This is a genomic window from Pseudomonas entomophila (assembly GCF_029193575.1).
GTDB lineage: Bacteria > Pseudomonadota > Gammaproteobacteria > Pseudomonadales > Pseudomonadaceae > Aquipseudomonas > Aquipseudomonas entomophila_G.
This window is the reverse complement of record NZ_JARGCS010000056.1, coordinates 111,699-225,689: the sequence shown is the minus strand read 5'-3', so window position 1 is coordinate 225,689 and position 113,991 is coordinate 111,699. Positions and strand designations below refer to the sequence as shown.

The following is a 113,991-nucleotide window of genomic DNA, read 5'->3' as shown; positions in this document are numbered from 1 at the left end:
GATCGCCAGCACGCTGCCGACCAGGGTCAGGGTGTTCAGCGCGCCGGGCATGAAGCCGGCGTCGGTGACGAAGAAGCTGAAGTTCTCCAAACCGACGAACTGGTTTTCGCCGGGGTACAGCAGGTTGTAGCGGATCAGCGAGAAATACAGGGTCATGCCCAGGGGCACGATCATCCACAACAGCAGCAGCGCCACCGAGGGGCTGACCAGGAACCAGCCGGGGCCGACGCGGCGTTTGCCGGGGCGCGGGGCGGTGAGGGTCGGGGTGTCGAGGGCCGAGGTGTTCATGGCGACTCCGTGGATTGCGAAAAAGGGCGAGCGGCCAGCCGCCACCGTGCAGGCGGGCTGCACGGCAACGGCCAGGGGCGAGCTACTTGGGGTAGCCGGCGCGCTTCATCTCGCGGGCGGTGGATTGCTGGGCGGCGGCCAATGCCTGGTCGACCTGCATCTGCCCGGTCAGGGCGGCGGAGAACAGCTTGCCGACCTGGGTGCCGATGGCCTGGAACTCGGGGATGGTCACCAGTTGGATGCCCACGTAGGGCACCGGCTTGAGGGTCGGGTGGTTGGGATCGACGCGCTTGAGCGACTCCAGCGTTACCTTGGCGAACGGCGCGGCGGCCAGGTAGGCGTCGCTGTAGGTCGAGGCGCGGGTGCCCGGCGGCACGTTGGCCACGCCCTCCTTGTCGGCCACCAGCTTGCCGTAGGCCTCGGAGGTGGCCCAGGTGCTGAAGGTCTTGGCGGCGTCCTTGGACTTGGAGCTGGTGGGAATCGCCAGCGCCCAGGAGTACAGCCACGAGGCGCCCTTGTCGGTGACTTCCTTGGGCGCGAAGGTGAAGCCGACCTGGTCGGCGACTTTGCTCTGGCGCTTGTCGGTGACGAACGAACCGGCGACGCTGGCGTCGACCCAGATCGCGCACTTGCCGCTATTGAACAGCGCCAGGTTCTCGTTGAAGCCGTTGCTGGAGGCGCCGGGCGGGCCGTAGTGCTTCATGGCGTCGACGTAGAAGCTCAGGGCGTTCTTCCACTCGCTGCCGCTGAACTCCGGTTGCCACTGTTCATCGAACCAGCGCGCGCCGTAGGCGTTGGCCACGGTGCCGATCAGCGCCATGTTCTCGCCCCAGCCGGCCTTGCCGCGCAGGCACAGGCCGTATTGGCCTTGGTCGGGTTTGTTGAGCTTGGCGGCGAACTCGCCGAGCTGGGTCCAGGTGGGCTGCTCGGGCATGGTCAGCCCGGCCTGCTGGAACAGGTCCTTGCGGTAGTAGGTGATCGACGCCTCGGCGTAGAACGGCAGGGCGTACAGCGTGCCGTTGGCCGACAGGCCGTTGCGCACCGAGGGGAACACGTCGTCGAGGTCGTAGTCGGCGGGCAGCGCGGTCATCGGCTCCAGCCAACCCTTGGCGCCCCACAGCGCGGCTTCGTACATGCCGATGGTCAGCACGTCGAACTGCCCGCCCTGGGTGGCGATGTCGGTGGTCAGGCGCTGGCGCAGCACGTTCTCTTCGAGCACCACCCACTTCAGCTGGATGTCCGGGTGCTGCGCTTCGAACACCTTGGACAGGCGCTGCATGCGGATCATGTCGTTGTTGTTGACCGTGGCGATGGTCAGGGTTTCAGCGGCCTGGGCGTACAGCGGCAGGCTGAGGCAGGCGGCGGCCAGGCAGGCCTTGATCGAGTCGTTCATCTGTGAACTCCCCTCCCGGGCCGCGTGGCGGCGCGGAAGACATTATTGTTTTTGTGTCGCTCGCCGCCGATTACACCGCCGCGCGGCGACGGCGACAAAGCCTCGCCTGCACTGGTGCTGATACTTTTTTGCAGTGCCTGGGCGTCAGGGGCGGTTCTGCTCGGTGAGCCGCTGGGTCACCAGGCTGCGGTAGCCGGAGGGGGTCATGCCTTTGAGCTGCTGGAAGCGCCGGTTGAAGTTCGACAGGTTGCTGAAGCCCGATTCGAAGCACACCTCGGTCACCGGCAGGTCGCTCTTGGCCAGCAGCTCGCAGGATTTGCTGACCCGCAGGCGGTTGACGAACTCGACGAAACCACGCCCGGCGGCCTGCTTGAAGAAGCGCGAGAAGTAGGTGGGGGTCATGCCCAGGTGCTCGGCGACCTCGTTCTGGGTGAGGTCCTGGGCGTAGTGCTGGAAGATGTAGTCCACCGCCCGGTTGATGCGCTCGACGTTGTGCTCGTCGGCCAGTTGCGAGGAGGTGACGGTGGAGAGCAACTGGTAGTCCTCGCAGGCGGCGAGCTGTTCCATGAGGATAAAAAAGTATCCCAGGCGGGTCATGCCGCGGCTGTCGGCGATGCGTTGCAGCAGTTGGCGGCTCTCGGCGATCAGCGCCGGGTCGCGGAACTCGATGCCGTAGCGTGCCCGGGCCAGCAGCGGGGCGAGCCGGTTGAGCTCGGAGAACACGTGGCTGCCGTCGTCGAGCACTTCGTCGGTGAAGTTGACCAGCATGTCGCGCTTGCCCACCACTTCGTCGGGGCCGACCTGGCTGATCCAGTTGTGCGGCAGGTTCGGGCCGGTGAGGAACAGGGTGTCGGGGGCGAAGTTGCCGATGTAGTCGCCGATGAACACCTTGCCGGCGCTGGCGACGATCAGGTGCAGCTCGTATTCCTTGTGGAAGTGCCAGCGCACCAGCGGGCTGGGGAAGCCGTGCTGGCGGTAGATCAGCGAGTGGCCTTCGTGGTCGTCCATCAGTTCGTAGGACGGGTCGGTGACTTTGCTGGGTTTGGGCATGGCAGTGGCGTCGACCGGGGGCGAGTGGTCATCCTAGCTAAAAAAGGTTGTGCGTGCCGGCCCTATCGCGGGGCGAGCCCCCGCGCACAGGCGCGGGCTTGCCCCGCGATAGGGCCGGCCCTGATAAACTCTGCCGTCCCTTGACCAGCACGCCGCCATGACCCCGCTACGCTACCTTCAAGCCTACCCCCCGCACCTGCAGGAGCAGGTCCGCCAGATGATCGCCAGCGACCGCCTGGGCGACTACCTGCACCAGCGCTACCCTGGCCGCCACGACGTGCAGAGCGACAAGGCGCTTTACACCTACGCCCAGGACCTGCGCCAAGCCTTCCTGCGCAGTGCCCCGCCGCTGGACAAGGTGCTCTACGACAACCGCCTGGACCTCACCCACCGCGCCCTCGGCCTGAATACCGCGGTCTCGCGGGTGCAGGGCGGCAAGCTCAAGGCGAAGAAGGAAATCCGCATCGCCTCGCTGTTCAAGGACGCGGCGCCGGCGTTCCTGCGCATGATCGTGGTGCACGAACTGGCGCACCTGCGCGAGCGCGACCACAGCAAGGCGTTCTACCAACTCTGCCAGCACATGGAACCGGACTACCATCAACTGGAGTTCGACCTGCGCATCTACCTGACCTACCGGGAACTGCCGGGCAATGCATGAGGACCCCGCGATCATGGACGTGAGCAAGACCAAGAGCAGCTTCTACCGTCGCCTCTACGTGGCCTGGCTGATCGACAGCCAGACCGCCACCAGCGTGCCCGCGCTGATGGAGGCCACCGGCATGCCCCGGCGCACCGCCCAGGACACCATCACGGCGCTGGCCGACCTGGACATCGTCTGCGAGTTCGAGCAGCAGAGCGGCGCGCGCAACCATGCGGGGCACTACCGTATCCGTGACTGGGGGGCGATCGACAAGCAATGGATCATCCAGCACCTGCGGCAGATCCGCGAGGTGCTGGGGTACCCCTGAGCACTGTGGGTGCAACTGTCGTGGTGATGGCCGCGCCAGCCTCATCGCGGTGCAGGCGCGGAGGTTGTTCCGCGGTGGCGGGGTTGTCGATTATGGAATATTAGTCTACGGTAGAAAATAATTCCCTTCCTGCCGAGCGCTTCCATGTCCATCGACGCCGCCTACCTCGACTCCCTCCACCACGCCATCACCGATGCCCACCACGCCCTGCGCCCACAGGTGGCGGTCACCCCCCTGAGCCACAGCCCTGGTCTCTCGGCCCTGACCGGCTGCGAGGTGTACCTCAAGTGCGAGCACCTGCAACACACCGGCTCGTTCAAGTTTCGCGGCGCCAGCAACAAGCTGCGCCTGCTCGACCCCAGGCAACGCAGCCGTGGCGTGATCACCGCCTCGTCCGGCAACCACGGCCAGGGCCTGGCACTGGCCGGGCGCCTGCTCGGCGTGCCGGTGACGGTCTACGTCAGCAGCGACGCCTCGCCCTACAAGATCACCGCCATGCGCGCCCTCGGCGCCGAGGTGGTGACCCTCGACTGCGACCCGTTGAGCGTCGAACTGGAAGCCGCGCGCCAGGCCCGCTGCCAGGACAAGCCGTTCGTCTCGCCGTACAACGACCCACAGATCATCGCCGGCCAGGGCACTATCGGCCTGGAACTGTACGAGCAGCAACCGGACCTCGACGCCGTGTTCGTCGCCACGGGTGGCGGCGGCATGATCTCCGGCATCGGCGCCGCCCTGCGCGGGCTGGCCCCGCAGGTGGAACTGGTCGGCTGCTGGCCGGCCAACGCGCCGACCCTGCAACGTTCGCTGCAAGTCGGGAAGATCATCGACGTGGAAGAAGCGCCGACCCTCTCCGACGGCACCGCTGGCGGCGTCGAACCGCGCAGCATCACCTTCCCGCTGTGCCAGCGGCTGGTGCGGCGCACGGTGCTGGTCGACGAAGACGCGATAAAGGCCGCCATGCGCGTGGTCGCTGCCAGCGAGCGCTGGATCATCGAAGGCGCGGCGGGGGTGGCGATGGCGGGCATGCAGGCGCTGGCCAACGAATACCAAGGCAAGAAGGTCGCGGTGGTGCTGTGTGGCCGCAACATCGCCTTGGACAAGTACCTGGAGGCGATCCAGTGAAGGTCTTCGATAAACCGCGCATCGTCGCCAGCCTCGACCTGGAGCGCGCCGTCGGGCTGATCGAACAGGGCTTCGTGGCCTTTTCCGAGGGGCAGGTGCAGGTTCCGCCGGTGCAGAACTTCGCCTTTGCCCCAAGCAATGGCGACTGCTGCGTGAAGTCCGCCTGGGTACAGGGCAGCGACACCTTCACGGTCAAGGTCTCCACCGGTTTCTACGACAACCCGGCCCAGGGCCTGGAAAGCAACGACGGCCTGGTGCTGGTGCTCTCGGCCCGCACTGGCCAGCCCCTGGCGTTGTTGCAGGACGGCGGCTGGCTGACCGGCATCCGCACCGCCCTGGCCGGGCGTATCGCCGCGCGCCTGCTGGCGCCACGGGAGGTCCGCGCGATCGGCGTGCTTGGCAGCGGGGTGCAGGCGCGTCTGCAACTGGAGCAGTTGATGGCAGTCACCGACTGCCGCCAACTGCTGGTCTGGGGCCGGGAGGTGGCGCGGCTGGCGGACTACCGGGCGTTCGCCGAGGGGCTGGGCTTCGCTGTGCGCGTCACCGCCGACGCCGAGGTGCTGGCGCGGGCGTCGAACCTCATCGTCTGCACCACGCCGTCGCGCGTGGCGCTGATCAAGCGTGAGTGGGTGCAGCCCGGGACGCACATCACTGCGGTGGGCGCCGATGCCCCCGGCAAGCAGGAACTCGACCCGGCGTTGGTGGCGGCGGCCGGGCGCATCCTGGTCGACTCGGTGGAGCAGTGCAGCCGCTACGGCGAAGTGTCCCACGCCCTGGCCGCCGGGTTGATCGAGCGGCGCCAGCTTGTGGAGATCGGCGCGGTGCTCGGCGGCCACGCCCCCGGGCGCCTGGACGATGAGCAGATCACCCTCGCCGACCTGACCGGGGTGGCCGTGCAGGACGCGCAGATCGCCAACTGCGCCTTGACCTGCCTGGAGGGTGATCCTGCATTCGGCCAAAATAGAGGCTAAATGATATTATTGGCCGCTGTGGTGGCCTTTCGCCTTTGTGTACTCTCCCTGCACCAGCGTGGGAACCCAACTGCGAAAGGAACTGAGCATGCGGCCACTGCTTTGCGTTCTTGGACTTGCGGTAACGATGCTCGCAACCCCAGTGATGGCGCAGCAGACGCTGCGCCTGGTGGCGGACAAATGGCCGCCGTTCACCGACAGCGGCCTGCCCGGCAACGGCCTGGCCACCAGCCTGGTCACCCAGGCGCTGAGCCGCGCCGGCTACGCCAGCGAATTCGAGGAAGTGCCCTGGGCGCGGGCGCTGATGGGCGTTGGCGAAGGGCGCTACGACGTGCTGATCAACGCCTGGTACAACGAATCCCGCACGCGGCTGGGGCAGTTCTCCGGCGCCTACCTGACCAATCGCATCCGTTTGCTCAAGCGCCAGCGCGAGCCCTTCAGCTACACCTCCCAGGCCGACCTCTACCCGTTCAGCATCGCGGTTGTGCGTGACTATGCGTACTCCGAGGCGTTCGACGGCGATACCCGCTTGAACAAAGTGGCGGTACGCAACTTCCCCTCTGCCGTGCGCATGCTGGCGGCGGGCAGGGTGGACCTGGCGGTGGAGGATGAATATGTGGCGCGTTACCACCTGCAGAGCGAGGCGGCGGCGGTGCGCGAGGCGGTGGATTTCGTCGAGCGGCCGTTGGGCGAGAACAGCCTGCATATCCTGGTGAGCCTCAAGCACCCCGAGCACCAGCGGATCGTCGAGCGGTTCGAGCGGGCGATCGCCGCGATGAAGGCCGATGGCAGTTATGCGCGGTTGTTGAAGCAGTATGGGCTGTGAGGGGGGCCGTCACTGACAGCCGATTCAGGCCGGCTCTCCTTCCTTGATCAGGTGCGCCGCCAGGGTCCGCAACGGCCCCAACTGCCGGCAGATCAAGGCCAACTGCGTCTGCACCAAGCGCTGGTGTTCATCCAGCTCCTCGGGCATTTGCTCCAGCTGATTGGCCAGTGCCTCCTCGCCATCACTGTGAATCGCCACCGGCAACCGCGCCGCCAGCCCATTGGCGATCTCGTCGAGGCTGCGCGCCAGTGTGCTGCCGGCGCCGTCGATCAACTGTTCGTGCACTTCCGCCGGCAACGCCGTGTCACGGTGCGCGCCCAACCCCGAGAGGTAGCTGAGCAAGGTATGCGACAGCACCAGGAAGCGGAAGCCCACGTCGGCCTCCTTGCGGAAGTGCCCCGGTTCCATGAGCATGTTCGACAGCGTGGTCGACAGCGCCGCGTCGGCGTTGTGCGCATTGCGCCGGGCCAGGCGGTAGGCCAGGTCGTCGCGCTTGCCGTTGGCGTACTGCTGCATGATCTGGCGCAGGTACAGGCTGGCGCAGGTCAGGGTATTGGCCAGCACCTTGTTCAGCCGTCGGCCCTGCCAGTCGGGCAGGAACAGGAACACCGCGAGAATCGCGATCAGCGCGCCCACCAGGGTATCGAACAGGCGCGGCAGGAACAGCCCGTAGCCGTCGCCGATCTGGTTGAAGCAGAACAGCACCATCAAGGTGATCGCCGCCGTGGCCAGGGTGTAGCGGGTGGTGCGGTTGACGAAGAACACCACCCCGGCCACCACCGCGAACAGCGACTGGACGATCGGGTTGGGGAACAGGTCGAACAGCGCCCAGCCCACGGTCAGGCCGATGGCCGTGCCGAACACCCGCTGCACCAGCTTGCGCCGGGTGGCGCCATAGTTCGGCTGGCAGACGAACAGCGTGGTGAGGATGATCCAGTAGCCCTGGGTCGGGTGGATCAAGTGCACCATGCCGTAGCCGATCGACAGCGCCAGGGGCAGGCGCAGGGCATGGCGAAACAGCAGCGAGGTCGGCGTCAGTTGGGTGCGCAGGCGTGTCCAGACATCCTTGAGGGTGCGCGGCGAGCGGTCGAGCAGGCTGCTGTCGCTGGCATCGGCCAGGCTCTCGGGGTTGCTGGCGGCGCTGAGCAGCCGGTCCAGCGTGGCCAGGTTCGCCGCCAGTGCCCGCAGCGAGCGTAGCAGGCCGCGCCAGGCCGGGTTGCTCTGGATGCGCAGGTGCTCCAGCGAGGCGTTGAGGTCTTCCAGGGCCTCGGGGTAGCCGCTGGCGAGCACGAACGGCTGGCGCAGGCGGATCGAGCGGGCCAGTTCCTGGCAGGATGCACCCTGTTTGCGCAGCAGGCGCTGGCAGCGGAACATCACGTCGCTGTGGAAGAACGCCTCGGTGAGCGCGTTGTAGGGATAGTGCGAGGCGCTCACCCGTTCGTGGATGTCCTGGGCCAGGAAGTACAGCTTCAGGTAACGGCTGACTTTGGAGTTCGGCTGGCTGTTGCCGACCCGGTGCAGGATGATTTCCTTCGCCGCATTGAGCGCCGCCACCACCTTGCCGTTCTGCTGCGCCAGCTCCAGGCGCTGCGCCTCGACATCGAGGGTGCGGACCGGCTCGAACAGGCTGGCCTTGAGCTTGAGGTAGCTGCCCAGTTCATAGAACAGCTTGGCCAGGCTCTGCTGCACCGGTTGGTTGGAGAACAGCGCCTGCCACAGCACCGACAGCGCTCCGTACCAAGCGGCGCCGGCCACCAGCAGCAGGGGCTCGTGCCACACATCGTTGACCTGGCCGCCGCGCTGGTCGACGCCGATCATGGTGTACACCGAGAGAATCAAGGTGGCCGAGGCGATGGCCCCGTAGCGCTCGCCCAGGGCGCCGAGCATGGTCAGGCCGAAGGCCGCCAGGGCCAGGGCGACGGCGAATATCCAGGGGTAGGGGAATAGCAGCTCGACCGAGAGCGAGGCGACGGCGAAGCACACCAGGGTCACGGCCAGGGCGCTGAGCCGGCCCTGCCAGCCGTCGTCGGTCTCGGCCAGGGCGCTGGCGATGATGCCGAGGAACAGTGGGATGAGCAGGCTCATCTCGTTTTGGTACCAGCACCAGGCCATGGTGCCGGTGAGGGCGATGGTTACGCGGATGGCGTAGCTGAACTTGTCTTGGCCCCACAGGCGACGCAATGAATGGCGGAACGAGCTCGATGACATGATGGCCTTGGGCTGTGGGCGAATGGGTATCCTTACAGGGCCTCGGGGCGGCTGCGTAGCCGCCCCAAAAACGGCACCTTGGCACAGACCAGCAAGAAGCGTTCCGTGCTGAAAGGTTTCTACTCTACACGAACTGCGCCGCCGCGTTGGCCGAGGCCCAGGCCCACTGGAAGTTGAACCCACCCAGGTGCCCGCTGACGTCCAGCACCTCGCCGATGAAGTACAAACCCGGGCTGTTGAGCGATTCCATGGTCTTGGACGACACCTCGCGGGTGTCCACCCCACCTAGGGTCACCTCGGCGGTGCGATAGCCCTCGGTGCCCGCCGGCACCACCTGCCAGGCCGCCAGTTTTTCGGCGATTTGGGTCAATTCTGCCGGAGTGTACTGCTTCAACGGTTTCGAAACGAACCACTGCTCGGCCAACAGGTTGGCCAGCTTTCGGGTGAACACCTCGCCCAGCACGGTCTTCAGCTCGCTGTTGGGGCGTTCGACCTGCTGGCCTTGCAGCCATTCCAGCGCATCGCGGTCCGGCAGCAGGTTGAGCTCGACCGTGTCGCCGGCCTCCCAGAACGACGAGATCTGCAGGATCGCCGGCCCGCTCAGGCCGCGATGGGTGAACAGCAGGTTCTCGCGGAAGCTCACCCCGTTGCAGCTGGCGATGCAGTCCAGCGAGGTGCCCGAAAGCTCGGTGCACAGTGCCTTGAGCTGGGGCTCGGTGATGGTGAACGGCACCAGCCCGGCGCGGGTTGGCAGCAGCGTGTGGCCGAACTGGCGCGCCACCTGGTAGCCGAAACCGCTGGCCCCCAGGGTCGGGATCGACAGGCCGCCGGTGGCGATCACCAGCGACTGGCAGGCGAACGGGCCGGCGCTGGTGTGCAACTGGTAGCCGCCCTCGACCTTGTCGATGCGCTCGATGCTGGTGTTCATGCGCAGCTCGGCGCCGGTGGCGTCGCATTCGGCCAGGAGCATGTCGAGGATGTCGCTGGACTTGTTGTCGCAGAACAGCTGGCCGAGCTTCTTCTCGTGGTACGGCACGCCGTGCTTGGCCACCAGCTCGATGAAGTCCCACTGGGTGTAGCGGGCCAGGGCCGATTTGCAGAAGTGCGGGTTCTGCGACAGGAAGTTGGCCGGCTCGGTGTACATATTGGTGAAGTTGCAGCGTCCACCGCCGGACATCAGGATCTTCTTGCCCGGCTTGTTGGCGTGGTCGAGCAGCAGCACGCGGCGGCCACGGCGGGCGCTGAGCTGGGCGCACATCAGGCCGGCGGCGCCGGCGCCGAGGATGATCACGTCGGTGGAGTGCACGGTATGAACCTATCTGGATGAAAACAGAAAACCTGTGGGGGTAATAAGACGGTGTGGTTTCAGAGCATGCGGACTTTCAGGGCGCGCCCCTTGATCTTGCCGCTGTTCAACCGCTGCATCGCCTGCTTGGCCACCGCCCGCTCCACGGCGACGAACGCCTGGAAATCGAAGATGGCGATCTTGCCCACCTGGGTGCCGGGGATGCCCGCGTCGCCGGTCAGTGCGCCGAGGATGTCGCCCGGGCGCAGCTTGTCCTTGCGCCCTGCGGCGATGCACAGGGTGGTCATGGCCGGCAGCAGCGGCTCGCCGCCCTTGCTCTTGAGGCTGTCCAGCTGGTCCCAGCGCAGCGGGCTCTTCTGCAGCGCCTCGATGGCTTGGGCGCGGTGGCCTTCGGCCGGGGCCACCAGGCTGATCGCGAGGCCCTTCTCACCGGCACGGCCGGTGCGCCCGACGCGGTGCACGTGGATCTCCGCGTCACGCGCCAGCTCGACGTTGATGACCATGTCCAGGCCATCGATGTCCAAGCCGCGGGCGGCGACGTCGGTGGCGACCAGCACCGAGCTGCTGCGGTTGGCGAACATCGTCAGCACCTGGTCGCGGTCACGCTGTTCCAGGTCGCCGTGCAGGGCCTGGGCATGGATGCCCTTGGCCTTGAGGTGGGCGACCACGTCCTCGCACTGCTGCTTGGTGAAGCAGAACGCCACGCACGAGGTTGGGCGGTAGTGGCCAAGCACGCGGGTGACGGCTTCCAGGCGCTGCTGCGGGTCGATCTCGATGAAGCGCTGCTCGATCTGGTTGTCGGCGTGCAGGCTCTCGACCCTGACCTGCTGCGGCGCGCGCATGAAGTCGGCGGCCAACTGCTCGATGCCGGCCGGGTAGGTGGCCGAGAACAGCAGGGTCTGGCGGCGCGCCGGGGTGCGGCCGATGATGCTGGCGATAGCGTCGAAGAAACCCATGTCGAGCATGCGGTCGGCTTCGTCGAGCACCAGGGTGTTGAGGCCGTCGAGCACCAGGGTGCCTTTGTCCAAGTGCTGCTGGATGCGCCCCGGGGTGCCGACGATGATGTGCGCGCCGTGCTCCAGCGAGGCGATCTGCGGGCCGAGCGACACGCCGCCGCACAGGGTGAGGACCTTGATGTTGTCCTCGGCGCGGGCCAGGCGGCGCAGCTCCTTGGCCACCTGGTCGGCCAGTTCGCGGGTGGGGCACAGCACCAGCGCCTGGCAGCCGAAGTAGCGCGGGTTGATCGGGTTGAGCAAGCCGATGCCGAAGGCGGCGGTCTTGCCGCTGCCGGTCTTGGCCTGGGCGATCAGGTCCTGGCCCTTGAGGATGACCGGCAGGCTCTGCGCCTGGATCGGGGTCATCGCGGCATAGCCGAGGGCGTCCAGGTTGGCCAGCATGGCGGCGGACAACGGCAGGGTGGCGAAGGCGGTGGGGGTGGTGGTCACGAGGCGGGCCTGCGGTGCGAAGCGAAAAATGCCGCACAGTCTACCAGCCTCATGGCGATTCGCCCTACGTTTCCACATGTTCTTCCGGACGACGGGCACGCCTTCCGTCCGTCGGCGCCAGTTGCAGGAAGAGGGTCGCCGCCAGCATGGCCATTACGCCGATGGTCACGAAGGTCAGCTGGAACGCGCCCAAGGTGGTTTGCACGCCTTCGGCGCTGCCCGCCGCGGTGAAGCCACCGAGCAAGGCGCCGGCGCAGGCCACGCCCAGGCTTAGCGACAGCTGCGCGACCACCGACAGCAGGCTGTTACCGCTGCTGGCGCTGGCGTCGTCCAGGTCGATCAAGGTCACGGTATTCATCGCGGTGAACTGCAGCGAGTTCACTGCGCCCAGCAGCGCCAGTTGGGTCAGCAGCAGGGCATAGGGCGTGCGTTCGTCGACCAGCGCCAGGCTGGCCAGCAGGATGCCCAGCAGCAGGGTGTTGCCGGTGAGCACGATGCGGTAGCCCAGGCGCTCGATCAGCGGCCGGGCGATGGCCTTGGCGACCATCGCCGCCGCCGCCAGCGGGATCATGCTCATCCCCGCCTGCGCCGGCGAGTAGCCCAGCGCCACCTGCAACAGCAGCGGCACCAGGAAGGGCAGGGCGCCGCTGCCCAGGCGCGCGAACAGGTTGCCGAGGATGCCGATGGCGAAGGTGCGCACGCGGAACAGGCTGGGCGAGAACAGCGGCTCCGGGTCACGCCCGGCGCGCAGCCAGTACGCCGCCAGGCAGGCCAGGCCGGCGAACAGCAGCAACATCACCCGCAGATGCGGCAGGTGCAGCTCGCCCAGGCCTTCCATGGCGATGGTGATCAGCACCATCGCCGCGCCGAACAGGATGAACCCCGGCCCGTCGAAGCGGGTGCGTTCGCTGCCGCGCAGGTCGGGGATGAACTTCCACACCGCATAGCAGCCCAGCGCGCCGACCGGCAGGTTGATCAGGAAGATCCAGTGCCAACTGAGGATCTCCACCAGCCAGCCGCCCAGGGTCGGCCCCAACAGCGGGCCGAGCAGGCCGGGGATGGTGATGAAGCTCATGATCCGCACGAGTTCCGAGCGCGGGTAGGCGCGCAGCACCACCAGCCTGCCCACCGGCAGCATCAGCGCCCCGCCCAGGCCCTGGATGATCCGGGCGATGATCAGGAAACCCAGGCTGTTGGCGATGGCGCACAGCAGCGAGCCGAAGCTGAACAGTAGGATGGCGCCGAAGAAGATGTGCTTGGTGCCGAAGCGGTCGGCGATCCAGCCGGAGGCGGGAATCAGCAGCGCCACGGTGAGCATGTAGGCGATGATCACGCCCTGCATGCGCAGCGGGTCTTCTGCCAGCGAGTGGGCCATGGCCGGCAGCGCGGTGTTGAGGATGGTGCCGTCCAGCGACTGCATGAAGAAGGCGATGGCCACCACCCAGGGGATCCAGCGGGCGGTGGTGGGGTCCAGCGGGGTGCGTTCGGACATGGCCTCGTTCCTGGAGAATGCGCGGCGCCCTTGTCGGAGCGGGTCGAGCCCGCGCCTTCAGGGGGCGTGGTGTTACAGGGTCAATGTCAGGGCTTTGACCAGCGCCCCCGGCAAATGGCTCGACCCGGTGTGCCGTTGCCCATAGGTGCTCGCTGAGAGGATCAGCTCGCGTTCGCGGGTCAGGTCTTCCAGTTGCTGGCCCAGCAGGTTGTACAGGCTGTCGTCGAAACGCATGGTGCTGACCGGCCCCTGGATCTGCCCGTTCTCCACCCAGAAGGTGGCGAAGCGGGTCAGCCCGGTCATGCGTGCCGCTGGCAGGTCCGAGTAGTTCAGGTACCACAGGTTGCTGATGTACAGCCCGGTGCCCAGGCGTTCGAGCACCTCGGCCGTGGCCAGTGAGCCGGGCGCCAGGCTCAGCGCGCACGGCGACTCGTAGTTGTCGGCACCGTTGGCGCCCAAGGCGAACTCGGCGGCGCTGCGGGCACTGACCAGCCGCTCGCGCGCCTGGCCCTCGCCGATCAGGCGCAGGTCCTGGCGCGGCGAGCCTTCGTCGGAGAACGCCGGGCTCAGCGAGCCGCTGACCTGCTCGTCGACACTCACCAGTGGGCTCAGCCGCGCATCGCCGTTGTACAAGCGCTGCAACGGGCTGTTGCCGGTGGCCAGGGCCTGGGCCGAGAAACCGCCCCAGGCGAGCAGGCCGGCGATCTCGTCCATCGCCGCCGGGGCCAGGTAGGCGCGGTAGCTGCCGGGCTTGAGGGTGATCGCCGGGCGGCCGAGGAAGGCCAGTTGCTCGCGGGCCTGGCGCAAACGCGCGGCGAACGCCTCGCCTTCCCAGGCCTGCCCGGCGTAGTTGGCTTTCACCGCCTGGCCATTGGCGTGGAACAGGCTCCAGTCGACGTTGAAGCTGTTGGCCTGGTGCCAGCCGAAGGCCCCGAACGAGCTGGCGAAGCCGCGGCAGATCGGCCCGGCGGCGTAGATGCCGACCAGGTCCAGGTCGCCGGCCTCGCGCTCGATCAGCGCCAGCACTTCGGCCAGCTCCGGCAGCGCCTGGGCCTGCTCGCTATGGCTGCGCCAGGCGCTTTCGTCCAGTTGCAGGTAAGGGTCCACGGGCAGCAGCGGCAGGGTCTGGCGCAGTTGCCCGAGGGCTGCGTGCAGGCGCTGGCGGTCCAGTTGCGGGTCGCCGCCGAGGGTGAACTGCTGCTCGGCCTGGCGCCCCTCGCGGATCAACCGCAACTGCGCGCTGGCCTGGGCGACCTCGCCCGCCTGGCGCACCTTGGCGTGGTTGAAGCGAATGAAGCGTGACTGCTCGGCGCTGTAGCCGAGGGTGAAGTGCTCGTCGGCCTGGCGGGCGTCGCGCAGTGCGTCGACCAGCGCCTCGAAGCGTTGCTGGGGCGTGGCGCTCATCAGGCGTCTCCTCCGAATACGTCGACCTGGCGGAACACGCAGGCCGGCGAGGCGTGGCCGACCCGCACCACCTGGTTGGGCTCGCCCTTGCCGCAGTTCGGCGTGCCGAGCACCTGGAAGGTGCTGGCGTCGCCCACGGCCGCAAGGTTGCGCCAGAACTGCGCGGAGATGCCGCGGTAGTTGGGGTTCTTGACCACGCCCTTGAGCTCGCCGTCTTCGATCAGTTGGCCCCATTCGCAGCCGAACTGGAACTTGTTGCGTGCGTCGTCGATGGACCACGAGCGGTTGGTGCGCATCAGGATGCCGCGCTCGATGCCGCCGATCAGTTGATCCAGCGACTGGTCGCCCGCTTCGATGTTGAGGTTGGCCATGCGGTCGATCGGCGCGCGGTTCCAACTGCAGGCGCGGCTGTTGGCCACCCCGGACAGCCCCGAGCGCAGTTGCGACAGCGCGCCGCCCAGCGGGCGCAGCAGCAGGCCGTCGCGGATCAGGAACTGCTTGCTCGCTGGCGTGCCGTCGTCGTCGAAGCTGTAGCTGGCCAGCTCCTCGCCCAGGGTCGGATCGAAGGTCACGTTGAGCAGCGCCGAGCCGTATTGCAGGTGGCCGAAGTCGCTGGCCTTGACGAAGCTGGTGCCGGCGTAGTTGCGCTCGTCGCCGAGGATGCGGTCCATTTCCAGGGGGTGGCCGATCGACTCGTGGATCTGCAGCATCATCTGGTCGGGCATCAGCAGCAGGTCGCGCGCGCCGCTCGGGGTGTTGGGCGCCAGCAGCAGTTGCAGGGCCTGGTCGGCGATGCGCCGGGCGCCGCCGACCAGGCCGCAGCGCTGGATGACCTCGAAGCCGCCCTGCTGGCCGAAGTTGTCGCGGCCCAGGCTGCGGCTCTGGCTGTCCTGGCCGTCGCTGGCGGTGACCGCCAGGCCCGGGAACAGGAAGCGCTGGGCGTGGCGCAGCTCGGCGCCGGCGCTGTTGAGGTAGGTCTGCTCGACCTGGCTGATGCCCAGGCTCGCCTGCCAGTCCACCAGGCGGCTGTCTTTCGGCACGCTGGCCGATTCCGCGGCGAGCAGTTCCAGGCACTCGGCAAGGTTTGGCAGCGGCTGGTCGAGGTTGGGCGAGAGATGGTCGTGGCGGGCGCTCGGCACGGGGTGCGCGCTGAGGTCGAGCAGGCTGTGGGCGGCGATGCCGTAGGCCAGCGCCTCGGCTTGTTCCAGGGCGCGTTGCAGGCCAACCTGGGACAGGTCGGCGGTGGCCGCGTAGGCTTCCACGCCGTTGACCCGCACGCTGAGCATCGCCCCTTCGTCCTGGCTGAAGAACGGCGGCTCGGCGACGTTGCGCCGCACCGACAAGGCTTGGTGCGACTGCTTCACATGGCGTAGCGAAAACACCTCGGCCGTGCTGCGCAGCGCGGCGAAGCGCTGGCGCAGCAGGGCGCTGGAATCGAACATGCGGGAACCTCCGGTGCGCGGTGGTTCCCCCTAGAACCACCCCTCTTGCATGGCGAGGCAGGTGTCGTCGCGGGCCTCGAGCAATGCCAGGTCATTATGGCAGGGAGGTACTTCCCAGGTGAGGAAATAACGCGCGGCCTGCAGCTTGCCCTGGTAGAAGTCGCGGTCGCCCTCATGGCCCTTGAGCAGCCCCAGCTCGGCATGGATCGCCTGCTCCAGCCAGCGCCAGCCGACCACGCAGTGGCCGAACGCCTTGAGGTACAGCGCCGAGTTGGCCAGGGCGCCGGCGACCTTGCCTTGGGCCAGGTCGCCGAGCAGCGCCAGGGTCACGGCCTGCAAGCGGTTGACCAGTTGCTCCAGCGGCTGGCGCAGGGCGTCGAGGTGGGGGTGGTGGCTGGCGCGCTCGCAGGTGGCGGCGATCAGGCGGATCAGTTGCTTGAGCCCGGCGCCGCCGTTCTGCGCCAGCTTGCGCCCGAGCAGGTCGAGCGACTGGATGCCGTGGGTGCCTTCGTGGATCGGGTTCAGGCGGTTGTCGCGGTAGTACTGCTCCACCGGGTATTCGCGGGTGTAGCCGTGGCCGCCGAGGATCTGGATCGCCAGCTCGTTGGCCTTGAGGCAGAACTCCGAAGGCCAGGACTTGACGATCGGGGTCAGCAGGTCGAGCAGTTCGTGGGCCTGGCGGCGCGCGCTTTCGTCGGCGGCGGTCTGGGTGTCGTCGAACAGCCGCGCGGCGTACAGGCCCAGGTCGAAGGCGCCCTCGACGTAGGCCTTCTGCGCCAGCAGCATGCGCTTCACATCGGTGTGGGCGATGATCGGTACCGGCGGGCTGGCCGGGTCCTTGTTGTCCACCAGGCGCCCCTGCGGGCGTTGGCGGGCGTATTCCAGCGAATACAGGTAGCCGGCGTAGCCGAGCATCACCGCCCCCATGCCGACGCCGATGCGCGCCTCGTTCATCATCTGGAACATGCACGCCAGGCCCTGGTGCGGCTGGCCGACCAGGTAGCCGACGCACTGGCCGTTGTCGCCGAAGTTCAGCGCGGTGGAGGTGGTGCCGCGCCAGCCCATCTTGTGGAACAGCCCGGCCAGCAGCACGTCGTTGCGCGGGCCTAGGCTGCCATCCTGGTTGACCAGGTACTTGGGCACGATGAACAGCGAGATGCCTTTCACCCCGGCTGGGGCGTCGGGCAGCTTGGCCAGGACCATGTGCACGATGTTCTGCGACAGCTCGTGGTCGCCGCCGGAAATGAAGATCTTGTTGCCCTTGAGGCGGTAGCTGCCGTCGCCGGCGGGTTCGGCGCGGGTGCGGATGTCGGCGAGCGACGAACCGGCATGCGGCTCGGTGAGGGCCATGGTGCCGAAGTAGCGGCCTTCGATCATCGGTTGCAGGTACAGGCGTTTCTGCTCGTCGGTGCCGAAGCTTTCGATCAGGTTGGCCGCGCCCATGGTCAGGAAGGGGTAGGCCGTGGTGCCTGCGTTGGCGGCCTGGAAGTGCGCGAAGCAGGCTTGCGAGACCAGGCTTGGGAGCTGCATGCCGCCGACGTCGAAGTCGCGGTTGGCGTTGAGGAAGCCGGCGTCGAGGAAGGCCTCGACGGCGGGCTTGACCTCGGGGATCAGCTCGGCGCGGCCGTCCACGTAGCGCGGCTCGTGCTCGTCGCCCTTGCGGTTGTGCGGGGCGAAGAGTTTTTCGGCGAGGGTGCGCGCGGTGTTCAGGGCAGCGTCGAAGGTTTCGCGGGTGTGCTCGGCGAAGCGCGGGCGTTGGGTCAGGGCTTCGGCGTCTAGGACTTCGTAGAGTTCGAAGGCGAGGTTGCGGGTGTTGAGCAGGGTATCGGACATGTCGACATTCCTAGGCAGGCGTGGGGCGAGTCTAGGATTTGGCTGGCGGTGCTTACCACCATGATTGATCCAACTGATGGCAGGGCACAATGTGAGGCGACCCTGAGCGTGGGTGATCAGGGTTGGAATAGCGAGCCGTCAGGGTTCAGCGGTCGGAAGTAGCCCTTGATGCAGGTAACTTCTCGCACACAAAGCTGAATGTGGGTTTCCTGCCGAAAACTTGTACCCGGATAGAGGCAGGTCCCTTCAAGGAAAGGTGAGCGAACCGAATGATAGGGCTCTAGGCCCACGACCTCGCGAGCGGAGTGAAGAGACTGGAAAACAAGGCAGTCTAGAAAACGCTTGAGATTATCGGTGTCGCCGGTGAAGCCTGGTTTGTTCTCAGGTAGCGCATCGCTGCTTGACGCTAGAAGCTGGTAAGCCGCTCCAAGCTCTTGCAAGGCCCCTTCCTCTGTCAGGTTGAGGCAGAGGCCTAAATTGATCACCGCGCCAACAACATATGGGTCTTTGATAGAGCCTTGGCCGCGCTTGTGCTGCTTGATGCGATGGGCATAGCTAAGTGCCCGCTCCGGGCTGTTTTCCCAGAAGTAGGCACCTGCACCGAGCCAGTCGTAGTCGTTTACGCTTGGCGACACTTGATCGCCAGCTAGGATGGCTTCACCGATTTGACGGTCGCAACCGTGGAACCCTAGAACGAACGAAGGGAGCTGTTGATACATTCAGCGAAAATTAGCCTTGAGCTCGTCTTTGGCTGTGAACATTCCCGTTTTAGCGCGGAAGGCCTTGGCTTCGGAGGGGTCGTTGGCGAGGATTTGAGCCAGTTGGCTGATGCGCTGGGCGGCCTCGAGGTGAGGGTTATCAGCTTTTGGCTTGTTGGCGACCTTGGCTGTCATGTCGACCTCCAAGGGTCGTTAAAGTGGATAGGATGTCTGCCACTCTATAGCTGAACCGTAGATTTGTCAGCCTATGAGCGCTCAAATCAGAGGTTTCTTAGGACTTTCCTTATTCCTTGTAGTCCATTTCCCAAACATGCTTCCAAGGCCTTTTTTGAGCCATTGCGGTGGTCTGGGTTGGCTTCTAGTCTCCGGCGGTCGTTGCGAAATCAGCGACCGGCTTTGACAGGCCGACTAGGTCTATCCCGATGGCTTTGCCTTTATGGCGGCTGTGCATGGGGCACTTCGCGTGCGCCGGGTTTGGGATACCTACCGGTCTGTCAACCTATGTACAGCTGCCACCCTCTTGTTTGACAGCCGGCGTGTGGTAGCCCCTTTCAGGTACCCCAAAATGCTGAAGATAGTCCCAGACCCACCCCACAATCATCACTCCCTCGAAGACACCCTCATCCAGGCCAGCGAATACGCCCTGTGCGCATTGACCGTGGCGAATCAGGCGATCCTGCTGCAGCCCAAGGCCCCGGCCGCGATCCTGATGATGGCGTCGATGCATGAAGTCGAAGCGCTGCGTGTGTTGCTCGAATCGGCGCTGATCCAGGTGCAGATGCCCGCGGTTTCGCAGGTGCGGCATTAGGTTATGCATCGTCTGCGCGGCCCCGCGATAGGGCCCGCACAGGCAACAGAAAGTCCAGGGAGACCAAACCATGACCAACGACGACACCCCGCAGAAAACCACCGTCGGCAAGACCAAGTTCTACCAGGGCGAGGGCATGACCCAACCGCTGTTCTGCATCGAACCCGGCATCCCCTGCCAGCACGCCCGCGAGCAGGCCTCGGAGCTGATGGGCTACGTGCGCGACATGACCCTCACCGGCGTGCTGGACAACAACCCGCAGCTGGTCTGGGCCTCGCACTACCTCAGCGCCCTGGCCAAGGCGCTGATGGATGACGCCGAGCTGGGCATGATGCACTGACCACCCCCAAAAGCATCGCGGGGCAAGCCCGCCCCCACAGGCCCCGCGCCAACCCGTCAGACGGCGCGGTACCTGTGGGGGCGGGCTTGCCCCGCGATGGCGTCAGTGGCCTCAGCCGATGGTCATCAGGCTGGCATTGCCCCCGGCCGCCGCGGTATTCACGCTCACCGCGCGCTCGATCACCAAGCGCTCCAGGGCGACCTGGTGATCCCCGCTCGACAGCCCATGCACACCGACGATGGCGCCAGCCCGCTTGGCCACCTGCTTGCAGATGCCACGCAGTTGGTCGGAGTCGCCGTGGTGGATCACCGCGTCGAACGCCACGTCATCCTTGCTCCAGTCCGCCACCAGCTTGACCTTCGCCTGCAACTCCTTCGGCAGGCGCGCGCGCAGGCTCTTGGCCGGCTCGCCATCGGCCCATACCGCCGAGCTGCCCACCGCCAGCACCGCGGCGAACTGCGCCAGCAGGTCGGCTTCGTTGTCGGCCAGGCACAGCACGTGCTCACGCGGCAGCACGGTGTAGGTGTTGCGCTCGCCGGTCGGGCCGGGCAGCACGCGGGTGATACCGCTCTGCGACTGCTCGGCGAAGGTGTCGCACAGCGCCGCCAGCTCCGGCTGGTTGCTGCCGGCCCAGGCTTTGAGTGCATGCAGCGGCTTGATCTGCTGGTCGCGCAGGGTGGTGTCGGCCTTGCCTTCACCGTCCGCACGCTGGAAGTGACGGGCGATGGCGTCGGCCGGGCGGGTCGACAGCAGGCGGTACAGGTACAGCGGGCCGCCCGCTTTCGGGCCGGTGCCCGACAGGCCTTCGCCACCGAACGGTTGCACCCCGACCACCGCGCCGACGATGTTGCGGTTGACGTACATGTTGCCGGCGTTGACGTTGTCCACCACCTTGGCGATGGTCTCGTCGATGCGGGTGTGCACGCCCAGGGTCAGGCCGTAGCCGGAGGCGTTGATCTGCGCGATCAACTGGTCCAGATGCTTGCGGTTGTAGCGCACCACGTGCAGCACCGGGCCGAAGATCTCGCGCTTGAGCTCGTCGAAGCTCTCCAGCTCGATCAGGGTCGGCATCACGAAGGTGCCGCGCTTGCATTCGTTGGCTTCGGCGACGGCCACCTGGTAAACGGTGCGGCCTTTCTCACGCATGCCTTGGATGTGCTTCTCGATGCCGGCCTTGGCCTCGGCGTCGATCACCGGGCCGATGTCCACCGAAAGGCGCTCGGGGTTGCCCAGGCGGTTCTGCGCCATGGCGCCCTTGAGCATCTCGATCACGCGGTCGGCGGAATCCTCTTGCAGGCACAGCACGCGCAGGGCCGAGCAACGCTGGCCGGCGCTGTCGAAGGCCGAGGACACCACGTCGATCACCACCTGTTCGGTCAGCGCGGAGGAGTCGACGATCATCGCGTTCTGCCCGCCGGTCTCGGCGATCAGCGGGATCGGCCGGCCTTGTGCGTCCAGGCGGCCAGCGACGTTGCGTTGCAGCAGGCGTGCGACCTCGGTGGAGCCGGTGAACATCACGCCCTTGACGCGCTCATCGCCCACCAGGCCGGCGCCGACGGTCTCGCCACGGCCCGGCAGCAGTTGCAGCACGCCCTCGGGAATACCGGCCTCCAGCAGCAGGCGCACGGCCTGGGCGGCGACCAACGGGGTCTGTTCGGCGGGCTTGGCCAGCACCGGGTTGCCGGCGGCCAGGGCCGCGGCGATCTGGCCGGTGAAGATCGCCAGGGGGAAGTTCCACGGGCTGATGCACACCACCGGGCCCAGCGGGCGACAGGCGTCGTTGCGCAGGTCGTTGCGCGCCTGCACCGCGTAGTAGCGCAGGAAGTCCACGGCTTCGCGCACTTCGGCGATGGCGTTGGCGAAGGTCTTGCCGGCTTCGCGGATGAGGAGGCCCATCAGCGGCTGGATCTCGGCTTCCATCAGGTCGGCGGTGCGCTCGAGGATCGCGGCGCGCTCGGCCGGCGGGGTGGCCTGCCAGATCGGCGCGGCGTTCAGCGCGCACTGGATGGCGTTGTCGACGTCGGCGACCGTGGCTTCCTGCACGTGGCCCACCACATCGCGGTGGTCGGCGGGGTTGAGCACCGGCTGGGCCGCGTTTTCGCTGGCGGCGCAGGCCAGCAGCGGGGTGGCCTTCCAGTCGTTGTGGGCGGTGGCCAGCATGGCGCAGGACAGCGACGCCAGGCGGTGTTCGTTGGCCATGTCGATACCGGCCGAGTTGGCCCGCTCGCTGCCGTACAGGTCGCGCGGCAGCGGGATGCGTGGGTGCGGCAGGCCGACGCTGCCTTCCTGGGTGGCCATGCGCTCGATGCTGGCGACCGGGTCGGCGACCAGTTCCTGGATGGAGATCGAGTGGTCGGCGATGCGGTTGACGAACGAGGTGTTGGCGCCGTTTTCCAGCAGGCGGCGCACCAGGTAGGCCAGCAGGGTTTCGTGGGTGCCGACCGGGGCGTACACCCGGCAAGGACGGTTCAGGCGACCGTCGGCGACCTTGCCCACCACCTGCTCGTACAGCGGCTCGCCCATGCCGTGCAGGCACTGGAATTCGTACTGGCCTGGGTAATAGTTCTGGCCGGCGATGTGGTAGATGGCCGACAGGGTGTGGGCGTTGTGGGTGGCGAACTGCGGGTAGATGGCTTCCGGCACCGACAGCAGCTTGCGTGCGCAGGCGATATAGGACACGTCGGTGTAGACCTTGCGGGTGTAGACCGGGTAGCCCTCCAGGCCCTCGACCTGGGCGCGCTTGATCTCGCTGTCCCAGTAGGCGCCCTTGACCAGGCGGATCATCAGGCGGTGGCGGCTGCGCTTGGCCAGGTCGATGACGTAGTCGATCACGTACGGGCAGCGCTTCTGGTAGGCCTGGATGACGAAGCCGATGCCGTTCCAGCCGGCCAGCGACGGCTCGAAGCACAGGCGCTCGAGCAGGTCCAGCGACAGCTCCAGGCGGTCGGCTTCCTCGGCGTCGATGTTCAGGCCGATGTCGTATTGCTTGGCCAGCAGGGTCAGCGACAGCAGGCGCGGGTACAGCTCTTCCATCACGCGCTCGTACTGGGCGCGGCTGTAGCGCGGGTGCAGGGCCGAGAGCTTGATCGAGATGCCCGGGCCTTCATAGATGCCACGGCCGTGCGAGGCCTTGCCGATCGAGTGGATCGCCTGCTCGTAGGAGGCCAGGTATTTCTGTGCGTCGTGCTCGGTCAGCGCGGCTTCGCCGAGCATGTCGTAGGAGTAGCGGAAGCCCTTGGACTCGAAGCGGCTGGCATTGGCCAGCGCTTCGGCGATGGTCTCGCCGGTGACGAACTGCTCGCCCATCAGGCGCATGGCCATGTCGACGCCCTTGCGGATCATCGGCTCGCCGCTCTTGCCGATGATGCGGGTGAGCGAGGAGGTGAGGCCGGATTCGTTGTGGGTCGAGACCAGCTTGCCGGTCAGCAACAGGCCCCAGGTGGCGGCGTTGACGAACAGCGACGGGCTGTTGCCCAGGTGCGGCTGCCAGTTGCCGGTGCTGATCTTGTCGCGGATCAGCGCATCGCGGGTGCCCTTGTCGGGGATGCGCAGCAGGGCTTCGGCCAGGCACATCAGCGCCACGCCTTCCTGGGACGACAGCGAGAACTCTTGCAGCAGGCCCTGGACGATACCGGCACGGCCGCCTGCGCTCTTCTGGTTGCGCAGTTTGTCGGCGAGGTTGGCGGCGAGCTTGTTGGTGGCATCGGCCAGCGGTGCCGGCAGGCGTGCCTGTTCCAGCAGCATGGGCACCACTTCCGGCTCGGGGCGGCGGTAGGCGGCGGTGATCGCCGAGCGCAGCACCGACTGCGGCAGGATGCTTTCGGCGAACTCGAGGAAGCACTGGTGGGCGTGGTCGGCCGGCACGTCGCCCGCCTCGTCGCCCGCAGCCACGGCGTGGCCGTTGAGCTCGTTCAGGGTAGCGCCACCCTCCAGCTTCTCCAGGTAGTTGAAGATCGCTTGCTTGATCAACCAGTGCGGGGTGCGGTCAATGGACTGCGCAGCCGCTTTCAGTCGCTCACGGGTCGGGTCGTCGAGTTTGACCCCCAGGGTGGTCGTCGCCATTTCTTATCCTCGTTATTGCCACGGGCGTGGCCTAAGCTGGCGGCAAGATTAGCCTGTAGGACAATTCGGGTGCAACCGGGTGCAACCCGAAATGCGGATGAAAAAGGTGCAACTCGTCCGATGGGTTTGCCCTTGCAACGGGCAGGGTCGTTTTCAGTGCTTTTTATTATTAAAAATGGGTTTTTTGTCGCGATAAGGAGCAAAAAAGGCGTTTTATCTGAAAATGCATGTTGTGGTGCAACTTGCAAATGAAAAGTGGTTGCACCTTCTTCATGTTGTTGCATAGGATGCGCCGCCTGGGTGCAACCGTCTCACAAAGGCGGTCGCAAGAGATAAAAACAACGCCAGGGCACAACTCATGGGCAACCCCATCACGATCACCTTCGTGATCTACATCGCGGCAATGGTGCTGATCGGCTTCGCGGCCTATCGCTCCACCAACAACCTTTCCGACTATATTCTCGGCGGCCGTAGCCTCGGCAGCGTGGTCACCGCGCTTTCCGCCGGCGCCTCCGACATGAGCGGCTGGCTGCTGATGGGCCTGCCGGGCGCCATCTACATGTCGGGCCTCTCGGAGGCCTGGATCGCCATCGGTCTGACCATCGGCGCCTACCTGAACTGGCTGTTCGTCGCCGGCCGCCTGCGCGTGCAGACCGAGCACAACGGCGATGCCCTGACCCTGCCGGACTACTTCGCCAGCCGCTTCGAAGACCAGAGCGGCCTGCTGCGGGTGATCTCGGCGATCGTCATCCTGGTGTTCTTCACCATCTATTGCGCCTCCGGCATCGTCGCCGGTGCCCGTCTGTTCGAAAGCACCTTCGGCATGTCTTACGAGACCGCGCTGTGGGCCGGCGCCGCGGCGACCATCGCCTACACCTTCGTCGGTGGCTTCCTGGCGGTGAGCTGGACCGACACCGTGCAGGCCACGCTGATGATCTTCGCGCTGATCCTCACGCCGATCATCGTGCTGATCTCCACCGGCGGCTTCGACACCACCTTCCTGGCCATCGAGGCGCAGAACCCGGCCAACTTCGACATGTTCCGCGGCGCTACCTTCATCGGCATCATTTCGCTGATGGGCTGGGGCCTGGGCTACTTCGGCCAGCCGCACATCCTGGCACGCTTCATGGCCGCCGATTCGGTCAAGTCGATCGCCAAGGCGCGCCGCATCTCCATGACCTGGATGATCCTGTGCCTGGCCGGCACCTGCGCCGTGGGCTTCTTCGGCATCGCCTACTTCTCGGCGCACCCGGACCTTGCTGGCCCGGTCACCGAGAACCACGAGCGGGTGTTCATCGAGCTGGCGAAGATCCTGTTCAACCCCTGGGTCGCCGGTGTGCTGCTGTCGGCCATCCTGGCGGCGGTCATGAGCACCCTGAGCTGCCAGCTGCTGGTGTGTTCCAGCGCCCTGACCGAAGACTTCTACAAGGCCTTCCTGCGCAAGAACGCGTCCCAGGGTGAGCTGGTGTGGGTCGGCCGGATGATGGTCCTGGCCGTGGCGCTGATCGCCATCGCCTTGGCCGCCAACCCGGAAAACCGCGTGCTGGGCCTGGTGGCCTACGCCTGGGCCGGCTTCGGCGCCGCGTTCGGCCCGGTGGTGCTGATTTCCGTACTGTGGAAGGGCATGACCCGCAACGGCGCGCTGGCCGGTATCGTGATCGGCGCGCTGACCGTGATCCTGTGGAAGAACTACATCGGGCTGGGCCTGTACGAGATCATCCCGGGCTTCCTGTTCGCCACGCTCGCCATCGTCGTCGTGAGCAAGCTGGGGCGCCCGAGCGCCAGCATGGTGTCGCGCTTCGAGAAGGCGGACGAGGCTTACCACATCGGTAAGTGACAGGTTCGCGTCGTCTGCATCGCGGGGCAAGCCGGCCCCTACAGGGATTCTGTAGGGGTGGGCTTGCCCCGTGTTGCTTCGTGATGCCGACCGCCGCACCTGACGGTTCCCGCGCGACAAGGTAAACTTGCCAGCCCCGCAGGAGCCCACATGAACTATCGCCACGCCTTCCACGCCGGCAACCACGCCGACGTCCTCAAGCACATCGTGCTGACCCGCCTCATCGCCCTGATGTCGCGCAAGGAGCAGCCGTTCGCCTACATCGACACCCATGCCGGCCTCGGCCTGTACGACCTGCAGGGTGACCAGGCGACCCGCACCGGTGAATACCTCGAAGGCGTTGCCCGCCTGTGGGGTCGCGACGACCTGCCTGCCGTCACCGCCGACTACCTGCGCATCATCAAGCGCCTGAATGCCGACGGTGAGCTGCGTTACTACCCCGGCTCGCCCGAGCTGGCGCGGCGCCTGATGCGCCAGCAGGACCGCGCGCTGCTCAACGAGAAGCACCCCGAAGACGGCCCGCTGCTCAAGGACAACATGAAGAAAGACCCGCGCGTGACCGTGCACCTGGGTGAGGGCTGGCATGTGCCGCGGGCCCTGCTGCCGGTGCAGGAAAAGCGCGCGATCATGCTGATCGACCCGCCCTTCGAGCAGGCCGACGAGCTCAAGCGCTGCACCGTGGCGATGAAAGAGGCGATCGGCCGCATGCGCCAGACCGTCGCGGCGATCTGGTACCCGATCAAGGACCAGCGCTCGCTGACCCGTTTCTACCAGGACCTGACCAGCACCGGCGCGCCCAAGCTGCTGCGCGCCGAGCTGTACGTGCACCACCAGGACAGCCCGCAGGGTTTGAACGGCTCGGGCCTGGCCATCGCCAACCCGCCGTGGGGCCTGGAAGAGGAGCTGCGCGAGCTGCTGCCGTGGCTGGCCAAGGAGCTGGCGCAAAGCGCCGGCAGCCACCGCCTCGATTGGTTGATCGCCGAATAGTCGAAGCCTCGCACCCCTTGCAGGAGCGGGCTTGACCCGCGATGGCGCCAGCCCAGGCAACCCGCCTGGTCCTGCTGCCGCCATCGCGGGACAAGCCCGCTCCTACAGCGCTATAATCCCGCCCTTTAGCCGCCACCCGCCCACGAGGCCGCTGGCGCATCCCTATCGAATGAAGAGGCTAGACCCTTGGCATTGACGATTCTTGGCCTGTCCGGCGCCCTTAGCCATGACCCTTCCGCGGCCCTGTACATCGACGGCAAGCTGATTGCCGCCGCCGAAGAAGAGCGCTTCGTGCGTGACAAGCATGCGAAGAACCGCATGCCCTACGAGTCGGCGAAATTCTGCCTGGAGCAGGCCGGCATCAAGCCGTCGGACGTCGACGTGGTGGCCATCCCGTTTGCCCCGATCAGCCTGTTCGGCAAGGCCCGCTGGCACTACGCCAAGCGCTACTGGTACGCCCCGGACCGCGCCCTCGACGCGATCCTGATGGGCAACCGCCGCTACAAGCGCTACCGCAAGAAGATCGTCTGGTGCCTGGAGCAACTGGGCTTCGACCCGAAGAAGGTCAAGATCGAGCCGGTCGAGCACCACCTGGCCCACGCCTCCAGCGCCTACCACTGCTCGGGCTTCAAGGAAAAGACCGCGATCCTCGGCATCGACGGCAAGGGCGAGTACGCCACCACCTTCTTCGGCTACGGCGAGAACGGCAAGATCCACAAGATCAAGGAGTTCTTCGACCCGGATTCGCTTGGCGGCCTGTACGGCGCGATGACCGAGTTCCTGGGCTTCGAGATGCTCGACGGCGAGTTCAAGGTCATGGGCATGGCGCCGTACGGCGACGCCAGCAAGTACGACTTCTCGCGCCTGGCCAGCTTCGAGAACGGCGAACTGGTGATCAACACCGAGTACGCCAACGTCATCGGCCTGCGCCGCTATAAAGAGAAGGGCAAGGGCTTCTACTTCTCGCCCAAGCTGATCGAATGGCTGGGCCCCAAGCGCGAAGGCGACATCGCCGACGAGCCGTACATCCACTATGCCGCCAGCATGCAGGCGCTGTTCGAGAAGCTGGCGCTGCAGATGATCGACCACTACCTGGGCGGTATCCTCAAGGAAACCGGCAAGCTGGCCTTCGCTGGCGGCTGTGCGCTGAACGTCAAGCTCAACCAGAAGATCATCGCCCGTCCGGACCTCAAGGAACTGTTCGTGCAGCCGGCCTCCGGCGACGCTGGCACCGCGGTCGGCGCGGCGGCCTATGTGTCGCATGCCCGTGGCGTGCCGGTTGAGAAGATGGAGCACGTCTACCTCGGCCCCGCGTACTCCAACGAGGACGTGATCGCCGCCTGTGCCCGCCACCCGAACGCGCCGAAATGGCGCAAGCTCAGCGACATGCCGCAGCGCATCGCCAAGATCATGGTCGATGGCAACCCGGTGGCCTGGTTCCAGGGTCGCATGGAGTTCGGCCCGCGCGCCCTGGGCGGTCGCTCGATCATTGGCTGCCCGAGCGTGCCGGGCGTGGCCAACCGTATCAACGAGCAGATCAAGTTCCGCGAACGCTGGAGACCTTTCTGCCCGTCGATGCTCGACACCGTCGCCCCGCAGATGATCAAGGTCGACCACCCGGCGCCGTTCATGACCTTCACCTTCGAAGTGGCTGAAGAGTGGAAGACCCGCGTGCCGGAAGTGGTCCACGAAGACGGCACTTCCCGTGCCCAGGTGCTCAAGCGCGAGTACAACCCGCGCTACTACGACATGATGAAGGCCCTCGAGGACCTGACCGGCAACGGCGTGTCGCTGAACACCTCGCTCAACCGCCGTGGCGAACCCATGATCTGCTCGCCGACCGATGCCCTGAACATGTTCTACGGCTCGGACCTGCAATACCTGATCATGGAAGACATCCTGGTGGTCAAGGACGGCGCGGCCCCGTATGACCAGCCGCTCTGAATTGCGCGTCCTGCAGTTCTGCCATGGCTACGACGGGCCGTTCCTCGACTGCGCCCGTCAATACGCCAGCCTGTTCCAGGGCAGCGGCTACCGGGTCACCACGGTGTTCCTTACCGGCAAGGCCGACCCGCAGGTGGCCGCGGGCTGCGCCTCGGACGAGGTGCTGTTCCTCGAATTCAGCTCCAAGGCCGTGCGTGGCCTGAAGCTTGGGGCGATCCGCGCGCTGCGCCGGATCGCCGCCGAGCGCCATTTCAGCTTCTGCATCGCCCATCGCTTCAAGCCCGTCTACGTCGCGCTGCTGGGTACCGGCCTGCCGGTGATCGGTGTGCACCATGCCTTCGGCGACTACCAGCGCAAGGGGCGGCGCCTGTTCGCCAACCTGTTGCGCAAGCGCTTGAGCCTGCTCGGGGTGTCCGACGCGGTGCGTGACGACATGCGCCGCTGCTTGGCGCAGTGGCCGGCCGAGCGCATCCAGACCCTGTACAACCGTATCGACATCGAGGCCTTGCAGGCCACGCTGGTGCCTCGCGATGAAGCGCGGCGCGCCCTGGGCCTGGACCCGCAGGCGTGGATCGTCGGCAACGTTGGCCGTCTGCACCCGGACAAGGACCAGGCCACCCTGCTGCGTGGTTTCGCCGAGGCGTTGCCTGGCCTGCCCGCGGGCGCGCGCCTGGCGGTGCTGGGCAAGGGGCGCCTGGAGGGTCACCTCAAGGCCCTCGCAAGCGAGTTAGGCATTGCCGGCCAGGTGGACTTTCTCGGCCAAGTGGCGGACGCACGGCGCTATTTCCAGGCATTCGACGTGTTCGCCCTGAGCTCGGACCACGAGCCGTTCGGCATGGTCCTGCTCGAAGCCATGGTCGCAGGTGTGCCGTTGCTGGCCACGGCCTGCGGCGGTGCGCGCGAGGTGGTCGAGGGCGTCGGCGTGCTGTTCCCACTTGGCGATGCCGGGCAGTTGGCCCAGGGCCTGAAACACCTGGCCGGACTGGATGACGCCCAGCGTCAGGCCTGCGCCGAACACATGCTGCAGCGCCTGCGCGAACGCTTTTCCGACTCGGCCGTGCGCGACGCCTTCTGGCAATTGCCTCAGGTGCGCGCATTGGCAACGGAGGCGTGATGCTCAACTACCTCCAGGCCTGGCGCGAACGCGGCTGGGCAGTCATCGACGCTGAAACCTACGCCGCTGCCTGGCAGCGTTTCGGTGGCAGCGTCGCGACGCATCCCTTGGTCGTCGCGCAACTGGCGGACCTGGCACAGATCCCGGTGCGTTACCTGGGTTGCTACAAGGGCGACGAGCTCAAGGCGGCCATCCCCACCTGGGGCCGGCACCTGGCCTTGGCTAAGGACGTACTCAAGCGCCAAGGCAAGAAGGCCCTGTTCGACCTGGGCAACGCCGAGATCATCCTGCCCGCCGCCGCCGAGGCTGGCGCGCCGTTGCGTCATGCCGGGCGCTACCTGTCGGAACTCAATCACGGGCGTTTCGTCGGCCTCAAGGCGCAGGCCGAGCAACTGGCCATGGCCCGCCCGCACGAAGACTTGTCGAAGAAATTCCGCTACAACCAGCGCCGCGAACTGCGCCTGCTGGAGGAGGCGGGCGGTGTGGTGCGGCCGATCGGTGAGTTCAGTGCCGCCGAGATCGCCGCCCTGTACTGCGACCTGTTCCAGCGTCGCTGGGGTTTTCCGGCCACGGGCGCGGCGCGCATGGCCGAGGTGGTCGAGCGCCTGCGTGAGCTGTTGATCGGCTCGGTGCTGTTCATGGGCGACGCGCCCATCGCCATTCAACTGGTGTACCGCGTCGAGGCGCCAGAGTGGATCAGCGTCGAGTACATCAACGGCGGCGTCGACCCCGAGACCAAGGCCTTCAGCCCCGGCAGCGTGCTGAGCTTCCTCAACACTCAAGCCGCCTGGGAAGACGCGCGGGCCCGCAACAAGCCGCTGCGGTTCTCGTTCGGGCGCGCCGACCGGGAGTACAAGGACCGCTGGTGCAACCCCGTGCCGGTGTACCAGGCATGAGCCGCAAGCAGCAGTTGCTAAAGCGCCATCGGCGCAACAAGCGCCTGGGCCTACTGGCCGGGTTGGTGCTGCTGGTGGCGCTGGGTGTGCTGACCTGTTGGTGGTTGCCGTTGCTGCTACTGCCGTTGGCCTGGGTGGCCCATGAGGCGTGGTTCGCCGACCATTTGTTCTATTCGCCGGACGAGGACTACGCCTACGACTTCGGCGAGCACACCCGCGCGGCCGGCGTGACCCTGCAGGCGGGCCTGCTGGGCACCGATGCGGCCCTGGGCGACGAAGACACGCTGATCCTCGAAATCCGCGTCAAGGCCAGCTGGCTCGGGCGTTTTCTCGATCCGCGCGTTCAGTTGTCCTCGGCGGATGCGCACGACACCCAGACCTTCGAGCGCGGCGTTGATGGTGTGCGCTTTCTCAACCTGACCGGCTTCGCCGCGGCCTTGAGGGCCGGGCAACTGCGCCTGTGTGGCCGCCATTGCCGGCTGCTGGGTGCGCCGCGTCTGTGGATGACTCCGGCGGTCGAGCTGCGCCGTCGCCGGGTCATGGTCATCGCCCCGCACGCCGATGATGCCGAGCTGGCCGCTTTCGGGCTGTACAGCCAGGCCGACGAAACCTGGGTGGTGACCCTGACCGCGGGCGAAATCGAGGCCGAACATTATCAACAGATGGGCCTGCCCCGCGCCGAGGCCGCGCGCCTGAAGGGCCGTCTGCGCGCCTGGGACAGTATCGCCGTGCCGCGCTGGGCTGGCGTACCGGAGTCGCGTTGCGTGCAGTTGGGCTACTTTTGCCTGCAATTGCCGTCCATGCAGGCCGCGCCTGAGCAGCCGATGGCGTCCCGCGAAGCGGACACGGCCGATATCCGCCCATTCCGTTGCTTCAACCCCTTCCCACTGCCGGCCGACGCCGACGGCGCGCCGACCTGGTGCAACCTGCTGGCCGACCTGCGCGCGCTGCTGGAGATGGCCCGGCCTCAGGTGCTGGTGATGCCGCATCCGCAACTCGACCCGCACCCGGATCATCTCTGCGCCCAGGCCGCTGTTCTGGAAGCCTTGAAGGGCCTGGCGCATCAGCCCGAGACGCTGCTGTGCTACGCCAACCACCTGCACGACAACGATCGCTGGCCGATGGGCGACAGCGGCGATGGCGTGGCCTTGCCGCCACAACTGAGCGCCGCGCAGGCCTGGGCACCGTGCAGCCTGGTGCTGGACGCGCCCACCCAGCGTGACAAGGCGATGGCCCTGGGCATGATGCACGACCTGCAGCCGCCAGCACCCTTCAAGCGCCGCCTGCGCCGCTTGCTGCAGCGCTGGCTGGCCGGGCGTCGAGCGTCGCCGTATGGGGAGAACGAGTTCTTCCGCAAGGCGGTGCGCCGGCATGAATTGTTCTGGCGCCGTGAACTGTGAGCCAAACCGATGACTGACCGCGAAGACGCCCCAAGGAAAGCAATGAAAGTCCTATTTCTGGTGCAGAAGGAGCAGCGGGCGATCCTCGACCGCCTGTACGACGGCGTCGCGGCCCATTGCGACTGCGACTTGCGCTGGCTGTCCAGCGACGACCAGCGCAACCTGCGCCGTTACTTCAAGCGCGAGGTTGACGTCACGCGCTACGACCGCATCGTGTTCTTCCTGCGCTTCAAGCAGGAGATCCGCCAGGTCGCCTTCATCCGCAGCGTGCCCAACCTGGTGATCCTCGAGCACGATGCCTACCAGAACTACATCCCCTGCAAGTACACCGGAAAATTCAGCGCGCACTACCGCCAGTTGCCGTGGGCGCGGGTGATCAGTTCCGGCTACATGGTCAGCGAGCGCCTGCGCCAGGAAGGCTTCGACGCGGTCTTCGTGCCCAAGGGCTACGACGAGCGCCTGCTCACCGACCAGGGCCGCGAGCGCGACATCGAGCTGGCCTTCGTCGGCAGTACCAATAGCGTGGCCTACAGCGGGCGCAAGGCGCTGCTCGACGAGCTGGGGCAGGTGGAGAACCTGGTCGTGACCCGCACCAAGTCCGGCGAGGACTACTGCAACACCCTCAACCGCATCCGTTTCTTCGTCAGTGCCGATGTCGGCATGGGCGAGTACATGATCAAGAACTTCGAAGCGATGGCGTGTGGCTGCGTGCTGCTGGCCTACGACCAGGGGGCCGAGGAAAATCGCGCCCTGGGCCTTGAGGACATGCACAACGTGGTGTTCTACGACAGCATCCCGGCGCTCCAGGAAAAACTGCGCAGCCTGCGCGCCGACCCCGCGTTGGCGGCGCGCATCGCCAGCAATGGCCGCGACCTGGCCACCTCGCGCTTCAGTTTTGCCCAGGTAGGACGTAGCATCGTCGAGCACATGACCCCCCCCTTGCGGCCGCACCCACCGCTGAGCGCATGGCAGCGCCTGCGTCTGAGGCTCGGACTGTGAGCAAGCAACCGCCAGCCCTGGAGGCGGGACATGAACCATTCAGAGCCGTAAGGCGGAGGGAGCCCCGTGCGCTTCTCGGAAAACAGTGACATTACCCTGGTGGTGACCAGTTGCGGGCGTTTCGACCTGCTCAAGGAAACCCTGGAGAGCTTCGATCGTTGTAACACCGCACCGATCCGTGAGGTCTTCATCACCGAGGACTCTGGCGATGACGCGGTGCACCAGGCCGTGCCGGCAGGCTGGAAAGACCACTGCACGGTGTTCGTCAACCGGCCGAAACTGGGGCAGTTGGCCTCGATCGACCTGGCCTATGGCCAGGTCAAGACGGCTTACGTCTTCCACTGCGAAGACGACTGGAAGTTCTATCGCCAGCATTTCGTCGAGGACTCCCGGGCGATCCTGGAGGTCAGTCCGAGCCTGCTGCAGGTGTGGCTGCGCAGCCATGCCCATGACCTGTCTATCCACAGCCCGTACATTCACCTTGGCGAGCGCCAGGTCATCGCCGATGTGCCGTGCTACCCATTGCTGTCGGATAAGGCCGAGTGGCAGGCGTTCTCGCTCAACCCCGGCCTGCGCCGCTTGAGCGATTATCAGCGCTGCGCGCCGTTTGCCGCCTATTCTGGTGAAAAGGCGCTTTCGCGCCGTTATGCCGAGCTGAACCTGACGGCGGTCACGTTGGAAGGCGATGCGGTACTGCACACGGGTTTCGGCAACCATGTGACCTTGCCGGAAGAAGTCCAGCGCAAGACCAAGCGCCGCCAACGCGATCGATTCAAGTTGGCGGCGGCGGTAGTGTTCGGGGTCTTGATCGGCATGGGAATTGGATTTCTTGCTCACTGAATCTGCGGGACTGGCAGCTAACCTGGCAGGGACAACGGAGTTACGCCGATGAACATCGTCAACGTGATGTGGTCAGGCGGTGCTCCATACATGTCGGTACACAAGGTTCATCAGCAGATGTTGAACCATGCCGATACGGATGCCCGCGTCGCCAACTGGATCCTCCTTGGGGACGGTCTTTGCGTCGGCATGGAGCAGGCGCGAGCCTGGCATTTGCCACACCGTGCGCTCAAGCGCCGCAGCCCGTGGCGCCTGTTGATGCCATGGTTGCGCCTGCGCCTGCGCAAGGCGCTAAAACAGGCCCAGGCCGATGTGCTGCTGCTCGATGGCATGGGGGTCGCGCGCGTGGTGTTGCCGCTGCTGCGCCACCTGCCGGGCGTGCGGGCTACGGTGCTGTTCCATGGCTCGACGCGCCTGCGAGGCAATGACATTCACCTGCTGCGGGCACTGCCTGCCGAGTGCCTGAGTATCGCGGCCGTCTCGCGTACCCTGGCGCAGGCTTTGGAGCAGGCGTTGGGGCGCCCGGTACAGACCTTGCGCATCGCGCTCGACCCACAGGTGTTCGCCGGCGAGTTGGTCACGCGCGAGCAGGCCAGGCGCTCGCTGGCCTTGCCGCAGGCCGGCAGGCAACTGTTCGGGGCCGTTGGGCGGCTGGTCGAAGGGAAAGGCTTCGAGATGCTGATCGAGGCGTTCGTCGAGCTGCACGCGCGGCAGCCGGACGCGCACCTGGTGATCATCGGCGATGGCGAGCTGAAGGCGTCTCTGACGTCGCGGGTCGAGGCCCTTGGCCTGGACGATTGCGTGTCGTTGTGTGGCTATCGTCAGGACTTGTCGCAACTGTACCGGGCGCTGGACTGGTTGCTGGTGCCCTCGCGTTCCGAAGGGCTTGGCCTGGTGGTGCAGGAGGCGGTACTCGCCGATGTGCCGGTGCTATGCAGCGATCTGCCGGTGTTTCGTGAGCAGTTGGGCGAGGCCGGCCTGTACGTGCCGGTCGGTGACCAGCAGGCCTGGGGCAGGGCGCTTGTGCGCTGCGCCACGCGCGATGCGGGCGAGGTCGCCCGCCAGCAGCGTCTGGTGTTGGCCCCGGAGCAGGCCTGGGACGCGTTCCGCCAAGGGGCGGTGAGCCTGCTGCGTAGCTGAGGCTCAGCGGCCTAGCAGCGCGCTCTGCAGCTCGGCCAGGGGGAAGTGTCCGGCGAGCTGCTCGCGTTCGATGTAGTTCGCCAGGTGCTGCACATTGCGACGCACCATCCGCGCCGACAGCGGCCCGCGCAGGAAGCGCATATCGGCCACGTCGATCAGCCCCAGGCGCTGCTCGGGGGTGACCACCACATTGCCCAGGTGCAATGAGCGAAAGTAGATCCCCGAGCGGTGCAGTTGGCGTACCAGCTCGATCAAGCGTGGCAGGTAGTCGCTCCAGCTGAAGCCAGGCTGGCGCGACAACTGCAACAGCGTCTCGCCTGGCAGCGGGCGGTAGAGCACCGCTGTGCGCCCCGGCATTGGCAGCTTGTGATGGCTGACCACCTCCAGCGTGGGGATGCCCATCTGCACCAGGCGCAGGGCATTGTCGATGAAGCGTTGCGAATACGGGCGCAGCAGCGCAGATGAAATCAGACGCTTACGACGAAAAACCTTGAGGATATTTCCATCCCCGAGCAGGTAGACTTTGGCGCCGTGGCTATCTGCCTCCAGCACTTTGGCGCCGAGTGTCAGCTGATCGAAGTCGACCTGGGAGAGACGCGTGCATTGCATGGGTGGGGGCCTTGTCGTCTACAAGCAAAATGACCGGCAATAATGCCGAAAATAACGCGGTTGCACCATGATGGTGTCATTCGATTCATCGGAGGAACGGATGTTGTATCAGAAACGCTGGGCGCAGGTCTGGCTGGGCTTCGGACTTGTCTGGTTCCTGGCGGCGATTGCGCTGTCGCCGAGTAACAAGGTCTATCAGCAGGGCCTGATCCTGTTCCTCTGGCTACCTACACTGGTGCTGGGCTGGTCGGCACGTGGCGTGTTTGCCCAAGCCTGGCGCCGCCAGCCGGCGTTGTGGGGCGCGGTCGCGCTGTTGCTGGTTTGGAGTGCGCTCAGCCTGGCCTGGTCTTCGACCGAGGAGGGCGCGCGCGAGGGCAAGCGGCTGCTGTATATCCTGCTGTTCCTCATGGCGTTTCCGTTGCTGGCCCAGCTCGGTTCGGCGCGTAATCGGCTGGTGTTGCAAATAGGCGGCGCACTACTGGCTGTCGCGGCCCTGGTATCCATCTTTCACTTCTATGTCCGGCTGAACAATCCCTGGGTTGCCCGCCTTGAAGGCATCGGCGAGATCTCCCATCCCATTCTTGGCGCCTATGTCGTTGGTGTCGCTGTGCTCGTGCTGCTCTTTCAGGCGCCGCGCCAGCGCTTGCTGCAGCTGGGCTGGGTTTTGGCCCTGGCCTGCCTGGGGGCGTTCGTGATGCTCAGCCAGAGCCGCGGCGCCGGTTTGGCGCTGGTCTTTACGGTTGTGCTGTCTCCCTTGTGGTTCCGTGACCGGCAAAGCAGCCTGTTCGCCGGGTTGGCACTGCTTGCCGCTGCGGCCGCGTTCTATCTCTTCCATGACCTGGTCATGCAGCGCGGCTCGTCCTATCGACCGGAAATCTTCCAGGCGTCTGTGCGAATTATCGCTGAGCATCCGTGGGTCGGCTTGGGCCTGGGTGCGTTCTATCGCGTTGAGGTCGCGGGCATACCGTTCGACCACACCCACAACATGTTCACCCATGTCGCCGTCGAACTGGGCCTGCCCGGCATGGTGCTGTGGGTGGCGGTTTGGCTGTTCTCCCTGGGCGAGATCGTGCGTGCCCGCCATACCCACTTCGGCAAGGTCCTGCTGGGCCTCTGGGTGTTCTCCACCCTGGCCATGCAGTTCGACGCCGCCAGCCTCACCGGCACCCCGCGGGCCGAGTGGTTCATCAGTTGGCTGCCAGTCGGCCTGGCGATGATGTTGCCGTGGGTGCATGCCGGTCGGGATGCCTGTGGTAAAATTTCCGGTTCAACCTGAACAGCGAGCTCGATGATGGCCGAAACACCGCGCCCCGCGGAGCAACCCACCAGCCTGAAGATCTACTTCCGGCTGCTGGGCTACGTGAAACCCTATATCGGCATTTTCCTGCTGAGCATCGTGGGCTTCGTGATCTTCGCCTCGACCCAGCCGATGCTGGCCGGGATCCTCAAATACTTCGTCGACGGCCTGAGCAACCCGCAAGCGGTGTTGTTCCCCGATGTGCCCTACCTGCGCGACCTGCAGTTGCTGCAGGCGGTACCGCTGCTGATCATCCTGATCGCCGCCTGGCAGGGGCTGGGTTCGTTCCTCGGCAACTATTACCTGGCCAAGGTCTCCCTGTGCCTGGTGCACGACCTGCGCCTGGAGCTGTTCAACAAGCTGCTGGTGCTGCCCAACCGCTACTTCGACAACCACAACTCCGGGCACCTGATCTCGCGCATCACCTTCAACGTGACCATGGTCACCGGCGCCGCCACCGATGCGATCAAGGTGGTGATTCGTGAAGGCCTGACCGTGGTGTTCCTGTTCATCTACCTGATGTGGATGAACTGGAAGTTGACCCTGGTGATGGTCGCCATCCTGCCGGTGATCGCCGTGATGGTGAGCACTGCGAGCAAGAAGTTCCGCAAGCAGAGCAAGAAGATCCAGGTGGCGATGGGCGACGTCACCCACGTCGCCTCCGAGACCATCCAGGGTTACCGCGTGGTGCGCAGCTTCGGTGGCGAGGCGTACGAAGAGCAGCGCTTCAAGAACGCCAGCCAGAGCAACACCGACAAGCAGCTGCGGATGAACAAGACCGGCGCGCTGTATACCCCGGCGCTGCAACTGGTGATCTACAGCGCCATGGCCGCGCTGATGTTCCTGGTGCTGTTCCTGCGCGGTGACGCTTCGGCGGGCGACCTGGTTGCCTATATCACCGCCGCCGGCCTGCTGCCCAAGCCGATTCGCCAGCTTTCGGAGGTCAGTTCGACCATCCAGAAGGGCCTGGCCGGCGCGGAAAGCATCTTCGAGCAACTGGACGAGAAGCCCGAGGTCGACACCGGCACGGTGGAGAAAGCGCGCGTCGAAGGCCGCCTGGAGGTGCGCAACCTGAGCTTCACCTACCCGGGTGCCGAGCGCCAGGTGCTCAGCGACATCAGCTTCGTTGCCGAGCCTGGGCAGATGATCGCCCTGGTGGGCCGCTCCGGCAGTGGCAAGTCGACCCTGGCCGCGCTGATTCCGCGCTTCTACCACCACAACACCGGGCAGATCCTGCTCGATGGCGTGGAGATCGAGGATTACCGCCTGCGCAACCTGCGTCGCCATGTATCCCAGGTGACCCAGCACGTCACCCTGTTCAACGACACAGTGGCCAACAATATCGCCTACGGCGACCTGGCCGGCGCGCCGCGCGAGGCCATCGAGGCCGCCGCCGCCGATGCCTATGCCAAGGAGTTCGTCGACCAACTGCCCAAGGGCTTCGACACCGAGGTGGGCGAGAACGGTGTGCTGCTCTCCGGTGGCCAGCGCCAGCGCTTGGCGATCGCTCGGGCGCTGTTGAAGAACGCCCCGCTGCTGATCCTCGACGAGGCCACCTCGGCACTGGACACCGAATCCGAACGGCATATCCAGGCGGCGCTGGACCACGTGATGCAGGGCCGCACCACCCTGGTGATCGCCCACCGCCTGTCGACCATCGAGAAGGCCGACATGATCCTGGTCATGGACCAGGGCCGCTTGGTGGAGCGCGGCACCCATGCCGAGCTGCTCGAGGCCAATGGCCATTATGCCCGCCTGCACGCCATGGGGCTGGATGAGCCGAACAAGGCTGACATCACCTGAAACCCTCATGAATCGGGGCCTGCGCGGCCCCGATTGTCACTGGGATTGTCACCACTGCAGTTGGCCGTAAAGCCGCCGTCTGCCGTGTGCTAATATCCTGCCCCTGTTCATTTTTCCATATGGGTTGCCCATGAAGTTGTCCATGCCGCGTTTCGATCAAGCCCCGGTATTGGTGGTCGGCGATGTCATGCTCGACCGCTACTGGCATGGCGGTACCTCACGGATTTCGCCCGAGGCGCCAGTGCCGGTGGTCAAGGTCGAGCAGATCGAGGACCGCCCCGGTGGCGCGGCCAACGTCGCCTTGAACATCGCCGCGCTTGGCGCCCCGGCTTCGCTGGTGGGTGTCACCGGCCAGGACGAGGCCGCCGAGAGCCTGGCCAACAGCCTGCAGGCCGCAGGCGTGCGTTCGATCTTCCAGCGCATCGCCCACCAGCCGACCATCGTCAAGCTGCGGGTGATGAGCCGTCACCAGCAGTTGCTGCGCATCGATTTCGAGGAACCCTTCGCCACCGACCCGCTGTCGCTGGGCGCCGAGGTCGACACGCTGCTCGAAGGGGTCAGGGTCCTGGTCCTGTCGGACTACGGCAAGGGCGCGCTGCGCAACCACCAGAGCCTTATCGAGGCGGCCCGGGCCAAGGGCATTCCGGTGCTGGCAGACCCCAAGGGCAAGGACTTTTCCATCTACCGTGGCGCCAGCCTGATCACCCCGAACCTGAGCGAGTTCGAAACCATCGTCGGGCGTTGCGCCGACGAGGCCGAACTGGTCGCCAAGGGCCTGCAACTGATGCAGGACCTCGACCTGGGCGCGCTGCTGGTCACCCGCGGTGAGCACGGCATGACCCTGCTGCGCCCCGGCCACCCTGCCTTGCACCTGCCGGCACGGGCCCGCGAGGTGTTCGACGTCACCGGTGCCGGCGACACGGTGATCTCCACCCTGGCCGCCGCCATCGCCGCCGGTGAAGACCTCCCCCACGCCGTGGCGCTGGCCAACCTGGCCGCCGGCATCGTGGTCGGCAAGCTGGGTACCGCGGCCATCAGCGCCCCGGAGTTGCGTCGGGCTATCCAGCGCGAGGAAGGCTCCGAGCGTGGCGTGCTGTCCCTGGAGCAACTGCTGCTGGCCATCGACGATGCCCGCGCGCACAACGAGAAGATCGTCTTCACCAACGGCTGCTTCGATATTCTCCATGCTGGCCACGTGACCTACCTGGAGCAGGCACGCGCCCAGGGCGATCGTCTGATCGTCGCGGTCAACGACGACGCCTCGGTCAGCCGCTTGAAAGGGCCTGGCCGGCCGATCAACAGTGTCGACCGGCGCATGGCCGTGCTGGCTGGCCTGGGCGCTGTGGATTGGGTCATCAGCTTCCCGGAAGGCACCCCCGAGAACCTGCTGCGCCAGGTCAAGCCGGATGTGCTGGTCAAAGGCGGCGACTATGGCATCGACCAGGTGGTCGGCGCCGATATCGTCAAGGCCTCTGGCGGCACGGTGAAGGTGCTGGGGCTGGTCGAGAACAGCTCGACCACGGCGATCGTCGAGAAGATCCGCAAGCATTGATCGGTGTGTGAGGAGGGGCTGCGCAGCAGCCCCTTTCGTCATTTGTTCAACGATGTCCGTGCCCGCTGCAACAATTGCTTGGCCTTTTCACTGAACCGCCGCAGGTGTGACGCCTGCTCGGCCTTGGGTTCCACCAGCCCCTGCTGCTTCACCCACTCCTTCCAGCGCACCCGCTCCTCCTTCACTACCCAGCCTTCCTGCCGGGCGAAGCTCTCAGCCAGGTACAGCCCGCGTGTGCTCGCCGGTGTCAGCTGATCCTTCTTCAGTGTGTAGAGCTCGGCCAACGGCTGGCCGTCCTGCAACGGCATCAGGTACAGGTCGGGGCGCTTGCGGTTGAGCCGCGCCACCAACTGGTCGCCCTCCAGTCGCTCGTCGACGTGGAACAGGCTGAGCGACTTGGCTTCCTTGGGTACCTGCAAGCGCAGGTCGTAGATCAGTTGCAGCGACGCCGTGGGCAGGTGCACGTAGGCCCGGGGCCGCTCCAGCAGCGTCAGGTTGCCGCAGTGCACCGGGCGGGCCGCGCCGGATTCGGGGGTCAGTTGCACCGGCAATGCCTCACGGTAATGCAGCGCCGCAGCATAGGGCGCGGGCAGCCAGGTATCGTTGAAGCGCCCGCCCAGCCAGCCTTCCGGGGTTTCCAGCAGGCATTCCTCGGCCACTTCCTGGATGGCGGTGTGCAGGGGAATGTTCAGCTCCTGGGCTGGCACGTAGCCGGAGATCAGCTTGAGCACCACGTCGCCGCGGTCCTGGCGCCGTTGGCGCACCAACACCCAGTAGTCGCGGTTCTGCCAGTGCAGGGTCAGGCGCACCGAGACGCCGAGGTTGGCCAGTTCGGCCACGAAGCGCTCGGGGTCGGCGACCTGGATCGCCTTGCGCCGCTGCAAGGTCTGGGCGAAGTTCAGCGGCATGCCGATGCTCTTGTAGATCAGGCCGTCGGGCGTGGCTTCGACATGCAGTGGCAGGGTCTTGAAATTGCTCGGGTTCTTGCGGATCAGCGTGCGCGCCACGAGGCTCCTCCTTGCGTTGGGCGGCCGCGTGGGCGGCTCAGGCCTGGCCCAGGATGCGGGCGACGGTGGCCACGTTGTGGGCCAGGTGCAGCGGATTGATGGTGCCGACGATAGCACTGCTCACCCCGGGGTGGGCAAACAGCAGCTCGAAGCTGGCCTGCACGGGGTCGACCCCCGGCGCCAGGCAGATATGCCCGCTGGCCAGCGCCTTCTTGACCAGGATGGCCTTGCCGTGTTCGGCAGCGTAGTCCAGGACCGGCCGTTCCGCCTGTTCGTTGAGGTTGTAGGTGACCATGGCGCAGTCGCCCTGCTGCAAGGCTTTCAGCCCGCCGGCCACGGTTTTTCCGGAGAGCCCGAAGCCGAGAATCTTGCCCTCCTGCTTGAGCTCGGCGAGGGTTTGGTACACCTCTTCCTGGTCGAGGATGGCCAGGTCGTTGCCATCCGAATGCACCAGCACCAGTTCGATGCGGTCGGTTTCCAGGCGCTGGAGGCTGCGTTCGACCGAGCGACGGGTGTGGGCGGCACTGAAGTCGAAGTGTGACTGGCCGTTGTCGAACTCCTCGCCGACCTTGCTGACGATCACCCAGTGCTCGCGCTGGCCACGCAGCAGCGGGCCGAGGCGCTCCTCGCTGCGGCCATAGGCCGGCGCGGTGTCGAGCAGGTTCAGGCCCAGGTCGCGGGCCTGGGCCAGCAGCAGACGGGCGGCGGCGTCGTCGGGGATGGTGAAGCCGGTGGGGTATTTCACGCCTTGGTCACGGCCGAGCTTGACCGTGCCCAGGCCCAGCGGCGAAACGCCCAGGCCGGTGCTGCCCAGCGGGCGGTGGAAGTCGTGCAGGGTCGGCAGGCTCATGGCAGCAGTTGCTCCCAGGCGGGCACGCCGAGCGGCGGGCGGGGCAGGTCGGCAAGGTCCGGTTGCGCGGCTGGATGGATGCCGTCGCGCTCCAGCGCAGCCAACACGCGGTCGGAAAAGTCCGGCGCCAGGGCCAGCTTGGTCGGCCAACCCACCAGCAGGCGCTGCTGTTCGGCGAGGAAGGCGTTGTCCGGGCGCACCAAGCCCGATTGCGCGGGCTCGGCGCGATCGATACGCAGGGTGGCCCAGCGCACTTGGGCCTGGTCGATCCAGGGCAGCAGGCTGGCGACTTCCTTTTGCGCAGCGGCGACTTGCGCGGCGGGCTCGCGGGCCACGCCGTCGGCTTCGGCGAGGTCGCCGCCCAGGTACCAGACCCACTGGCCATCGGCGGCCGGGTGGGTGGTCACGGTGACGCGCGGCTTCGGCCCGCCTCCCAGGCAGTGGGCATACAGCGGCTTGAGGTTGGGGCCCTTGGCGATGACCATGTGCAGCGGTCGGCGCTGCATCGCCGGTTGGCTCAGGCCCAGCGCGTGGAGCAGGTCGGCGGTGCCGCCGCCAGCGCTGAGCACCACGCGCTGGGCACGGATCTCGCGGCCGTCGACGCTCAGGCCGACCAGATCGTCGCCCTCGCGCAGCGGTTCGATGCGCTCGCCGGCCAGCAGGCTGTCACCGGCCAGGCTCGCCAGGTTGGCCAGCAGGCTGGGCACGTCGACCACCAATTCGGCCAGGCGGTAGACCTTGCCTTTGAAATGGCGGTCTTGCAGCGCCGGTGGCAACTGCTCGCCCTTGACCTGGTCGACCCGACCACGCACGGCCTTGCTGGCGAAGAAGCTGGTGAGGTTGCCGGCCAGGGTGCCGGGGGACCACAGGTAGTGGGCATCGGACAGCAGCCGGGTGGCGGACAGGTCCAGCTCGCCGCTGCCGGCCAGCGCCTCGCGCCAGCGGCGCGGCATGTCGGCGATGGCTTCCGAGGCGCCGGTCAGGGCGCCGTGCAGGGCGTACTTGGTGCCGCCGTGGATGATGCCCTGGGACTTGATGGTCTGCTCGCCGCCAAGGCTCGCGCGTTCCACCAGCACCGTCGAATAACCCAGGCGACGCAGCCGGGCATTGAGCCAGAGGCCTGCGACTCCGGCGCCGACGATCAGGACGTCAGTGGAAATGGCGGTTGGCATGCGGGTACCTCGTAGGCTGGAACGATTGCCCAGTATACAGCCCGCGTTAGGCACATGTGCCTATGATCAGTGTCCGGTGCTCTTGGAGAACAGCTGGATCACCACCACCCCACCGACGATCATGGCCATGCCGAGCATGGCGGGATAATCCAGTTTCTGGCCGTAGATCACCAGGGCCGCCACGCTGATCATCACGATGCCCATGCCGGCCCAGATGGCGTAGGCGATGCCGATCGGAATGCTGCGCACCACCAGGGTCAGCATCCAGAACGCCACCGCGTAGCCGCACACCATCAGCACCAGCGGCAGTGGCGTGCTGAGGCCCTTGACCGACTTCATGGAAGCGGTGGCGACGACTTCGCCGAAGATGGCGATGGCCAGATAGACATATGCGTTCATGGTGCGAATCCTCCGTTACTGGACGGGCATTCTAGGCTTCACCTGGATGGGGTAAAGTCATTACCTATCTGGTATGGAGATAGGCTGATGGCCGAGCAATGGGATCTCGAACAACTGCGCCTGTTCGTCCAGGTCGCCGAGCTGCGCTCGTTTTCAGCGGCGGCGCGGGCACAGCGCAAGGCGCAATCGGCAGTCAGTAGCGCCATCGCGCTGCTGGAGGCGGACCTTGGCGTGACCCTGTTCGAGCGCAGCAGCGGCCGCCAGCCGCGTCTGACCGAGAGCGGCGAGGCCTTGCTGGAGGACGCCCGCGAGCTGCTGCGCCAGTGCGAGCGTCTGGAGGGGCGGGCGCTGGCGTTGATGCGGGGGCAGGAGGCGCTGCTGCGGGTCGCCCAGGACGAAGCGATGCCCTACCAGCCGGTGATCGACAGCCTCGACGAGCTGGCCAGCCGCTACCCGTACCTGCAAGTCCAGCTGGCCAGCGGTGCCCAGGGCGATGTGGCGCGTAAATTGGTGGAGCGGCGGGCCGACCTGGGGTTGTTCTTCCATCATGAGAGCATTCCGGCGTCGCTGGAGCGCCGTGCGCTGGGCAGTGTGGAAATGGTCACGGTATGCGCCGTGGACCACCCGCTGGCTCGCCTGGGCAGTGTTTCGCGTCAGCAACTGGCGCGTCATCGTCAGTTGCTGATCACGCCCCAGGAGAGCGACTACCCCGGGGGCGAGGCGATCAGCCCGCAGGTATGGCGAGCCGACAGTTTCTACGCCATGGCCGAGTTGCTGATGCGCGGGTTGGGGTGGGCCTGGCTGCCACGGCATGTGGTGCAGTACCCAACCTACCAGGCGCAGATGGTCGAGCTGGCAAGCGAGTGGCGCCCGCCCGCGCTGGTGGCCGAGTTGGCGTGGCGGAGGGACCAACCGCTGGGGCCGGCGGCGCAGTGGCTGGCGGAACGCTTCGCGGTGCACCTGCGGGCGATTGGTTAGCGGGTTTGCCCGTGATGCGGTACAGGCCTTTTCACATGGATCCTAGTAAACTGCGCGGCCATGAACAGAACCCTCTATACCCTGCTGTTTCACCTGGGCCTGCCGCTGGTCGCGCTGCGCCTGTTCCTGCGCGGTCGCAAGGCGCCAGCCTACCGCCAGCGCATCGCCGAGCGTTTCGCCTGCGATTTGCCCCCGATGCGCCAGGGCGGCATCTGGGTGCACGCGGTGTCGGTCGGCGAGAGCATCGCCGCCGCGCCGATGGTCCGCGCCTTGCTCCAGGCCTACCCAGACCTGCCCATCACCCTGACCTGCATGACCCCGACCGGCTCCGAGCGCATCCGCGCGATGTTCAAGGACGAGCCGCGGATCCAGCACTGCTACCTGCCCTACGACCTGCCCTGGGCGGCGGGGCGCTTCCTCGACCATGTGCGGCCCCGGCTCGGCATCATCATGGAAACCGAGCTGTGGCCCAACCATATCCACCAGTGCGCCAAGCGCGGCATCCCGGTGGCGCTGGCCAACGCCCGGCTGTCCGAGCGCTCGGCCCGCGGCTATGCGCGCTTCGCCGGGCTGACCCGGCCGATGCTCGAGGAAATGAGCCTGATCGCGGTGCAGACCGATACCGAGGCCGAGCGCTTCCGTGGCCTCGGCGCGCGCGGCGAATGCGTGCGAGTGACCGGTTCGATCAAGTTCGACCTGAAGGTGGATGAGCAACTGCTGCCCCGCGCCCGTGCCTTGCGTGAGCAATGGTCGGCGTCGCAACGGCCGGTGTGGATCGCCGCCAGTACCCATGAAGGCGAGGACGCGCTGATCCTCGATGCGCATCGGCAATTGCTGGCGGTGCACGGCGATGCGCTGTTGATCCTGGTGCCACGCCACCCGGAGCGTTTCGAGGCGGTGCATGCCCTGTGCGAGGACACTTTCGCCACCGTGCGGCGTTCGTCGGGCGCGCTGGTCGAGGCGCGGACCCAGGTGCTGCTGGGCGACACCATGGGCGAGTTGTTGTTCCTCTATGCCTTGGCCGACATCGCCTTCGTCGGCGGCAGCCTGGTGCCCACCGGGGGGCACAACCCGCTGGAGCCGGCGGCGCTGGCGCTGCCGGTGATCACCGGGCCGCATGTGTTCAACTTCCTGGAAATCAGCGCGATGTTGCGCGAGGCGGGGGCGTTGCAGCAGGTGGACGATGCCCAGGGGCTGGCGGCTGCGGTGCGCCGGTTGGTGGAGTTGCCGCAGGATGCGCGGCGCATGGGCGAGGCGGGCAGGGCGGTGATGCAGGCCAACCAAGGGGCGCTGCAGCGGTTACTGGAGGGGTTGGGGCGGTTGGTGGGTTGACCTTGCCGGCCCTATCGCGGGGCCAGCCCGCGATAGGGCCGGCCCAGACAACCTCATTCAGGGCCGACGTTCGAAATTCTTCGCCGCCGCCGCCGCCAGGTCCGGTGGCAGGAAGTCCTTGTCCGGGTTGTAGTCGGCCTTCAGGTAGCGCCCCAGGTCCTGCAGGTCTTGCGGGCTGAGCGTCCCGGCCGCCTGCTTCAGGCGCAGGTTGTCGAGGATGTAGTCGTAGCGGCTGTTGTTGTAGTCGCGCACCGAGGTGTACAGCTGGCGCTGGGCGTCGAGCACGTCGACGATGTTGCGCGTGCCCACCTGGTAGCCGATCTCGGTGGCCTCCAGCGCGCTCTGGTTGGAGATGATCGATTGCTTGCGCGCCTGCACCTGCTCCACATCGGTGTTCACCGCGCGGTGCAGGTTGCGCGTGTTCTCCACCACTTGGCGGCGCAGGCTCTCGCGCTGTTGCTCGCTCTGGCTCAGGCGCGAATAGGCCTCGCGCACTTGTGAGCTGGTCAGGCCGCCGCTGTAGATCGGGATGTTCAATTGCAGGCCGATGCTGGTCTGCTCCACGTCGCCGCCATAGCGCACGCCGGGCTGTGGCGCCGGGTTGGTGAAACCGAGGTTGTCGTTGTCGCCTTTCTGGTAGCGCGCCACCGCATCGAGGGTGGGGGCGTGGCCAGCCTTGCGCTGGCGCAGGGTTTCTTCGGCGGCGTCGACGGCGTGGTTGGTCGCCAGCAGCGTGAGGTTCTGCCGCGCGGCGGTCTCGACCCAGGCCTTGGCGTCGTTGGGCGTCGGCACCTGCACCGGCAAGGTGTGGACCACCCCTTGCAGCGACGCGTATTCGCGATTGGTCAGGGTCACCAGCGCCTCGAAGGCATCCTGCACGCGGCGCTCGGCGATGATCCGGTTGGCGCGGGCGGTGTCGTAGCTGGCCTGGGATTGCAGCACGTCGGTCTTGTCCGAGAGGCCGACGTCGAAACGTTCGTTGGACTGGTCGAGCTGGCGCTTGAAGGCGGCCTCCTCGGCCTTGGTCGAGGCCAGGTTGTCCTGGGCGCGCAGCACCGCGAAGTAGTTCTCGGCGGTTTGCAGGATCAGGTTCTGCTCGGTGGCCGACAGCTCCAGCGCCGCCTGTTCGTTGACCGCCTCGGCGGCCTGCAGTTGGAACCAGCGGTCGGCGCGGAAGATCGGCTGCGATAGGGTCGCGCTCCAGCTGTTGCCGCTGCGGTTGGAGGTGATCGAGGGTTCGTCCAGCTTGGTGCGGGTGTTCATCATCTCGGCCCCGGCCGAGAGGTTCGGCAACAGGCCTGCGCGGGCCTGGGGCACCACTTCGCGGCGGGCGCCGTAGTCGGCGCGGGCGGCGGCAAGGTCGGCGTTGTTGTCGACGGCTTCCTGGTAGACGCTGACCAGGTCGGTCTTCACCGTCGTGGGCACATCCGCTGCCCAGACCACTCCGTTGGACGCACAAGACACGGCAATCGCCAGTGAGAGTTTGCGCAGCATAGAACGATCCTTGAATTTCTGAACTGTTGAGTATCGGAAGATGCGCCAGTGTAGTGCCGCACGCACCTGGCAACAATCGCCCATCGCGCTTTTCATCACCCGCGTATTTAGCCGCTTGGCTTTGCCGGCCACTCCAGTCTAGACTGCGCAAGTTCTTGTCGGGGTGCCTTGAATCGAAGGCTGAGATCGGAAAGTTCCGGATCCCGTTGAACCTGATCAGGTTAGCGCCTGCGTAGGGAACAAGATTGCTCGCTTTCCCGGCGAGACTCTTGTGCCAGGTCCGGGATTGTCGAAGCGTCCAGCTCAAGGCACTCCATGTATCCGGCACGGCACCCATCACGGGGTGCGTCCGCGTCCTTCAGGTTCACCCCGACATTCCGTCCGAAAGGAAGCTGTCTGGAGAGCCTGTGATGAGCAAACAAGAAAAAACGATCCACCTCAGCGAGTCGGCGCAAGTCGACCAGCAGTCCGTGCAACCCCTGCCCAATTCGCGCAAGGTCTACGTCCAGGGTTCGCGCCCCGACATTCGCGTGCCGATGCGCGAGATCAGCCTGCACGATACCCCCACTGACTTCGGCGGCGAGTCCAACGCCCCGGTGCTGGTGTACGACACTTCCGGCCCCTACACCGACCCCAACGTCATCATCGACGTGCGCAAGGGCCTGGGCGATGTGCGTTCAGCGTGGATCGACGCCCGCGGCGACACCGAGCGCCTGGCCGGCCTGAGCTCGAATTTCGGCCAGCAGCGCCTGAACGACGCCGAGCTCGCCAAGCTGCGCTTCGCCCACGTGCGCAACCCGCGCCGTGCCAAGGCCGGCGCCAACGTCACGCAGATGCACTACGCGCGCCAGGGCATCATCACCGCCGAGATGGAGTACGTCGCCATCCGCGAGAACATGAAGTTGCAGGAAGCCCGTGCCGCCGGCCTGCTGAACCAGCAGCACGCCGGCCACAGTTTCGGCGCCAGCATCCCGAAAGAGATCACCCCCGAGTTCGTGCGCGAGGAAATCGCCCGCGGTCGCGCGATCATCCCTGCCAACATCAACCACACCGAGCTGGAGCCGATGATCATCGGCCGCAACTTCCTGGTGAAGATCAACGGCAACATCGGCAACAGCGCCCTGGGTTCCTCGATCGAGGAAGAAGTGGCCAAGCTGACCTGGGGCATCCGCTGGGGTTCGGACACGGTCATGGACCTGTCCACCGGCAAGCACATCCACGAAACCCGCGAGTGGATCATCCGCAACTCGCCAGTGCCGATCGGCACCGTGCCGATCTACCAGGCCCTGGAGAAAGTCGGCGGCGTCGCCGAAGACCTCACCTGGGAGCTGTTCCGCGACACCCTGATCGAGCAGGCCGAACAGGGCGTCGACTACTTCACCATCCACGCCGGCGTGCTGCTGCGCTACGTGCCGCTGACCGCCAAGCGCGTCACCGGCATCGTCAGCCGTGGCGGTTCGATCATGGCCAAGTGGTGCCTGGCGCATCACCAGGAGAACTTCCTGTACACGCATTTCGACGAGATCTGCGAAATCATGAAGGCCTACGACGTCAGCTTCTCGCTGGGCGACGGTCTGCGCCCAGGTTCGATCGCCGACGCCAACGACGCCGCGCAGTTCGGTGAGCTGGAAACCCTTGGCGAGCTGACCAAGATCGCCTGGAAGCACGACGTGCAGTGCATGATCGAAGGCCCTGGCCACGTGCCGATGCAGTTGATCAAGGAGAACATGGACAAGCAGCTCGAGTGCTGCGACGAGGCGCCGTTCTACACCCTCGGCCCACTGACCACCGACATCGCCCCGGGCTACGACCACATCACCTCCGGCATCGGCGCGGCGATGATCGGCTGGTTCGGGTGCGCCATGCTCTGCTACGTCACACCCAAGGAGCACCTGGGCCTGCCGAACAAGGACGACGTCAAGACCGGCATCATCACCTACAAGATCGCCGCGCATGCCGCCGACCTCGCCAAGGGCCACCCTGGCGCGCAGATCCGCGACAACGCGCTGTCCAAGGCGCGTTTCGAGTTCCGCTGGGAAGACCAGTTCAACCTCGGCCTGGACCCGGACACCGCCCGTGCGTTCCACGACGAGACCTTGCCCAAGGAGTCGGCCAAGGTCGCGCACTTCTGCTCGATGTGCGGGCCGAAGTTCTGCTCGATGAAGATCACCCAGGAAGTGCGTGAGTACGCCGCCAACCAGCGCATCGAGGCGGTGGATGTGTCGGTCGAGGAAGGCATGCGCGAGCAGGCCGAGCGGTTCCGCCAGGAAGGCAGCCAGTTGTACAAGAAGGTCTGACCCACGCCGTACCCTGTAGGCGCGGGGCAAGCCCGCGCCTACAGGGGGCGTGGCCAATCCAAATTCTCGGCGAAGATCAATAATGAACAGCCATTTCTCCCCCGACCATCCGGTCCCCTCCAGCCAGCGCCTGTTCGGTGCTCGCGACCTGTTCTCCCTGTGGTTCTCCCTGGGCATCGGCCTGATGGTCCTGCAGGTCGGCGCTTTGCTCGCCCCTGGCCTGGGCCTGGCCGGCGCGCTGCTGGCGATCGTGCTCGGCACGGCGGTCGGCGTGCTGCTGCTGGCGGCGGCGGGGGTGATCGGCAGTGACACCGGCCTGTCGGCCATGGGCAGCCTGCGCCTGACCCTGGGGCGCCACGGCGCTGGCTTGCCGGCGCTGCTCAACCTGTTGCAACTGGTGGGCTGGGGCTCGTTCGAGATCATCGTCATGCGTGACGCGGCCAGCCTGCTCGGCAGCCGCGCGTTCGGCGAAGGCAGCACCTGGAGCAGCCCGCTGCTGTGGACCCTGTGCTTCGGCGCCCTGGCCACCCTGCTGGCGGTCAGCGGGCCGCTGGCCTTCGTGCGCAAGGTGCTGCGCAAGTGGGGCATCTGGCTGCTGCTTGGCGCCTGCCTGTGGCTGACCTGGAACCTGTTCGCCAAGGCCGACCTGGCCGACCTCTGGCGTCGCGGCGGTGATGGTTCGCTGTCGCTGGCGGTGGGCTTCGACATCGTCATCGCCATGCCGCTTTCGTGGCTGCCGCTGATCGCCGACTACTCGCGCTTCGGTCAACGTGCCAGCCGGGTCTTCGGTGGCACGGCACTCGGTTTCTTCCTCGGCAATGCCTGGCTGATGAGCCTGGGCGTGGCCTATACCCTGGCCTTCGCCCCCAGTGGCGAGGTCAATGCCTTGCTGTTGGCGCTGGCCGGTGCCGGGCTGGGCATCCCGCTGCTGCTGATTCTGCTCGACGAGTCGGAGAACGCCTTCGCCGACATCCACTCGGCGGCGGTGTCCACCGGGCTATTGGTCAAATTGAAGGTCGAGCACCTGGCGCTGGCCATCGGCTTGCTGTGCACGCTGATCGCCCTGCTGGCGCCGTTGGCCCAGTACCAGAATTTCCTGCTGCTGATCGGGTCGGTGTTCGCGCCGCTGTTCGGCGTGGTGCTGGTGGACCACTTCGTGATCCGTCGCCGTCGCGCGCCGGCGCGGGTGGGGGGCTTGCATTGGCAGGCGCTGCTGGCCTGGGCGGTGGGGGTGGCGGCCTATCACCTGATCGCCAACGGGGCGCCTGAGTTCGGCGCGACCCTGCCAGCATTGCTGCTGGCAGGGGGGCTGCAGGGGTTGCTAAGCCTCAGCCGCGGCCGGGAAACAGCTCAGGCTTGAGCACGCCGTTCAGGCGCGGATAGGGGAGTTTCAGCTCCACGTGGCCCATGGAGTAGGGCGCGATGGCATACACCTCGTACTTGACTACCACCGCGCCGTACGTCAGGGCGACGTGCGGCGAGCGCTTGAACGGCCAGGTCTTCACGAACTCGGCGTCCTTGTCCATGCCGGTGCTGATCAGCCAGGCGCGGTGGGATTCCTCGACGGTCTTCCAGAAGGTCTCTTCCTGGCCGGGCAGCAGCATGTCCTGCAGGGTCAGCACCTTGTCGAGCTTGCGCGAGTAGTTGAGGAAGGCGCGCCCGGGCATGCCATGGGCGCCGCCGCTGTCGAGGTAGCTGGACAGCTCGATGATCACCAGCCCGTCATGCTGCTCGCGTACCTTGGCTTGCAGGTAGCTGCTGTTGCGCTTCTGCGCGTTGGCCAGGTACTGCTGTTCGTAGGCTTGCAGGGTGGTCGGCGCGCTGCCGCGCTGGTTGTCCTCGGTCAGTTGCAGCAGGTTGCGCTCGACGATGGCGTCGAGCTTGGGCAGCGCCGGGAAGTGCACGGTGTCGATGTTCACCAGTGGGCAGTCGCTTTCGCCGCAGCCGGGCTTGATGTGCTCCCAGGCGTCGCGCTTGACTTCGAGCGGGGCCCGGTAGTTGGGCGCGAACAGGCTCTGGCAGGCGCCGAGGGTCAGCGCCAGCAGGGCCACGGCAGTCAGTTTGACGAGCGTCATGTTGATCCTTGCAGAACTTGGATAGTCGGCCTTGGACCGTCGGCACGGCCGTCGGTTCGCCACTAAGCTATCAAAGAGAGGGCGGCCTGTCCCGCCTGCCCGAACGGTCGCCTCAAGGGGATGAAACGCGACGACACGCAGAGTAGGATGGCGCGATGCGGCAAACGAGGTAATGAGGACTCCCATGTCAGACACGTTGAATTCGGTGCCCCAGGCGGTCGAGATCGTCGAACGCACCAACTGCTTCCAGGGCTTCTACAAGCTCGACCGGGTGCGCCTGCGCCACGAGCTGTTCGCCGGGGGCCTGGGCCGCGAGATCAGCCGCGAGCTGTTCGTGCGCCACGACGCGGTCTGCGTGCTGCCCTACGACCCACTGCGCGACGAGGTGGTGCTGATCGAGCAGTTCCGCGTCGGCGCCCTGGGCAAGACCGACAACCCTTGGCTGATCGAGCTGGTCGCCGGGCTGATCGACAAGGACGAACAGCCCGAGGAAGTCGCGCACCGTGAGGCCGAGGAAGAGGCCGGTCTGAGCTTCGGCGCGCTGTGGCCGATGACCCGCTATTTCCCTTCGCCCGGCGGCAGCGATGAATTCGTCCACCTGTTCCTTGGTCGTTGCAGCAGCGAAGGCGCCGGCGGCCTGCACGGGCTGGAGGAGGAGGGCGAGGATATCCGCGTGCGTGTCTGGTCGTTCGAGGATGCCCTGCAAGCGGTGCGCGACGGGCGCATCGCCAACGCCGCGAGCATCATCGCCCTGCAATGGCTGGCGCTGAACCGCGACGAAGTGCGGGGGATGTGGAAGTGAACCTGCTGCGCGAGCGCTACCGGGTCGACCTCGCGGGCCTGCAGGCGGCCTGCGAGGCCAACTACGCGCGGCTGATGCGCCTGCTGCCGGAGATGCGCAGCACGCAAAGCTCGCGGCGCATCGGCATGGCCCAGGGCGACCAAGTGCTCGGCGTGCTGGCCCTCGACGTGCTGCTGGCCTGCCCCTACACCACGACCTTGCGCGTGCGCCAGGAGCACAGCCTGCCCTGGCTGCCGGTGCCGCAACTGGAGGTGCAGGTGTACCACGACGCGCGCATGGCCGAGGTGGTCAGCGCCGAGCACACCCGTCGGCTGCGCAGCATCTACCCCTACCCCAACGCGGCGATGCACCAGCCCGACGAAAAGGCCCAGCTCAACCTGTTCCTCGGCGAGTGGCTGAGCCACTGCCTGGCCTGCGGCCACGAGCTGGAAACCGTGCGCTGAAATGTGATGGCGATCGGTTTCGAGTGTTTGCTCGAAACCATTCCCACGCCATAATCGCGCTGAATCCGACCGAGGAGACGGCCGTTGGCCCAGCCAGACCATTCCCCCGCCCCGGCACCCGTCCACGTGGTGCAACTGACCGACGCCCACCTGTTCGCCGACCCGGCGGGCACTTTGCTGGGCCTCAACACCCGTGACAGCCTGCGCCACGTGATTGGCCAGGTGCGGCGGGAGCAGCCGCGCATCGACCTGCTGCTGTGCACGGGGGATTTGTCCCAGGATGGCAGCGTGGCGTCCTACGAGGCATTCCGCGAGCTGACGGCGGTGTTCGAGGCGCCGACCCGCTGGCTGCCGGGCAACCACGACGAGGCGCGGGTGATGGCCGAGGTGGCGCCGTCGCTGGTACGGACGGTGACCGATATCGGCGCCTGGCGCATCGTCATGCTCGACTCGGCGGTGGTTGGGGCGACCCACGGTTTCCTGGCGCCTGCGCAACTGGCCGCGCTGGATGCCGCGTTGGCAGGCGCGGGCGCGCGCCATTGCCTGGTATGTTGCCACCACCAACCGGTGGACATCGGCTGCGCCTGGATCGCGCCGATCGGCCTGCGCAACGCCGATGAGCTGTTCGACCGGCTACGCCGTCACCCGCATGTGAAGGCGCTGCTCTGGGGGCATATCCACCAGGAATGGGATGAGCGGCGCGACGGCCTGCGCCTGCTGGCCACGCCGTCGACCTGCATCCAGTTCGCCGCGCGCAGCGAGGACTTCAAGGTCAGCGAGGAGCCGCCAGGCTACCGCTGGCTGCGCCTGCACGCGGACGGGCGGCTGGAGACGGGGGTGGAGCGGGCGCGGGACTTCAGGGTGACGCTGGACTTCAACAGCCCTGGCTATTGAATACGCCAGGGCGCGGTGCAAGCCTGCGCCTACCGGGGATGGCGCTCAATTTGAAGATTGTGTTGCGAAAATCCCAGCCCTGCGCCAAAACCCGGCGAACACGCTACACTGCGCGTCCCTGCGCCCCATTCAATGGGCGCGAAGCCACAGATTCCGGGGGCAGCATGTCGGGTTCCATCCTCTATATCCATGGCTTCAACAGCTCGCCGCTGTCGATGAAGGCGCGTCAGTTGGAAGCGGTGATGCAGCAGCTTGGCCTGGCCGACCGCCTGCGGGTACCGGCCCTGCACCATCACCCGCGCCAGGCCATCGCCCAGCTCGAAGCCGTCATCACTGAGCTCGGCGCACCCCTGCTGGTCGGCAGTTCGCTCGGCGGCTACTATGCCACTCACCTTGCCGAGCGCCATGGCCTCAAGGCCCTGCTGGTCAACCCGGCGGTCAGGCCGCACCTGCTGTTCGACGGCTACCTCGGCACCCAGCGCAACCTCTACACCGACGAGACCTGGGAGCTGACCCTCGACCATGTGCAGGCCCTGGCCGAACTGGAGGTGCCGCCACCCCAGGACGCCGCCCGCTATCAAGTGTGGTTGCAGACCGCCGATGAAACACTGGACTATCGCCATGCCGAGCGCTATTACCGGGCCTGTGCCCTGCGCATCCAGGCCGGCGGCGACCACAGCTTCCAGGGCTTCGCCACGCAGTTGCCGGCCCTGCTGGCCTTCGCCGGCGTTGCCCGCGGGCAATATGCGGCGCTCGATTTTTCTGTATTTTGACTTTTTCGCATTCACCAGACTGACGACGAGAACCCATGGCCACTCCCAGCGCTAGCGCCTATAACGCAGACGCCATCGAAGTCCTCTCCGGCCTTGACCCGGTCCGCAAGCGGCCGGGCATGTACACCGACACCAGCCGGCCCAACCACCTGGCCCAGGAAGTCATCGACAACAGCGTCGACGAAGCCCTGGCTGGCCACGCCCGCGCGGTGCAGGTCATCCTGCATGCCGACCATTCGCTGGAGGTGTGCGACGACGGCCGCGGCATGCCGGTGGACATCCACCCCGAAGAGGGCGTGTCCGGGGTCGAGCTGATCCTCACCAAGCTGCACGCCGGCGGCAAGTTCTCCAACAAGAACTACCAGTTCTCCGGCGGCCTGCACGGGGTCGGCATCTCGGTGGTCAACGCCCTGTCGAGCCAGGTCCGTGTGCGGGTCAAGCGCGACGGCAACGAATACCAGATGACCTTCGCCGACGGCTTCAAGGCCAGCGAGCTGGAGGTGATCGGCAGCGTTGGCAAGCGCAACACCGGCACCAGCGTGTACTTCAGCCCCGACCCCAAGTATTTCGACTCCCCGAAATTCTCCATCAGCCGCCTCAAGCATGTGCTCAAGGCCAAGGCCGTGCTGTGCCCGGGGCTGTCGATCAGCTTCGAGGACAAAGGCACCGGCGAGAAAGTCGAGTGGCACTACGAGGACGGCCTGCGCTCGTACCTGGTCGACTCGGTCAGCGAGTTCCAGCGCCTGCCCGACGAGCCGTTCTGCGGCAGCCTGGCCGGCAACAAGGAAGCCGTCGACTGGGCGCTGCTGTGGCTGCCCGAGGGCGGTGACAGCATCCAGGAAAGCTATGTCAACCTGATCCCCACCGCCCAGGGCGGCACCCACGTCAATGGCCTGCGCCAGGGCCTGCTGGACGCCATGCGCGAGTTCTGCGAATTCCGCAACCTGCTGCCGCGCGGGGTCAAGCTGGCGCCCGAGGACGTCTGGGAGCGCATCAGCTTCGTGTTGTCGATGAAGATGCAGGAGCCGCAGTTCTCCGGGCAGACCAAGGAGCGCCTATCGTCCCGCGAAGCGGCGGCGTTCGTCTCCGGCGTGGTCAAGGACGCCTTCAGCCTGTGGCTCAACGGCCACCCCGAACTGGGCATGCAGCTGGCGGAACTGGCCATCAGCAACGCTGGCCGACGCTTGAAGGCGAGCAAGAAGGTCGAGCGCAAGCGCATCACCCAGGGCCCGGCGTTGCCCGGCAAGCTGGCCGACTGCGCCGGGCAGGACCCGATGCGCGCCGAGCTGTTCCTGGTCGAGGGTGACTCGGCGGGTGGCTCGGCCAAGCAGGCGCGCGACAAGGAGTTCCAGGCGATCCTGCCGCTGCGCGGCAAGATCCTCAACACCTGGGAAGTGGACGGCGGCGAAGTGCTGGCCAGCCAGGAGGTGCACAACATCGCCGTGGCCATCGGCGTCGACCCCGGCGCCACCGACCTGTCGCAGCTGCGCTATGGCAAGATCTGCATCCTTGCCGACGCCGACTCCGACGGCCTGCACATCGCGACCTTGCTGTGCGCGTTGTTCGTCCAGCACTTCCGCCCGCTGGTCGAGGCCGGCCATGTCTACGTGGCGATGCCGCCGCTGTATCGCATCGACCTGGGCAAGGAAATCTACTACGCCCTCGATGAAGCCGAGCGCGACGGCATCCTCGACCGCCTGGTGGCCGAGAAGAAGCGCGGCAAGCCGCAGGTCACCCGCTTCAAGGGCCTGGGCGAAATGAACCCGCCACAGCTGCGTGAGACCACCATGGACCCGAACACCCGGCGCCTGGTGCAGTTGACCCTGGACGACCTGGCGGGCACCACCGAGATCATGGACATGCTGCTGGCCAAGAAGCGCGCGGGCGATCGCAAGAACTGGCTGGAGACCAAAGGCAACCTGGCCGAGGTCCTGGTTTGATTCGTCTGCTGGTCGCAGCCTGGTTGGCGCTGTTCGCACTGCCGAGCCTGGCGGGCAACTGGCCGGAGCTGAAGTTGACCGCCGAGCACCCGATCGAGGGCATGCGCGGCGGCAACCTGTCGGGTCTGGCCGTGTGCCGGGGCGCCTTGTGGGGCGTTTCCGACCGCGACGACGACCGTATCTATCGGTTCGACCAGCAGGATGCCGTATGGCGCGCCGAGGCGCTGGCCTTCACCCCGCCCCCACCGCCGGAAAGCGGCCTGCCGTGGGGGCTGAAGTCGCGCAACTGGGCAGTGTCGTTCATTCGCGGTGGCGAGCTGGACTACGAAGGCATCACCTGCGACCAGGCCGGTAACTTCTATCTGGTCAGCGAGGCGCACGCCGCCGTGCTGCAGGTGCCCGCCGAAGGCCAACCCGATTGGCTGCGCATCGACCAGGCCATGGTTCGCCAGGCGCGGGCCAGCGGCATGCTGCTGCACTTCAATGCCTTGTTCGAAGGCCTGGCGATCAACCCTGCGGGTGATCGCCTGTGGCTGGCTGCCGAGCGTGAGCGCCGTGGCCTGATCGCGGTGCAACGCCAGCAGGCGGTGTGGACCTGCGGGCGCAGCTGCGTGTTGCTCAGCGAGGCCGGGGTGGAGATGCAGCCGCCGCAGATGCCTGGCTCGCGGGCGCTATCGCGGGACTTCGCCGACCTTGCGTTGTTCGACGGCAAACTGTTCACCCTGGAGCGCAATGCCTTCCGCATCTGCCGGCGAGACGCCGACACGGGAGCGGTGGAGCGCTGCTGGTCGTTCGCCGCCGATGCCCTGGTGGATTCGCGGCGCTACGACCAGCCCTTTGGCCTGGCCGAGGCGTTGGTGATCGACAAGGATGGCGCCTGGATCGGCCTGGACAACAACAACGGCAGCCGCGCCGATGGCGAGACGCGGCCGATCGTCTGGCGCTTCGCCGCGCCGGACGGTGGCTGGAGCGCCAAGCCGTGAGCCAGCAGCCGCCAGGCAAGCGCGCGGGCCGGGTGCTGATGGTGCTTGCCTGGGCTGCGGCGATGTTCCTTGCCACGCGCTTCTTCGGGCAATGGGAAGCGCGCCAGCAGAATCCCAATCCCGTGGTGCAGTCCGAGCACGGCGAAGGGTTCATCGAGGTGCGTCTGCTGGGCAACGGCCAGGGTCATTTCGTCGCCGACGGCGCGATCAACGGCAAGGGGGTGCATTTCATGCTCGACACCGGCGCCACCGATGTGGCGATCCCCGACATGCTGGCCCGTGACCTCGACCTGCCGCGTGGCGCGCCGGTGCTGCTGAGCACCGCCAATGGCCGCAGCGAAGGCTACCGCACGCGGCTGGACAGTCTGCAACTGGGCGACATCCACCTGCGCGACGTGCGCGCGGTGGTGGTCCCCGGGCTGGACGGCCAGACGATACTGCTGGGCATGAGTGCCCTCAAACAACTTGAATTCACCCAGCGCGGCGGCACTATGCTGCTGCGCCAGAACCTGAAATGACGAGGCCCGCATGAGCGACTCACTGGAACTCAGTCTCGACGGCGTCGAACGCCGCTCCCTGGCTGACTTCACCGAACAGGCCTACCTCAACTACTCCATGTACGTGATCATGGACCGTGCGCTGCCGCACATCGGCGACGGCCTGAAACCGGTGCAGCGGCGCATCGTCTACGCCATGAGCGAGTTGGGGCTGGACGCCGATGCCAAGCACAAGAAGTCGGCGCGTACCGTCGGCGACGTGCTCGGCAAGTTCCACCCCCATGGCGATTCGGCCTGCTACGAGGCCATGGTGCTGATGGCCCAGCCGTTCAGCTACCGCTACACGCTGGTCGACGGCCAGGGCAACTGGGGTGCGCCGGACGATCCGAAGTCGTTCGCCGCCATGCGTTACACCGAGGCGCGCCTGTCGCGCTACTCCGAGGTGCTGCTCAGCGAGCTGGGCCAGGGCACCGTCGACTGGGTGCCGAATTTCGACGGCACCCTGCAGGAGCCGCAGGTGCTGCCGGCGCGCCTGCCGAACATCCTGCTCAACGGCACCACCGGGATCGCCGTGGGCATGGCCACCGACGTGCCGCCGCACAACCTGCGTGAAGTCGCCAGCGCCTGTGTGCGCCTGCTCGACGAGCCAAAGGCGACCCTCGAACAACTGTGCGAGCACATCCAGGGCCCGGATTACCCCACCGAGGCGGAGATCGTCACCCCGCGCAGCGAGATCCTGAAGATCTACGAAAGCGGCAAGGGCTCGATCCGCATGCGCGCGGTATACCGCGTCGAGGACGGCGATATCGTCGTCACCGCGCTGCCGCACCAGGTCTCCGGGGCCAAGGTGCTGGAGCAGATCGCCGCGCAGATGCAGGCCAAGAAATTGCCGATGGTCGCCGACCTGCGTGACGAATCGGACCACGAGAACCCCTGCCGCATCGTCATCATTCCGCGTTCGAACCGCGTCGACGCCGCCGAGCTGATGCAGCACTTGTTCGCCACCACCGACCTGGAGAGCACCTACCGGGTCAACGTCAACATCATCGGCCTCGACGGTCGCCCGCAGCTCAAGAATCTGCGCGCGCTGCTGCTGGAGTGGCTGGAGTACCGCATCGGCACCGTGCGTCGCCGCCTGCAATTCCGCCTGGACAAGGTCGAGAAGCGCCTGCACCTGTTGGAAGGCTTGCTCACCGCGTTCCTCAACCTGGATGAAGTGATCCACATCATCCGCACCGAGGACCAGCCCAAGCAGGCGCTGATCGCCCGCTTCGAACTCAGCGAGATCCAGGCCGACTACATCCTCGAGACCCGCCTGCGCCAGCTGGCACGTCTGGAGGAGATGAAGATCCGTGGCGAGCAGGACGAGCTGCTCAAGGAACAGAAGCAACTGCTGGCCCTGCTGGGCAGCGACAGCAAGCTGCGCAAGCTGGTGCGCAGCGAGCTGATCAAGGATGCCGAGACCTATGGCGACGACCGTCGTTCGCCGATCGTCGAGCGCGCCGAGGCCAAGGCCCTGTCGGAAAACGAGCTGATGCCGACCGAGCCGGTCACCGTGGTGCTCTCGGAAAAAGGCTGGGTGCGTTGCGCCAAGGGCCACGACATCGATGCCACGGGCCTCTCGTACAAGGCCGGTGATGGTTTCAAGGCCGCTGCCGCCGGGCGGTCCAACCAATTCGCGGTGCTCATCGACTCGACCGGGCGCAGCTACTCGCTCGCCGCCCACAGTTTGCCGTCGGCCCGTGGCCAGGGCGAACCGCTGACCGGCCGCCTGACGCCGCCACCGGGGGCGACCTTCGAATGCGTGCTGCTGCCTGACGACGATGCGCTGTACGTGGTGGCCTCCGACGCCGGCTACGGTTTCGTGGTCAAGGGCGAGGACCTGCAGGCCAAGAACAAGGCTGGCAAGGGCCTGCTCAGCCTGCCCAACGGCGCCAAGGTGATGACCCCGCGACCGGTGGTCGATCGCGAGCAGGACTGGTTGGCGGCGGTGACCACCGAGGGGCGCCTGCTGGTGTTCAAGGTCGCCGACCTGCCGCAGTTGGGCAAGGGCAAGGGCAACAAGATCATCGGCGTGCCGGGCGACCGGGTGGCCAGTCGGGAAGAATTTGTCACAGATCTTGCAGTGATTGGCGAGGGCTCCACCCTTGTATTGCAAGCTGGCAAGCGTACCCTGTCACTCAAGCCGGACGACCTGGAGCACTACAAGGGCGAAAGGGGTCGTCGTGGTAGCAAATTGCCACGCGGTTTCCAGCGAGTGGATGGCATGCTCGTGGAGCGGTCGGAATAATCTGGTCATCCGTCTGGAACGGCGTTTTCAGCGTCGTTCGAGGCGGAAATGCTGGAGTCCGAGGGCTATTTCGCGGATGATAGTGCCCTTGCGGGCGCGGCGTGGCCGTTGCCTGTGGGAATCCACATGAGTATCACTGCGGTTGCCGAGTGGCGGCCGCTTGGATGGAATGAATGAAATTTCTGCGCCTTCCATTTGCGCTGCTGATGACGGGCTTGCTGGGTTTGAGCGGGTGCAGCATGCACCAGCCGGTCGCCCTGTACCAGCTCGACAGCGGCGACCCCGGCCAGCCTACGCAAGCCGCGGGCATGGCGGTGGTGCTCGGCCCGGTATCGGTGGCCGACTACCTGCAACGTGAAACCTTCCTGCAACGCCAGACCGATGGCAGCCTGACTGCGGCGACCGACGGTCGCTGGGCCGGCAGCCTTTCGTCGGATATCGACCAGTTGCTGGTTCGCCAACTGGCCTGGCGCCTGGACAGCCAGCGCGTGGTGCTGGCCCCTGCGAGCACTGGCTTCACCCCGGATGTCCAGGTGCTGCTGTCGATCACCCGCCTGGACTCGGGCAGCAACCAGCCGGCGATCCTTGATGCCCAGTGGCGGGTGCTCGACCGCCGTGGTCATGTACGCGATAACCGCATCGTTCACCTCGAACAGCAGCATGCCGGTACTGAGGCCTCGCAGGTGCAGGCGCAGGGGCAGTTGTTGCAGAAGCTTGCCGAGCAGTTGAGCGCGACGGTCAAGCCGTTGGCCAACCAGCCGGCCATCGCCGAGGAGGCGCCGAAGAAACCCGCAGCGCCGGTGCAGGTGAAGAAGGAGCCGGAGAAGTCGAAGATCCCGATGGCTTCGCCGATTCGCACGGATATGGAAGTCTATCGGTTCTGATAGATGACACCAGGCATAAAAAAGCCCGCAGTGATGCGGGCTTTTTTATGCCTGGGCGGCGCTGCCCTCTTTAGGAGCGGGCTTGCCCCGCGATAGGGCCAGTAAGGTCTGACTGGGCCGCCCTATCGCGGGACAGGCCCGTTCCTAGAGGGGAAGGGCGCCATTCTCAGGCGCGGCGCTCGTGCATCCGCGCCAGCTGGCGCTCCAGCATCGACGGGTAGGGCTCCATCAGGCGCTCGACGCAGCAGGCACCCTCGGGGCTGGCGATCGGGCGGATGCGCGCGCGCTGGCGGATCAGCGCGTCATCGCTGACCTTGCGCTCGACCAGCAACAGGTTGCGACTGTGCTGCGATAGCGCCAGGGCGTCCTGGGCGTTCTCGGTCATCAGCAGGTCGACTTGGTCCAGGCCCTGGAGGTCGTCGCCCAGGGTCAGGCCCAATTGCAGTTGCAGGGTGATGCCGCTGTCGGCCACCTCGATCTGCAAGGCATGGCCCAGGGCGCGCAGCAGCTCGCCGCAGCAGATGGCGTTGGTCAGGTAGTCCTCGCCGCTGTCGCGACTATGGAACAGCAGCAGGGTGCTGCCGTCGTTGAGGGTGTGCACTTCGCCTTCATACAGCGAGGCAGCCTGGTCCAGGCAGTCGCGGTAGCGCTCGAGCAGCTCGGTCAGGCGCGTGCGCGGCAGGCGACGCAGTTGCTCCTGGGAGCCCAGCTGAACCGCCAGCACGGCGCTGGTCTGCGGCTCATTGGAGGCCGTGGCGGTGGGGCGGGCGGGGCTTTCGTCCTCGTCGATCAGGCCAGCGAAAGCCTCGTCGTCCTCGTCATCCTGGGCCACCACGGGCTTGGCCCGCGGCGCAGCCCTGGCGGGGGCCTCGGCTTCGTGCAGGTCGGCGAAGTCGTCCTCGTCGTCGTCTTCCTCGGGCTCCGGCGGTGGCGGCGGGGCGAGGCGCGCGTGCAACTGGCGGGCCAGGTCGCCGATCTCGTCCTGGCGCTCGATGGCAGGGGTGTACGGGTGCGGGTCGCGCAGCCACACGCGCAATTGCAGCAGCGGCGTGGAGATGAAGCGGCCCAGGCGCAGGCTCAGGGTGAGGGCCAGGGCCAGCAGGATGGCGGCCAGGATGCCCATGCTCTGCAGGCTGATCAGCATCGGCTGCTGGAACTGGCTCATGTCCAGGCTGATGCGCAACTGGCCGGCGGTGACGTCCTGGAAGGTGATCTTGGTCTGGTACAGGCCCTCGGCTTCGCCCAGCAAGCTGTTCTTCGGGCGCTGGCCGGCTTCGGCGAGGATGCGGTTGTCCACGCTGTAGATCGCCGCGTGGGCCACCAATGGGTTCTTCACCAGGTTGCCGAGCAGCACGTTGAGGCTGAGGATGTCGTTGGACACCAGCAGCTCGGTCGCCGAGGTGGCGGTCTGGGTGGTCAGGCTCTGGCCGACGGCATCCGCCTGCTCGTGCATCGCCTGCTTGAACTGCAGGCCCATCACGCAGGCGTATATCACCAGGGCCATGGCCACCAGGAAGATGTTGTGGCTGGCGATGCGCAATGCCAGGGGCACGCGTCGCTGACGCAGGGCTCGGAAGATCATCAGAAAGAAATTGTCGGTTTTGACAGGCGTGGGCCGGTTCACAGAGCGCGGCTCTTCATGGCGATAAATTGCTGCGCAGTATAGCGACCCGTGTTTTGTCGGCAAAGTATTGCCAGCGCCCGATGGTCATGGAAAATCGGTAGAATGCGCATTTTTCATCGAGTTGGAGCCCCGGTCTTGCGCGAAATCGTCCTGATCAACATCACTGGTGAAGACCGTCCCGGTCTTACCGCGGCCATCACCGGCGTCCTGCTCCAGGGCGGTGTGAGCATCCTCGACATTGGCCTGGCGGTGATGCACGGCACCCTGTCGTTCGGCATCCTGGTCGACATCCCTGACAACGAGGTGGCCACCCAACTGCTGCAAAGCGTGCAGGCCAGGGCCCACGAGCTGAACCTGCAGGCCCGCTACACGCCGGTCTCCGAGGCGGACTACCAGCACTGGGTCGACAGCCAGGGCGAGAACCGCCATATCGTGACCCTGCTCAGCCGCAAGGTCACCCCGGAGCAGTTGCAGCGAGTCAGCGCGGTCATCAGCCAGTACGGCCTGACCATCGAGCGCATCGAGCGTTTGTCCGCGCGCGTGGCGCTGGACGCCCTGACCGAGAAAGGCCGTGCCTGCCTGGAAATTTCCGTGCGTGGCGAGCCGAGCGACGCCCAGGCCCTGCGTGCGGATTTCTTCGCACTGTCGGCCGAGCTGGCCATCGACATCGCTTTCCAGCAGGACGACCTGTTCCGTCGCAATCGCCGCCTGGCGGTGTTCGACATGGACTCGACGCTGATCGAGGCCGAGGTCATCGACGAATTGGCCAAGGCCGCCGGTGTGGGTGAGCAGGTGTCGGCAATCACCGAGCGCGCCATGCGTGGCGAGCTGGATTTCCGCGCCAGCTTCAAGGAGCGCATGGCGCTGCTCAAGGGTCTTGATGTCAGTGTGCTCGACGAGATCGGCGCCTCGCTGCGCCTGACCGAAGGCGCCGAGAACCTGTTCGCCGAACTCAAGCGCCTGGGCTACAAGACCGCGATCCTTTCCGGTGGTTTCACCTACTTCGCCAAGCAGGTGCAGGCGCGTCTGGGGATCGACTACGTGTTCGCCAACGAGCTGGAAGTGGTGGACGGCAAGGTCACGGGCGTTGCGGTCGAGCCGATCGTCGATGCCCAGCGCAAGGCGCAATTGCTCCAGGAGCTGGCGCACAAGGAAGGCTTGCAACTGGAGCAGACGATTGCCGTGGGCGATGGTGCCAACGACCTGCCGATGTTGTCGCTGGCCGGGCTGGGCGTGGCGTTCCGGGCCAAGCCGCTGGTGCGTCAGTCGGCCAAGCAGGCGATTTCGACCCTGGGGCTGGATGGGGTGCTGTATTTGCTGGGCTGGCGTGACCGCGACGCGCGTGGCTGAGGCCAGGTAAGCCATTGGTGTGATGGTGGGTTTACCGGCTTCATCGCGGGGCAAGCCCGCTCAGATTTCGCGCCGTCGTCAAGAGCGGCGCTGGGTCTCTAGGCGCGGGCTCGCCCAGCGTGCGGTGTTGAGTCCGCCATGAAAAAGGCCCTGCCTGAGATGATCAGGCAGGGCCTTTTCGTTGCGTCGGGGTCAGCCCTGGGTCGGCAGTGCCAACTGCTCGCCCATGCGCACCGCCGAGCCCGCGCCAAGGCTTTCGGCCCACTTCACTTGCTCCGGCCCGAACAGCACGATGGCGGTCGAGCCCAGCTTGAAGCGGCCCAGCTCGGCGCCTTTGTCCAGGTGGATCGGCGCACGGCTGGCTTCGTCGTAGCGGAAGGTCTTCAGCTCGCGCTTCGGTGGGGTGACCAGGCCGGCCCAGACGGTCTCGATCGAGGCGACGATCATCGCCCCCACCAGCACCACGGCCATCGGCCCGCGCTCGGTGTCGAACAGGCACACCACCCGCTCGTTGCGGGCGAACAGCTCAGGGACGTTCTCGGCGGTGGTCTGGTTCACCGAGAACAGCCGGCCTGGCACGTAGACCATCTCGCGCAGGGTGCCGGCCAGCGGCATGTGCACGCGGTGGTAATCCTTCGGCGACAGGTAGATGGTGGCGAACTCGCCGCCCATGAACGGCGCGGCCAGCGCCGGGTCGCCGCCGAGCAACTCCTGGGCGCTGAAGCTGTGGCCCTTGGCCTGGAAGATGCGACCGTGCTCGATCGGGCCAAGCTGGCTGACCGCACCGTCGGCTGGGCAGAGGATCGCCCCCGGGGTTTCGTCCAGCGGGCGGGCGCCGGGTTTCAGGGCGCGGGTGAAGAAGGCGTTGAAGTGCTCGTAGGCGGTGAGGTCTTCGACCAGTGCCTCGGCCATGTTCACCTGGTAGCGCTTGGCGAACCAGGCGGTGAAGGCGTTCTTGAACCAGCGCGCACGGCACTCGGCGACGCAGCCGGCCAGCCGCGACAGCAGGTGGTGCGGCAGCAGGTACTGGCTGATGATGAACAAGCGGGATTTCATTGGCATTCCTTGAATTCAGACTTCTACAGGCGTGTCCGGGTGGTTGCCCCATTCGCTCCAGGAACCGGCGTAGGCCTTGATCCGTGGGTAGCCAAGGGCCTTGGCCACCAGGTAGGTGAAACCGGAGCGGCGGTGGGTCTGGCAGTGGGTGATCACTTCCTTGTCTGGCGTGATGCCCATGTTTTCGAGCGCCTGCGCGATATCTTTGCGGATGCGCAGGTGGTCGTTGAGGTCCATGCCCGCCGTCCACTCGAAGTTGATCGCACCGGGGATGTGCCCACCTTTGGCGGCCAAGACCTTCTCACCACTGAATTCCTGCGGGCCGCGCGCGTCCCAGATGACCAGGTCATCGGCGCCCAGGCGGCTTTGCAGGTACTCGCGGGTGGCGGTCGGCTCGCTGTGCAGGCGCAGGCGGACTTGGGTGTTGGCGGGTGACGGCACCTCGGCGCAGAGCTTGTTGGCGGGCCATGCCTGGATGCCGCCATTGAGGTAGTGGTAGCCCTTGTGGCCAATCACGTCGAGCAGCCAGATGAAGCGGCCGGCCCATCCACCGCCTTCATCGTCGTAGACCACGTAGACGGCGTCGTCGCGGTGGCCGAGTTCGCTGAACAGCTTCTCCAGGTCTCCCAGTGCCGGCAGCAGGCCGGGCGCTGGCGGCTGACCGAGTTGGGTGCGCTTACCTTCGACAAAGCGAGCGCCGGGTATATGCCCGCTGACGTAGCGGTTGGCGCTGCTCAGGTCGACCAGGATCAGCGCTGGCGAATCCAGGCGCGGCAGCAGGTCCTCGGCTTCGATCACAAGGGGCAGGCCGGAAAAGTCAGTCATCCACGTTCTCCAGGGCGGAAAGAGGCCGATTGTAGCGCATGCCTCAGGCGTTGCGGTTGGCGAAGGTGGCCAGTGCGCGCTCGATGCATTGGGCAGTCTTGCCAAAGGCCTGCACGCTGACATCGGCCAGCGGCCTGCCGCCTTGGTCGGCGATGGCCAGCATCAGCACCTGGTCGCCCACGGCCAGCGAGCGCAGCAACAGGTGTTCACCGGGGAACAGTGCGCGCAGCGGTGCTGGTAACAGGGTGGCGAACTGGGCGTGGTTGTCTGGGGTCAGGCGTAGTTGCCCGGTTTTGCTCATCAGGCGTTGCAGCAGCTTGTTCTGCGCCAGTGGCAGCACCAGGGCGGCGGCCTCGCGCGGCACGCCGCTGGCCTGCTGCACCCGCAGGCAGTCCTGGGGCCTGTCGAACATCAGCAGCAGGATGCGCGTCAGGCCGCAGGCCTGCAGGGCCAGGCGCGCCTGGGTGGCCAGGTGCACGGCGTTGCTGAACGGGCTGGGCTGGGCCAGCAAGTCGCCGCACAGCGTACGCCAGCGCTCCAGGTCATGGGGTGGCGGCGGCGGTGGGGTGAGCATGTCCGGGTGCGGGCGGCGCTGGTGCCAAGGCCAGATCAGGGCCTCGGCCGGGTGGAACAGCGCATGCCGGGCATGGTGGCGGGCGCTGGCCGCGGCCTGTTGGTGGACCTGCTGCTGCACGTCATCCAACGAGGTTTGCAGGTACAGCGCGGTCAGCAACTGCCAGCGCAGCAGGTGCGGGTTGTCCCAGCCGACCTGGGCCGACAGGGCCAGGCCGTTGGCCAGCAGCACGGTGTTGGCCGGCTGGTTGAACCAGCGCCGCAGCGCCGGGGTGTCGTCCAGCAGGTGCTGTTGGGTGAAGCCGTCCGGTTCGCGGGCGATGGCGAGGATCTGCGCCAGTTGCTCGCGCTCCTCCAGCAGCAGGCGGTAGCCCTGGGTCACCCACTCTGGCAGGCGCCAGTGCTCGGCCACCGCCTGGCACAGTTGCATGATGCGCACGCCGAACAGCTCATGCTCGACCTGCGCCGCTTCCTCGCCCTTGTGGATAACCCGCAGCTCCCAGGCGTCGAGCAGCTTGGGGTAGGCCAGGGCCATGGCCCACAGCGGCGAGAGGAACAGCAGGCTGCCCCAGTGGATTTCCTGCCACAGCCGCGCCAGGCGGCTGGCGAACAGGCCGTTGGCCTGCTGGGTGGCGTGCTGGCTGATCAGCAGGAACTGGCGCAGCACCGGCGGGATGTCGTCACCGGCGATGGCCGGCAGGCGTGTCAGCAACTGGGCGATGCGGGTCATGCCCAGGCGGTTGAGGGCGATCTCCAGGCTTTCGGCAGGTTCGGCCTGGCTGGCGTTGGCCGGGTGGTTGGCCTCGCGCATCACGCACAACACCAGGGCCGGGCTATCCTGCATCAGTTCGGCGATGTCACGCAGTGAGCGGCGGTTGTCGTTCAGTGCCGCCATCACGCGGTCGTAGCTTTCTTTCGGCACCGGTACGCGGACACCGTCGAGCAGCTTCACCCAGGCATCGAGAGAGGTCGGAATCTGGGCTGGCACCTTGGTTTCGATTGGCATTTTGACATCGGTCCAAACTGGCTTTTCGCTTTGAGTGGCTATAGTCTGGCGCAGTTCTGCCGATAAGTAGAAGAAGAGTTTAAAAGCTTCCGCCCCTGACCCTGACCACGACAGTAAGTGCTTCCAACTTATGGCTAAAATTATCGGCATCATCGTCGTATTCGCGAGCGTGCTCGGCGGGTATGTGCTTTCCCACGGCAAGATCGCGGCCCTGATCCAACCGTTCGAAGTGCTGATCATCGGCGGGGCCGCCTTTGGTGCATTCCTTCAGGCCAACCCTGGTTACATGACGATGCATGTAATCAAGAAGTCGCTGAAGATGTTCGGCACCCGTTTCACCCACACCTTCTACCTGGAGGTGCTCGGGCTGATCTACGAGATTCTCAACAAGAGTCGTCGCGAAGGCATGATGGCCATCGAGGGCGACATCGAAGACCCCGCGGCCAGCCCGATCTTCGCCAAGTACCCTGCGGTGATGGGCGATGCGCGCATGACCGCGTTCGTCTGCGACTACCTGCGCATCATGTCCACCGGCAACATGGCGCCGCACGAGCTCGAAGGCCTGTTCGACATGGAGCTGCTGAGCCTAAAGGAAGACCTCGAGCACCCGTCCCACTCGGTGACCAGCGTCGCCGATGCCATGCCTGGCTTCGGTATCGTTGCGGCGGTACTGGGTATCGTGGTGACCATGGCCTCGCTCGGCGATGGCGACCAGAAGTCCATCGGCCTGCACGTGGGCGCGGCGCTGGTCGGTACCTTCTTCGGTATTCTCGCCGCCTACGGCTTCTTCGGCCCGTTGGCCAACTGTCTGCGTCACGATGCCAAGGAAGAGCTGAACGTCTACGAGGCGATCAAGGCTTCCCTGGTGGCTTCGGCCTCCGGCATGCCGCCGTCGTTGGCCGTGGAGTTCGGGCGCAAGGTGCTGTACCCGGCGCACCGCCCAAGCTTCGCCGAACTGGAACAAGCGGTTCGCGGTCGCTAAGCCATGGAGAACAATCAGCCCATCATCGTCAAGCGCGTCAAGCGCTATGGCGACGGCCACCACGGCGGCTCCTGGAAGATCGCCTTTGCCGACTTCGCCACGGCGATGATGGCGTTCTTCCTGGTGCTGTGGTTGCTGTCCACCGCCACGCCCGAGCAGAAGATCGCCATTGCCGGCTACTTCAAGGACCCGATCGGTTTCTCCGAGAGCGGCACGCCCTACGTCATCGACCTGGGTGGCTCGCCGCAGCTGGCGCCGGAAAAGACCATCAACCCTGAGCAGAAGTCCGAGCCGACCCCCGATACCAGCATCCAGATGGACAAGGATCGGATCGAGAGCATGGCCGAGCAGGTCGAGCAAGAGCGCCTCAACCTGCTGCTGCAGGAATTGCAGAACAAGGTCGAGGCGAACCCGCAACTGCAGAAGTTCAAGGACCAGATCCTGTTCGAGATCACCCAGGACGGCCTGCGCATCCAGATCATGGATGCCGAGAACCGGCCGATGTTCGACCTGGGCAGCGCGCGCTTGAAGCCGTACTTCGAGGACATCCTGCTGGCGATGGCCGACACCATCAAGGCGGTGCCGAACAAGATCAGCGTCAGCGGCCACACCGACGCCAAGCCGTATGCCGGCAGCGGCGACTACGGCAACTGGGAGCTGTCGGCCAACCGTGCCAACGCCGCGCGTCGCGCGCTGGTCGCCGGTGGCTACCCGGACGGCCAGGTGGCGCGAGTGGTGGGGTATGCATCGTCGTCGCTGTTCGACCGCGAGAACCCGTTCAACCCGGTGAACCGCCGTATCGACATCATCGTCCTGACCAAGAAGGCCCAGCGCGACATCGAAGGCGAGCAGGGTGCACCGCAAGACCCGGCCAACCCGACACCGCCGGCCGATGCCACGCCGGGCGCCTCCTCGGCGGCGCCCGCCGACGGCTCGGCGCCAATGCAGCCGCGTGAGCTGCGCCAGAAGCTGAACATCTTCGAGGATGGCGTGTTGAAGATGGACGAGACCAAGGAAAACTAAACCCGCTCGCAGCAACGCACGTTCACCTTGCAGGCGCGGGACAAGCCCGCTCCTACAGGGGCGTGGCGCCTGCGGGTCAGTAGGTGTCCTGGGTCAGGCTCGCCACGATCGAGCGGTAGCTGTGCATCCGCTGCGCCGACACCCGCCCTTCCTCTAGCGCCTTGAGCAGCGCGCACCCCGGTTCGCGGTCATGCTTGCAATCGCGGAAACGGCAGCCGCCGAGCAGGTCGCGGAATTCGATGAACCCCGCCTCGACGTCGTCACGGCTGACATGCGCCAGGCCAAACTCGCGGATGCCCGGCGAGTCGATCAGGTCGCCGCCATTGGGGAAGTGATAGAGCCGCGCGGTGGTGGTGGTATGGGTGCCTTGGCCCGACCACTCGGAGAGGTCGCCGACACGGGTCTGCGCATCCGGCAGCAGGCTGTTGACCAGCGACGACTTGCCCACCCCGGATTGCCCCACGAACACACTGATGTGCCCATCCAGCGTCTGTTGCAGGCGTTGCATGCCATCGCCCTGGTGCGCGGACACCTCCAGCAACGGATAGCCGAGGTCACGGTACACCGCCAGCAGCGCGTTGAGCGTCGGCGCGTTGTCGTCGTTGATCAGGTCGGCCTTGTTCAGCAGCAGCAACGGGCGGATGCCGGCGTGCTCGGCGGCCACCAGGTAGCGGTCGATGAGGTTGGCCTGGGGCTCCGGCGCCGGGGCGAAGACGATCACGATCAGGTCGACGTTGGCCGCCACCGGCTTGAGCTGGCCGTGGTTGTTCGGCCGGCACAGCTCGGCGCTGCGCGGCATCTGCGCGACGATCACGCCATTGCCCTGGTTGCCGGCGCGCCACACCACGCGGTCACCGGTGACCAGGGCCGGCAGGTTGGCGCGCAGGTGGCAACGGAACACCTGGCCGGCGGCTTCGCCGTCCTGGGCCTCGACCTCGACGGTGACGCCGAAGTGGGCGATCACCAGGCCCAACTGCTCGGGGCCCAGGTCGCCGCCTTCCAGCTCCTGCAGGGCGTGCTGCTCACGTTTGGCGGCGCGGGCGGCGCGTTCGCCTTGGATCTTTTCGATGCGCCAGTTCTGGCGGCGGTTGAGCTGGCGTTTGGCCATGAAGGTTCCGTGTTGGCGGTGCAAAAGAAAACGGCAGGCAGTTTAGCATGCTCCACTAGGCTAATATGGCGGCCTATTCGAGGAGCCTATTCATGCTGAACCCACAGAACCTGATCTGGATCGATCTGGAGATGACCGGCCTGGACCCGGACAACGACGTCATCATCGAGATGGCCACCATCGTCACCGACAGCGAGCTGAACACCCTGGCCGAAGGCCCGGTGATCGCCATCCACCACAGCGATGCCGTGCTGGCGCGCATGGACGAGTGGAACACCCGCACCCACGGCGCTTCGGGCCTGACCCAGCGCGTGCGCGAAAGCCGTGTGGGCATGGCCGAGGCCGAGGCCCAGACGCTGGCGTTTCTCGAACAATGGGTGCCCAAGGGCAAGTCGCCCATCTGCGGCAACAGCATCTGCCAGGACCGCCGCTTCCTGTACCGCCACATGCCGGCGCTGGAAGGCTATTTCCACTACCGCAACCTCGATGTCTCGACCCTGAAGGAACTGGCCGCGCGCTGGGCGCCGCAGGTGCGTGACAGCTTCAAGAAGGGCAGCACCCACCTGGCGCTGGACGACATCCGCGAATCCATCGCCGAGCTGCGCCACTATCGCGAGCACTTCATCAAGGTGTGATGCGCCAGGGCGCCGCGGCGCCCTCTTCTGGTGCCCCGCTTGACTGGGTAGACTGCGCGCCTTTTCCCGCACGGACCTGCGCCATGTTGTTGATGCTCTACCTCATCGCCATTACCGCCGAAGCCATGACCGGCGCGTTGTCCGCCGGGCGGCGCGGCATGGACTGGTTCGGCGTGGTGCTGATCGCCTGCGTCACTGCCCTGGGCGGCGGCTCGGTGCGCGACGTGCTGCTCGGGCATTACCCGCTGACGTGGGTCAAGCACCCGGAGTACCTGGTGCTGACCAGCTTCGCCGCGCTGCTGACGATCTTCATCGCACCCTTGATGCGCCATCTGCGCTCGCTGTTTCTGGTGCTCGACGCCCTGGGCCTGGTGGCGTTCACCCTGATCGGCTGCATGACCGCGCTGGAGATGGGCCAGGGCATGCTGGTGGCGTCGATCAGCGGGGTGATCACCGGGGTGTTCGGCGGCATCCTGCGGGACATCTTCTGCAACGACATCCCCCTGGTGTTCCGCCGCGAGCTGTATGCCAGCGTGTCGTTCGCCGCCGCGTGGTTCTACCTGGGCTGCGTGCACTTCCAGGTGCCGGCCGAGCAGGCGATGTTGCTGACGTTGTTCGGCGGGTTCCTGGTGCGCTTGCTGGCGATCCGGTTTCATTGGGAAATGCCCAAGTTTCATTACAACGACCAGCAGTGAGCGCTGTGCGCCCACCCTTTGGGGCGCATGGTGTCAGGCTTTGCCGGCGTGCTGTGCCAACGCCCATTCCACATGCTCGCGCACCAGCGCCGACGGGTGCTCGCGCCGCGCCCGCAGCGCCTCCAGCACCGGTATTGTCGACGGCGCGTTGCCCAGCCCCACCGCCAGGTTGCGCAGCCAGCGCTCGTAGCCGGCGCGGCGCAGCGGCGAGCCTTCGGTGTGGGCCAGGAAGGTCTTCTCGTCCCACAGGAACAAGGTCGCCAGTTCCGCGTTGTCCAGGCCATGGCGTGGCTTGAAGTCGTTCTCGCCGGTGGGGCGGGCGAAGCGGTTCCATGGGCAGACGATCTGGCAGTCGTCGCAGCCGAACACTCGGTTGCCGATCAGTGGGCGCAGTTCCACCGGAATGGCCTGCTTGAGCTCGATGGTCAGGTAGGAGATGCAGCGCCGTGCATCCAGGGTGTAGGGCGCGACGAAGGCCTTGGTCGGGCACATGTCCAGGCACGCCTGGCAGCGACCGCAGTGCTCGGTGCCCTGGGCGCCATCCACCGGCAGCGGCACGTCGACGAACAGCTCGGCGAGGAAGAAATAGCTGCCGGCCTTGCGGTTCAGCAGCAGGGTGTTCTTGCCGATCCAGCCCAGCCCCGCCTGCTCGGCGAGGGCCTTTTCCAGCACCGGGGCGCTGTCGACGAAGGCGCGGTAGCCGAACGGGCCGATCGCCTCCTGGATGCGGTCGGCCAGGTGCTGCACGCGCTTGCGCACCAGCTTGTGGTAGTCGCGGCCCAAGGCGTAGCGCGAGATGTAGGCTTTCTCTGGCTGGGCCAGGCGTTGGGCCATCAGCGTGTCGCCGGGCAGGTAGTCCATGCGCAGCGACACCACCCGCAAGGTGCCGGGGATCAGTTCGGCGGGGCGCGAGCGTTTCGTGCCGTGGGCGGCCAGGTAATCCATCTCGCCCTGGTAGCCGGCATCGAGCCAGCGTTGCAGGTGCTGTTCGTGTTCGCCAAGGTCGATGCCGGCGATGCCTACGTGGGCAAAACCGAGTTCGCGGCCCCAATCCTTGATCGATTGGGCCAGGGTGGCGAGGTCAGGGGTGCAGGCGGACATGGATGGACAAGGCAATACGGGCTCAGGTGCGTATAATTCTGCCAGACATCGGAGCCTTTGACCCCATGCCTCGGACCAAACACCCCGACAACATGCCGCAACCGCTCAGCGCACTGACCGTCGCGCACCTGCCCGCACGCCTCGTGGACGCCCACAAGGGTGACTTCGGCCATGTGCTGGTGGTCGGTGGCGACCTGGGCACCGGCGGCGCCGTGTTGCTCAGTGCCGAGGCGGCGTTGCGCTGCGGTGCCGGCCTGGTCAGCGTGGCGACCCGGCCCGAGCATGTCGCGGCAAGCCTTGCGCGGTTGCCGGAGGTCATGTGCCTGGGGGCGAACTCGGCCAATCAGTTGACCGACGCACTGGCACGCGCCTCGGTGCTGGTGGTGGGGCCCGGCCTGGGCCAGGCGGCCTGGGGCCGCAGCCTGCTGTCGGCGGTGGCCAATGCGCCCTTGCCGCAAGTGTGGGACGCCGACGCCCTGAACCTGCTGGCCCGCGCGCCATTGACGTTGCCCAGCGGCAGCATCCTGACGCCGCACCCGGGCGAGGCCGCGCGCTTGCTCGGGGTGTCGACCGAGGCGGTGCAGGCCGACCGCGTCGGGGCGGCGCGCAAGCTTGCACGGCGGCACGACAGCGTCTGCGTGCTCAAGGGCGCGGGCACCCTGGTGGCCGCGCCCAGCGGGGAGCTGGCGCTGTGCGAACGTGGGCACCCGGCGATGGCGGGCGCTGGGCTTGGCGATGTGCTGGCCGGTGTGCTGGCAGCGCTGCTGGCCCAGGGCCTCGGCGCCTGGCAAGCGGGCTGCCTGGGCGTCTGGTTGCATGCCTGCGCCGGCGAGCGGCTCGGGGTGAAAGGTAGAGGGCTGGCGGCCAGTGACCTGGCGCCGGTCATACGTGAGTTGTTGGAGGAACATTCAGCGTGTCAGGCATAACCTTTTTTCTGGCCGATGAGCCAGCCACCGTCGCCTTTGGCGCGCGCCTGGCCGAGGTGACCGGTGGCCACGGCGTGATCTTTCTCGAAGGCGACCTGGGGGCCGGCAAGACCACCCTGTCGCGCGGTCTGATTCGCGGGCTGGGCCACACTGGCCCGGTGAAAAGCCCTACATTTACCGTGGTAGAACCCTACGAAATCGGCGAAGTGCGGGCCTACCACTTCGACCTGTATCGCCTGGTCGACCCGGAAGAGCTGGAGTTCATGGGTATACGCGACTACTTCGAAGGCGACCCTCTATGCCTGTTCGAGTGGCCGCAGAAAGGCGCGGGCGTTTTGCCAAAGCCCGACCTGACCATTACCATAAGCCCCCAAGCGGGCGGCCGCTCGCTGAACCTGTCGCCGCAGGGGGCTCGCGGCGAAGCCTGGTGCGCCAATCTGGCGGCCGAATACAAACAGTAAGTGGGGAAAGGTATGCGCATACGCGCACTGGTCGCCGTCGTTGGGCTGCTGCTGACCGCGGTGACCGTTGACGCTCTGGCCGTCACACAAGTCAAGAGCATGCGCCTGTGGCGCGCACCGGACAACACGCGGTTGGTGTTCGACCTGTCCGGCCCGGTGCAGCACAGTGTCTTCACCCTCAGCGCGCCGGATCGCCTGGTCATCGACATCAACGGCGCGACCCTGGCCGCGCCGTTGAACGTCTCCACCTCGAACACTCCGATCACCAGCGTGCGTTCGGCTCAGCGCACGCCCAGCGACCTGCGCGTGGTGGTCGACCTGAACAAGGCCGTCACTCCCAAGAGCTTCACCCTGGCGCCGAATGCCCAGTACGGCAACCGCCTGGTGGTCGACCTGTACGACCAGGAGGCCGATGCCGTCGCCGCCAGCAACCCGACCCCGCCGCCGGCGCAGGTGCCACCCACGCCGCCCGCGGTCCCAGTGACGCCGGCGCAACCGGCGATCAAGCTGCCACCGGTGCCCAATGGCAAGCGTGACATCGTCGTCGCCATCGACGCTGGCCACGGCGGTGAAGACCCGGGTGCCTCCGGCTCGCGCGGGCAGCACGAGAAGGACATCGTGCTCGAGATCGCCCGCGAGCTGCAGCGCCAGATCAACACCGAGAAGGGGTACCGCGCCGAGTTGACCCGTACCGGCGACTACTTCATTCCGTTGCGCAAACGCACCGAGATCGCCCGCAAGAAGGGGGCCGACCTGTTCATCTCGATCCATGCCGACGCCGCGCCGTCCAAGGCCGCCTTCGGCGCCTCGGTGTTCGCCCTGTCCGACCGTGGCGCCACGTCCGAGACTGCGCGCTGGCTGGCCGACAGCGAAAACCGCTCCGACCTGATCGGCGGCGCCGGCAACGTCAGCCTCGACGACAAGGACCGCATGCTCGCCGGGGTGCTGCTCGACCTGTCGATGACCGCCACCCTCAGTTCGAGCCTGAACGTGGGGCAGAAGGTGCTCGGCAACATGGGGCGCATCACCTCGCTGCACAAGCAGCGTGTGGAGCAGGCTGGCTTCATGGTGCTGAAGTCGCCGGATATTCCATCGATTCTCGTGGAAACCGGGTTCATCTCCAACGCCAATGAAGCTGCCAAACTGGCCACCAAGGGCCACCAGCAGGCCCTAGCGCGTTCGATCCACACCGGCGTGCGCCAGTTCTTCCAGCAGAACCCGCCACCGGGCACCTACATCGCCTGGCTGCGCGACACCGGCAAGATCGCCCAGGGCCCGCGCGAGCACACCGTGCGCCCGGGCGAAACCCTGGCGATGATCGCCGTGCGCTACCAGGTCAGCGTCGCCAGCGTGCGCAATGCCAACAGTCTCAAGAGTGACGAGCTGAAGGTCGGCCAGCACCTGGACATCCCCAGCACCACCCTGGCGTCGCAGCAATGAGCGGCGGTTCGCGGATCCAGTTGCTCAGCCCTCGGCTGGCCAACCAGATCGCCGCGGGCGAGGTGGTCGAGCGCCCGGCTTCGGTGGCCAAGGAACTGTTGGAGAACAGCCTCGATTCCGGCGCCAAGCGCATCGATGTGGAAGTCGAGCAGGGCGGGGTCAAGCTGCTGCGGGTGCGGGATGACGGCGGCGGCATCGCCGCCGACGACCTGCCGCTGGCCCTGGCGCGTCATGCCACCAGCAAGATTCGCGAGCTGGAAGACCTCGAAGGTGTGCTGAGCCTGGGCTTTCGTGGCGAGGCCCTGGCCTCGATCAGCTCGGTGGCGCGCCTGACCCTCACCTCGCGCACCGCCTCAGCCTCCGAGGCCTGGCAAGTGGAGACCGAAGGCCGCGACATGACCCCCCGGGTGCAGCCGGCCGCCCACCCGGTCGGCACCTCGGTCGAGGTGCGCGACCTGTTCTTCAACACTCCGGCCCGGCGCAAGTTCCTCAAGGCCGAGAAGACCGAATTCGACCACCTCCAGGAAGTGATCCGGCGCCTGGCGCTGGCGCGTTTCGACGTGGGCTTCCACCTGCGGCACAACGGCAAGAGCATTCTCAGCCTGCACGAGGCGCCGGACGAAATGGCTCGCGCACGGCGGGTCGGCGCGATCTGCGGGCCGGGCTTCCTGGAGCAGGCGCTGCCCATCGATGTCGAGCGCAACGGCCTGCGCCTGTGGGGGTGGGTCGGTCTGCCGACCTTTTCGCGCAGCCAGGCCGATTTGCAGTACTTCTTCGTCAATGGCCGCGCGGTGCGCGACAAGCTGGTTGCCCACGCGGTGCGCCAGGCCTACCGCGACGTGCTGTTCAATGGCCGGCACCCGACCTTCGTGCTGTTCCTGGAACTCGAGCCCAACGGCGTTGACGTCAACGTCCACCCGACCAAGCACGAGGTGCGCTTCCGCGAAGGGCGCATGGTCCACGACTTCCTCTACGGCACCCTGCACCGCGCCCTGGCCGATGTCCGCCCGGAAGACCAACTGGCCGCTCCCGCCGCTGCCACCGAAATCGTCCGCCCCAGCGGCCAGCAGGCCGGCGAGTTCGGCCCCCAGGGCGAGATGCGCCTGGCCACGCCGGTGCTCGAACAGCCCCAGGCCGAACAGCGTGGGGCGTTTTCCTCCAGTGGCGCTGGTGCCGGCTACCAATACCAATACACCCCGCGGCCGTCGCAACCGGTGCCGGCGGCCGAGGCCCAGGCGGTATACCGAGAGTTCTTCGCGCCGCTGAACAACGGTACGGCGGCGCCCGCGCCGCTGCCGGAAAGCCAGGGCGACATTCCGCCGCTGGGTTACGCGCTGGCGCAGCTCAAGGGCATCTATATCCTGGCCGAGAACGCTGTGGGCTTGGTGCTGGTGGACATGCACGCGGCCCACGAGCGGATCATGTACGAGCGGCTCAAGGTGGCGATGGCCAGTGAGGGCTTGAGCGGTCAGCCGCTGCTGGTGCCCGAGTCGCTGGCGCTGAGCCAGCGCGAGGCGGATTGTGCCGAGGAGCACGCCCAATGGTTCCAGCGCCTGGGCTTCGAACTCCAGCGGCTGGGCCCGGAAACCCTGGCCATCCGGCAGATCCCGGCGCTGCTCAAACAGGCCGAGGCCAATCGCCTGGTGCAGGATGTGCTCGCCGACCTGATGGAATACGGCACCAGCGACCGCATCCAGGCGCACCTCAACGAATTGCTCGGCACCATGGCCTGCCACGGCGCGGTGCGCGCCAACCGGCGCCTGGCCATCCCCGAGATGAACGCACTGCTGCGTGACATGGAAAACACCGAGCGCAGCGGCCAGTGCAACCACGGCCGTCCGACCTGGACCCAGATGGGCCTGGATGACCTGGACAAACTCTTCCTGCGCGGTCGATGAAATGAGCGGCAAGCCCCCAGCGATATTTCTCATGGGCCCGACGGCGGCCGGCAAGACCGACCTGGCCATCGAGCTGACCCGGGTGCTGCCGTGCGAGTTGGTCAGCGTCGATTCGGCGCTGGTCTACCGCGGCATGGACATCGGCTCCGCCAAACCCTCCAAGGCAGTGTTGGCGGCGCACCCGCACCGGCTGATCGACATCCTGGATCCGGCCGAGAGCTATTCCGCGGCGCAGTTCTGCACTGACGCCCTGGCGGCGATGGCCGAGATCAGCGCGCGTGGCAACATCCCGTTGCTGGTCGGCGGCACCATGCTGTATTACAAGGCATTGCTCGATGGCCTGGCCGATATGCCGGCGGCCGACCCTGTGGTGCGCGCCGAGCTGGAGGCCCAGGCCCGCGCACTGGGGTTGGGCGAATTGCATCGGCAGTTGGCCGAGGTCGACCCGGAGTCGGCCGCGCGCATCCACCCCAACGATCCGCAGCGGCTGATCCGCGCCCTGGAGGTCTACCGGGTGAGTGGTGAAAGCATGACCGCGCACCGCCAGCGTCAATTCACGGAAAGTCACGGTTCAGGCGCAGGCGCAAGCGGACATTTCCCCTATACTGTGGCCAGTTTGGCGATTGCGCCTACAGATCGTCACATTTTGCACGAGCGAATTGCGCTACGATTCTCGCAAATGCTGGAACAGGGCTTCGTTGACGAGGTCCGAGGGTTGCGAGCCAGAAGTGACTTGCATGCGGGGCTGCCGTCTATACGGGCAGTGGGGTATCGACAGGTCTGGGATCATCTGGACGGCAAGTTGAGCGCCGAGCAGATGCGTGAGCGCGGTATCATTGCCACACGCCAATTGGCGAAACGGCAATTCACCTGGTTGCGCGGCTGGCCCGACGTACACTGGCTGGACAGCCTGGCCTGCGACAATCTGTCCCGCACCTTGAAATACCTGGGCGCCGTCTCCATATTGAGCTGAGTCCCTGCATTTGCCGTCTATTCTTGCGATTGGGCGGCTGAATCTATCGATTTTTACTGTTTTTCTACTATTTATCCTTACAGGAGTGCGGCATATGTCAAAAGGGCATTCGCTACAAGACCCTTACTTGAACACCTTGAGAAAAGAGAAGGTTCCGGTTTCCATCTACCTGGTTAACGGGATCAAGTTGCAGGGCCAGATCGAATCCTTCGACCAGTTCGTCGTGCTGCTGAAGAACACTGTCAGCCAGATGGTCTACAAGCACGCTATTTCGACTGTTGTTCCTGCCCGTCCGGTTCGCCTGCAAATGTCCGATTCCGATCACGGCGACAGCGAGCCAGGCAACGCCTGAGTTAGGAGCCTGCATTGTTCTTTGAGCGCCACGGTGGTGGTGAACGGGCGTTGCTCGTTCACTTGGAAGGTCAGAACCCTGAGGCGCGCGAAGACCCGCAGGAGTTTCAGGAGCTGGCACTGTCGGCCGGAGCGGACATCGTCTACCTGGCCACAGTGGCACGGCACCAGCCTACGGCCAAGTTCCTTATCGGCAGCGGCAAGGTCGAGGAGCTGCGTGACCTGGTCAAGGCTGAAGAAGCCGACCTGGTGATCTTCAATCACACCCTCACCCCCAGTCAGGAACGTAACCTCGAGCGTGTCTTCGAGTGTCGCGTGCTTGACCGCACCGGTTTGATCCTCGACATCTTCGCCCAGCGGGCGCGTACCCATGAAGGCAAGCTGCAGGTCGAGCTGGCCCAGCTCGAACACATGAGCACGCGACTCGTGCGCGGCTGGACCCACCTTGAGCGGCAGAAAGGCGGTATCGGCCTGCGCGGCCCGGGTGAAACCCAGTTGGAAACCGACCGCCGCCTGCTGCGGGTGCGCCTGCGCCAGATCAAGGCACGCCTGGAAAAGGTGCGCAGCCAGCGCGAGCAGGCGCGTCGGGGGCGCAAGCGCGCCGACATCCCGTCGGTCTCGCTGGTGGGCTATACCAACGCCGGCAAGTCCACCCTGTTCAACGCCCTGACCCAGTCCGACGTCTACGCTGCTGACCAGTTGTTCGCCACCCTCGACCCGACCTTGCGCCGGCTCGAACTGAGCGACCTCGGGCCGATCGTGCTGGCCGACACCGTGGGTTTCATTCGTCACCTGCCACACAAGCTGGTCGAGGCGTTTCGCGCTACGCTCGAAGAGTCGAGCAACTCCGACCTGCTGCTGCATGTGATCGACGCCCATGAGCCGGAGCGCATGGAGCAGATCGAGCAAGTGTTGGCGGTACTGGGCGAGATCGGTGCCGAAGGCTTGCCGATCCTCGAGGTCTATAACAAACTCGACCTGCTCGAAGATGTCGAGCCGCAGATCCAGCGCGATGCCGATGGCAAGCCGCAGCGGGTCTGGGTATCGGCGCGTGATGGACGTGGTCTGGAGCTGGTCGGCCAGGCGATTGCCGAGTTGCTGGGGGATGACCTGTTTGTCGGAACCTTGCGCCTTGAACAGCGATTTGCCCGCCTGCGCGCGCAATTCTTTGCGCTCGGCGCAGTGCAAGGCGAAGCGCACGATGAAGAGGGTTGCAGCCTCTTGAGCCTGCGTCTGCCCCAGGTCGAACTGAATCGCCTGGTCAGTCGTGAAGGCCTTGAGCCGCACGTGTTCATTGAGCAACACACTTTGCAATAAATGCCCAGCGAGGTCGCCGGGCGACTATGACAGGCATTCTGTAGCATTGGACGGCGCGCCGTGGGCGCGTCTTTGCTTTATCAGATGGAGAGCGCTATGGCTTGGAATGAGCCGGGTGGCAACTCGAACAATCAGGATCCCTGGGGCGGCCGCCGCGGTGGCGGTGGTGGTGGCGACAAGAAAGGTCCACCGGATCTCGACGAGGCCTTCCGCAAGCTGCAGGACAGCCTGAACGGCATGTTCGGCAGTGGCAAGAAACGCGGTGGCAGTGGTGACCGCAACATCGGCAAGGGCGGTGGCTATGGCCTGCTGGGCATTGGCCTGGCCGTGCTCGCGGCTATCTGGCTGTACAGCGCCGTGTACGTCGTCGACGAGCAGGAGCAGGCCGTGGTGCTGCGCTTCGGCAAGTACTACGAGACCGTCGGCCCCGGCCTGAACATCTACTTCCCGCCGATCGACCGCAAGTACATGGAAAACGTCACGCGCGAGCGTGCTTATACCAAGCAGGGCCAGATGCTCACCGAGGACGAGAACATCGTCGAGGTGCCGCTGACCGTGCAGTACAAGATCAGCAACCTGCAGGATTTCATCCTCAACGTCGACCAGCCGGAAGTCAGCCTGCAGCATGCCACCGACAGCGCCCTGCGCCACGTCGTGGGTTCCACCTCGATGGACCAGGTGCTGACCGAGGGCCGTGAGCAGATGGCCGTGGATATCCGCGAACGCCTGCAGCGCTTCCTCGACACCTACCGCACGGGTATCACCGTCACCCAGGTCAACGTGCAGAGCGCGGCAGCCCCGCGTGAAGTGCAGGAAGCCTTCGACGACGTGATCCGTGCCCGTGAAGACGAGCAGCGTGCGCGCAACCAGGCCGAGTCCTACGCCAATGGCGTGGTGCCCGAAGCCCGTGGCCAGGCCCAGCGCATCATCGAGGACGCCAATGGCTACCGTGATGAAGTGATCGCCCGCGCCAAGGGTGAGGCCGACCGCTTCACCAAACTGGTTGCCGAGTACCGCAAGGCCCCTGACGTCACCCGTCAGCGCCTGTACCTGGAGACCATGCAAGAGGTGTACAGCAACACCAGCAAGGTCATGGTGGCCACCAAGGACGGGCAGAACAACCTGCTCTACCTGCCACTGGACAAGATGGTCGAAGGCAGCCGCAACAGCGCAGCGTCGGTCAGCAGTGTGTCGCCGTCGGTCAATGACGCTGCCGCGCGTGCCGTGCAGGACCTGCAACAGCAACAACAGCCGCTGCGTTCTAGGGAGAGCCGCTGATGAGCAATAAATCGCTGATCGCCCTGATCGCCGCCGTGGTGCTGGCCGTCGTGGCCTGGAACTGCTTCTACATCGTGTCCCAGACCGAGCGCGCGGTATTGCTGCAATTCGGCCGTGTGGTCCAGGCGGATGTCCAGCCGGGCTTGCATGTGAAGGTCCCGTACGTCAACCAGGTGCGCAAGTTCGACGCTCGCCTGATGACCCTGGACGCCCCGACCCAGCGCTTCCTGACCCTGGAAAAGAAAGCGGTGATGGTCGATGCCTACGCCAAGTGGCGGGTCAAAGATGCCGAGCGCTTCTACACCGCGACCTCGGGCATGAAGCAGATCGCCGACGAGCGCTTGTCGCGTCGTCTGGAAAGCGGCCTGCGTGACCAGTTCGGTAAACGCACCCTGCACGAGGTGGTCTCCGGTGAACGTGACGCGCTGATGGCCGACATCACCGCTTCGCTGAACCGCATGGCCAGCAACGAGCTGGGCATCGAGGTCATCGATGTGCGCGTCAAGGCCATTGACCTGCCGAAGGAAGTCAACCGCAGCGTGTTCGACCGCATGAGCACCGAGCGTGAGCGTGAGGCCCGCGAGCACCGCGCCAAGGGTAACGAGCTGGCCGAGGGTATCCGCGCCGATGCCGACCGCCAGCGCCGTGTACTGTTGGCCGAAGCTTACCGAGAAGCCGAGGAAACCCGCGGTGATGGCGACGCCCAGGCGGCCTCCATCTACGCCAAGGCCTATGGCCAGGACGCGGACTTCTTCACGTTCTACCGCAGCCTGTTGGCGTACCGCGAGAGCTTCTCCAGCAAGAGCGACGTGCTGGTCCTGGATCCGAAGAACGAGTTCTTCCGCTTCCTGGACAAGAGCAAGCCGTAACCGGACCACCCCGCCGGGCAGCTAAAATGCCCGGCGGGGTGCATCCCGGACGAAAACGGGTGTATGATGAGTCAGCCGGGAAATTCCCGGCTTTTTTGCGTCTGCAAGGTTCATTGGCCACGACGCAGTGTAATTCGAGGGTGTTGGCACGGCGGTGGCGCTGGGATCAGTGCTGCCTGCTGTTGTGCGCCAATGCCTGCTTCACAGACGGCTCGCCCGCAGGCAGGCCGCCCGGACCTAAGGGGAAATGGCGTAATGGCAACGGTAGACCGCTGGCTTCTGCCAGATGGCATCGAGGAAGTACTGCCACCTGAGGCGGCGCGCATCGAGATCGCGCGTCGCCAGGTGTTGGACCTGTTCCAGAGTTGGGGTTACGAACTGGTCGTGACCCCGCATATCGAGTACCTGGAATCGCTGCTCACCGGTGCCGGCCAGGACCTGGACCTGCGTACCTTCAAGGTGGTCGACCCGCAGTCCGGTCGCCTGATGGGCTTCCGTGCCGACTTCACCCCGCAGGTGGCGCGCATCGACGCCCACACCTTGCGCCGCGAAGGCCCGAGCCGCCTGTGCTACGCCGGTAGCGTCCTGCACGCCCAGCCACGCGCGCTGTCCACCTCGCGCAGCCCGATCCAGTTGGGTGCCGAGCTGTATGGCGATGCCAGCCCCACCAGCGACGTCGAGGTGATCAGCCTGATGCTCGCCATGCTGCAACTGGCCGACGTGCCGGACGTGCACATGGACCTCGGCCATGTCGGCATCTACCGCGGCCTGGCCCGCGCTGCCGGGCTGTCTGGCGACGTCGAGCAGCAGTTGTTCGACGCCTTGCAGCGCAAGGCCAGCGACGAAGTGTTCGCCTTGACCGCCGACCTGCCGAAGGACCTGGGCGGCATGCTGCGCGCCCTGACCGAGCTGTGCGGTGGTCGCGAAGTGCTGAACGAAGCGCGCGTGCGCCTGGGTCGTGCCCCGGCCAGCGTGCTCGCGGCACTGGATGACCTGTTGGCAATCGCTGACCGCCTGGCCGCGCGCTACCCGGACCTGCCGCTGTACTTCGACCTGGGCGAGCTGCGCGGCTACCACTACCACACCGGCGTGGTGTTCGCCGTGTTCGTCCCGGGCGTCGGTCAGTCGATCGCCCAGGGTGGGCGCTACGACGACATCGGCGCCGACTTCGGCCGGGCGCGCCCGGCCACTGGTTTCTCCACGGATTTGAAGACCCTGGTCACACTGGGGCGAGCGGAGGTCGTGTTGCCTGCCGGCGGGATCTGGATGCCCGACAGCGGTGATACGGCACTCTGGCAGCAGGTCTGCCAGTTGCGTTCCGAGGGCCAGCGCGTGGTCCAGGCCCTGCCTGGCCAGCCGCTGAGTGCTGCTCTCGAAGCGGATTGTGATCGGCAATTGATTCAGCAAGACGGGCGCTGGCAGGTTCTGCCGCTGACCCAATGAGATTTTCTCGTCGGCGCATGGCCGGCAACCAAGTTTGCGTGAATGAGGACAAGTGTTATGGGTAAGAATGTCGTCGTCCTGGGCACCCAATGGGGTGATGAGGGCAAGGGCAAGATCGTCGATCTGCTGACCGAACATGCTGCCGCCGTAGTGCGCTACCAAGGTGGCCACAACGCAGGTCACACCCTGGTGATCAACGGTGAGAAGACCGTTCTGCACCTGATTCCGTCGGGCATCCTGCGCGAAGGCGTGCAGTGCTTGATCGGCAACGGCGTGGTCGTCGCGCCGGACGCCCTGATGCGTGAAATCACCAAGCTGGAAGAGAAGGGCGTACCGGTGCGCGAGCGCCTGCGCATCAGCCCGGCCGCGCCGCTGATCCTTTCCTACCACGTGGCCCTGGATCAGGCCCGCGAGAAAGCCCGTGGCGAAGCCAAGATCGGCACCACCGGCCGCGGCATCGGCCCCGCCTACGAAGACAAGGTCGCTCGCCGCGGCCTGCGCGTGGGCGACCTGTTCCACCGCGAGCGTTTCGCCGCCAAGCTCGGCGAGCTGCTGGACTACCACAACTTCCAGCTGGTCAATTACTACAAAGAGCCGGCTATCGACTTCCAGCAGACCCTGGATGAGTGCATGGCCTACGCCGAGCAGCTCAAACCGATGATGCTCGACGTCACCGCCGAGCTGCACAACCTGCGCCGCGCCGGCAAGGACATCATGTTCGAAGGCGCCCAGGGTTCGCTGCTGGACATCGACCACGGCACCTACCCGTACGTCACCAGCTCGAACACTACCGCCGGTGGCATCTCCACTGGTTCGGGTGTCGGCCCGATGTACCTGGACTACATCCTCGGTATCACCAAGGCCTACACCACCCGCGTCGGCTCCGGCCCGTTCCCGACCGAGCTGTTCGACGAGACCGGCGCCACCCTGGCCAAGCGCGGCCACGAGTTCGGTTCCACCACCGGCCGTGCTCGTCGTTGCGGCTGGTTCGATGCCGTGATCCTGCGTCGCGCCATCGACGTCAACAGCATCTCGGGCATCTGCCTGACCAAGCTGGACGTGCTGGACGGCCTGGAGACCATCAACATCTGCGTGGGCTACAAGAACGAGAACGGTGCGGTCATCGACGCGCCTTCCGACGCCGACAGCTACATCGGCCTCGAGCCGGTATACGAAGAAATGCCGGGCTGGAGCGAGTCGACCGTGGGTGTGAAGACCCTGGAAGAACTGCCGGCCAATGCGCGTGCCTACATCAAGCGCATCGAGACGCTGATCGGCGCGCCGATCGACATCATCTCCACCGGCCCGGACCGCAACGAGACCATCGTGCTGCGTCATCCGTTCGCCTGATTCGCGCTTCCATAGGCTGATCGAACGCCGCGTCTCCGTAAGGGGGCGCGGCGTTTTCATTTCCAGTGGCTGACTCTGTCGCAAGGTATAGGGTGCCGCTGCTGCATCTTGGCGTATATCCCGCCTGCCACCGGCACACCCCTTGCTGTAAGAATGATCTGTAGATGCCATCAAAGTAATGGCGCCAGAAACACGGGGGTTCCGACGTGTCTGCCATCCTTTCTCTGTTACGAAGCCGCCTTCTGCGGCCTGTTTTTGTTGCACTTGGTATCGCTCTTTTGGTGCAGGTCTTGGTCGCCGTTGCGCTGACCCGGAGCACCGTAACCGCCCTGGAAGCCGACTTGGGCGAACGCCTGGGGGCCGACAGTCGCAAGCTGGCTGGCGAACTGGAGCAGGCTGGCCAGGATGTGCGCGCCGGTCTCGACAGCCTCTCGGCCAGCACCCGGCAACGGCTCAGTGCCGGGCTTTCCTCGCGGCTGGAGAGCGAGCAGAAGCAACTGCGCGATACCCTGGAGAAAAACCTCAAGGACTCGGCCAACGATATGGCCGAACTGCTGGCCTCGGTCGCCCCGCGGGCGATCTGGGACAACGACGTGCCCACGCTCTCCGATTTCGCACGCCGTGCCCAGCGCAATCCCAACGTGTTGTTCGTGATCTACGACGACGCGCAGGGCGAACACCTGACGCGCTACCTGAACCGTCAGAATCCCGTCAATCAGGCCCTGCTGGAAAAGGGGCAGGGTGAGCGGGCGCTGGACAAGGTGCTCGAAGCCGCCCGACGTGACCCATCGGTGTACTTCGTCGAAGCCTCCATCAGCCCCAACGGCGTGGAGATCGGCAAGGTGCTCATGGGGGTTTCCACCGCGTCCGTGGAGCAGGCGCTCAAGGCGCTCGACCAACGCTTCGCCACCTTGATCGCCAGTGGCGAGCAATTGGTGGGTGAGAGCCTGGGGGCTGCGGCGGCCGACAGCGGCAAGACCCTGCGCGCTCGCCTGGAGACCGCGCAGAACAGCGCCACCGCGATGCAGGCCAACACCGCGCAGACGGTGCGCGATGCCGCTGGCGATCTGCGCTGGCGTATCGGCGTCGGCCTGGTGCTGGTGGGCTTGGGCGTGCTGTTGGTGGTGGCCGTAGTGCTCGGGCGGCGCGTGGTCAGCAAGCTGCGTCTGCTGATCGCTGCGCTGGATGACCTGGCCGCCGGTGAAGGCGACCTGACCAAGCGCGTGCCGCTCGACAGCCGCGACGAGATCGGTGACATGGCCAAGGCGGTCAACCGCTTTGTCGACAAGTTACAGCCCATCGTGCGCGAAGCGGGCGAGGTGGCCCAGCGCACTGGCGTGGAAATTGGCACCATGGCCCAGCGCAACGCGGGTGCCGATGCCGCCGCCGCACTGCAGCGCGACGAGGTGGCCGCCAGCCTGCGTGACCTCTCCAGCATGGCCGACGAGGCCCAGGCCGAGAGCCAGGCGATGCAGGCAGCATTGCAGCAGGTGGTGGACATTCGCCAGGCCACCGACGAGAACAGTCAGGCCACGACCCAGCTTGCAGGTCTGATCGAGAACCTTGCCGGGCAGGTCGAGACCGGCTCGCAAGTGATCGAGCGCCTGGCCAAGCAGAGCGAGCAGATCGAGGTGGTATTGACGGTGATCCACGGTATTGCCGAGCAGACCAACCTGCTGGCGCTCAATGCTGCCATCGAGGCGGCGCGGGCGGGCGAGACCGGGCGTGGCTTCGCCGTGGTGGCCGACGAGGTGCGGGCGCTGGCGAGCAAGACCCAGAGCTCCACCGGTGACATCCAGGCGCATATCACGGCGTTGCAGCAGGGCGCGAAGGAAGCGGTGGCGACCATTGGCCAGGCCGGCATCAAGGCCAGTGAAGGCTTGCTGGTGCTGCGCGACAACGAGCGTCGGCAGCAGTCGGTGCAGGCAGCGGTGGAGCAGGTGCACGCGGCCATTGGCCTGGCCACCCGTGCGGCGGAGCAGCAGGCCCATGGGGCGCAAGCGGTGCGGGGCAGAGTGCAGACCATCCACACCCAGGCCGAGCGCTCTGCGCAGGTGGTGATGCAGACCACCGCCAGCAGCAAGGTGCTGGACGACCTGGCCGCGCAGTTGCGGGCAAGCCTGGGGCAGTTCCGGGCCTGAGGTTGGCGGCACCGGCTTCATCGTGGTGCGAGCCCGCTCCCACAGGTGGGGCACTGTTCTTCGGGCCAGTGCCGAGCGTGTGGGAGCGGGCTCGCCCCGCGATGGGCCTACGCCTTGTTGAGGTACATCCGCGTGGTCAGCAGGTAAACCGGCAGCCCTGACACCACGATCAGCAGCGCCGCATAAGGCGCCGCCGCCGCGAACTCGACGTTGGCGGTATGCGCCCACACCTCGGTGGCCAGGGTGGTCATGCCGGTCGGGCTGAGCAGCAGGGTGGCGGTCAGCTCCTTCATCGCATCCAAAAACACCAGCGCGAACGCCGCCGCCAGGGCCGGGAAGATGATCGGCAAGGTCACCCGGCAGAAGGCTGAGAAGCTGCTGGCGCCCAGGGTGCGCGCGGCCTCCTCGAGGGTCGGCGACGCCTTGTTCAGCGCCGTGCGCACCGGTGCCTGGGCCAGCGGCAGGAACAGCAGCGCGTAGGCCAGGATCAACAGCGCGGTGGTCTGGTACAGCGCCGGCACGTAGTGCAGGGCGAAGAACACCAGCGTCAGGGCGATCACCAGGCCGGGCAGGGCGTGCAGCAAGTACGGCAGGCGCTCGGCCCAGATCGCCAGGCGGCCTTTGTAGCGCACCACCAGGAAGCTGATCGGCAGCGCCAGTAGCACGCAGAACCCGGCGCCACCCAGTGATACCGACAGCGAAGTGAACAGCGCCTTGCCAATGGCCGCCACCGGGAACGCGGCCGAGGAGCCGACGCTCAGCCAGTAGCCCAGCATCGCCAGCGGGATGCCGCTGCCCAGCACCGCCAGGCCCAGACAGAACACCTGCGCTGGCGCGCTCCAGGCGCGCAGGGGAAGCGGCTGCGCGCGACGTGCTACGCCCTGGCCGATACGCACGTGGCGGGCCTTGCCGCGCACCCTCAGCTCCAGCCAGAGCATCGCCAGGCACAGCGCCAGCAGCACTGCCGAGAGCATCGCCGCATTGGCGTTGCTGAATTCCAGCTCGAACTGCTGGTAGATCGCCGTGGTGAAGGTCTGCAGGCCGAGGATCGACAGGGCGCCGAACTCCACCAGCATGTGCAGGGCAATCAACAGCGCGCCACTGAGCATCGATGGCCACAGCAAGGGCAGGGTGACCTTGATGAACACGCCCCAGCGGCTGCAGCCCAGGGTGCGCGCTGACTCCTCCAGCGAGGTGTCGAGGTTGCGCAGGGTCGCAGCCACCGGCAGGAACACCAGCGGGTACTTGGACAAGGCCATGACCAGGATCGCCCCGCCCAGCCCTTCGAAGTCCGAACTCAGCGACACCCAGGTGAAACTGCTGACGAACGAGGGCACGGCGAATGGCAGGCACAACACCACGCCCCACAGGCGCCGACCGCGCAGGTCGCTGCGTTCGAGTAGCCAGGCCAAGGCCAGGCCGACCACCAGGCATACCAGGGTGACGCCGACCATCAGCATCAGGGTGTTGCGCAAAAGACCCCAGACGAACGGGCGCCAGAGCAAACGCAGGGCTTCGTGCCAGCCGGCCTCCCAGGCCTTGATGGCGACGTAGGCCAGTGGCAACAGGCTCATGGCGACCAGGAACAGTACGGGCAGCACCACCCACACCGAGGGGCGCTTGCGGCGCGGCACGAAACGTACCTGCACAGGTTCGGGCACGGCGGCAGTCATCAGAGCAGGCCGACCTCGCGTTCAAGCTCGATCGCTTCCTCGGCATTGCCCAGGTCGGCTGGCGAGATCTTCGGTGGGCGCAGGTCTTCGAAGGGCTTCAGGCCACGATCGGAGACCATGCCTTTGTGCAGTGGGTACTCGGCGGTGGTCTGGGTGATCACGCGCTGGCCTTCTTCGCTGGCCATCCAGTTGAGCAGGGCCTGGGCCTCCTTCGGATGCTTGCTGGCCTTGACCACCGCAGCACCTGAGATGGTGACCAGGTTGCCGGCATCGCCGTCGGCCAGGTAGTAGAGCTTGGAGTCCAGCTTGCCGCGCTCGCGCTCCAGCGCATACCAGTAGTAGTTGTTCACCAGCACGGCCGCCACTTCGCCTTTTTCCACGGCCTTGAGGGCAACCATGTTGTTGGTGTAGGCCTTGCCGAAGGCTTTCAGGCCGGTCAGCCATTCTTCGGTGGCGTCGCGGCCATGCATCTTCAGGATGGCCACGGCCTGTTCCTGGAAGGCGCCGCTGGTAGGGACGTAGCCGACGCGCCCGTCCCACTCGGGGTTGGCGAAGTCCATCACCGTGCTCGGCAGGTCTTTTTCGTCGATCTTCTTCGGGTTGAACACCACGATGCGCGTACGGGCGGTGATGCCCATCCAGGTGCCGCTGGCGCCAACGTACTCCTTGGGCACCATGTTCGCGGTGGCGTCGTCGATTTTCGCCAGTAAGCCCAGCTCGCCCAGGTTGTTCAGCGGCGGGGATTCCTCGGTGTAGATGACGTCGGCTGGCGAGCGCGCGCCCTCTTCGATGATCTGGCTGGCCAGCTGGTTGCTGCTGCCCTTGCGGATATCGATGTGGATGCCGGTCTTGGCCTCGTAGGCCTTGGCGATGGCTTCGCCGATTTCCTTGTGCTGGCCGTTGTACAGGGTCAGGGTGACCGGGTCGTCTGCCAGGGCGGCCGGTGCACCGATGACCAGGCCCAGGACGGCGGCGGCCAGGGTGCGCATCAGCGGTTTCGGGCGGATCGTCATGCGGGTGCTTCCTCGCTTACGGCTACATATTTGGAAACAATGGTAAACGAAATCGTTTCTCAAGTGGCCGTGGGAGGTGAAATTCAGTAGGGGGCTATCGAGGTGGGGAAGGGAGGAGAGGCGATTGTTCGGACCCTGTCACCGGGCAAGCCCGCTCCCGCAGCCTTGAGGAACGACGCCGTACCTGTAGGCGCGGGCTTGCCCCGCAATAGGGCCGGCAGCTCAGAACAAAAATCGCAGACAAGAAAAAACCCACTAGCAAGCTAGTGGGTTTTTATATGGTGCCCAGGAGAAGACTCGAACTTCCACGACCGTTAAGTCACTGATACCTGAAACCAGCGCGTCTACCAATTCCGCCACCTGGGCAAAGCTTTTACATCTACAGCATGAATCGTGTTGCTGAATGACCGATAACTCTGCTATCTATCACTCGAAATTTTTGGTGCCCAGGAGAAGACTCGAACTTCCACGACCGTTAAGTCACTGATACCTGAAACCAGCGCGTCTACCAATTCCGCCACCTGGGCACACTTGTCGAGATCCAATGATGCTTTACAACATCGTTTCTCTCAACTACAACGTCGGGGGTGTCCGTCGTCGTGGTGCGCACTATACGGATGCCCCGATGGGCTGTAAACCCCCGGATCGAAAAAAAATTCAAAAAATTCAACTTGTTGATTCCGCGAGCCTTCTCATTCAACAGGAGCCCCCGGCGGGGCTGTCCAAGGCTGACATTTCCGGTTTCAATACGCCTATGCGAAACTTCTCGTCTATATACCCCAAGGTGAACCCCTCCTGATGGCCGATTGGCAATCCCTCGACCCCGAGGCCGCCCGCGAAGCGGAAAAATACGACAATCCCATTCCCAGCCGTGAGCTGATCCTGCAACACCTGGCCGACCGTGGCGAGCCGGCCGCGCGTGAGCAGTTGGCAGCGGAATTCGGCCTCTACGAGGAAGACCAGGTCGAGGCCCTGCGCCGCCGCCTGCGCGCCATGGAGCGCGATGGCCAGCTCATCTATACCCGGCGCGGCACCTATGCCCCGGTAGACAAGCTGGACCTGATCTGCGGCCGCGTTTCCGGCCACCGCGACGGCTTCGGCTTCCTCATTCCCGACGACGGCAGCGAAGACCTGTTCCTCAGCCCGGCGCAGATGCGCCTGGTGTTCGACGGCGACCGCGGCCTGGCGCGCGTGTCCGGCGTCGACCGCCGCGGCCGCCGTGAAGGCGTGCTGGTCGAGGTCATCTCCCGTGCCCACGAAAGCGTGGTCGGCCGTTACTTCGAGGAAGGCGGCATCGGCTACGTCACCCCGGACAACCCGAAGATCCAGCAGGAAGTGCTGGTCACCGCCGGGCGCAACGGTGGCGCCAAGATCGGCCAGTTCGTCGAGATCAAGATCACTCACTGGCCGACCCCGCGCTTCCAGCCTCAGGGTGACGTGGTCGAGGTGATCGGCAACTACATGGCCCCGGGCATGGAAATCGACGTGGCCCTGCGCAGCTACGACATCCCGCATGTCTGGCCAAAGGACGTGCTCAAGGAAGCGCGCAAGTTCCGCTCCGAAGTCGAAGAGAAGGACAAGGAAAAGCGCATCGACCTGCGCCACCTGAACTTCGTCACCATCGACGGCGAAGACGCTCGCGACTTCGACGACGCGGTCTACTGCGAGCCCCTGGGCAAGCTGCGCCTGTTCTCCGGCGGCTGGCGCCTGTACGTGGCGATCGCCGACGTCTCCAGCTACGTGCGCCTGGGCTCGGCCCTGGACGTCGAGGCGCAGCAGCGCGGCAACTCCGTGTACTTCCCGGAGCGCGTGGTGCCGATGCTGCCCGAGGAGCTGTCCAATGGCCTGTGCTCGCTGAACCCACACGTCGATCGCCTGGCCATGGTCTGCGAGATGACCATCAACAAGGCCGGCCAGATGGTCGACTACCAGTTCTACGAAGGGGTGATCCACTCCCACGCGCGGCTGACCTATAACAAGGTCAGCAGCATGCTCGAGCACGCCCGCACCCGTGAGGGCAAGGCCCTGCGCGAGGAGTACAGCGCGGTGCTGCCGGACCTCAAGCACCTCTATGCCCTGTACAAGGTGCTGGTGGATGCCCGTCACACCCGTGGCGCGATCGACTTCGAGACCCAGGAAACCCGGATCATCTTCGGCGAAGACCGCAAGATCGACGAGATCCGCCCGACCGTGCGCAACGACGCCCACAAGCTGATCGAGGAATGCATGCTGGCGGCCAACGTCGCCACCGCCGAGTTCCTGCAGAAGCACAATGTGCCGTCGCTGTACCGCGTGCACGACGGCCCGCCGCCGGAGCGTCTGGAAAAACTGCGCGCCTTCCTGGGTGAACTGGGCTTGTCGCTGCACAAGGGCAAGGACCCGTCGCCGAAGGACTACCAGGCCTTGCTGGCGAGCATCGCCGGGCGCCCGGACTTCCACCTGATCCAGACCGTCATGCTGCGCTCGCTGAGCCAGGCGGTGTACAGCGTCGAGAACAACGGCCACTTCGGCCTGAACTACGAGGCCTACACCCACTTCACCTCGCCGATCCGCCGCTACCCGGACTTGTTGGTGCACCGCGCGATCCGCAGCGTCATCCGCTCGAAGATCGACACCCCGCACGTCAAGCGTGCCGGTGCCATGAGCATCCCCAAGGCGCGCATCTACCCGTACGACGAGAACGCCCTGGAGCAGATGGGTGAGCAGTGCTCGATGACCGAGCGTCGCGCCGATGAAGCCACCCGCGACGTGGTCAACTGGCTCAAGTGCGAATACATGCGTGACCGCGTGGGCGAGACCTTCCCCGGTGTGATCACCGCGGTGACCGGTTTCGGCCTGTTCATCGAGCTGACCGACATCTACGTCGAGGGCCTTGTGCACGTCAGTGCGCTGCCGGGCGACTACTACCACTTCGATCCCGTGCATCACCGCCTGGCTGGTGAGCGCACCGGGCGCAGCTTCCGCCTTGGCGACTCGATCGAAGTCAAGGTCATGCGTGTCGACCTGGAGCAGCGCAAGATCGATTTCGAGTTGTCCGACGCTGCCGCCAAGGCGCCGGTCGGTCGCAAGCAGCAGGGCGCCTCGGCTCCCGCCGCCGCGTCCGAGCCGGCCCCGGAAACCGCCAAGGCCACGCCCAAGCCGCGCAGCCGCAAAAGCGAGAGCGCCGACGCCTACTTCCCCAAGGACGCGGTGCAGCGCAACGCCGAGGTGCGCAAGAGCCGTGAAATGAAGAAGGCGCTGATGAGCGAGGCGCGTCAGGGCCACGCCAGCGGCAAGTCGGACAAGGGCGCCAAGGCGTCCGGCAAACCGACCAAGCATCGCAAGGGGCCGTCGAAGTCCGGCGCGCCACGCAAGGGCAAGCACAAGTCATGAGTCAGCTGGAAAAGATCTACGGCGTGCACGCCGTGCAGGCCCTGTTGCAGCACCACCCCAAGCGGGTCAAGCAGATCTGGCTGTCGGAAGGGCGCAGTGAGCCGCGCCTCCAGGCCTTGCTGGCGCTGGCCGCGAAGTACCGCGTGCCGGTTGGCCAGGCCGAGCGCCGTGAGCTGGACGCCTGGGTCGAGGGCGTGCACCAGGGCGTGGTGGCCGAGGTCAGCCCGAGCCAGGTGTGGGGCGAAGCGATGCTCGAGGAGTTGCTCGAGCGCAGCGAGACGCCGCCGCTGATCCTGGTGCTCGATGGCGTCACCGACCCGCACAACCTCGGCGCCTGCCTGCGCACCGCCGATGCCGCCGGCGCCACGGCGGTGGTGATTCCCAAGGACAAGTCGGCCACGCTCACCGGCGTGGTGCGCAAGGTCGCCTGCGGCGCCGCCGAGGTGATCCCGTTGGTGGCGGTGACCAACCTCGCGCGCACCCTGGAGAAGCTCCAGCAGCGCGGGCTGTGGGTGGTCGGCACCGCTGGCGAGGCCGAGCAGGAGATCTACCAGCAGGACCTCACCGGCCCGCTGGTGATGATCATGGGCGCCGAAGGCAAGGGCATGCGCCGGCTGACCCGCGAGCATTGCGACTTCCTGGTGAAGCTGCCGATGGCCGGTAGCGTCAGCAGCCTGAACGTCTCGGTGGCCACCGGGGTGTGCCTGTTCGAAGCGGTGCGCCAGCGCCAGGCCAAGCGCTGATTCATTCTCGTCGGTGCTGGCTTCATCGCGGGGCAAGCCCGCTCCCAAAGGTATCCCGCTGTATTCGCAATCAGCGGGGGCTGTAGGGGCGGGCTTGCCCCGCGATGGCGTCCTGCCGGGCAGCACATTGCCCGGCAATTGTTTCTAGCTGTTCAAATAATCGCCAATCACCTTGCTTGTCTGCCCCGCCTTCTCTACAATTGCGCCCCTTGCCGAGCTGGCAGGCATGTATGTGCCTACCCTCCGTGCAAGACACACAGTGTCATTCACTCCTTGTCTGACCAGATTCGCTGGCAGACTACTAACCCGTAAGGAGCATTCATGCGTCATTACGAAATCATCTTCCTGGTCCACCCGGATCAGAGCGAGCAAGTCGGCGGCATGGTCGAGCGCTACACCAAGCTGATCGAAGAAGATGGTGGCAAGATCCACCGCCTGGAAGACTGGGGCCGTCGTCAGCTGGCCTACGCCATCAACAACGTTCACAAGGCTCACTACGTGATGCTGAACGTTGAGTGCTCGGGCAAAGCCCTGGCCGAGCTGGAAGACAACTTCCGCTACAACGATGCCGTAATCCGTAACCTGGTCATCCGTCGTGACGAAGCCGTAACCGGCCAGTCCGAAATGCTGAAGGCCGAAGAGAACCGCAGCGAGCGCCGTGAGCGTCGCGAGCGTCCTGAGCATGCTGACTCCGCCGATGGCGACGACAGCAATGACAGCGACAACAGCGATAACGCTGACGAGTAATCCACGGACCTTTTGAGGAGCCTATTACATGGCACGTTTCTTCCGTCGTCGTAAATTCTGCCGCTTCACTGCTGAAGACGTGAAAGAGATCGACTTCAAAGATCTCAACACCCTGAAAGCTTACGTATCCGAAACCGGCAAGATCGTTCCGAGCCGTATCACTGGTACCAAAGCTCGTTATCAGCGTCAGCTGGCCACCGCTATCAAGCGCGCCCGCTTCCTGGCCCTGCTGCCCTACACCGACAGCCACGGCCGCTGAGACCGGGTCGTCGACAAGTAGCAAGGGATAGGCATGCGAGCGTTGGCTGATTTCATCATGCGCGGTCGCGTGCAGGCCACTGTAGTGGTGGCCGGTTGTGCGGCATTGCCGCTGTTGTTCTGGTTGAGTGCCGCCGCCGGGAGCCTGGTGTTCCTGCGGCGCGGTTTCAAGGACGCATCCTCGGTCATCGTGTGGGGCATCTTGCCCGCGTTGGCCTGGTGGGTCTTCGGCGAGCCGCGCACCTTGATGGTGCTGCTGGGGGCGCTGGGGCTGGCTGCGCTGTTGCGCGCCGGGCATTCCTGGAACCGGGTGCTGTTGTCCAGCATCGCCCTGGGCCTGTTGTACGGTGTGATCCTTGGTTCAGTGTTCCAGGAACCGATCGAAGCTCTGGCGCGAGCGCTTGAAAAAGCCCTGCCGCAGATGCTCGGCGGCCTTTACCAGCAGTTGTCGGTAGAGGAACAGGCGCACTTGGCGAGGCTCATCGTACCGGTGCTCAACGGCCTGATCGCGGCCTTGTTGCAAGTTGTCAGTGTGCTGGCCCTGATGTTGGGGCGCTACTGGCAAGCCGTGTTGTACAACCCGGGAGGTTTCGGCCGCGAGTTTCAAGCGGTGCGCATTCCCCTGGTGCCGGCGCTGCTGCTGCTGGCGTGCATGCTGTTCGGCCCGAACTTCGGTTCCGGCCTGGCATTGCTCACGCCGCTGTGCAGCGTGCCGCTCATGTTCGCGGGCATCGCCCTGCTGCATGGGCTGGTGGCGCGCAAACGCCTGGCCAAGTTCTGGCTGGTGGGGTTGTACGTGACGCTGGTGCTGTTCATGCAGCTGACGTATCCGTTGCTCGTGGTTTTGGCCGTTGTCGACAGCCTGATTGATTTTCGCGGTCGCCTGTCACCCAAGGGTGACGACTCCGCGAACGGTGAAGGTTAAAAGTTAAGAGGTTTTACCAAATGGAACTGATCCTGCTGGAAAAAGTCGCCAACCTGGGCAACCTGGGCGACAAAGTTAAAGTTAAAGCCGGTTACGGCCGTAACTTCCTGCTGCCATTCGGCAAGGCCACCGTTGCCAACGCCGCCAACCTGGCCGCGTTCGAAGAGCGCCGCGCCGAGCTGGAAAAAGCAGCCGCCGACAAGAAAGCTTCGGCTGAAAGCCGCGCTGCCCAACTGGCCGAGCTGGAAGTCACCATCACCGCCACCGCTGGCGATGAAGGCAAGCTGTTCGGTTCGATCGGCACCCACGACATCGCTGACGCCCTGACCGCCTCTGGCGTTGAAGTGGCCAAAGCTGAAGTTCGTCTGCCGAACGGCACCATCCGTCAAGTTGGCGAATACGACGTAGCCGTGCACCTGCACAGCGACGTTGAAGCCACCGTGCGTGTGGTCGTCGTTGCAGCCTAAGCTGTAGCATCGGTTGGCTCCTTGCGGGCCAGCCGGTAACATCGGGCACGGCCCTGCTTTGCGCAGGCCGTGCCCTTTGTTTTTTCACTCCCCCTGATTCTTGCGTGGCCATGAACGAGATCACCCATCCCGAACAGCTCGACCTGCAAACCGCTGCCCTGAAGGTGCCGCCGCATTCCATCGAGGCCGAACAGGCCGTGCTCGGTGGCCTGCTGCTGGACAACAACGCCTGGGAGCGGGTGCTGGACCAAGTGTCGGATGGCGACTTCTACCGGCATGACCACCGGCTGATTTTCCGTGCCATCCACAAGCTGGTGGACCAGAACCAGCCGTTCGACGTGGTTACCCTGCACGAGCAGCTGGAAAAGGAAGGCCTGTCGTCCCAGGTCGGTGGCCTGGCCTACCTGGCGGAACTGGCGAAGAACACCCCCTCGGTGGCCAACATCAAGGCCTATGCCGCGATCATTCGCGAGCGTGCGACGCTGCGCCAGTTGATCAGCATCAGTACCGACATCGCCGACAACGCCTTCAACCCCCAAGGCCGCAATGCCGAGGAAATCCTCGACGACGCCGAACGGCAGATCTTCCAGATCGCCGAGGCGCGGCCCAAGACCGGTGGCCCGGTAGGGGTCAACGAGCTGTTGACCATGGCCATCGACCGCATCGACACGCTGTTCAACTCCGACAGCGATATCACCGGTGTCTCCACCGGCTTCACCGACCTGGACGAGAAAACCAGCGGCCTGCAGGCGGCCGACCTGGTCATCGTCGCGGGCCGTCCGTCGATGGGCAAGACCACCTTCGCCATGAACCTGGTGGAAAACGCCGTGTTGCGCAGCGACAAGGTGGTGCTGGTGTTCTCCCTCGAGATGCCCGGTGAATCGCTGGTGATGCGTATGCTGTCGTCGCTGGGCCGCATCGACCAGACCAAGGTGCGTTCCGGCCAGCTGGACGACGATGACTGGCCGCGGCTGACCTCGGCGGTGAACCTGCTCAACGACCGCAAGCTGTTCATCGACGACACCGCGGGCATCAGCCCTTCGGAGATGCGTGCGCGTACCCGGCGCCTGGCGCGAGAACACGGCGACATCGGGCTGATCATGGTCGACTACTTGCAGTTGATGCAGATTCCCGGCTCTGCCGGCGACAACCGTACCAACGAGATCTCCGAGATCTCCCGCTCCCTCAAGGCCCTGGCCAAGGAGTTCAACTGCCCGGTGATCGCCCTGTCGCAGCTCAACCGTTCCCTGGAGCAACGGCCGAACAAGCGCCCGGTGAACTCCGACTTGCGTGAATCCGGTGCGATCGAGCAGGACGCCGACGTGATCATGTTCGTCTACCGTGACGAGGTGTATCACCCCGAGACCGAGCACAAGGGCGTGGCCGAGATCATCATCGGCAAGCAGCGTAACGGCCCCATCGGCTTCGTGCGGCTGGCGTTCATCGGCAAGTACACCCGCTTCGAGAACCTTGCGCCGGGCATGTACAACTTCGACGACGACGAATAACCCGGCACGCCACCGCCCCTGTCGAAGCGGGCTTGCCCCGCGATGCGATGCTGGATTCGGCGACGCCATCTCGGGACAAATGCGCGGCCTCGATGAATCCGACCTCTACCGTCGGATTTGGTCAAAATTTGTGCTATATTCCGCGCCCGCGATTTCCCTGCACACCAGAACCGGTCACTGACATGCAAGCAGCCAAGCCTCTCTACGACTATCCCAAGTACTGGGCCGAATGCTTCGGGCCAGCGCCGTTCCTGCCGATGAGCAGGGAGGAGATGGATCAGCTCGGCTGGGACTCCTGCGACATCATCATCGTGACCGGCGACGCCTACGTCGACCACCCGTCGTTCGGCATGGCCATCATCGGTCGTTTGCTGGAAGCCCAGGGCTTTCGCGTAGGCATCATCGCCCAGCCGAACTGGCAGTCGAAGGACGACTTCATGAAGCTCGGCGAGCCGAACCTGTTTTTCGGTGTCGCGGCCGGCAACATGGACTCGATGATCAACCGCTACACCGCCGACAAGAAGATCCGCTCCGACGACGCCTACACCCCGGGTGGCATCGCGGGCAGCCGGCCTGACCGGGCCAGCCTGGTGTACAGCCAGCGTTGCAAGGAAGCCTACAAGCACGTGCCGATCGTGCTCGGCGGCATCGAGGCCTCGCTGCGCCGTATCGCCCACTATGACTACTGGCAGGACAAGGTCCGTCATTCGATCCTGATCGATGCCTGCGCCGACATCCTGCTGTTCGGCAACGCCGAGCGCGCGGTGGTCGAGGTGGCGCAACGGCTGTCCAACGGCGAGTCGATCGAGAGCATCAGCGACGTGCGCGGCACTGCGTTCATTCGTCGCGACACGCCTGAAGGCTGGTACGAGATCGACTCCACCCGCATCGACCGTCCGGGCCGGGTCGACAAGATCATCAACCCCTACGTCAACACCCAGGACACCCAGGCCTGCGCCATCGAGCAGGCCAAGGGCGAGGTGGAAGACCCGAACGAAGCCAAGGTGGTGCAAATCCTCGACAGCCCGCGCATGACCCGCGAGAAGTCGGTGATCCGCCTGCCGTCGTTCGAGAAGGTGCGCAACGACCCGGTGCTCTATGCCCACGCCAACCGTGTGCTGCACCTGGAGACCAACCCCGGCAACGCCCGTGCGCTGGTGCAGAAGCATGGCGAGGTGGACGTGTGGTTCAACCCGCCACCCATTCCCATGACCACCGAGGAAATGGACTACGTGTTCGGCATGCCCTACGCGCGCGTGCCGCACCCGGCGTATGGCAAGGCGCGCATCCCGGCGTACGAGATGATCCGTTTCTCGGTGAACATCATGCGTGGCTGCTTCGGCGGTTGCACCTTCTGCTCGATCACCGAGCACGAAGGGCGGATCATCCAGAACCGCTCCCACGACTCGATCATCCGCGAGATCGAGGAGATGCGCGACAAGGTGCCCGGCTTCACCGGCGTGGTCTCCGACCTCGGCGGCCCGACCGCGAACATGTACCGCATCGCCTGCAAGAGCCACGACATCGAGAAGCACTGCCGCAAGCCGTCGTGCGTGTTCCCCGGCATCTGCGAGAACCTCAACACCGACCACAGTTCGCTGATCGAGCTGTACCGCAAGGCCCGTGCCTTGCCGGGGGTGAAGAAAATCCTGATCGCCTCGGGCCTGCGCTACGACCTGGCGGTGGAGTCGCCGGAGTACGTCAAGGAACTGGTCACCCACCACGTTGGCGGCTACCTGAAAATTGCCCCGGAACATACCGAGCGTGGTCCGCTGGACAAGATGATGAAGCCGGGCATCGGCACCTACGACCGCTTCAAGCGCATGTTCGAGAAGTTCTCGAAGGAGGCGGGCAAGGAGCAGTACCTGATCCCGTACTTCATCGCCGCGCACCCCGGCACCACCGACGAAGACATGATGAACCTGGCCCTGTGGCTCAAGGGCAATGGCTTCCGTGCCGACCAGGTGCAGGCGTTCTACCCCTCGCCGATGGCCTCGGCCACGGCCATGTACCACTCGGGCAAGAACCCGCTGCGCAAGGTCACCTACAAGAGCGAAGGCGTGGAGATCGTCAAGAGCGATGAGCAGCGCCGCCTGCACAAGGCGTTCCTGCGCTACCACGACCCGAAGGGCTGGCCGATGCTGCGCGAGGCGCTGGAGCGCATGGGCCGCGCGGACCTGATCGGCCCGGGCAAGCACCAGCTGATTCCGCTGCACCAGCCGCAGACCGACAGCTACCAGAGCGCCCGGCGCAAGAACTCCACGCCGAGCGGCAGCCACAAGGTGGGCAAGGAACAGAAGATCCTCACCCAGCACACCGGCCTGCCGCCGCGCGCCAGCGATGGCAGCAAGCCGTGGGACAAGCGCGAAAAAGCCAAGGCCGAGGCGTTCGCCCGCAACCAGCAGGCCGCCAAGGAGCGCAAAGAGGCGGCCAAGGGTGGCAAGGGCAAGAAGAAGCCGCGTCAGCCGGTGATCCCGCGCTGATCGTGAAGGGCTGCTGAACGCCACGGGCCCTTGTAGGAGCGGGCCAAGCCCGCTCCTACAAGGGCGTCGCCGTATTTTTCAGTCGGGTTTCCTGTCGACCCACTTCGGCAGCACCGGCGAGACGAACTCATCCATCCCATCCAGCAGCGCATCCGGCTGCTGCCCGAGCAACAGCATCGCCCGGTGTTGTGGCCGCACGAAACCTTCCTCGACGATATGGTCGAGGAACCCGCCGAGCTTTTCATAGAACCCATTCACATCCAGCAGGCCCAACGGCTTGGCGTGATAGCCCAGTTGCCCCCAGGTCCACACCTCGAACAGCTCCTCCAGCGTGCCTAGCCCGCCCGGCAGGGCGATGAACGCATCACTCAGCTCAGCCATGCGCGCCTTGCGGGCGTGCATGCCATCGACCACTTCCAGGCGGCTCAGGCCTTTGTGGCCGATTTCGGCGTTCATCAGGCTCTGCGGGATGATGCCGATCACCTCGCCACCGGCTTGCATGGCCGCGTCGGCCACAGTGCCCATCAAACCAACCGCGCCACCACCATAGACCAGGGTCAGGCCGCGTCGGGCGATGGCCTGGCCGAGGGCGATGGCCGCCTCGCGGTAGGCAGTGTTGGCGCCAATGCTGGCGCCGCAGAAGACACAGACGGAACGTACAGGCATTGCTTTTCTCCAGTGCGGTTCACCCTTGCGCGGGCAAGGGGGCACACAGGGTAAGGGCCAGACCGACAGCTTCCAAGGGCCGACTCACTCGGGGCGGGCGAATTCGTAGACGGCCGAGCCGGTGGCACCGCACGCATAGGCAGCCAGCAGGCCGCGCATGAAATTTCCAAGAGTCATGGTGATTGCTCCTAAATGAGAGGTTGTCTCATCGTCTATCAAGGAGGCATGATGTGCACTTAGATTGGTTGTATACAATCCATTGAACAAATCTACTGGCTGGCCACTGGCTACCCCTTGACCCACGTCAGGGAGGGGGTATGCGGTTTCAGGCAGTCTCGCAATTGATAAACCCTGCCAAGGAGATTCACGATGTTTGCGAAAGCTGTAGCGGTATCCCTGCTGACCCTCGCCAGCGCGTCCGTCTTTGCTGCCGAGTGCTCGGTGACCGTCGATTCGACCGACCAGATGTCCTTCACCAGCAAGGAATTCACCGTCGACAAGAGCTGCAAGGCGTTCACCGTCAAGCTGACCCACTCCGGCAACCTGCCGAAGAACGTCATGGGCCACAACTTAGTGATCAGCAAGACTGCCGACATGCAGGCCATCGCCACCGAAGGCATGACCCAGGGCCTGGACAAGGACTACCTGAAAGCCGACAACGCCGCGATCATCGCCCATACCAAGATGATCGGCGCGCCGGAGAAGGAGACCGAGGTGAAGTTCGATACCTCGAAGCTGGAGGCCGGTGGTGACTACAGCTTCTTCTGCACTTTCCCGGGCCACATCTCGATGATGAAAGGCAAGGTCATCTTCAAGTAACGAACGCATCACCCTTTGTAGGAACGGGCTTGCCCCGCGATGGCGTCGGTGAATCACCTTCGCCATCGCGGGGCAAGCCCGTTCCTACGAATGCACTGCGCTATTGCTTATGGGGCGAACGGCAGTTCGCGCTTGTGCTGGGTCTTGCGGTAGGTGTTGACGATGATGTCGAACGCCTCCTGGTCCACCGGCTCGCCGTGCAGGAAGGCATCGATCTGCTGGTAGGTCACGCCATGCGACGCCTCGTCCGGCTTGCCCGGCGCCAGATCCTCCAGGTCGGCGGTCGGCACCTTTTCCACCAGCGCCTCTGGCGCCCCGAAACTACGGGCGATGGCACGCACCTGGTGCTTCACCAGGCCGCTCAGCGGCGCCAGATCGCACGCCCCGTCACCGAACTTGGTGAAGAAGCCCATCACCGCCTCGGCCGCATGGTCGGTGCCGATCACCAGCCCCGCGCGGGCGCCGGCGATGGTGTACTGGGCGACCATGCGCATGCGCGCCTTGGTGTTGCCGACGACGAAGTCCACCAGGGTCGGCGAACCGCCTTCCAGCGCCTTCACCTCACCGGCCAGCGCCCGCACCGCGGGGGCGATGTCGACGGTGTGCACCTCATCGGCCTTGATCACCTCCAGGCAGGCCTGGGCGTCGTGCTCATCATGCTGCACCTGGTACGGCAGGCGCACGGCGATGAAGCGGTACGCCGCGTCGCCGGTCTCGGCGCGCAGCTCGTTGATCGCGCGCTGGGCGAGCAGGGCGGCGGTCATCGAGTCGACCCCGCCGCTGATGCCCAGCACCAGGGTCTTGAGCCGGGCATTGGCCAGGCAATCCTTGATGAACGCCACGCGCCGGGCGACTTCGGCCTCTAGCGCGGCGGCGTCGGCGAACGGCGGCTGCACCTTGAGCGCTTGCGCAATCTCTCGCTGAACGGCTTGCATGGGTTACTCCTTGCTGGGGACTTTGAATACGTGGCGCAGGTAGGCGACGAAGTTCTCGTCGCGGCATTGGGTCTTGGCGGACTCGTCGGAAATCTTCGCCACCGGCGAGCCATTGCAGTCGGTCATTTTAAGCACGATGCTCATCGGCGCCACCCCAGGAATGTCGCAGGTCAGGTTGGTGCCGATGCCGAAGCTGACGTTGATGCGCCCGCGCAGCGCGCGGAAGATCTCCAGTGAACGGGTCAGGTTCAGCCCGTCGGAGAACACCAGGGTCTTGGTCATCGGGTCGATACCCAGCTTGCGGTAATGGGCGATGGCCTTCTCGGCCCAGGCCACCGGCTCGCCTGAGTCGTGGCGCAGGCCGTCGAACAGCTTGGCGAAGTACAGGTCGAAATCGCCGAGGAAGGCATCCATGGTGATGCAGTCGGTCAGGGCGATGCCGAGCAGCCCGCGGTACTCGCGGACCCAGCAGTCCAGCGCGGCGATCTGGCTGTCGATCAGCCGCGGGCCGAGCTGCTGGTGGGCCATGATCCACTCGTGGGCCATGGTGCCCAGGGGCTTGATATCCAGTTTCCATGCCAGGTCGACGTTGCTGGTGCCGACGAAGCGTGCCGGGAAGTCATCACGCATCACCCGCACCACGTCTTCCTGGACCCGGCTGGAGAAGCGCCGGCGCGTGCCGAAATCGGCCACCTGCAGGTGTTCCAGTTCGTCGTCGCTGGCGTGGGCGCGCAGCCAGTCGAACTTGCGGTACAGCTGGTCGCGCGCCTCGACCAGGCGCATGTGCGGGTGCAGGTGGCGGTTGCGCACCTCGCTGACGATCGCCAGCAACGGCACTTCGAAGAGGATCACGTGCAGCCAGGGGCCACGCAGCCGCAGGTACAGCTGGTCGTGCTCGATGCCGATGTGCACGTAGCGCAGGTTGAAGCGGAACAGGCCGAGAAAGCGCAGGAAGTCGGGCTTGAGGAAGCTGTAGCGTTCGAGGAAGGCCAGTTGGCCAGCGTCGAGGGTGAGGTCTTCGAGTTGTTCGATCTGCTGGCGGATCTCGCCCAGGTAAGGACGCAGGTCTTCGCCGTTGCGGCAGCGGAACTCCCACTCGACGTCGGCGTCCGGGTAGTTGTGCAGAACGCCCTGCATCATCGTCAGCTTGTAGAAGTCGGTGTCGAGCAGGTTGTGCACGATGCGCTCGGCGAATGCGCTCTCGCTCATTCAAAAGCTCCAGGTCGGCGGTGCCCGCCATGGGGTGGGGGCACGCGGGAATAAACGCCATTGTGCCAGTGTTTTCCGGAGGAATGAGGCATTTGTGGCGTCTCGGATGGCCCTATCGCGGGGCAAGCCCGCTCCGGCAGCGGGTGTGTCCGTAGATAAATCAATGACTCTTCCTACACCGACTAGCCTTTCAACAGTGCATCCCTGTAGCAGTTTCGCACCGGCTGTGTGCACTTCGGTGACGTCGCGCTGTTACAGGTCGGTTGCACATTGACGCTTACGGAGGTTGCAATGATGGCGGGCAGGGGTTGCTCCTTTGCCAGGCGTGTGGTGGCGCTCGTCTCATGGCAGACGGTTGCACGCTCAGTAAAGAAACGACCGTCGGCCGCTCCCGATGGCTCAACGCGGTGTGTTTTCGTGATCGATAAAACCGATGGCACGGCCCTTGCTCAGACCACAGGGCAGAAAGTTGTAGTGCCAACCAAAAAAAACTCTAGGAGCACCACCACATGTCGCAGACGTTTTACAAGAAAGGTTTCCTGGCACTGGCCGTAGCCACGGCACTGGGTGTTTCTTCGTATGTTCAGGCCGACGTCAAGATCGGCGTCGCGGGCCCCATGACCGGTGCCAACGCAGCGTTTGGCGAGCAGTACATGAAAGGTGCCCAGGCGGCTGCGGACAAGATCAACGCCGCTGGCGGGATCAACGGCGAGAAGATCGTCCTGGTCAAGGGTGACGATGCCTGCGAGCCGAAACAGGCCGTGGCCGTGGCCAACCGCCTGGTCGACCAGGACAAGGTCATCGGCGTGGTCGGCCACTTCTGCTCCTCCAACACCATCCCTGCCTCCGAGGTATACGATGAAGCGGGCGTGATCGCCATCACCCCCGGCTCGACCAACCCGCAGGTCACCGAACGCGGCCTGTCCGCGATGTTCCGCATGTGCGGCCGTGACGACCAGCAAGGCATCGTCGCCGGCGACTACATCGTCGACGTGCTCAAGGGCAAGAAAGTCGCCGTGCTGCACGACAAGGACACCTACGGCCAGGGCCTGGCCGATGCGACCAAGGCGCAGCTGACCAAGCGCGGCGTCACCCCGGTGCTGTACGAAGGCCTGACCCGCGGCGAGAAGGACTTCAGCGCCGTGGTCACCAAGATCCGCTCCACCGGGGCCGACGTCGTCTACTTCGGCGGCTTGCACCCTGAGGCTGGTCCGCTGGTGCGCCAGTTGCGCGAGCAGGGTCTCAAGGACGTCAAGTTCATGTCCGACGACGGTATCGTCACCGACGAACTGGTCGCCACCGCAGGCGGCGCACAGTACACCAACGGCGTGTACATGACCTTCGGCGCCGACCCGCGCTTGCTGCCAGACAGCAAGACCGTGGTGGAGGAGTTCCGCAAGGGTGGCACCGAGCCTGAAGGCTACACCCTGTACGCCTATGCCTCGGTCCAGGCCCTGGCCGCTGCGTTCAACGGCGCCAAGTCGAACAAGGGCGAAGACGCCGCCAAGTGGCTCAAGGCCAACCCGGTCAAGACCGTCATGGGCGAGAAGAAGTGGGACAGCAAGGGCGACCTGACCGTCTCCGACTACGTGGTCTACCAGTGGGATGCCAACGGCAAGTACCACCAGCTGGAAAAACAAAAATAACAACGGCTCGCGGCCCGGTGCGCAGAGCGCCGGGTCGCTGCCCCGCGGTATTTGTACTTTATCCGTAGATCTGCACAGTCCTGCGCGGCGAGGGTCGCTTCACCCTTGCCCCCGCCGTGGTCGGCGCTCGTGCAATCTCAATAGGTGAGATTGCGTTATGGATGGTATTTTCCTGCAGCAACTGGTCAACGGGCTGACCCTCGGGTCGGTCTATGGCCTGATCGCCATCGGCTACACAATGGTCTATGGCATCATCGGCATGATCAACTTCGCGCACGGCGAGGTGTACATGATCTCCGCGTACCTCGCGGCGATCAGCCTGGCATTGCTGGCCTACTTCGGCATCGAGTCCTTCCCCCTGCTGATGCTCGGCACGCTGTTGTTCACCATCGTCGTCACCGGCGTCTATGGCTTCACCATCGAGCGCATCGCCTACAAGCCACTGCGCAACTCCACCCGCCTGGCGCCGCTGATCAGCGCCATCGGTATCTCGCTGATCCTGCAGAACTACGCGCAGCTCAGCCAGGGCGCGCGCCAGCAAGGCGTACCGACCCTGCTCGAAGGCGCCTTGCGCGTCGAAGTCGGCACCGGCTTCGTGCAACTGACCTACACCAAGATCTTCATCCTCGTGGCAGCTTTCGTCGGCATGGGCCTGCTCACCTACGTGATCAAGTACACCAAGCTCGGCCGCATGTGCCGCGCCACCCAGCAAGATCGCAAGATGGCCTCGATCCTGGGCATCAACACCGACCGGGTGATCTCCTACGTGTTCGTCATCGGTGCGGTGATGGCCGCGCTGGCCGGCGTGCTGATCACCATGAACTACGGCACCTTCGACTTCTATGCGGGCTTCATCATCGGCATCAAGGCGTTCACCGCCGCAGTGCTCGGCGGGATCGGCTCACTGCCCGGCGCGATGCTCGGCGGGATCATCCTGGGTATCTCCGAGTCGCTGTTCTCCGGCTTGATCAACTCCGACTACAAGGACGTGTTCAGCTTCTCGCTGCTGGTGCTGATCCTCATCTTCCGTCCGCAAGGCCTGCTGGGTCGCCCGCTCGTGGCTAAGGTGTGAACATGTCTGTTGCCAATTCTGCCCCCGTTTCGCAAAGCAAGGGTTTCGACCTCAAGCGCAGCCTGATCGAAACCGTCGTCGCCGGCTTGCTGGCACTCATCGTCTTTGGCCCGGTCGTCGGCGTGGTGCTCGACGGCTACAGTTTCAACGCAGAACCCTCGCGCGTGGCCTGGCTGGTCGGCGGGGTGATGGTCGGGCGCTTCCTGCTCAGCCTTTACCTGCAAACCGCCGGTGGCCAGCGCATGCTCCAGGGCTTCGACAGCGGTGGCTCCGGCGTGCACGTGCTGGCGCCGGACTACAAGACGCGCCTGCGCTACATCATCCCGGCGCTGATCGTCATCGCCATCGTGTTCCCGATCTTCGCCAACAAGTACCTGCTGACCGTGGTCATCCTCGGGCTGATCTACGTGCTGCTGGGCCTGGGCCTGAACATCGTGGTCGGCCTGGCCGGCCTGCTCGACCTTGGCTACGTGGCGTTCTACGCCATCGGCGCCTATGGCCTGGCGCTGGGCTACCAGTACCTGGGCCTGGGCTTCTGGAGCGTGCTGCCGCTGGCGGCGATCGCCGCGGCGCTGGCGGGGTGCATCCTCGGCTTCCCGGTGCTAAGGATGCACGGTGACTACCTGGCCATCGTGACCCTGGGCTTCGGCGAGATCATCCGCCTGGTGCTGAACAACTGGCTGTCGTTCACCGGCGGCCCGAACGGCATGCCGGCGCCGTCGCCGACCTTCCTGGGCCTGGAGTTCGGGCGCCGGGCGAAGGACGGCGGGGTACCGATCCACGAGTTCTTCGGCTTCGAATACAACGCCAACCTGAAGTTCATCTTCATCTATGCCGTGCTCTTCCTGGTGGTGCTGGCAGTGCTGTACATCAAGCACCGCCTGACCCGCATGCCGGTCGGCCGCGCCTGGGAAGCGCTGCGCGAAGACGAGATCGCCTGCCGCTCGATGGGCCTGAACCACGTGCTGGTCAAACTCTCGGCCTTCACCCTCGGTGCCTCCACCGCAGGCCTGGCCGGGGTGTTCTTCGCCACCTACCAGGGTTTCGTCAACCCCTCGTCGTTCACCTTCTTCGAGTCGGCGCTGATCCTCGCCATCGTGGTGCTCGGCGGCATGGGCTCGACCGTCGGCGTGGTGATCGCGGCGTTCGTGCTGACCGTGGCCCCGGAGCTGTTGCGCAGCTTCTCCGAATACCGCGTGCTGCTGTTCGGCGTGCTGATGGTGCTGATGATGATCTGGCGACCGCGGGGGCTGATCCGCATCAGCCGCACCGGCGTGGTCCCGCGTAAAGGAGTGGCGCCATGAGCGACGAAATCATTCTCTCGGTCGACAACCTGATGATGCAGTTCGGCGGCATCAAGGCGCTCAGCGACGTCAGCCTGAAGGTCAAGCGCAACCAGATCTTCGCCCTGATCGGCCCCAACGGCGCAGGCAAGACCACCGTGTTCAACTGCCTGACCGGTTTCTACAAGGCCAGTGGCGGGCGTATCGAGCTGAACGTGCGTGGCAGCCACACCAACGTCATCCAGTTGCTTGGCGAGCGCTTCCAGCCGGCGGATTTCGTGTCGCCCGCGCGTTTCGCCAACCGCATGTACTACAAGATGTTCGGCGGCACCCACCTGGTGAACCGCGCCGGCCTGGCGCGGACCTTCCAGAACATTCGCCTGTTCAAGGAAATGTCGGTGGTGGAGAACCTGCTGGTGGCCCAGCACATGTGGGTCAACCGCAACCTGCTGGCCGGGGTGCTCAACACCAAGGCCTACCGCAAGGCCGAAAGCGACGCGTTGGACCATGCCTTCTACTGGCTGGAGGTGGTCGACCTGGTCGACTGCGCCAACCGCCTGGCCGGCGAGTTGTCCTACGGCCAGCAGCGCCGCCTGGAGATCGCCCGGGCCATGTGCACGCGGCCGAAGATCATCTGCCTCGACGAACCCGCCGCGGGCCTCAACCCGCAGGAAACCGAGGCGCTGAGCCGGATGATCCGCGTGCTGCGTGACGAGCATGACATCACCGTGGTGCTGATCGAGCACGACATGGGCATGGTCATGAGCATCTCCGACCACATCGTCGTGCTCGACCACGGCAACGTCATCGCCGAGGGCGCCCCGCAGGACATCCGCAACAACCCGACGGTGATCGCCGCCTACCTGGGTGCCGACGAAGAGGAACTGATATGAGCGCACCCATTCTCGAGCTCAAGGACCTGGACGTGTTCTACGGGCCGATCCAGGCGTTGAAGAAGGTCTCGATGCACATCAACGAAGGTGAGACGGTGAGCCTGATCGGCGCCAACGGCGCGGGCAAGTCGACGCTGTTGATGTCGATCTTCGGCCAGCCGCGCGCGGCGTCCGGGCAGATCGTCTACCGTGGCACCGACATCACCCGCAAGTCGTCGCACTACATCGCCTCCAACGGCATCGCGCAGTCGCCGGAAGGGCGCCGGGTGTTCCCCGACATGACCGTCGAGGAAAACCTGATGATGGGTACCATCCCCATCGGCGACAAGCATGCCGATGAAGACATGCAGCGCATGTACGAGCTGTTCCCGCGGCTCAAGGAGCGGCGTAACCAGCGGGCGATGACCATGTCCGGTGGCGAGCAGCAGATGCTCGCCATCGCCCGCGCGCTGATGAGCCGGCCCAAGCTGCTGCTGCTCGACGAGCCGTCGCTGGGGCTGGCGCCGATTGTGGTCAAGCAGATCTTCTCGACCCTGCGCGAGCTTGCGAAGACCGGCATGACCATCTTCCTGGTGGAGCAGAACGCCAACCATGCGTTGAAGCTCTCGGATCGGGCCTACGTGATGGTCAACGGGCAGATCCGCATGAGCGGGACCGGGCAGGAGCTGCTGGTCAACGAAGAGGTGCGCAGCGCGTATCTAGGCGGGCATTGAGGTGGGGCCGTGGGGCCGCTGTGCGGCCCCATCGCGGGGCTAGCCCCGCTCCTACAGGTTCAGCGCTGCCGCAGCGGCCGGAATCACAATGTGGACAACTTGTCGCATATCCTGCCAGCAGCACACGATATTCCCCTCGTAAGCCCTTGTTTCCACAGCCCCATAATTGTCCACGGATGATGTGGAAGCGCCTGTGGAAAACATGGTGGCACTCCTTTGTAGCCCTTTAAATCCGTGACCTCCAAGAATTTGATTGTTTTTTGATCAATCGCTGCCCGCACCGCTGGCTCGTCACTAATCCACGGCAGAATCCTACTGCGAAATCGCGTAAAACCCTGTGGATAACTCTGTGCAAAACCCTTGGACAGACTGCTGTACGCGGCACCGCTGAAAGCGTTGCGCCATTACGCGCACGACTGGCGAACCGCCAAAGGGTTCCCCAGCCCCGACGAATTGCCCCCAATCCATGGGGAAAGGCTTGTGGATAAGATGCGCATAGCCTGCCACACCCCTTGTAGCTCAAGGGCTTGCGACGATTGAACATTTTTTGACCAGCCCTCGCGCTGCTTGCTGCCAGCGTGCGCCGCGGGCATGCTGCAAGGCCTGGCGACCACCCTCCACAGCGAAGGAGATACAGCATGACGTCCACCGTATTCATCACAGGCGCGACTTCCGGTTTCGGCGAGGCCACCGCTCGCCGTTTCGCCGAGGCCGGCTGGAAGCTGGTCCTCACCGGTCGGCGCAAGGAGCGCCTGGACGCGCTCTGCGCCGAGCTGTCGGCCAAGACCGAAGTGCTGGGCCTGGTGGTCGACGTGCGTGACCGCAAGGCCATGCAGGCTGCGATCGACAGCCTGCCGCCGACCTTCGCCACGCTGCGTGGCCTGGTCAACAACGCAGGCCTCGCCCTCGGCGCGGACCCCGCGCCGAACTGCGACCTGGACGACTGGGAAACCATGGTCGACACCAACATCAAGGGCCTGATGTACACCACCCGCCTGCTGCTGCCGCGCCTGATCGCCCATGGCCGTGGCGCGAGCATCCTCAACGTCGGCTCGGTGGCGGGCAACTACCCGTACCCAGGCAGCCACGTGTATGGCGGCACCAAGGCCTTCGTCGGGCAGTTTTCGCTGAGCCTGCGCTGCGACCTGCGTGGCACCGGCGTGCGCGTCACCAACATCGAGCCGGGCCTGTGCGAGAGCGAGTTCTCGCTGGTGCGCTTCGGTGGCGACCAGTCGCGCTACGACGCCACCTACGCCGGCGCCGAGGCGATCCAGCCACAGGACATCGCCGAGACCATCTTCTGGATCCTCAACCAGCCGGCGCACATCAACATCAACAACCTCGAGCTGATGCCGGTGAGCCAGGATTGGGCGGGGTTTGCGATCGATCGGTCGGTCAAGGGCTGACCGACGCGCGCAAGGGAGGTTTTCAGGCCAGGCGTTGCAGGCCTTCGAGGCAGGTGGCCAGGTGGTAGGGCGTGGTAGACGGCATGTCGTGACGGCTGACCTTGCCCTGGCCGTCGCGGCATTCGTGCCAGCCGCCGGCATGCAGGAAGTTGTCTTCGAGGGCCTTCAGCTGGGTCAACAGCTTCGCCTCGTTGCCTGGCAGCAACGCCAGCGCGCGCAGGTATTCGGCCTGCGCCCAGATACGCTGGGTGGCGTCGAGCACCTGGCCGTCGCCATCGAGCATCGCCAGCACCGCAGCGTCCTTCACCCCGCAGCCCTCGGCATAGGCGAAGGCCCGGGCCAGCGAGGCATGCAGCGGGCTTGACCGCAGCAGTGGCGAGGTGTCGAGCAGGTAGAACCATTCGAACTGGTGGCCTGGCTCGAACCAGTTATCCACAGCACCGCGGGGTTTTTCCAGCATCAGGCCATGGGCCGGTTCGATGAAGTGCGTCTGCAAGGCTGTGCATAACTGCACCAGGGCCTGTTGCACGGCGATGTCTTCGCGTACCTCGAGGGTTTGCAGGAAGGCTTCGGCCAGGTGCATCTGCGGGTTCTGCAAGGGGCCGCTGCCCAGGTCCGACCAGTCTTCGCCAAGGCTCGCCTCGTACAAGCCGTCGTCGCGCGCGAAGCGTCCGGCGACGATCTCCAGCGCGGCATTCAACGTCGACTCCACCAGGCCCTCGCGGACCTTGCCCCAGTAATGGGCGCAGGCGAAGACGATGAAGGCGTGGGTGTAGAGGTCCTTGCGCCGGTCGAGCGGGCGGCCTTCGGCGTCGATGCTGTAGAACCAGCCGCCGTGCTCGGCGTCGTGGAAGTGCCGCTGCAGCGAGCGGAACAAGGCCGCGGCGCGTTCAGCGGCGCCGGGTTGCTCGATGCGGCTGCTGAACAGGTACAGCTGGCGCGCGCAGGCCATGGCCCGGTAGCGCTGCACCGGCAGTGGGCGGTGCTGGGCGTCGAGGGCTTCGTAGGGCAGGGCCATGTCGGCGTTCCAGCCCGGGCCCTGCCACAGCGGCACGATGCGTTCGGCGAAGTGCTGGCGAAAGCGCGCCAGGCGGGTGCGGAGTTCGGGCAGGGAAGGGCGGGGGTCGGACATGAAGGCGCTCGTCGCAATCGGGCAGTGCGCCATGGTAGCAGAAGTGCTCATGCGCTTTGATCTGGGGTGTTTGGGCGGGCCTCATCGCGGGGTATGCCCGCTCAGGTTCACCGCTTGCCCTGCGATGAGGCCGGCGAATCAGCCCGGATGGCCCAGCCCCTGCCAATGACGGGCACCCACGAAGATGAAACGCAGTTGCTGGGTGATCTTCTCTTGCGGGCTGAGGGCTTGTGGGTGGTGCGGGTCGGGCCGGTCGATCAGCTCAGGCAGGGTCGCGAACACGGTCTTCACCACCAGGTCGGCCATCACCGCCAGGGCTGCGGCGTCCAGGTGCTTCCAGCGCGGCATGCGCGCAAGGTCGGTGGCCAGGTCCGAACTGATGTCCTGGCGCAGGCGCGCGATGGCCTGGCGCACGGCCTGGGAGCCGCCATATTGCTCGCGGGCGAGGAACAGGAACTGGGCACGGTGGGCGGCCACCACGTCGAGGAAGATACGCACCGAGGCGTCGGTGATACCGCCGAGTTCGAATTCATTCTGCCGGACCAGGCGAATGGTGTGGCGGAAGGTGGTGTCCACTTCGGCGACCAGCGCCAGGCCCAGGGCGTCCATATCGGGGAAATGCCGGTAGAAACCGGTGGGCACGATGCCGGCGGCCTTGGCCACTTCGCGCAGGCTGATGCTGCCGAAGCCACGGCCACTGTCCATCAGCTGGCAGGCAGCGTCGAGCAAGGCTTGGCGGGTCTGAAGCTTCTGTTCGGCGCGCGGCAGCATGGGGCAGGATTCTGTGGTTGTACGGCTGGGCACTCTAGATAAAAAAACGAAGCCCGGTCAATGGACCGGGCTTTGGAGGGTAGCAGGCGCTGGATGTCGGATTATCGTTATCGGCCATAGGGCTTAGCTCACACGGCTGATTTCGACCAGGCGATCCGAGCCGCCTTCGGCGACGCGATTGTTGCGTTCGATCAAACGGTCGGAACCCCCTTCGGCGACGCGGTTGTTGCGTTCGATCAGACGGTCGGAACCCCCTTCGGCGACGCGGTTGTTGCGTTCGATCAAACGGTCGGAACCCCCTTCGGCGACGCGGTTGTTGCGTTCGATCAGACGGTCGGAGCCACCTTCGGCGACGCGATTGTTGCGTTCGATCAGACGGTCGGAGCCACCTTCGGCGACGCGGTTGTTGCGTTCGATCAAACGGTCGGAGCCACCTTCGGCGACGCGGTTGTTGCGTTCGATCAGACGGTCGGAACCCCCTTCGGCGACGCGGTTGTTGCGTTCGATCAGGCGATCCGAACCCCCTTCGGCCAGGGTGTTCAGCGGTTGGGAGACCACCGCGGCGCTGGAGCGCGCTTCTGCAGTCGGGGCTTGCTCGGTGGCCGGCAGGGCGAAGGCATTGGCGGC

Annotated in this window: 98 protein-coding genes, 2 tRNA genes, 1 pseudogene and 1 riboswitch (2 of these 102 running past the window's edge); of the genes and pseudogenes, 65 read left to right on the top strand and 36 right to left on the bottom strand. The window is 65.6% G+C overall.

What is annotated here, in order from left to right; genetic code table 11:
• The 3 genes from P0Y43_RS24800 to P0Y43_RS24790 all read right to left on the bottom strand — a co-directional run.
• Positions 1–288: the 5' end (the start) of a carbohydrate ABC transporter permease gene (locus tag P0Y43_RS24800; RefSeq protein WP_275639886.1), read on the bottom strand. It extends 636 nt beyond the left edge of the window; 288 of the gene's 924 nt are visible here — the first part of the coding sequence; the start codon lies at positions 286–288; its stop codon lies off the left edge, out of view.
• Positions 289–370: 82 nt separating this feature from the next.
• Complete coding sequence (locus tag P0Y43_RS24795; protein WP_275639885.1) at positions 371–1,681, bottom strand: ABC transporter substrate-binding protein; 1,311 nt, start codon at positions 1,679–1,681, stop codon at positions 371–373.
• Between the two features lie 144 nt (positions 1,682–1,825).
• The gene (locus P0Y43_RS24790) at positions 1,826–2,731 is read right to left on the bottom strand and encodes an AraC family transcriptional regulator (protein WP_275639884.1); all 906 of its coding nucleotides are present in this window, start codon (positions 2,729–2,731) and stop codon (positions 1,826–1,828) included.
• 157 nt (positions 2,732–2,888) lie between these two features.
• Between P0Y43_RS24790 and P0Y43_RS24785 the strand changes: the two genes are divergently transcribed.
• The 5 genes from P0Y43_RS24785 (at position 2,889) to P0Y43_RS24765 (ending at position 6,618) form a co-directional block, all read left to right on the top strand.
• A complete protein-coding gene (locus P0Y43_RS24785; RefSeq protein ID WP_275639883.1) occupies positions 2,889–3,389 on the top strand; it encodes a M48 metallopeptidase family protein in 501 nt (166 codons plus the stop codon).
• A gap of 13 nt (positions 3,390–3,402) precedes the next feature.
• Positions 3,403–3,699, top strand: coding sequence for a winged helix-turn-helix domain-containing protein (locus P0Y43_RS24780; RefSeq protein WP_275640224.1), 297 nt, complete (start codon positions 3,403–3,405; stop codon positions 3,697–3,699).
• A 144-nt stretch (positions 3,700–3,843) separates the two neighbouring features.
• Complete coding sequence (locus P0Y43_RS24775; RefSeq protein ID WP_430540279.1) at positions 3,844–4,821, top strand: threonine/serine dehydratase; 978 nt, start codon at positions 3,844–3,846, stop codon at positions 4,819–4,821.
• Positions 4,818–5,792 carry an ornithine cyclodeaminase family protein gene (locus tag P0Y43_RS24770; protein ID WP_275639882.1) on the top strand — a complete coding sequence of 325 codons (975 nt, stop codon included), beginning with the start codon at positions 4,818–4,820 and terminating at the stop codon, positions 5,790–5,792. Before P0Y43_RS24775 ends, P0Y43_RS24770 begins: the two co-directional genes overlap by 4 nt.
• A gap of 88 nt (positions 5,793–5,880) precedes the next feature.
• Positions 5,881–6,618 carry a substrate-binding periplasmic protein gene (locus P0Y43_RS24765; protein ID WP_275639881.1) on the top strand — a complete coding sequence of 246 codons (738 nt, stop codon included), beginning with the start codon at positions 5,881–5,883 and terminating at the stop codon, positions 6,616–6,618.
• A 24-nt stretch (positions 6,619–6,642) separates the two neighbouring features.
• Here P0Y43_RS24765 and yccS read toward each other — a convergent pair whose 3' ends face one another.
• From yccS to P0Y43_RS24720, 9 genes are all read right to left on the bottom strand, one after another.
• Positions 6,643–8,826: a YccS family putative transporter gene (gene yccS / locus P0Y43_RS24760; RefSeq protein WP_275639880.1), complete on the bottom strand. Its 2,184-nt coding sequence runs from the start codon at positions 8,824–8,826 to the stop codon at positions 6,643–6,645.
• A 124-nt stretch (positions 8,827–8,950) separates the two neighbouring features.
• Positions 8,951–10,132 carry an NAD(P)/FAD-dependent oxidoreductase gene (locus tag P0Y43_RS24755; RefSeq protein WP_275639879.1) on the bottom strand — a complete coding sequence of 394 codons (1,182 nt, stop codon included), beginning with the start codon at positions 10,130–10,132 and terminating at the stop codon, positions 8,951–8,953.
• A gap of 59 nt (positions 10,133–10,191) precedes the next feature.
• Entirely contained in the window at positions 10,192–11,529 is a 1,338-nt protein-coding gene (dbpA, locus tag P0Y43_RS24750; protein ID WP_275640222.1) for an ATP-dependent RNA helicase DbpA, read from the bottom strand.
• Positions 11,530–11,641: 112 nt separating this feature from the next.
• Positions 11,642–13,069 carry a multidrug transporter subunit MdtD gene (gene mdtD / locus P0Y43_RS24745; protein WP_275639878.1) on the bottom strand — a complete coding sequence of 476 codons (1,428 nt, stop codon included), beginning with the start codon at positions 13,067–13,069 and terminating at the stop codon, positions 11,642–11,644.
• A 72-nt stretch (positions 13,070–13,141) separates the two neighbouring features.
• Positions 13,142–14,473: a TldD/PmbA family protein gene (locus P0Y43_RS24740; RefSeq protein WP_275639877.1), complete on the bottom strand. Its 1,332-nt coding sequence runs from the start codon at positions 14,471–14,473 to the stop codon at positions 13,142–13,144.
• Positions 14,473–15,915 (bottom strand): TldD/PmbA family protein, encoded by a 1,443-nt coding sequence (locus tag P0Y43_RS24735; protein WP_275639876.1) that lies wholly within the window; start codon positions 15,913–15,915, stop codon positions 14,473–14,475. The genes P0Y43_RS24740 and P0Y43_RS24735 overlap by 1 nt, the downstream gene beginning before the upstream one ends.
• A 30-nt stretch (positions 15,916–15,945) precedes the next feature.
• Positions 15,946–17,748 carry an acyl-CoA dehydrogenase gene (locus tag P0Y43_RS24730; protein WP_275639875.1) on the bottom strand — a complete coding sequence of 601 codons (1,803 nt, stop codon included), beginning with the start codon at positions 17,746–17,748 and terminating at the stop codon, positions 15,946–15,948.
• Positions 17,749–17,864: 116 nt separating this feature from the next.
• On the bottom strand, positions 17,865–18,467 hold the full coding sequence (locus P0Y43_RS24725; RefSeq protein WP_275639874.1) for a hypothetical protein: 603 nt from the start codon (positions 18,465–18,467) through the stop codon (positions 17,865–17,867).
• Positions 18,468–18,641: a hypothetical protein gene (locus P0Y43_RS24720; protein WP_275639873.1), complete on the bottom strand. Its 174-nt coding sequence runs from the start codon at positions 18,639–18,641 to the stop codon at positions 18,468–18,470. It lies immediately after the preceding gene.
• Between the two features lie 391 nt (positions 18,642–19,032).
• Between P0Y43_RS24720 and P0Y43_RS24715 the strand changes: the two genes are divergently transcribed.
• Together P0Y43_RS24715 and P0Y43_RS24710 are read left to right on the top strand one after the other, a co-directional pair.
• Positions 19,033–19,275 (top strand): hypothetical protein, encoded by a 243-nt coding sequence (locus P0Y43_RS24715; protein ID WP_275639872.1) that lies wholly within the window; start codon positions 19,033–19,035, stop codon positions 19,273–19,275.
• Between the two features lie 70 nt (positions 19,276–19,345).
• The gene (locus tag P0Y43_RS24710; RefSeq protein ID WP_275639871.1) at positions 19,346–19,615 is read left to right on the top strand and encodes a DUF3077 domain-containing protein; all 270 of its coding nucleotides are present in this window, start codon (positions 19,346–19,348) and stop codon (positions 19,613–19,615) included.
• Positions 19,616–19,726: 111 nt separating this feature from the next.
• On the opposite strand, the gene putA is transcribed toward P0Y43_RS24710, so the two are convergent.
• Positions 19,727–23,677: a trifunctional transcriptional regulator/proline dehydrogenase/L-glutamate gamma-semialdehyde dehydrogenase gene (putA, locus tag P0Y43_RS24705; protein WP_275639870.1), complete on the bottom strand. Its 3,951-nt coding sequence runs from the start codon at positions 23,675–23,677 to the stop codon at positions 19,727–19,729.
• Between the two features lie 358 nt (positions 23,678–24,035).
• Between putA and putP the strand changes: the two genes are divergently transcribed.
• From putP to P0Y43_RS24660, 9 genes are all read left to right on the top strand, one after another.
• Positions 24,036–25,514 carry a sodium/proline symporter PutP gene (putP, locus tag P0Y43_RS24700; protein ID WP_275639869.1) on the top strand — a complete coding sequence of 493 codons (1,479 nt, stop codon included), beginning with the start codon at positions 24,036–24,038 and terminating at the stop codon, positions 25,512–25,514.
• 150 nt (positions 25,515–25,664) lie between these two features.
• The gene (locus P0Y43_RS24695) at positions 25,665–26,501 is read left to right on the top strand and encodes a 23S rRNA (adenine(2030)-N(6))-methyltransferase RlmJ (protein ID WP_275639868.1); all 837 of its coding nucleotides are present in this window, start codon (positions 25,665–25,667) and stop codon (positions 26,499–26,501) included.
• A gap of 186 nt (positions 26,502–26,687) precedes the next feature.
• Positions 26,688–28,445, top strand: a complete 1,758-nt coding sequence (locus P0Y43_RS24690) for a carbamoyltransferase family protein (protein ID WP_275639867.1) — start codon at positions 26,688–26,690, stop codon at positions 28,443–28,445.
• The gene (locus P0Y43_RS24685) at positions 28,429–29,559 is read left to right on the top strand and encodes a glycosyltransferase (protein WP_275639866.1); all 1,131 of its coding nucleotides are present in this window, start codon (positions 28,429–28,431) and stop codon (positions 29,557–29,559) included. Before P0Y43_RS24690 ends, P0Y43_RS24685 begins: the two co-directional genes overlap by 17 nt.
• Positions 29,559–30,455: an antimicrobial resistance protein Mig-14 gene (locus tag P0Y43_RS24680; protein WP_275639865.1), complete on the top strand. Its 897-nt coding sequence runs from the start codon at positions 29,559–29,561 to the stop codon at positions 30,453–30,455. Before P0Y43_RS24685 ends, P0Y43_RS24680 begins: the two co-directional genes overlap by 1 nt.
• Positions 30,452–31,855, top strand: a complete 1,404-nt coding sequence (locus tag P0Y43_RS24675; RefSeq protein WP_275639864.1) for a PIG-L deacetylase family protein — start codon at positions 30,452–30,454, stop codon at positions 31,853–31,855. Before P0Y43_RS24680 ends, P0Y43_RS24675 begins: the two co-directional genes overlap by 4 nt.
• A 42-nt stretch (positions 31,856–31,897) precedes the next feature.
• On the top strand, positions 31,898–32,854 hold the full coding sequence (locus tag P0Y43_RS24670; RefSeq protein WP_275639863.1) for a glycosyltransferase: 957 nt from the start codon (positions 31,898–31,900) through the stop codon (positions 32,852–32,854).
• 66 nt (positions 32,855–32,920) lie between these two features.
• Entirely contained in the window at positions 32,921–33,694 is a 774-nt protein-coding gene (locus tag P0Y43_RS24665) for a glycosyltransferase family 2 protein (RefSeq protein ID WP_275639862.1), read from the top strand.
• 48 nt (positions 33,695–33,742) lie between these two features.
• Positions 33,743–34,834, top strand: coding sequence for a glycosyltransferase (locus tag P0Y43_RS24660; RefSeq protein WP_275639861.1), 1,092 nt, complete (start codon positions 33,743–33,745; stop codon positions 34,832–34,834).
• A gap of 3 nt (positions 34,835–34,837) precedes the next feature.
• On the opposite strand, the gene P0Y43_RS24655 is transcribed toward P0Y43_RS24660, so the two are convergent.
• Complete coding sequence (locus P0Y43_RS24655; RefSeq protein WP_275639860.1) at positions 34,838–35,443, bottom strand: toluene tolerance protein; 606 nt, start codon at positions 35,441–35,443, stop codon at positions 34,838–34,840.
• A 100-nt stretch (positions 35,444–35,543) separates the two neighbouring features.
• On the opposite strand from P0Y43_RS24655, the gene P0Y43_RS24650 reads away from it, so the two are divergent.
• From P0Y43_RS24650 to hldE, 3 genes are all read left to right on the top strand, one after another.
• Positions 35,544–36,719 carry an O-antigen ligase family protein gene (locus tag P0Y43_RS24650; RefSeq protein ID WP_275640221.1) on the top strand — a complete coding sequence of 392 codons (1,176 nt, stop codon included), beginning with the start codon at positions 35,544–35,546 and terminating at the stop codon, positions 36,717–36,719.
• Between the two features lie 15 nt (positions 36,720–36,734).
• On the top strand, positions 36,735–38,543 hold the full coding sequence (gene msbA / locus P0Y43_RS24645) for a lipid A export permease/ATP-binding protein MsbA (RefSeq protein ID WP_275639859.1): 1,809 nt from the start codon (positions 36,735–36,737) through the stop codon (positions 38,541–38,543).
• A gap of 130 nt (positions 38,544–38,673) precedes the next feature.
• Positions 38,674–40,095 (top strand): bifunctional D-glycero-beta-D-manno-heptose-7-phosphate kinase/D-glycero-beta-D-manno-heptose 1-phosphate adenylyltransferase HldE, encoded by a 1,422-nt coding sequence (gene hldE / locus P0Y43_RS24640; protein WP_275639858.1) that lies wholly within the window; start codon positions 38,674–38,676, stop codon positions 40,093–40,095.
• Between the two features lie 38 nt (positions 40,096–40,133).
• On the opposite strand, the gene P0Y43_RS24635 is transcribed toward hldE, so the two are convergent.
• The 4 genes from P0Y43_RS24635 to P0Y43_RS24620 form a co-directional block, all read right to left on the bottom strand.
• On the bottom strand, positions 40,134–41,102 hold the full coding sequence (locus tag P0Y43_RS24635) for a metal ABC transporter ATPase (RefSeq protein WP_275639857.1): 969 nt from the start codon (positions 41,100–41,102) through the stop codon (positions 40,134–40,136).
• Between the two features lie 37 nt (positions 41,103–41,139).
• Positions 41,140–41,952: an aldo/keto reductase gene (locus P0Y43_RS24630; RefSeq protein WP_275639856.1), complete on the bottom strand. Its 813-nt coding sequence runs from the start codon at positions 41,950–41,952 to the stop codon at positions 41,140–41,142.
• On the bottom strand, positions 41,949–43,124 hold the full coding sequence (locus tag P0Y43_RS24625) for an NAD(P)/FAD-dependent oxidoreductase (RefSeq protein WP_275639855.1): 1,176 nt from the start codon (positions 43,122–43,124) through the stop codon (positions 41,949–41,951). Before P0Y43_RS24625 ends, P0Y43_RS24630 begins: the two co-directional genes overlap by 4 nt.
• A gap of 66 nt (positions 43,125–43,190) precedes the next feature.
• Entirely contained in the window at positions 43,191–43,523 is a 333-nt protein-coding gene (locus tag P0Y43_RS24620) for a DMT family transporter (RefSeq protein ID WP_275639854.1), read from the bottom strand.
• Positions 43,524–43,610: 87 nt separating this feature from the next.
• Here P0Y43_RS24620 and P0Y43_RS24615 point away from each other — a divergent pair, with 87 nt between their 5' ends.
• The gene (locus P0Y43_RS24615) at positions 43,611–44,501 is read left to right on the top strand and encodes a LysR family transcriptional regulator (RefSeq protein ID WP_275639853.1); all 891 of its coding nucleotides are present in this window, start codon (positions 43,611–43,613) and stop codon (positions 44,499–44,501) included.
• A 60-nt stretch (positions 44,502–44,561) separates the two neighbouring features.
• On the top strand, positions 44,562–45,833 hold the full coding sequence (gene waaA / locus P0Y43_RS24610; RefSeq protein ID WP_275639852.1) for a lipid IV(A) 3-deoxy-D-manno-octulosonic acid transferase: 1,272 nt from the start codon (positions 44,562–44,564) through the stop codon (positions 45,831–45,833).
• Between the two features lie 57 nt (positions 45,834–45,890).
• Here waaA and P0Y43_RS24605 read toward each other — a convergent pair whose 3' ends face one another.
• Positions 45,891–47,327 (bottom strand): TolC family outer membrane protein, encoded by a 1,437-nt coding sequence (locus P0Y43_RS24605; RefSeq protein WP_275639851.1) that lies wholly within the window; start codon positions 47,325–47,327, stop codon positions 45,891–45,893.
• 149 nt (positions 47,328–47,476) lie between these two features.
• Positions 47,477–47,583, top strand: a riboswitch (TPP riboswitch).
• A 154-nt stretch (positions 47,584–47,737) separates the two neighbouring features.
• On the opposite strand from P0Y43_RS24605, the gene thiC reads away from it, so the two are divergent.
• Positions 47,738–49,624, top strand: a complete 1,887-nt coding sequence (thiC, locus tag P0Y43_RS24600; RefSeq protein WP_275639850.1) for a phosphomethylpyrimidine synthase ThiC — start codon at positions 47,738–47,740, stop codon at positions 49,622–49,624.
• A gap of 82 nt (positions 49,625–49,706) precedes the next feature.
• The gene (gene cytX / locus P0Y43_RS24595; RefSeq protein WP_275639849.1) at positions 49,707–50,984 is read left to right on the top strand and encodes a putative hydroxymethylpyrimidine transporter CytX; all 1,278 of its coding nucleotides are present in this window, start codon (positions 49,707–49,709) and stop codon (positions 50,982–50,984) included.
• On the opposite strand, the gene P0Y43_RS24590 is transcribed toward cytX, so the two are convergent.
• Positions 50,953–51,699, bottom strand: a complete 747-nt coding sequence (locus tag P0Y43_RS24590) for an RsiV family protein (protein ID WP_275639848.1) — start codon at positions 51,697–51,699, stop codon at positions 50,953–50,955. The genes cytX and P0Y43_RS24590 overlap by 32 nt on opposite strands.
• 184 nt (positions 51,700–51,883) lie before the next feature.
• Between P0Y43_RS24590 and P0Y43_RS24585 the strand changes: the two genes are divergently transcribed.
• The 9 genes from P0Y43_RS24585 to P0Y43_RS24545 all read left to right on the top strand — a co-directional run bounded on the left by P0Y43_RS24585 (position 51,884) and on the right by P0Y43_RS24545 (position 61,205).
• Complete coding sequence (locus P0Y43_RS24585) at positions 51,884–52,501, top strand: NUDIX domain-containing protein (protein WP_275639847.1); 618 nt, start codon at positions 51,884–51,886, stop codon at positions 52,499–52,501.
• On the top strand, positions 52,492–52,944 hold the full coding sequence (locus P0Y43_RS24580) for a DUF1249 domain-containing protein (RefSeq protein WP_275639846.1): 453 nt from the start codon (positions 52,492–52,494) through the stop codon (positions 52,942–52,944). The genes P0Y43_RS24585 and P0Y43_RS24580 overlap by 10 nt, the downstream gene beginning before the upstream one ends.
• Before the next feature lie 84 nt (positions 52,945–53,028).
• Positions 53,029–53,838 (top strand): 3',5'-cyclic-AMP phosphodiesterase, encoded by an 810-nt coding sequence (cpdA, locus tag P0Y43_RS24575; protein WP_275639845.1) that lies wholly within the window; start codon positions 53,029–53,031, stop codon positions 53,836–53,838.
• Between the two features lie 164 nt (positions 53,839–54,002).
• Positions 54,003–54,611 (top strand): YqiA/YcfP family alpha/beta fold hydrolase, encoded by a 609-nt coding sequence (locus P0Y43_RS24570; RefSeq protein WP_275639844.1) that lies wholly within the window; start codon positions 54,003–54,005, stop codon positions 54,609–54,611.
• Between the two features lie 35 nt (positions 54,612–54,646).
• Positions 54,647–56,551, top strand: a complete 1,905-nt coding sequence (gene parE, locus P0Y43_RS24565) for a DNA topoisomerase IV subunit B (protein WP_275639843.1) — start codon at positions 54,647–54,649, stop codon at positions 56,549–56,551.
• Positions 56,548–57,534, top strand: a complete 987-nt coding sequence (locus tag P0Y43_RS24560) for an esterase-like activity of phytase family protein (protein ID WP_275639842.1) — start codon at positions 56,548–56,550, stop codon at positions 57,532–57,534. The genes parE and P0Y43_RS24560 overlap by 4 nt, the downstream gene beginning before the upstream one ends.
• Positions 57,531–58,052, top strand: coding sequence for a retropepsin-like aspartic protease family protein (locus tag P0Y43_RS24555; RefSeq protein WP_275639841.1), 522 nt, complete (start codon positions 57,531–57,533; stop codon positions 58,050–58,052). Before P0Y43_RS24560 ends, P0Y43_RS24555 begins: the two co-directional genes overlap by 4 nt.
• A 10-nt stretch (positions 58,053–58,062) precedes the next feature.
• The gene (gene parC / locus P0Y43_RS24550) at positions 58,063–60,321 is read left to right on the top strand and encodes a DNA topoisomerase IV subunit A (RefSeq protein WP_275639840.1); all 2,259 of its coding nucleotides are present in this window, start codon (positions 58,063–58,065) and stop codon (positions 60,319–60,321) included.
• A 173-nt stretch (positions 60,322–60,494) separates the two neighbouring features.
• Positions 60,495–61,205, top strand: a complete 711-nt coding sequence (locus P0Y43_RS24545; protein ID WP_275639839.1) for a PqiC family protein — start codon at positions 60,495–60,497, stop codon at positions 61,203–61,205.
• 166 nt (positions 61,206–61,371) lie between these two features.
• On the opposite strand, the gene P0Y43_RS24540 is transcribed toward P0Y43_RS24545, so the two are convergent.
• Positions 61,372–62,829 (bottom strand): histidine kinase, encoded by a 1,458-nt coding sequence (locus tag P0Y43_RS24540; RefSeq protein WP_275639838.1) that lies wholly within the window; start codon positions 62,827–62,829, stop codon positions 61,372–61,374.
• A 135-nt stretch (positions 62,830–62,964) separates the two neighbouring features.
• Between P0Y43_RS24540 and serB the strand changes: the two genes are divergently transcribed.
• The gene (gene serB / locus P0Y43_RS24535) at positions 62,965–64,179 is read left to right on the top strand and encodes a phosphoserine phosphatase SerB (protein WP_275639837.1); all 1,215 of its coding nucleotides are present in this window, start codon (positions 62,965–62,967) and stop codon (positions 64,177–64,179) included.
• 192 nt (positions 64,180–64,371) lie between these two features.
• Here serB and asd read toward each other — a convergent pair whose 3' ends face one another.
• Genes asd through P0Y43_RS24520 form a run of 3 tightly spaced genes read right to left on the bottom strand, consistent with a single transcriptional unit; the run spans position 64,372 to position 67,639 of the window.
• On the bottom strand, positions 64,372–65,241 hold the full coding sequence (gene asd, locus P0Y43_RS24530; RefSeq protein ID WP_275639836.1) for an archaetidylserine decarboxylase: 870 nt from the start codon (positions 65,239–65,241) through the stop codon (positions 64,372–64,374).
• 9 nt (positions 65,242–65,250) lie between these two features.
• On the bottom strand, positions 65,251–66,060 hold the full coding sequence (locus tag P0Y43_RS24525; RefSeq protein ID WP_275639835.1) for a rhodanese-like domain-containing protein: 810 nt from the start codon (positions 66,058–66,060) through the stop codon (positions 65,251–65,253).
• Positions 66,061–66,103: 43 nt separating this feature from the next.
• Positions 66,104–67,639: an HDOD domain-containing protein gene (locus tag P0Y43_RS24520; protein WP_275639834.1), complete on the bottom strand. Its 1,536-nt coding sequence runs from the start codon at positions 67,637–67,639 to the stop codon at positions 66,104–66,106.
• Between the two features lie 130 nt (positions 67,640–67,769).
• Between P0Y43_RS24520 and motA the strand changes: the two genes are divergently transcribed.
• Both motA and motB read left to right on the top strand, forming a co-directional pair.
• Positions 67,770–68,621, top strand: coding sequence for a flagellar motor stator protein MotA (motA, locus tag P0Y43_RS24515; RefSeq protein ID WP_275639833.1), 852 nt, complete (start codon positions 67,770–67,772; stop codon positions 68,619–68,621).
• Between the two features lie 3 nt (positions 68,622–68,624).
• On the top strand, positions 68,625–69,644 hold the full coding sequence (gene motB, locus P0Y43_RS24510; protein WP_275639832.1) for a flagellar motor protein MotB: 1,020 nt from the start codon (positions 68,625–68,627) through the stop codon (positions 69,642–69,644).
• Between the two features lie 76 nt (positions 69,645–69,720).
• Here motB and rsgA read toward each other — a convergent pair whose 3' ends face one another.
• Positions 69,721–70,752 (bottom strand): small ribosomal subunit biogenesis GTPase RsgA, encoded by a 1,032-nt coding sequence (gene rsgA, locus P0Y43_RS24505; protein WP_275639831.1) that lies wholly within the window; start codon positions 70,750–70,752, stop codon positions 69,721–69,723.
• Between the two features lie 92 nt (positions 70,753–70,844).
• On the opposite strand from rsgA, the gene orn reads away from it, so the two are divergent.
• Together orn and P0Y43_RS24495 are read left to right on the top strand one after the other, a co-directional pair.
• Positions 70,845–71,387: an oligoribonuclease gene (gene orn / locus P0Y43_RS24500; RefSeq protein WP_275639830.1), complete on the top strand. Its 543-nt coding sequence runs from the start codon at positions 70,845–70,847 to the stop codon at positions 71,385–71,387.
• Positions 71,388–71,470: 83 nt separating this feature from the next.
• The gene (locus P0Y43_RS24495; protein WP_186555608.1) at positions 71,471–72,082 is read left to right on the top strand and encodes a trimeric intracellular cation channel family protein; all 612 of its coding nucleotides are present in this window, start codon (positions 71,471–71,473) and stop codon (positions 72,080–72,082) included.
• Between the two features lie 33 nt (positions 72,083–72,115).
• Here the strand turns inward: P0Y43_RS24495 and queG are convergent, their stop codons facing one another.
• Entirely contained in the window at positions 72,116–73,183 is a 1,068-nt protein-coding gene (gene queG, locus P0Y43_RS24490) for a tRNA epoxyqueuosine(34) reductase QueG (RefSeq protein ID WP_275639829.1), read from the bottom strand.
• Between the two features lie 65 nt (positions 73,184–73,248).
• Here queG and P0Y43_RS24485 point away from each other — a divergent pair, with 65 nt between their 5' ends.
• From P0Y43_RS24485 to P0Y43_RS27200, 13 genes and pseudogenes are all read left to right on the top strand, one after another.
• Positions 73,249–74,109, top strand: a complete 861-nt coding sequence (locus P0Y43_RS24485) for an NAD(P)H-hydrate dehydratase (RefSeq protein WP_275639828.1) — start codon at positions 73,249–73,251, stop codon at positions 74,107–74,109.
• A complete protein-coding gene (tsaE, locus tag P0Y43_RS24480; RefSeq protein ID WP_430540285.1) occupies positions 74,106–74,570 on the top strand; it encodes a tRNA (adenosine(37)-N6)-threonylcarbamoyltransferase complex ATPase subunit type 1 TsaE in 465 nt (154 codons plus the stop codon). Before P0Y43_RS24485 ends, tsaE begins: the two co-directional genes overlap by 4 nt.
• Positions 74,571–76,010: an N-acetylmuramoyl-L-alanine amidase gene (locus tag P0Y43_RS24475; protein ID WP_430540278.1), complete on the top strand. Its 1,440-nt coding sequence runs from the start codon at positions 74,571–74,573 to the stop codon at positions 76,008–76,010.
• Entirely contained in the window at positions 76,007–77,908 is a 1,902-nt protein-coding gene (gene mutL, locus P0Y43_RS24470) for a DNA mismatch repair endonuclease MutL (protein ID WP_275639825.1), read from the top strand. The genes P0Y43_RS24475 and mutL overlap by 4 nt, the downstream gene beginning before the upstream one ends.
• Before the next feature lies 1 nt (position 77,909).
• Entirely contained in the window at positions 77,910–78,881 is a 972-nt protein-coding gene (miaA, locus tag P0Y43_RS24465) for a tRNA (adenosine(37)-N6)-dimethylallyltransferase MiaA (protein ID WP_275640220.1), read from the top strand.
• 94 nt (positions 78,882–78,975) lie between these two features.
• Positions 78,976–79,233 carry an RNA chaperone Hfq gene (hfq, locus tag P0Y43_RS24460; protein WP_275639824.1) on the top strand — a complete coding sequence of 86 codons (258 nt, stop codon included), beginning with the start codon at positions 78,976–78,978 and terminating at the stop codon, positions 79,231–79,233.
• Between the two features lie 14 nt (positions 79,234–79,247).
• On the top strand, positions 79,248–80,549 hold the full coding sequence (hflX, locus tag P0Y43_RS24455; RefSeq protein ID WP_275639823.1) for a ribosome rescue GTPase HflX: 1,302 nt from the start codon (positions 79,248–79,250) through the stop codon (positions 80,547–80,549).
• A 96-nt stretch (positions 80,550–80,645) separates the two neighbouring features.
• On the top strand, positions 80,646–81,827 hold the full coding sequence (gene hflK, locus P0Y43_RS24450; protein ID WP_275639822.1) for an FtsH protease activity modulator HflK: 1,182 nt from the start codon (positions 80,646–80,648) through the stop codon (positions 81,825–81,827).
• Positions 81,827–82,696, top strand: coding sequence for a protease modulator HflC (gene hflC / locus P0Y43_RS24445; protein WP_275639821.1), 870 nt, complete (start codon positions 81,827–81,829; stop codon positions 82,694–82,696). The genes hflK and hflC overlap by 1 nt, the downstream gene beginning before the upstream one ends.
• Before the next feature lie 255 nt (positions 82,697–82,951).
• Positions 82,952–84,139 carry an ATP phosphoribosyltransferase regulatory subunit gene (locus tag P0Y43_RS24440; RefSeq protein WP_275639820.1) on the top strand — a complete coding sequence of 396 codons (1,188 nt, stop codon included), beginning with the start codon at positions 82,952–82,954 and terminating at the stop codon, positions 84,137–84,139.
• Positions 84,140–84,196: 57 nt separating this feature from the next.
• Positions 84,197–85,489, top strand: coding sequence for an adenylosuccinate synthase (locus P0Y43_RS24435; protein WP_275639819.1), 1,293 nt, complete (start codon positions 84,197–84,199; stop codon positions 85,487–85,489).
• A gap of 542 nt (positions 85,490–86,031) precedes the next feature.
• Positions 86,032–86,724: pseudogene (locus P0Y43_RS27205) on the top strand (methyl-accepting chemotaxis protein); the annotation flags it as partial.
• 21 nt (positions 86,725–86,745) lie between these two features.
• Complete coding sequence (locus P0Y43_RS27200; RefSeq protein WP_430540284.1) at positions 86,746–87,630, top strand: methyl-accepting chemotaxis protein; 885 nt, start codon at positions 86,746–86,748, stop codon at positions 87,628–87,630.
• Positions 87,631–87,737: 107 nt separating this feature from the next.
• Here the strand turns inward: P0Y43_RS27200 and P0Y43_RS24425 are convergent, their stop codons facing one another.
• The 4 genes from P0Y43_RS24425 to P0Y43_RS24410 all read right to left on the bottom strand — a co-directional run bounded on the left by P0Y43_RS24425 (position 87,738) and on the right by P0Y43_RS24410 (position 90,843).
• Complete coding sequence (locus tag P0Y43_RS24425; protein ID WP_275639817.1) at positions 87,738–89,303, bottom strand: ABC transporter permease; 1,566 nt, start codon at positions 89,301–89,303, stop codon at positions 87,738–87,740.
• Entirely contained in the window at positions 89,303–90,316 is a 1,014-nt protein-coding gene (locus P0Y43_RS24420; RefSeq protein ID WP_275639816.1) for an extracellular solute-binding protein, read from the bottom strand. The genes P0Y43_RS24425 and P0Y43_RS24420 overlap by 1 nt, the downstream gene beginning before the upstream one ends.
• 279 nt (positions 90,317–90,595) lie before the next feature.
• A tRNA-Leu gene (locus P0Y43_RS24415) sits at positions 90,596–90,682 on the bottom strand.
• A gap of 74 nt (positions 90,683–90,756) precedes the next feature.
• A tRNA-Leu gene (locus P0Y43_RS24410) sits at positions 90,757–90,843 on the bottom strand.
• 271 nt (positions 90,844–91,114) lie between these two features.
• On the opposite strand from P0Y43_RS24410, the gene rnr reads away from it, so the two are divergent.
• The 8 genes from rnr to P0Y43_RS24370 all read left to right on the top strand — a co-directional run bounded on the left by rnr (position 91,115) and on the right by P0Y43_RS24370 (position 100,819).
• Positions 91,115–93,688 (top strand): ribonuclease R, encoded by a 2,574-nt coding sequence (rnr, locus tag P0Y43_RS24405; RefSeq protein ID WP_275639815.1) that lies wholly within the window; start codon positions 91,115–91,117, stop codon positions 93,686–93,688.
• Complete coding sequence (rlmB, locus tag P0Y43_RS24400) at positions 93,685–94,431, top strand: 23S rRNA (guanosine(2251)-2'-O)-methyltransferase RlmB (protein ID WP_275639814.1); 747 nt, start codon at positions 93,685–93,687, stop codon at positions 94,429–94,431. Before rnr ends, rlmB begins: the two co-directional genes overlap by 4 nt.
• Before the next feature lie 321 nt (positions 94,432–94,752).
• Positions 94,753–95,178: a 30S ribosomal protein S6 gene (gene rpsF / locus P0Y43_RS24395; RefSeq protein WP_275639813.1), complete on the top strand. Its 426-nt coding sequence runs from the start codon at positions 94,753–94,755 to the stop codon at positions 95,176–95,178.
• 28 nt (positions 95,179–95,206) lie between these two features.
• Positions 95,207–95,437 carry a 30S ribosomal protein S18 gene (gene rpsR, locus P0Y43_RS24390; protein WP_003249563.1) on the top strand — a complete coding sequence of 77 codons (231 nt, stop codon included), beginning with the start codon at positions 95,207–95,209 and terminating at the stop codon, positions 95,435–95,437.
• A 33-nt stretch (positions 95,438–95,470) separates the two neighbouring features.
• Complete coding sequence (locus P0Y43_RS24385; RefSeq protein ID WP_275639812.1) at positions 95,471–96,361, top strand: hypothetical protein; 891 nt, start codon at positions 95,471–95,473, stop codon at positions 96,359–96,361.
• A 20-nt stretch (positions 96,362–96,381) separates the two neighbouring features.
• Complete coding sequence (gene rplI / locus P0Y43_RS24380) at positions 96,382–96,828, top strand: 50S ribosomal protein L9 (protein ID WP_003249568.1); 447 nt, start codon at positions 96,382–96,384, stop codon at positions 96,826–96,828.
• A gap of 110 nt (positions 96,829–96,938) precedes the next feature.
• The gene (dnaB, locus tag P0Y43_RS24375) at positions 96,939–98,336 is read left to right on the top strand and encodes a replicative DNA helicase (RefSeq protein ID WP_275639811.1); all 1,398 of its coding nucleotides are present in this window, start codon (positions 96,939–96,941) and stop codon (positions 98,334–98,336) included.
• Positions 98,337–98,518: 182 nt separating this feature from the next.
• Entirely contained in the window at positions 98,519–100,819 is a 2,301-nt protein-coding gene (locus P0Y43_RS24370; RefSeq protein WP_275639810.1) for a YgiQ family radical SAM protein, read from the top strand.
• A gap of 78 nt (positions 100,820–100,897) precedes the next feature.
• Here P0Y43_RS24370 and P0Y43_RS24365 read toward each other — a convergent pair whose 3' ends face one another.
• Positions 100,898–101,485 carry a TIGR00730 family Rossman fold protein gene (locus P0Y43_RS24365; RefSeq protein WP_275639809.1) on the bottom strand — a complete coding sequence of 196 codons (588 nt, stop codon included), beginning with the start codon at positions 101,483–101,485 and terminating at the stop codon, positions 100,898–100,900.
• Positions 101,486–101,854: 369 nt separating this feature from the next.
• Here P0Y43_RS24365 and azu point away from each other — a divergent pair, with 369 nt between their 5' ends.
• Positions 101,855–102,304 (top strand): azurin, encoded by a 450-nt coding sequence (azu, locus tag P0Y43_RS24360; RefSeq protein ID WP_275639808.1) that lies wholly within the window; start codon positions 101,855–101,857, stop codon positions 102,302–102,304.
• A gap of 107 nt (positions 102,305–102,411) precedes the next feature.
• Here azu and nadE read toward each other — a convergent pair whose 3' ends face one another.
• Together nadE and pncB are read right to left on the bottom strand one after the other, a co-directional pair.
• Positions 102,412–103,239: an ammonia-dependent NAD(+) synthetase gene (nadE, locus tag P0Y43_RS24355; protein WP_275639807.1), complete on the bottom strand. Its 828-nt coding sequence runs from the start codon at positions 103,237–103,239 to the stop codon at positions 102,412–102,414.
• Between the two features lie 3 nt (positions 103,240–103,242).
• Complete coding sequence (gene pncB, locus P0Y43_RS24350) at positions 103,243–104,448, bottom strand: nicotinate phosphoribosyltransferase (protein WP_275639806.1); 1,206 nt, start codon at positions 104,446–104,448, stop codon at positions 103,243–103,245.
• A gap of 509 nt (positions 104,449–104,957) precedes the next feature.
• On the opposite strand from pncB, the gene P0Y43_RS24345 reads away from it, so the two are divergent.
• The 6 genes from P0Y43_RS24345 (at position 104,958) to P0Y43_RS24320 (ending at position 111,461) form a co-directional block, all read left to right on the top strand.
• Positions 104,958–106,094, top strand: coding sequence for a branched-chain amino acid ABC transporter substrate-binding protein (locus tag P0Y43_RS24345; protein WP_275639805.1), 1,137 nt, complete (start codon positions 104,958–104,960; stop codon positions 106,092–106,094).
• 157 nt (positions 106,095–106,251) lie between these two features.
• Positions 106,252–107,166, top strand: coding sequence for an ABC transporter permease subunit (locus P0Y43_RS24340; protein ID WP_275639804.1), 915 nt, complete (start codon positions 106,252–106,254; stop codon positions 107,164–107,166).
• Between the two features lie 2 nt (positions 107,167–107,168).
• Positions 107,169–108,470: a high-affinity branched-chain amino acid ABC transporter permease LivM gene (gene livM, locus P0Y43_RS24335; RefSeq protein ID WP_275639803.1), complete on the top strand. Its 1,302-nt coding sequence runs from the start codon at positions 107,169–107,171 to the stop codon at positions 108,468–108,470.
• A complete protein-coding gene (locus P0Y43_RS24330) occupies positions 108,467–109,342 on the top strand; it encodes an ATP-binding cassette domain-containing protein (RefSeq protein WP_275639802.1) in 876 nt (291 codons plus the stop codon). The genes livM and P0Y43_RS24330 overlap by 4 nt, the downstream gene beginning before the upstream one ends.
• Complete coding sequence (locus P0Y43_RS24325; RefSeq protein ID WP_275639801.1) at positions 109,339–110,055, top strand: ABC transporter ATP-binding protein; 717 nt, start codon at positions 109,339–109,341, stop codon at positions 110,053–110,055. The genes P0Y43_RS24330 and P0Y43_RS24325 overlap by 4 nt, the downstream gene beginning before the upstream one ends.
• Before the next feature lie 638 nt (positions 110,056–110,693).
• Positions 110,694–111,461, top strand: coding sequence for an SDR family oxidoreductase (locus P0Y43_RS24320; protein ID WP_275639800.1), 768 nt, complete (start codon positions 110,694–110,696; stop codon positions 111,459–111,461).
• 22 nt (positions 111,462–111,483) lie between these two features.
• On the opposite strand, the gene P0Y43_RS24315 is transcribed toward P0Y43_RS24320, so the two are convergent.
• The 3 genes from P0Y43_RS24315 to P0Y43_RS24305 all read right to left on the bottom strand — a co-directional run.
• Entirely contained in the window at positions 111,484–112,593 is a 1,110-nt protein-coding gene (locus P0Y43_RS24315; protein ID WP_275639799.1) for an AGE family epimerase/isomerase, read from the bottom strand.
• Between the two features lie 138 nt (positions 112,594–112,731).
• The gene (locus tag P0Y43_RS24310; protein WP_275639798.1) at positions 112,732–113,364 is read right to left on the bottom strand and encodes a TetR family transcriptional regulator; all 633 of its coding nucleotides are present in this window, start codon (positions 113,362–113,364) and stop codon (positions 112,732–112,734) included.
• Positions 113,365–113,487: 123 nt separating this feature from the next.
• A protein-coding gene (locus tag P0Y43_RS24305; RefSeq protein ID WP_275639797.1) for a phage infection protein crosses the window boundary here: on the bottom strand, positions 113,488–113,991 show its 3' portion. It continues 42 nt past the right edge of the window; only the last 504 of its 546 coding nucleotides appear in the window; the start codon falls outside the window, past its right edge; its stop codon occupies positions 113,488–113,490.

Excerpts from the sequence above, each read along its gene's own strand:
- P0Y43_RS24585 (WP_275639847.1), top strand. The coding sequence starts at position 51,884 with ATGTCAGACACGTTGAATTCGGTGCCCCAGGCGGTCGAGATCGTCGAA.
- P0Y43_RS24775 (WP_430540279.1), top strand. The coding sequence starts at position 3,844 with ATGTCCATCGACGCCGCCTACCTCGACTCCCTCCACCACGCCATCACC.
- P0Y43_RS24570 (WP_275639844.1), top strand. The coding sequence starts at position 54,003 with ATGTCGGGTTCCATCCTCTATATCCATGGCTTCAACAGCTCGCCGCTG.
- P0Y43_RS24675 (WP_275639864.1), top strand. The coding sequence starts at position 30,452 with ATGAGCCGCAAGCAGCAGTTGCTAAAGCGCCATCGGCGCAACAAGCGC.
- P0Y43_RS24630 (WP_275639856.1), bottom strand. The coding sequence starts at position 41,952 with ATGAGCCTGCCGACCCTGCACGACTTCCACCGCCCGCTGGGCAGCACC.
- rpsR (WP_003249563.1), top strand. The coding sequence starts at position 95,207 with ATGGCACGTTTCTTCCGTCGTCGTAAATTCTGCCGCTTCACTGCTGAA.
- motB (WP_275639832.1), top strand. The coding sequence starts at position 68,625 with ATGGAGAACAATCAGCCCATCATCGTCAAGCGCGTCAAGCGCTATGGC.
- P0Y43_RS24795 (WP_275639885.1), bottom strand. The coding sequence starts at position 1,681 with ATGAACGACTCGATCAAGGCCTGCCTGGCCGCCGCCTGCCTCAGCCTG.
- P0Y43_RS24440 (WP_275639820.1), top strand. The coding sequence starts at position 82,952 with ATGGCAACGGTAGACCGCTGGCTTCTGCCAGATGGCATCGAGGAAGTA.
- yccS (WP_275639880.1), bottom strand. The coding sequence starts at position 8,826 with ATGTCATCGAGCTCGTTCCGCCATTCATTGCGTCGCCTGTGGGGCCAA.
- mutL (WP_275639825.1), top strand. The coding sequence starts at position 76,007 with ATGAGCGGCGGTTCGCGGATCCAGTTGCTCAGCCCTCGGCTGGCCAAC.
- P0Y43_RS24780 (WP_275640224.1), top strand. The coding sequence starts at position 3,403 with ATGGACGTGAGCAAGACCAAGAGCAGCTTCTACCGTCGCCTCTACGTG.
- P0Y43_RS24670 (WP_275639863.1), top strand. The coding sequence starts at position 31,898 with ATGAAAGTCCTATTTCTGGTGCAGAAGGAGCAGCGGGCGATCCTCGAC.
- P0Y43_RS24485 (WP_275639828.1), top strand. The coding sequence starts at position 73,249 with ATGCCTCGGACCAAACACCCCGACAACATGCCGCAACCGCTCAGCGCA.
- P0Y43_RS24740 (WP_275639877.1), bottom strand. The coding sequence starts at position 14,473 with ATGAGCGCCACGCCCCAGCAACGCTTCGAGGCGCTGGTCGACGCACTG.
- P0Y43_RS24385 (WP_275639812.1), top strand. The coding sequence starts at position 95,471 with ATGCGAGCGTTGGCTGATTTCATCATGCGCGGTCGCGTGCAGGCCACT.
- motA (WP_275639833.1), top strand. The coding sequence starts at position 67,770 with ATGGCTAAAATTATCGGCATCATCGTCGTATTCGCGAGCGTGCTCGGC.
- msbA (WP_275639859.1), top strand. The coding sequence starts at position 36,735 with ATGGCCGAAACACCGCGCCCCGCGGAGCAACCCACCAGCCTGAAGATC.
- P0Y43_RS27200 (WP_430540284.1), top strand. The coding sequence starts at position 86,746 with ATGGCCAAGGCGGTCAACCGCTTTGTCGACAAGTTACAGCCCATCGTG.
- P0Y43_RS24715 (WP_275639872.1), top strand. The coding sequence starts at position 19,033 with ATGCTGAAGATAGTCCCAGACCCACCCCACAATCATCACTCCCTCGAA.
- hfq (WP_275639824.1), top strand. The coding sequence starts at position 78,976 with ATGTCAAAAGGGCATTCGCTACAAGACCCTTACTTGAACACCTTGAGA.
- P0Y43_RS24720 (WP_275639873.1), bottom strand. The coding sequence starts at position 18,641 with ATGACAGCCAAGGTCGCCAACAAGCCAAAAGCTGATAACCCTCACCTC.
- P0Y43_RS24625 (WP_275639855.1), bottom strand. The coding sequence starts at position 43,124 with ATGCCAACCGCCATTTCCACTGACGTCCTGATCGTCGGCGCCGGAGTC.
- azu (WP_275639808.1), top strand. The coding sequence starts at position 101,855 with ATGTTTGCGAAAGCTGTAGCGGTATCCCTGCTGACCCTCGCCAGCGCG.
- P0Y43_RS24545 (WP_275639839.1), top strand. The coding sequence starts at position 60,495 with ATGAAATTTCTGCGCCTTCCATTTGCGCTGCTGATGACGGGCTTGCTG.
- thiC (WP_275639850.1), top strand. The coding sequence starts at position 47,738 with ATGAGCAAACAAGAAAAAACGATCCACCTCAGCGAGTCGGCGCAAGTC.
- P0Y43_RS24370 (WP_275639810.1), top strand. The coding sequence starts at position 98,519 with ATGCAAGCAGCCAAGCCTCTCTACGACTATCCCAAGTACTGGGCCGAA.
- P0Y43_RS24765 (WP_275639881.1), top strand. The coding sequence starts at position 5,881 with ATGCGGCCACTGCTTTGCGTTCTTGGACTTGCGGTAACGATGCTCGCA.
- P0Y43_RS24790 (WP_275639884.1), bottom strand. The coding sequence starts at position 2,731 with ATGCCCAAACCCAGCAAAGTCACCGACCCGTCCTACGAACTGATGGAC.
- P0Y43_RS24710 (WP_275639871.1), top strand. The coding sequence starts at position 19,346 with ATGACCAACGACGACACCCCGCAGAAAACCACCGTCGGCAAGACCAAG.
- dbpA (WP_275640222.1), bottom strand. The coding sequence starts at position 11,529 with ATGCTGGCCAACCTGGACGCCCTCGGCTATGCCGCGATGACCCCGATC.
- P0Y43_RS24660 (WP_275639861.1), top strand. The coding sequence starts at position 33,743 with ATGAACATCGTCAACGTGATGTGGTCAGGCGGTGCTCCATACATGTCG.
- P0Y43_RS24650 (WP_275640221.1), top strand. The coding sequence starts at position 35,544 with ATGTTGTATCAGAAACGCTGGGCGCAGGTCTGGCTGGGCTTCGGACTT.
- P0Y43_RS24340 (WP_275639804.1), top strand. The coding sequence starts at position 106,252 with ATGGATGGTATTTTCCTGCAGCAACTGGTCAACGGGCTGACCCTCGGG.
- P0Y43_RS24615 (WP_275639853.1), top strand. The coding sequence starts at position 43,611 with ATGGCCGAGCAATGGGATCTCGAACAACTGCGCCTGTTCGTCCAGGTC.
- rplI (WP_003249568.1), top strand. The coding sequence starts at position 96,382 with ATGGAACTGATCCTGCTGGAAAAAGTCGCCAACCTGGGCAACCTGGGC.
- mdtD (WP_275639878.1), bottom strand. The coding sequence starts at position 13,069 with ATGTCCGAACGCACCCCGCTGGACCCCACCACCGCCCGCTGGATCCCC.
- asd (WP_275639836.1), bottom strand. The coding sequence starts at position 65,241 with ATGCCAATGAAATCCCGCTTGTTCATCATCAGCCAGTACCTGCTGCCG.
- putA (WP_275639870.1), bottom strand. The coding sequence starts at position 23,677 with ATGGCGACGACCACCCTGGGGGTCAAACTCGACGACCCGACCCGTGAG.
- P0Y43_RS24420 (WP_275639816.1), bottom strand. The coding sequence starts at position 90,316 with ATGACGATCCGCCCGAAACCGCTGATGCGCACCCTGGCCGCCGCCGTC.
- P0Y43_RS24520 (WP_275639834.1), bottom strand. The coding sequence starts at position 67,639 with ATGCCAATCGAAACCAAGGTGCCAGCCCAGATTCCGACCTCTCTCGAT.
- P0Y43_RS24685 (WP_275639866.1), top strand. The coding sequence starts at position 28,429 with ATGACCAGCCGCTCTGAATTGCGCGTCCTGCAGTTCTGCCATGGCTAC.
- rsgA (WP_275639831.1), bottom strand. The coding sequence starts at position 70,752 with ATGGCCAAACGCCAGCTCAACCGCCGCCAGAACTGGCGCATCGAAAAG.
- P0Y43_RS24620 (WP_275639854.1), bottom strand. The coding sequence starts at position 43,523 with ATGAACGCATATGTCTATCTGGCCATCGCCATCTTCGGCGAAGTCGTC.
- waaA (WP_275639852.1), top strand. The coding sequence starts at position 44,562 with ATGAACAGAACCCTCTATACCCTGCTGTTTCACCTGGGCCTGCCGCTG.
- dnaB (WP_275639811.1), top strand. The coding sequence starts at position 96,939 with ATGAACGAGATCACCCATCCCGAACAGCTCGACCTGCAAACCGCTGCC.
- P0Y43_RS24735 (WP_275639876.1), bottom strand. The coding sequence starts at position 15,915 with ATGTTCGATTCCAGCGCCCTGCTGCGCCAGCGCTTCGCCGCGCTGCGC.
- P0Y43_RS24525 (WP_275639835.1), bottom strand. The coding sequence starts at position 66,060 with ATGACTGACTTTTCCGGCCTGCCCCTTGTGATCGAAGCCGAGGACCTG.
- P0Y43_RS24310 (WP_275639798.1), bottom strand. The coding sequence starts at position 113,364 with ATGCTGCCGCGCGCCGAACAGAAGCTTCAGACCCGCCAAGCCTTGCTC.
- rlmB (WP_275639814.1), top strand. The coding sequence starts at position 93,685 with ATGAGTCAGCTGGAAAAGATCTACGGCGTGCACGCCGTGCAGGCCCTG.
- P0Y43_RS24680 (WP_275639865.1), top strand. The coding sequence starts at position 29,559 with ATGCTCAACTACCTCCAGGCCTGGCGCGAACGCGGCTGGGCAGTCATC.
- P0Y43_RS24435 (WP_275639819.1), top strand. The coding sequence starts at position 84,197 with ATGGGTAAGAATGTCGTCGTCCTGGGCACCCAATGGGGTGATGAGGGC.
- miaA (WP_275640220.1), top strand. The coding sequence starts at position 77,910 with ATGAGCGGCAAGCCCCCAGCGATATTTCTCATGGGCCCGACGGCGGCC.
- P0Y43_RS24605 (WP_275639851.1), bottom strand. The coding sequence starts at position 47,327 with ATGCTGCGCAAACTCTCACTGGCGATTGCCGTGTCTTGTGCGTCCAAC.
- P0Y43_RS24655 (WP_275639860.1), bottom strand. The coding sequence starts at position 35,443 with ATGCAATGCACGCGTCTCTCCCAGGTCGACTTCGATCAGCTGACACTC.
- orn (WP_275639830.1), top strand. The coding sequence starts at position 70,845 with ATGCTGAACCCACAGAACCTGATCTGGATCGATCTGGAGATGACCGGC.
- hflC (WP_275639821.1), top strand. The coding sequence starts at position 81,827 with ATGAGCAATAAATCGCTGATCGCCCTGATCGCCGCCGTGGTGCTGGCC.
- P0Y43_RS24725 (WP_275639874.1), bottom strand. The coding sequence starts at position 18,467 with ATGTATCAACAGCTCCCTTCGTTCGTTCTAGGGTTCCACGGTTGCGAC.
- rpsF (WP_275639813.1), top strand. The coding sequence starts at position 94,753 with ATGCGTCATTACGAAATCATCTTCCTGGTCCACCCGGATCAGAGCGAG.
- livM (WP_275639803.1), top strand. The coding sequence starts at position 107,169 with ATGTCTGTTGCCAATTCTGCCCCCGTTTCGCAAAGCAAGGGTTTCGAC.
- P0Y43_RS24325 (WP_275639801.1), top strand. The coding sequence starts at position 109,339 with ATGAGCGCACCCATTCTCGAGCTCAAGGACCTGGACGTGTTCTACGGG.
- hflK (WP_275639822.1), top strand. The coding sequence starts at position 80,646 with ATGGCTTGGAATGAGCCGGGTGGCAACTCGAACAATCAGGATCCCTGG.
- P0Y43_RS24425 (WP_275639817.1), bottom strand. The coding sequence starts at position 89,303 with ATGACTGCCGCCGTGCCCGAACCTGTGCAGGTACGTTTCGTGCCGCGC.
- P0Y43_RS24320 (WP_275639800.1), top strand. The coding sequence starts at position 110,694 with ATGACGTCCACCGTATTCATCACAGGCGCGACTTCCGGTTTCGGCGAG.
- queG (WP_275639829.1), bottom strand. The coding sequence starts at position 73,183 with ATGTCCGCCTGCACCCCTGACCTCGCCACCCTGGCCCAATCGATCAAG.
- P0Y43_RS24590 (WP_275639848.1), bottom strand. The coding sequence starts at position 51,699 with ATGACGCTCGTCAAACTGACTGCCGTGGCCCTGCTGGCGCTGACCCTC.
- putP (WP_275639869.1), top strand. The coding sequence starts at position 24,036 with ATGGGCAACCCCATCACGATCACCTTCGTGATCTACATCGCGGCAATG.
- P0Y43_RS24695 (WP_275639868.1), top strand. The coding sequence starts at position 25,665 with ATGAACTATCGCCACGCCTTCCACGCCGGCAACCACGCCGACGTCCTC.
- P0Y43_RS24730 (WP_275639875.1), bottom strand. The coding sequence starts at position 17,748 with ATGTCCGATACCCTGCTCAACACCCGCAACCTCGCCTTCGAACTCTAC.
- parC (WP_275639840.1), top strand. The coding sequence starts at position 58,063 with ATGAGCGACTCACTGGAACTCAGTCTCGACGGCGTCGAACGCCGCTCC.
- P0Y43_RS24315 (WP_275639799.1), bottom strand. The coding sequence starts at position 112,593 with ATGTCCGACCCCCGCCCTTCCCTGCCCGAACTCCGCACCCGCCTGGCG.
- parE (WP_275639843.1), top strand. The coding sequence starts at position 54,647 with ATGGCCACTCCCAGCGCTAGCGCCTATAACGCAGACGCCATCGAAGTC.
- P0Y43_RS24330 (WP_275639802.1), top strand. The coding sequence starts at position 108,467 with ATGAGCGACGAAATCATTCTCTCGGTCGACAACCTGATGATGCAGTTC.
- cytX (WP_275639849.1), top strand. The coding sequence starts at position 49,707 with ATGAACAGCCATTTCTCCCCCGACCATCCGGTCCCCTCCAGCCAGCGC.
- pncB (WP_275639806.1), bottom strand. The coding sequence starts at position 104,448 with ATGAGCGAGAGCGCATTCGCCGAGCGCATCGTGCACAACCTGCTCGAC.
- rnr (WP_275639815.1), top strand. The coding sequence starts at position 91,115 with ATGGCCGATTGGCAATCCCTCGACCCCGAGGCCGCCCGCGAAGCGGAA.
- hldE (WP_275639858.1), top strand. The coding sequence starts at position 38,674 with ATGAAGTTGTCCATGCCGCGTTTCGATCAAGCCCCGGTATTGGTGGTC.
- P0Y43_RS24365 (WP_275639809.1), bottom strand. The coding sequence starts at position 101,485 with ATGCCTGTACGTTCCGTCTGTGTCTTCTGCGGCGCCAGCATTGGCGCC.
- P0Y43_RS24345 (WP_275639805.1), top strand. The coding sequence starts at position 104,958 with ATGTCGCAGACGTTTTACAAGAAAGGTTTCCTGGCACTGGCCGTAGCC.
- nadE (WP_275639807.1), bottom strand. The coding sequence starts at position 103,239 with ATGCAAGCCGTTCAGCGAGAGATTGCGCAAGCGCTCAAGGTGCAGCCG.
- P0Y43_RS24495 (WP_186555608.1), top strand. The coding sequence starts at position 71,471 with ATGTTGTTGATGCTCTACCTCATCGCCATTACCGCCGAAGCCATGACC.
- P0Y43_RS24785 (WP_275639883.1), top strand. The coding sequence starts at position 2,889 with ATGACCCCGCTACGCTACCTTCAAGCCTACCCCCCGCACCTGCAGGAG.